This window comes from Polyangium fumosum (assembly GCF_005144585.1).
In the GTDB taxonomy this organism is placed as follows: Bacteria; Myxococcota_A; Polyangia; order Polyangiales; family Polyangiaceae; genus Polyangium; species Polyangium fumosum.
In genome coordinates this window covers 1-91,577 of sequence record NZ_SSMQ01000051.1, presented here as the reverse complement: position 1 = coordinate 91,577, position 91,577 = coordinate 1, and the positions used below count along the sequence as shown (strand labels likewise).

The window sequence follows — 91,577 nt, the reverse complement described above, 5'->3', positions numbered from 1 at the left end:
GCGCAGACGTCTGCGCGCGCTTGCTGTCGAAGCTCGATGCGCCCGGCGGCCGGACGAACGCGCGTGCGCGCGGCGCCTGCCACGGCAGCGGGCCGGCGTCCAGACGGGGGTGAGCGAGGTGATACGGATGATTGGGCTTTCCGATTGGATCGTAATGGGAGCTATTGCAGTTATTGCCGCTCGAGCGCGGGGTGTACGAGTCCTTCCAACCGCAAACAGGATCTTGATTGTTCGGCACCGGTGTCGTGGCGAGCCACACCGAATATTGCAGGCTCGTGACCTCGGTCGCGTCGATGCAATAAGGCCCCTCGGGCCTCTCGACGAGCACCATCGGCGTGTTGCCCACGGGGCACGTCGGCCCGCCCCCGCCCACGCCTCCCTGGCCGCCCGCGCCGCCCATTCCGCCGACGCCGCCCACCCCGCCCGTCCCGCCGATGCCGCCCGCCCCCGCGCTCCCACTGCTCGAACTCGCGCCGCCGCGCCGTCGCGCCCGCCGAAAGCCCGAGCGCCACGTCGCCGGGGAGGCGCGGGCGCTCGGGCTCGATGCATTCACGTCACTTGATGCAGTTCGACTTGTACACCGGGCCCCGGCCCGTGGCGAGGTTCACGGGGATGACGCCGATCGCCAGGGGAATCGCGCTCGAACAGGCCTCCGGGAACGGACCCATGTGAATGTCCTGCTCGGCGAGCAAGCCCGGCTCGACGACCTCCATCGAGTTCGTCGGCAAGCTGTTCTGCGCGGCCTCCTTCACATCCTTGATGCATTGCTCGACCGTGTCCACCATCTCGGGGAGCGTGTTCGCATCGCCGACCCCGCAGGCGGTGAAGACGCTCTCGACAATCGTCTGCCACCCCTCGCCGATGATGATGAAGATGTTGAAGTTCGGGTCCGAATTGAAGCCGTGACCGTGCACCCAGGTGTCGTATCCGACCTTCGAAAAACTCGTGCTCGAGCTCGCGTACATCATCTCGATGACCGGCCCCTCCGGGTTCGGCGGGAGGAGGTAATCGATCGCCTGGATGAGGATCAGGTTGTTCAGGCTCTTGTCGATGGCCTCGATGTATTTGCCGTACATCTTGTTGATGAGCTGCATTTGGAGCATGTTCTGGTTGAACATGCCGAGCGTGAGGCTCAAGAAGCCGAAATGGCTCGCGCCGCCGCCGGGCTTTTCGTCCACGCCCGGCGCCTTGGCCATGAAGACGGGCGCCGCCTCGGCCTTGACCATCGCGCTGACGAGCTGCCCCACGGACCGGCCCGCGGGCGCAACCTGATCCCGCACGAGCCCGGCAAACTTCGCGCGATTCGCGATCACGCCGTGCGCCGTGGGCTCGAGCGCGGCGAGCTTTTGCACAGCGGACGCGACGGCCGCGCTCTTCGCTTCGAGCAGCGCCTCGTCGCCGGCCTTCGGCGCATTCGGATCGATCGAGGCGATCGTGGTCCGGAGCGAGGCGAGCGCGGCTCCGAGGCCATCCAGGTCCGCCGCGAGGGCGTCGTCGTCCGCGCTTTTCGCGACGCCCACCGCCGTGAGCTCGGCGGTCGTGGGATAATCGCCGGGGATCTTGCGCAGGACGTCGGCGAGCTCGGTGTAATGGAGCGGGTCGAGGTCCACGAGGCTCGCGTCGAGGGCGAGGACCGCGTCCTTCAGCGCTTGATCGGAGCCGCCGTTCGCTGCGATCACGGCGTGCATCCCATTCTGCACGCCCGCGAGGCCCGCGCCCGCCTTCGCGAGCACAGGCGCGATGGCCTCGTTGAGCACGGAGACCTGCGTCTCGGCCGTGACGGTTTGTCCCTCGACCACGACCTCGCAGCCCACCGTGAAGATGCCCGCCTCGGCGAACGTGTACTTGCCCGCGCTCTCGACGACGCCCGCCTGCGGCGAGACGGTGACCGTCGAGCTGAACGCGCCGCCGTATGCCACTCCATCTTTTTGCACGCCGCAGCCGGCCGCGAGCGCGCCGCCATTGTCGGCCTCCAGCACGACGTGGCTCGACGGCATCACGATCGCCGCAAAGCCATTCATGCCGCCGCCGCCCGCGCCGCCCGCGCCGCCCATTCCTCCCGCGCCGCCCTCGCCACCCATCCCGCCGCCACCGCCGCCGCCCATCCCGCCGCCGCCGCCGCCCGCGCCGCCTTCCCCGCCCGCGCCCGCCTGGCCTCCGGATCCGCCGCTCGCGCCCGATCCGCCGGATCCTCCTTCGTCGCCTCCACAAGCCACGAGACCGGTCAGCGCCAGGAACGAGAATGCGGCGAGCTTCGGTCCCCACAAGCGATTCGATTTCATGCGAAGTCCTCCCGTGTGCGAAAAGGGAGCGCCGAGGCTATCACGGAATGCCCTCCCCTCGCGTCACCCAACATGGGACAGAGGTTCAGGGTTCGTGACGCAGGCCACCACGAAGACCTGAACAAAAAATCATCTCCACAAACTGTGCACACGTTCAGCACAGGGGGTAGGGTGCGATCATCATGATGACGCCCAAGGACATCGCGCCCTACATCCTCCGTGCCCTCGCCGAGGCCCAGACCGAGGGCCGCACCATGGACCTGGAGACGCTCTCGATCGCCATCAAGGTGCGCCGCGGCGACGTGCGCAAGACCGTCAGCGCGCTCCATCAGGAAGGGCTCGTGGACGCGCTGCGGCTGCGCCTCTCGCTGGCAGGGTTCGCGCTCGGATCGGCGCTGCTCACGCAGGAGCTGCCCCCGATCCGCCGGCCGAAGCAGGTCGCGCAGAAGGTGGCCGCGGCCTGAGCGCGCTCGCCCACGCTCCGCCGAAAATGCGGTAAGGAGGGGGCATGAACATGGTTTCCACGCGCGTGATCGCCGCGATCGCGCTCCTCGCAGGGCTCGGGCTCGGGTGCAGCAAAGGCTCGTCGGGGCCGGATCCGGCCGGATCGGCGGCGCCCACGGAGGCGAAGCCGAGCGCCAAGGGGATCGAGGCCGCCGGGAACGACGCCGCCGTGGTCGAGCTCGCGAAGAAGGCGCTCGGCTGCAAGTGGGGCACCTACGGGTTCGATTCGATGTGCCCCGAGATGAAGGCGCTCCTCGAGAGCGACCTCATCCGCGAGGGCAAGGCCGACGCGACGTTCGTGAGCTTCCTGGAGGACCCGAACGAGCAGGTGCGCTGGCTCGGCAGCCGCGCACTCTCGCAGCGCGGAAAGGCCTTCCGCAACGACAAGGCGCTCGCCGAGCGGATCCTCGTGGTGGCCGAGGGCGAGGCGAACAAGACCGTGGCGCAGGAGCTCGGCGGGGTCGTCGGCGGGATCAAGCACGCGGACACCGGGCTCGGCGAGCGGATCCAGGGGATGGCGAAAAACCACCCGGTGCAGCAGATGCGCACGAGCCTGCTCGCGCGGATGCTCTTCTCGAACGGCGAGACGCTCTACGACTTCGTGAAGGACATCGCGACAAACGACAAGGACGTGGTCGTGCGCAAGGCCGCGATGTCGGCCTTCTGGACGGGGACGCCGCCGACCCGCGCCGCCGAGTCGTGCAAGATGTGGCTCGGGTTCGTCGACGACGCGGCCGACGACGTGTCGGGCGAAGCGGCCTACCTCTGCTCGTTCTACCCGCAAGGCGGCGGGTGCAAGGCGGAGTGGGATCCGCTGCTCGACAAGATCGAGAAGCGCGCGAAGGAGGGGACGATCAAGTCGACGCAGATGGCGTCGGCGCTGTTTTACCTGCACCGGCAGCCGGGGGCGTCGGACGCGCAAAAGAAGCGGGCGCTCGCCGTGGCGCGCGCGATCCTCGAGACCCGCACGAACAGCGGAATGGCGCGCGGCAGGGCGCTCGAGCTCGTCGCGGAGAAAGATCCCGACGGGAAGAAGCTGCTCGTCGCGATGCAAGAGGATCCGGACGTGTTCGTGAAGCGGCGCGCGAAGGACCTCGCCGACAAGGCGGGCAAGTCGGCCGACGAGAAGGCCAAGGCGCCCGAGGCCGACAAGGCCAAGGCGCCCGCGGCCGACAAGGCCAAGACGGACGCGACGAAAAAACCCTGAATCAGCGGCCGGAGGGCGCGTTCGTCGCGGCGGCCCCGGGGGGCGGGGCGACGGGCGCCTGGGGCGTCTCGGCCTGGCTGCGCTGGAGCAAGAAGAGCACGCCGCCGATGAAGAGGCCCACGGCGAGCGCCGCCGCGCCGACGATCAGAATGGGGTTCGTCCTCGGCGGCGGCGGCGGCTCGGGCGCAGGCGCGGCGGCCTCCGGGGCCTGCGCGTAGACGAGCCGGATCCCCGACGACAGCATCTTCTTGCGCATCGGCGGCGGCGGCGGGAGCACCGAGGCCATGACGCCCGCGACCGCCTCGGCGAGATCCTCCATCGAGGAGAATCGCTCGTCCGGCGATTTCGAGAGCGCGCGGCGGACGATCGCGGCGAGCTCCTCCGGCGCGCCCTCCAGCGGGCGTGGTTCGTCGTTCAGCATCGACGTCACGAGCCCGAGGCCCCCGCCATCCGTGCGGAAGGGCAACCGACCCGCCATCAATTCGAACGCCATGACGCCCCACGAGAACTGATCGGCGCGCGCGTCGATTTCGTGGCCGAGGAGCTGCTCGGGGGCCATGTACGCGGGCGTGCCGACGATGCTCCCGTCGCCGGTGAGCCGCGACAGACGCGAGACGCCGCTGTCCTGCGTGTTCGTGAGGCCCCCGGGGAGCCGACGGGCGATGCCGAAATCGAGCACCTTGGCCACGCCGTCCTCGCGGACCATGACGTTCTCGGGCTTGACGTCGCGGTGCACGACGCCCTCGGCGTGCGCGGCGGCGAGCGCGAACGCGACCTGCAGGAGCAGCTCGATGCGCTCGCCTTGCGAGATGTCGCGACCGATCGACGAGCGCAGCGTCTTGCCCGCGACGAGCTCCATCGCGATGAACGGGACGCCCTCGTGCTCGCCGACGTCGTAGACGGCGACGATGTTCGGGTGCGTGAGCGCAGCGGCGGCGCGCGCCTCGCGCAGCATGCGCGCAACGTTGCGGTCCCAAGCTTCGGACTCCATCTCGGGATCCCGACGCAGCACCTTGAGCGCAATTTTGCGGCGGAGGCGCGTGTCCATGGCGCGGTACACCTCGCCGACGGCGCCTTCCCCGAGGCGCTCCTCGATGACATATCGGTCGAAGCTTTCGGCCGGGGACAGGGACATCAACCGGGGATGGTAGCGCGAAGGACCGCCGCGTGGGAGGCCCAACCGTGCGCCTCCGGTTCGTCCCTTTGTTTACTTGGGGATGGGCGCCGTCCCGACGGTCGTGCCGGGCTTGGCGATCCACTGCCAGTTGTCGATGAGGGTCGTCGTGTCGAGGCCACCGTCGCCCGAGTCGTAGACGGCGAACCGGAGGGTGATCTGATCGCCGGGCTTGACGGGGGCCTGCGTCTTCAGCCAGCCGGTCGAGGCGTGGTCCATTCCGTCGTCACCGTCAAAACCGAACCCGGTCCCGATGAGGTCGACGTTGCCGAGGCTGCACTGGAAGGTCTTGTCGCCCGCGAGGCAGGGGTTGGGCGGGTTTCCCGGACAACCGCAGACCTCGAGGAGCGAGTTGTTGACGCTGACGGGGTTGCCCAGGCTATCGAAGGAGACGTTGCCGTCGCTCTGCCCGGGCGGGATCGGCGTGAGCAGCGCGACGAAAAAATCGTTGAATTCGCTGCAGATGTAGTTCGGCCACTCGTAGGTGTAGAAGTTGAAGTCGAACGAGAATCCATAGGCGTTCGAGGGCACGCGGATCACGGCCTCGAGCCCGGCGACGTCGTGCGGCTCGCCCGTGCTCGTGTTGGGGCACGCGGGCGACTCCTTGGGGAAGCCCTGCGGGTGGTTGCCCATGTAGCCCTTGTGGAAGCCGCCGACCGATTGATAACTGGGATCCGTGGGCTGGCGGGCGGTGCCGCTGGAGAGCGCGAGAAAGCGTTGGCCCTTGCGCGTCGGGATGTTCGGGCCGAACCCGCTGAGCAGGCCGTGGCCGAGATGGAAGTTCACCTCGTCCCCGAGCGGGGGCGGCGAGCCGTCCGCCATGGTCCATTGCGCCGAGACCACCCCCCAATCGCCGAAGCCCTGGGAGACCTTGCAGAGATCGACGGCGCGGACGCCGTCGAGGGGATCCATGCTGTCGAGCGCGAGCGTGTCGTCGCAGAGGGAGACGACCACCTCGTCGATGGTGCCGTCGCAGTTCTCGTCGAACGCCTCCTTCCCGGGCTCGGTGGGCACCTCGACGGCGTTCGGGTTTCTGTGCTTGTCGCAATCGTTGCAATCGCCCTCGGCCTCGGTGAAGCCGTCGCCGTCGACGTCGTCCTCCGTGCCCTTGGGATCGCAGTTGATGATGCCGCCCTCGCCGCCCGCGCCGCCCTGGTTTCCGGCGTCGAACCCGAGATCGTCGCCGCCCATGCCCGTGCCACCCTGGCCCGCGCCGCCCTGGCCCGTGTTGCCGCCATCCCCGTCGAACCCCGTGCCGCCGCCGTTCGCCGCGCACGCGGCGGGCGCGAGGGGCGCGAGGAGCGCGACGGCGAGCGCCGCGAGGGCGACACGCCGAGGGGCCGTATCGAAGAGACGCATTCGTTCGCGCATGACGAGCTCCTAAGTCAAAAAGCTACACAAAACTTCTCGTTGAGGCCGCTATCCAGGCAGGTGTACCCCGGGCGGCACTGGGCGTCGGTCTGGCAGGTGCGCATGCAGGTGCCGGCGCCGCTCGGGAAGAAGAACCAGCTCGTGCAGATCGAGCCGGGCGCGCAATCGTCCATGAAGTGGCAGTACTCGGAGCAGTAGCCGCCGGGCGCTCCGAACCAGTCCTGGTGGAGGCAGATGGGATCGTTTTGCCCGGCGTAACACTCGTTCGATTTCGTGCAGGGCTGGCCGGCGGCCTTCGAGCCGGGCTTGCAGGCCGGCGTGGCCTGGCAGCTCGGGTCCTCGCAATCGCTGAGCTCGTTGTTGTCGTCGTCCTGGAAGTTCGTGCACGCGAGCTCGGGCCCCTGCCGGCAGACCTTCGTCGGGTATCCCTCGTCGACGCACGCATACCCGCTGCGGCAATCCGCGTCGGTCGTGCAGCCGTCGAGGCAGATGCCGTGCACGCTGCCGAAGCCGAGGTCGGCGCAATGGCCGTCGCCCGGGCAGTCCTGCGCGGCGAGATCACACCACTCGGTGCAATATCCATCGGGAAACCCGAGCCAGTCCTGGAGGCAGGCGGGATCCTTCGCGTTCGCCGCGCAATCGGAGGGGACGATGCAGGGCGTGCCGAGCAAACCGGCGCCCGGCTCGCATTCGAACGTCTCCTGGCACTGCGTGGTGTCGTCGCAATCGACGTAGCCGTCCTGATCGTCGTCCCAGAAATCCGAGCAGAAGAACTCGGGCGGAGGGATATCCACGTTGAGATCGAAGGAGCCAGGGCTGCCCGCGGTGCCGTCGACGACGACATAGAGCTTCTGGCCCTGGACGACCTCGAGCGTGACCTTGTCGGTCTTGCCGCCATCGGGGTTCGGGTCGTCGTTGCAAGCGAGCTCGCTCGCGGGATCGCTACAGGTGGTGCGGAGCGAGACGCTGAAATCAGCGTCCCAGCTATTCACCGTGGCCACGAACATGCCGCTCTGCGGGATCAGGACCTCGAAGATGACCTCGGGGCCGCTCGCGGTCGAGCACGAGGCGGCCTGGAGGTTCGGGCGGCCCGAGGAGTCGCCGTTGAACCAGCCGGGGACGGAGAGCGATTTGGGCGCGAAGCACGAGTCGAGGCACGCGGCGTCCATGAAACACGTGTCGTCGGCGCAATCGAGGAGGCCGTCCTGATCGTTGTCCTTGAAATCGTTGCAGGCCTCCTTGGGGACGCAGCCGCTCGCGACGATGCCGCAGAACGGGTTGCACAGGAGATCACCCGATCCGAGGCCGATGCTCGCGCACGTCTTGCCGGCGAAATCGGCGCCGTCGCATTGCTCGCCCGGATCGATCACGCCATTGCCGCAGTTCGGATTGCCGCCGGTGCCCGAGCTGCTCGAGCTGCTCGCGCCGCCCGCGCCGCCCGCCGAGACGCCGCCGCCCGCGCCGCCCATGGCGCCCGCGCCGCCGTCGCCGGTCACGCCGCCGGAGCCGCCGAAGCCGCCCGCCGAGACGCCGCCGGAGCCGCCGGAGCCGCTGCTCTCGCTGCCGCCCGAGCTCTCGTCGACCACGCCCATCGCGCAAGCCGACGCGTACACCACCGCCACGAGGGCGACCCCCAACCTGTGCCAGCGTCCACCCATCGTTTTCGCCTCGGCGTCGTCGCGTGTCGGAAAAGTAAGCAAGGGGCGCGGGGGCCGAGCGAACGATCCCAGCGCTGGTCGCCAGCATGACCATGGCGGGCCCCAGACGTCAACAGCCGGGATGTGCTCGTTCTCGCTCCCGATGGTGGACGCCAGGAACCGCACGGGCGGTTTGGCGAGGGCCGCGCAAGAATGGGACGGCGATGTCCGAGCCGAATCCCAAGCCGAACCTCCTCGCCCGCCTGCGCGGGAGCTTCGAGCATACGCCACGCACGCTCCTGCTCCTGTTCCGGTCGGCCAAGCTCGCGACGATCACGCTCTTCGCGCTCACCCTGGCTGCCGCGGTGCTCCCGCTCGGCGTGGCGTACGTGGGCAAGGCGATCGTGGACGCGGTGGCCGCGCATTCCCGCGAGGCGACGCTGCGCTGGGTGCTTGTGGAGCTCGCGCTCGTGGCGGCGCTCGCGCTCGTGCAGCGCGGAATGGGACTCCTGCGCTCGCTCATCGGGGCGCGGCTCGGGCTCGACATCAACGGGGAGATCCTCGAAAAGGCGCTCTCGCTGGAGCTCCGGCACTTCGAGGAGCCGTCCGTCTACGATCAGCTCACGCGCGCGCGGCGCGAGGCTTCGTCGAGGCCGCTCGCGATGGTGACCGAGACATTCGGGATCGTGCAGAGCCTGGTGACGCTCGCAGGATATGGAGCGCTGCTCTTCCGCTGGAGCGGGTTCGCGGTGCTCGCGCTCGCGCTCGCGTCGCTGCCCGGGGCGATCGCGGAGGTGAAGCTCGGCAACCTCGCGTTCCGGCTGCGCAACTGGCGCTCGCCCGAGGCGCGGAAGCTCAACTACCTGGAGTACGTCCTCGCGAACGACGCACACGCCAAGGAGGTAAAACTCTTCGGCATCGGCCCGCTCCTGCTCGATCGGTACCGCACGCTCGGGGAGAAGTTCTACCGCGAGGATCGGACGCTCGCGGTGCAACGCGCGAGCCTCGGCTGGGGCCTGTCCTTGCTCGGCACGGGCGCGTTTTACGCCTGCTACGCGTCGATGGCGCTCGGCGCGGCGAGCGGTGATCTCACGCTCGGCGACCTCGTGCTCTACGGCGTCTCGTTCCGCCAGGGCCAGCAGGCCTTCCAGTCGATCCTGTCGTCGCTCGGCGGCATGTACGAGCACAACCTGTACATGTCGAACCTGTTCTCGTACCTCGCGATCCCCACGAACGACGGGTCGAGCGCGCCGCAGCTCGCGCTCCCTTCAGAGGCAGGGCGCGAGCAGGGCATCCGCTTCGAGGGCGTGAGCTTCCGGTATCCGGGGCAGGAGAAGCTCGCGCTGTCGAAGCTCGATCTGTTCGTGCCGCGCGGGCAGAGCGTGGCGCTCGTGGGGCACAACGGCGCGGGCAAGACGACGCTGATCAAGCTGCTCACGCGGCTCTACACGCCCACGGAGGGGCGCATCCTGCTCGACGGGAAAGACCTCGTCGATTGGGATCTCGACGCGCTCCGGCGCCGCATCGGCGTCGTGTTCCAGGACTACAACCGCTATCAGCTCACGGCGCGGGAGAACGTCGGCTTCGGGAGCACGCCGCACATGGGCGACGCGGATCGGCTCTCGCGGGCGATCACGCGCGGCGGCGCCGAAGAGGTGCTCGCGACGTTGTCGGGTGGTCTCGATACGCAGCTCGGCCGGTGGTTCAAGGACGGGACGGAGCTCAGCGGCGGGCAATGGCAAAAGGTGGCGCTCGCGCGGGCGTTCATGCGGGAGGAGGCCGACGTGCTCGTGCTCGACGAGCCCACGGCCGCGCTCGACGCAGAGGCGGAGCACGCGGTCTTCGAGCGGTTCCGCAAGCTCGCCGAGGGCCGCACGACGTTCGTCGTGTCGCACCGGTTCCCGACGGTGCGCATGGCGGATCGGATCCTCGTGATCGACGGCGGCCGCGTGATCGAAGAAGGAACCCACGCCGAGCTCGTCGCGCAGGACGGACGGTACGCGCGGATGTTCACGCTGCAGGCCGAAGGGTACCGTTAGGGAACCTCGCCAAACCACGGCGCTCGCGCGACGAACCGGCTATCGCTGCCTGCGCGCGTTCGTTACGATGCGCGAGCACGAGGGGGGAGCGCGCGGAGCGCGTGCGAGGAGGTTTTCCCATGCGAGCGCGAAGGTGGCTGTGGTTGTGCGTGGTTTCGGCGGCGGCCCTCGGGGGCTGCGGCGATGAGAGCGGCGAGCTCGTGGACGGGCATTTCCTGCCGGAGGAGTGGGCCGAGATCGAAAAACTCTCGCCGCTCCCGCCGCTCGAGGCGGACACGACGAACGCGTTCGCCGACAACCCCAAGGCGGCCGAGCTCGGGCAGCGGCTCTTCTACGAGAAGGGGTACGCCGGGCCGATCAAGGTCGCGAACGATCTCGGGAACGTGGGCGAGACGGGCAAGGTCTCCTGCGAGAGCTGCCACATCAAGACGGACTGGTTCGTCGACACGCGTTCGAAGCCGGCGAACACGTCGATCGCGATCGACTGGTTCATCCGCAACGCGCCGACGCTGGTGAACGTCGCGACATACACGGACTGGTTCGGCTGGGTCGGCTACAACGACAACCTCTGGGGCAAGTGCCTCGTGCCCGCCGAGTTCGTCATGGGCACGGACCGCTCGGGCATCGTGCACTTCCTCTACCAGCAGGCGGACTACCGCGCGGCGTACAACGATCTCTTCGAGCCGGACCTCGACCCCGCGCTCGATCCGATGCACCCAGACGCCGCGCGTTTCCCGATGATCGCGTCGCCGACCGTCGCGCCCGACGTGTGGAAGGGCATGCCGGAGGAGGATCGCGCCGTGATCAACCGCGGCTACGCGAACTTCGGCAAGGCCCTCGCGGCCTACCTGCGGCTGCTCCAGAGCGGCAACGCGCCCTTCGATCGGTACGTGGCCGGCGACGTGTCGGCCATCAGCGAGAGCGCGAAGCGCGGGCTCGGGCTCTTCGTGGGGAAGGCGGCCTGCGTCGCATGCCACACGGGCCCGACGTTCAGCGACAACGACTTCCACGTGACGGGCGTGCCGCAGATCGGCGAGCACGTGCTGCCGCCGGACATGGGCGGTGATCCGGGGCGTTTCCAGGCGCTCGACGTCTACTTCGGCTGGGACTTCAGCACGAAGGGCATCTACAACGACGACCCGAGCATCGACCGCAGCAAGGGCGTGACGAAAGACGAGAAGCTCACCGGCGCGTTCCGCACGAAGGGCCTGCGCTCGGTCGCGAAGACGGGGCCCTTCATGCACACGGGGCACCTCGCGACGCTGCGCGAGGTGGTCGAGTTCTACAACGTGGGCGGCGCCGACAAGGACTTCGCCGGCACGAAGGATCCCCTGATGGTGCCGCTGAACCTGACGCCGCAGGAGATCGACGACATCGTCGCCTTCCTGGAGACGCTGACGGGAGATCCGATCCCCGAGGCGCTGCTCGTCGATACGTCGTTCGGTTCCAAGATGTAGCTTGAAGGCGCGGAGCCGGGGTTTCACCCCGGGCCCCGACCAGGGGTTGTCCACCCCTGGACCCGGACCAGCGCAAGCGCTGGACGCGGGGTCGATGAACTGCGCGATGCGCAGTTCATCGAACAGCCAGGTTCAAGACTGTCCACGACCCTGCCAACCAAGGCCGCAGCGCTGACGGCTCGACGGGCAACGCCCCGTCGCCAGCTCGACATGCACCTCCATGCTCTTGCCACCGGCCCGTTGGAAGAACTGCGCACCGCGCAGTTCTTCCACCCCCGGTCCAGGCCGTGCCTGGTTCGGGTCGAGGGGCGAACAGCCCCCGCGGGGTCCGGGGCAGCGCCCCGGCGCGACGCCCTGCGAGGAAACCTCAGCGCCCCTGAACGAGGAACGCCTTCGCCTCGGGATCCCCCGGGCGGTAACGGAGCCACGCGCGTGCGGCGGCGACGGCCGCCTCGGGCCTACCTGCGGCGCGCTCGGCGGCGGCGAGGGCTTTCCAGACGATCGGGTGCGGGAGCAGGCGCGCGGCCTCGTGGAGCGCGGCGGCGGCTTCGTGCGGACGGCCGGCTTCGAGGAGGAGGCGGCCTTCGAGGTGAAGGAGCCGGCCGCGATCGAACGGGAAGACCCGCGCGGCGCGCGTGTGGTGGAGCGCGGCGTGCGTGTCGCGTGAGGTCGTCGCCGCGCGGAGCGCCTCGCGGTGGTGGTGGGCCGAGAGAACCTGCGCGAAGGCCACGAGGGCCCAGGCGAGCGCGCACGCGAGGCCCGCGCGTGCGAGGGCGAAGGACGCGGATGCCGGGACGCGCGCACGGAGGGTGCACGCGAGCACGAGCAGCGCCGCGATCCAGGTCGCCGGCGAGGCCGAGAGGCCGGCGCCGAGCGCGAGCAGGGCGAAGGTGATCCACGCGGCGCGAAGCTCGGCGCGGGGCAAGGCGGGCGCGAGGCGGAGGCGCTTTCGCGCGAAGAGCAGCGCGAGCGCCGCGGGGAGAAGGCCAAAGGCGAGGACGAGCGCGGCGACGTCGTCGTGTGGGTGCTCCGGGAAGGTCCAGAACGGCGCGGCGTCGGGGTGCGCGGCGAGGTGCTCGGCTTGCCAGTCGAGGAAACGGGGGGCGATCGCGTCGGGGCCGACGCCGAGGAGCAAGGTCTTCCCCCACAGACCACGCGCGTGGACGACGAGCAGGTAGAGACGGCCCTCGAAGGCGCGGACGAACCCCTCCGAGGTGAACGCGAGCGGGACGAGCGCGAGGCCCGCGAGGGGCGCGGCGAGCGCGGCGCGTGGGACGAGGACGAGCACTTCGGCGGCGAGCGCGAGGACCGCGAGGTGCGAGCGGCAGAGGAGGATCGTTGTGGCCCCAAGGATCAGCGCGATCGCCCCTTCGATCCGGTCGGCGCGGCGCGTGGCGGCGGCGCGATCGGCGGCGCAGAGCGGGAGCACGAGCAACAGGAAGGCCGCGAGATGGTTCGGGTTGCCGAACGTGCCGACGAGCACCGGGTACGGCAGGCGGAACGCGCCGGTCTCGAACGGGACGAGGCCGATCACGCCCGCGAGGGCGAGGCCGCTCGCGGCGAGGACGGCGCGGCGCGCGAGGCGCAAGACGAAGGCCCGGTCCTCGGCGACGAGCTCTGCGAGCGCGGCGAACACGGCCGGGGCGGCCGCGACGGCGAGGATCTCCCAGGGCGCGGCAGGCCAAACGAGCCACGCGACGAGGCCGGCCGCGAGCGCAAGCGCCGCGACGAGCGAGGGCGCGCTCCACGCGCAGAGCGGGAGCGCGAGCGCGAGCACGAGCGTCTTCTGCGGGCGAAGGTCGACCGTGAACGGCGAGGTCGCGAGCGGCAGGAGGACGAGGAGGACGAACGCGGCCGCTCTTCGGGCGGCGGATCTTCTCAAGGAGCGTCGAACTGGCGCACGCCGACGAAGCTCGCGCCGCCGCGCTGGGAAAAGTACACGACGAACCTGCCGTCCGGGGACAAACAGGGCTGGATGGCGCCACGGTTCCCGGGCCAGGCGAGGTACCAGGGCGGCGTGGTGACGATGGCGTGGCGGGTCGCGGCGTCGACCACGAAGACCTGATCGTCGCGCTGCTCGACGCGTCGCTCGCCGACCTTGGAGGGGCACTGATCGGCGAGCTGCGCGGCCGGCGCTTGCCACGCGTCCTCGGGGCCGCTGATGCGCTTCGGCTTCGCGCTGCGCAGATCCCAGCTCATCCAGCCCTCGTATTCGGGGAAGCCCGAGAAGAAGATCACGCCGCCGTCCTTGCCGGCGCGCGTGTGGTAGGCGCCGTGCACGAGCGCCCGGCGCGCGCGTTTTCCCAGGTCGAGCAGGTAGATGCCCTGCCCCGCGTCGTCGCACTCGTAGGTCGAGCAGCCGAAGGCCATTCGATCGTCGCCGAGCCACACGGGGTGGTAGCCAGGGCCCTCGTGCACACGCGTGCGTTTGCCGGTCTCCACGTGCACGACGTCGATGCCGGCCTGGCCCGCCGCGGGCGCGCCGAGGTAGTTCACCTGGTTCGCGATGGCGAGGCGCACGCCGTCGGGCGCCCACGCGACGGTGGGCGTGTCGCCGAAGATGGCCCACTCGAGATCCCCGCGCGCGGAAGGCGCCGGCGCCGCGACTTCGACGGACGTCGTGGCCGCGGGCGGCGGGTCGACGACGACGAGCACGGAGCCGGGATCGGCGACCGTCGTGGGGCCGGTGGAGGACGGCGCGGCGCTGCAGGCGGCGGCGAGGAGAGGCGCGAGGAGCAGGGCGTGGCGCATCGGGGCCAGCTTGCGGGAAGCGCGCGCCGAGATCAATCGAAGCGGTCGATCCGCGGGCGGGGGATGCGGTGGCGATGGGGATGCGGCGGGGGCAAACGGACGGGCTGCATCCGCGATTCGGAGAGGAGCACGAGCGCGGGCCCTGCCTCGCCGGGGAGCCTGCTCGCCTCGGCGCGAACGACGTGCCCGCGCCCCCCGGCCGCGTAGCCGAGCACCGTGGCGTCGACGCCGTCCGCGCCGGGCTCGAGCTCCATGCGGAAAAACGTCTGCTCGTTGGCTTCGACGTGCTGGATGCGATCGAGCGGCGCATCGCCGAAGGTGCGCGCGGCCGCGACGGTGAGGGACTCGACGCGACAAACCACGTCGAAGCCCGCGCGCGCCCCCTCGAACGCCTTGCATGCGTGGCGGCCCTCGGCCTCCTCCGCGACGGCGGCGAGGAGCGTGGTCGGGCGGAGCGTGGCCGCGTCGAAGCGCCCGTCGTCGCGGAGGTCGACGAACGCCTCGCCGCGGATCGTCTCGAGCGTCTGGCGGTCGGTCGTCTCCCACGCGATGGGCTCCTTCGGGTCGACGGCGAGGGCCACCTCGTTCGAGCCGAGGACACGTTTGTCCCCCTGCACGAGCAGGACGACGTGGCGCGGATGCACCACGGTGAGGGTGATCTTCTGGCCCCCGCGTTTGCCGAGGATGGTGCGCATCTCTTCGGGCAACGCGGGGGGCTCGGGCGCGGAGGCGGCTCCGGAAGCGGAAGCGGAAGCGGAAGCGGAAGCGGAAGCGGAAGCGGAAGCGGAAGCGGAAGCGGCAGCGGGAGCGGCCTCGGACGCGGGTGCGACAGCGGCCTCGGGCACGGCGGCGGCCTCGGGCGCGTGCTTCGCGCAGCCGGACGCGAACAGGGACGCGGCGAGCAGGGGCAGGAGGTACGTCTTCACAGGGTCCTCAGGAAGGCGAGCAGGGCGGCGCGGTCTTCGGACGTGAGGTGGCTCGTCTGGCCCATGCGATCGAGGTTGTCGTCGAGCAGGGCTTCGAGCGTCGGGTAACGGCCGTCGTGGAAGTAAGGCGCGGAGCCTTCGAGCATGGCGAGCGGAGGCGTGCGGAACGCGGCGTGCGACTCGTCCTTCGCGCGCGAGCCGACGTCGTGCACCACGCGATCACTCGTCCCGTGATCGAGCCCATGGCAGCCGTTGCAGCCGAGTTGTTCCGACGTGTAGAGGTCCCGCCCGCGCGTGACGAGCGCCTCCGCGCCGGGATCCTTCACCTCGCGGCGCGGCACGAAGAGGCCCTCGCGGAGGTAGTTCGCGAGCGCGGCGAGGTCCTCCGCCGGCAAACCCGAGCCGCCGAGGCGCGTGAGCGTCTCGGCGATGTTGTCCTCGAGCTTCGCGTGCATGCCGTGCCAGCCGTAGGGGCCCCGCTCGACGCGGCCCGCGAGCGCCATGGTTTGTCGCGGGCCGTCCCCGAGCCGCCACACGAGGCCGTCCTCGCGCCCCTCGGGGTGGCAGCTCGCGCAGGCGCGGCCGTCGCGCGAGATGCGGCGGTCTCCCTCGGCGTGGAAGAGGCGCCGGCCGCGCGCGAGGTCCTCGCGGAGCGGATCCGCAGCGACGGGCAACGTGTCCACGGCGCCGGACGCGAGGCTCACGACGGAGAGGTCGTGCGAGCCCTGGTTCCAGACGACCGCGATGGCCGTGCGTGGATCGACGTCGACGCCGGAAGGGCCCTCGCCGACAGAGAAGGCGCGCCGCGGGGCGAGCGCCGGATCGAGCGAACGCGCATCGAGCTCGACGAGCTCGCCCGTGCCGTGCGAGACGACGAAGAGCGCGTCGCCGAGCACCGCCGCGGCGCGCGGCTGCCGCGCGGGAGAGCCTGCAGGCGCGACGGCGCTCCCCATGAAGGCATTCGCCGCGATGTTGACGAAGTTCTTCTGCGCGGCGACGTCGGTCACGCCGAGCGTGCGCTCACGCGCGACGTCGAGGACCGCGACGGTGGGGACCGAGGTGTCCTCCTCGATCGCGACGCCGCCATAACCGCCCGCGACGACACGGGTGGTGCTCTCGCCGTTCTGCACGACGAGGTGCGGGACGAAGAGGCGCGTGCCACTCTCATTCAGCACGGCCGCGTACGCGAGGGACGAGGTCGGGTGCAGGGTGTTCGCTCCGACCATCGCATCGACGCGGTTCCGGTAGCTGCCGCCGAGCGCGCGCACGGCGCGGACGACGGGCGCCTCGCCCGCCTCGCCGCCGTCGAGATCCACGACGGAGAGGGCGTCGCCCGCGGCATGCGTGACGAACGCGCGGCGGCCATCGGGCGTGACGGTGATGCCACGTGGCTCGCGCGGGAGGCGCAAGGAGAAGCGCTCTGCGAGGGACGCGCCGTCGAGCGCGGTGAGGGCGCGGCCATACGCGGAGGTGACGAGCAGCGCGCCGCGCGGGCCCCGGGCGAGGCCCCAGGGTTCGGCCGGGACGACCGCACGCGCGGCGACCGTGCCCTCGCCCGCCGCGTCGAGGTCGAGGACCTGGACCTCGTTGCAGCCGCGCAGGCTCACGGCGACACGATCCTCGGCGAGCACGAGGACCTCGGCGGGCGCGCAGCCGAGCGGGGTCGTGGCGACCGAGCCGCTCACGAGATCCACGCGGTGGAGCGCCTCGTTGTCGGCGTCGGCGACGTACGCGACGAGGGAGCCTCGATCGAGGGCGACGGCCGAGCTCCGCGCGGGCGCGGCGGCAGCGGCGGCGGGTGCGACGAGCAGGGCAGCGAAGAGGCCAAAGGCGGCCGAGGAGCGACGGGGCGGGCGCATGGGGTGGGCTCGTAGACGCACAAGCCCTCGGAAAGATCTCTGGCCCCGCAGCGCGCCGCCTTGACACGTCCGGGATGCGCGCCTCGAATGCGCCGGAACGGAGGAGCCGAGGGAGATGCTGGGCCAGGACGTCGAACCGCTGATGCAGTCCATCGAGGAGGCCGCGGCCGGCCTCCTGTTCCCGAGCGAGTCGGACTTCCCGATCGAGGCCTACCGCTTCGGCGCCGAGGAGCCGACGCCGAGCGTGGTGCTTCGCGCGCGCGGCCTGCCCCCGGACACGCCGGTCGAAGAGACGTCGCTCGCGTCGTTCTTCGAGGGCCTGGTCGAGGGCGACGACGACGGGTCCGGCCGCTTCCGCGCGCTCGTCGACCTGCTCCAGCGCGAGCTCGCAGAGCTGCGCGTCTACCGCGTGGGCAAGGTCGACATCGACGCCTTCGTCCTCGGCCGGCACCCGTCGGGCATGTGGCTCGGCGTCACGACGAAGCTCGTGGAGACCTAGTCCCAAGGGGGACGCCTCGCGTCCCCCTCTCGTCCGGGCAACGCCCGGACGATTCACCCCCCGAGGCGAGCTCGCTTTGCGATCTCGTAGAGCGCCGAAGGGTTCGGCGCTCTACTCCCCCTTCTTCGCCTCGATCTCCGCCTGGACGTCCTCATCCACAGCCGGGAGGAAGTCGTACCCGGTCCGCTTCTCGATCTCGTCCACGGTCGTCCGGTACTTCTCCCAGCCCTCGTCCTGGATGCCCTCCTTGTTCGGCATCAGGACCGCGATCACCCGCGTCGACTCCGTCACATCGGCAGGCCCCTCACGCGGCTCGAGCACGACGACGATCTTGAAGTACGTGTCGGGCACCACGACGCCCTTGCCGATCGTCTTCGAGGCCTTCTTCCCCCGCTTGAGCACGCCGCCCGCCATCACGAAGAGCTGCTTGCCCTGCTTCCTGCCGAGGTCCTCGCAGTGCTCCTCCAGCCGGAGCCAAGGCCCCGCGTTGAGGTCGTGGTACTGCGGCAGGATGTTCGTCATCAGGAAGGTGACCTTGTTGTCCTCGGGCGAACGGGTCCGCTCCTCCGAGCGCACCATGTGCCCCCGGTCGTACCCCGAGCCCGTGTAGTCGTCGTGCGTGACCCGGTAAAAGCCCGAAGGCAGCTCCGGATCCGTCATGAACTTCCCCTTGTGCCGCGGCGCATCCCCGAACCAGCCCGCGTTGATCTGCCAGCTCACCCAGTTCGAGACATTCTGGTCCGCGTTGTACGAGAGCGCGTACTGCGGCTTGCGCATCACGGAGTCGTCCGAAGAATCGTCGTCCGTCGGCACGCCGAGCGCGAGATGAACACTCGCATCCGCAGGCTTTCCCCCACCCCCACGCGCCGGGCTGCCCTTGGGCCCAGGCGCCGCCGACGGGCCCAGCGTCGCCGTCGGGCGCGGGCGGCTCGTGCCTTCCCCCGATCCCTGCGACGCAAAGTCGTCGAGCCAACGGTCCGCCTTGCACGCATGCAAGAGCGCCCCAAGCCCACCCAAGAGCGCCACGACGAACACGCCCAAGCTACCTGCCTTGCGCCGCTTTCTGGATGCAGTCCGGCTCACGTGATCGCGCCTCGTTTCGCTGGCAACGCTATACCATGCTCCCAGGGAGCGTCCCGACCGTCGAGCGAGGCGTCCACGCTCCAGCAGCGCCATGGGGGTAGCAGAGGTGCGACGGAGCGCGCTAAGGTCGCGCGTGGGCATGAATCGAGGGACGACGTCTTGAGGCGGATCCCCGGGTACGCCGTCGGCTCGTACTACAAGCTGGGTTCTCCCCTGGCCGGGCTGAACGCGAACCCGATGCGCGGGCTCGTCTACCTCGTGACGAACCAGCGCAAAGAGCCCATCCCAAGCTCCATCCAGCACCCCCTCCACCCAGGCCGAACCATGATGCGCCTGGAGACGCCCGCAAGCGCCTACGCCTACGTCGCCGACATCGTCGCCGTCCACGAGCGCGACGTACGCACAGCCCTCAGCATCACGAAGCCAAACATCGCCCTCGTGCCCATCCCCGCCGCCAACGTGGTGCGCGGCAACCGCACGACCGACCGATGGCCAAGCCGCGATCTCGCCCTCGAACTCGAACGTCTCGGCTTCGGCAAGGTACGTCCCTGCGTGGTGCACAAAGACGCCATGCGCCCGCGCTTCAGCTACGAAGAAGACCCCGCCCACGACCTCGCACAAAACCTCGTCACGATCGGCAAGCCCCTGCCCAACGAAGCCGTCGTCTACATCGACGACATCGTGACCTCGGGCGACCGCATCGCCGCCATCGATCAAGCCCTCGGTCAACCCCCCGCCGCCGGCATCGTGACCACCGCCGTCTCCGAAGAAAAGACACGCTACGACGCCTACAAGCTCCGCACCTTCGCCCTCGGCTACGACCCCGCAACGTCGCCGTGGAAGCTCATGATTCTCTAGTCGGAGCGTCGCGCCCCCCTTCCGGGGTTTCACCCCGGACCCCGACCAGGGGTTGTCCACCCCTGGACCCGGACCAGCGAGGCGCTGGACCCAGGGTCGATGAACTGCGCGATGCGCAGTTCATCGAACAGCCGGTGGCAAGACCGGCGACGACCCTGCCAGCCAACGCGGCAGCGCCGCAGGTTCAACCGGCAGCGTGCGCGTCGCCGGCTTGAAACCCACCTCCATGGTCTTGCCACCGGCCCGTTGGAAGAACTGCGCGGAGCGCAGTTCTTCCACCCTCGGTCCAGGCCGTGCCTGGTCCGGGTCGAGGGGCGGACAGCCCCCGCGGGGTCCGGGGCAGCGCCCCGGCGCTACGGCCTTTCCTGGCTCAGGGCAGGAACATCCGCAGCAGCTCGCAGATCTCTGGATCGAGCGTGCCGCGGTCGATGACGTTCTCCAGGGACTCTGCGTTTGCGAGCTCCTCGGCGTACTGACCGAGGAGGGGGAACCCTTGTGCCGCGAGGGGCGCGAGGAGTTCTTTTCGGGCGAGCACGCGCTCCATGAGCTCGATCTTGCTGCGCAGCACGCCGCCCCAGAGGTCGCGTGCGCGCGGGACGACGCCGAGACGGGTCGACTCGATGAACGTGAAAAAGCCTCGCTCGCTGCGGAACCACTCCTCGACGTGCTTCACGATGCGCGAGTCTTCGAGGAGCAGCGCTTCGCGCTGGGCGAGGATGGCTTCGCGGGAGGGATCGTCGTCCGCGAGCATGGCGAGGTGCGCCTCGATCGCGCCGAGCTCGCCTGGGATCTGCACGAGCCGCCGCCGCCAGATGGGCATCTTTTCCACGAGCACCGGCGCGCCTACGTGCGTCAGCCAGAGGTGTGGCGGCAGCACGCAGCCCATCACGTCGGCGAGCGTCAGCCTTCGCTCGAACTCGGTCACGGCTTGGATGCGTGGGCGGCCGGGCCGTACGAAGAAGGTCGTCGCGCGGATGCCGGCCATGCTCTCCAGCACCAGCGCGGTGGGCATGCCGAAGGCCAGGCCGATCGGGGCGGCGTACTTCTCTGCGGTGTCTTCGTGCGTGAGGGGCGCGGGGGCGCCGTCGGGGCGTGTGCGATCGGTCCCGCCGGAGTGACCGTAGTCGTGCCCGAGGGCTGCGAGCAGATCCCGCGCGAGCACCGATGCGGGGGTGCCGGCTTCGAGCATCCGGCCGAGCGCGTCGCGGAGCACGGCTGCGATCGCGTCGAGGTTCGGGTACACGCGCATGGGCGCTTCCTTCACCTCGTCGGGCAGCGGCGTGGCTTCGGGCCACTCGAGCAGGAGCAGACGCAGCAGCACCTCGTCGTTGTGCAGCGTCCGGTGGAAGGCGTTGTTGATCCGGAGCAGCCGCTCGACGCGGCAGGAGCGGGTCTCGAACACGCGGATCATGCGATCCATCGCGTCGAGGTCCATGGTGAAGCGCTGGGCGGCTTCGAGGTCGATGCCGTCTTCGAGGATGCGGCGGCGGAGCGCGGGCGAGTGGATGGGCCACGCGTTCGGGCTGATGCGCGTCTCGATGAAGGAGCGGAGTGTGGCCTCGTCGCGGCACGCGCTCGCGCTCAGGGCTTCACCACGGCCTCCGCTCATGGCCGAGCACTGTACCTGGATTTGCGCTCTGTGGGCGAATCCTCGGCGAAGGGCCAGGCACCGAATGCCTCACTCATCGATGGCGTCGCGGATGTTGGCCCCCATCAGCTTCGTGCCCGTCCGCGAAGCGCCGCTCAGTGTGCAACGACGGAGGTCCGCATCACGCAGATCGGCGCCGTCGAGCTTGGCCTTCGCGAGGTTCGATCCGGCGAGCAGCGCGGCGCGGAAATTCCCGTTCGTCAGGTCGGCGGAGGTGAAGTGCGAGCGCGAGAGATCGGCGCGGCCGGCGATCACGTTTTGTAGGTTCGCGCCTTCGAACCGGGCCTCGTGCATGCGGGCTTGGCGCAGGTCGGCGCCGTCGAGGATCGCGCCGTCGAGGTTGGCTCGGTCGGCCTGGACGCGGCCGAGGTTTGCGCCTTTGAGGTTCGCCCCCTGGAACTTGGCGCCTTCGCAGGTCGCGCGTGTCAGGACGGCGTTGTCGAGGCGGGCCGACGCGAACGAGGAGCCCGCGAGCGCGGCGTTTTCCCAGGTGGAGCCTTTGGCGTCGATCTCGTGGAAGTTCGTGTCGGTGAGGGCCACGCCTTCGGCGTGGGCTTGATCGAGGCGGGCGCCTTGGAAGCTCGCGCCTTTGCCGCGGGCGTCGACGAGCTTGACCTCGGGCAGGACGGCGCGTTCGAGGATGGCGGCTTCGAGCGAGGCGCCGGTGAAGTCGGCGCTGAGCGCGTCGAGGGCGCGGAAGCTCGCGCCGTCCCAGGTGCCGCGGGCGAAGACGGGGGCGCGGCCGCGGCAGCCGTCGAAGCTCGCGCCGCTGCCGCGGGCGGAGGCGAAGATGGCTTGCTCGATGGAGGCGCCGTCGAAGCGGGCTTTTTCGAGGTGGGCGCGGGAGAGGTCGGCGCCTTTGAGGTCGGCGCTGCGCAGGTCGGCGCCTTCGAGGTCGGCGTCGACGAGGCGGGTGCCGGAGAGGCGTGCGCCTTCGAGGTTTGCGCCGGAGAGCTTGGCGCCGCCGAGGTCGTGGCCGGAGAGGTTTGCGCCCTTGAGGTCGAGGTTCGAGAGGTCGGCGCCGGCGACGGAGAGGCCGTGGAGCGGGTTGCGCTCGCCGGCGCGGAGGCGCGCGAGCACGGTGGCGCGGATGCCGGTCTCCTCGGGGGCGGGGGCCGGCGTCGCAGGCGCGGCCGCGGGCGGCGAAGGCAAGGCCGCGGGCGGCAAAGGCAAGGCCGCGGGCGGCGAAGGCAAGGCCGCGGGCGGCGAAGGCAAGGCCGCGGGCGGCAAAGGCACGGCCGCGGGCGGCGAAGGCAAGGCCGCGGGCGGCAAAGGCAAGGCCGCGGGCGGCGAAGGCACGGCCGCGGGCGGCGAAGGCAAGGCCGCGGGCGGCAAAGGCACGGCCGCGGGCGGCGAAGGCACGGCCGCGGGCGGCAAAGGCACGGCCGCGGGCGGCAAAGGCACGGCCGCGGGCGGCAAAGGCACGGCCGCGGGCGGCAAAGGCACGGCCGCGGGCGGCAAAGGCACGGCCGCGGGCGGCGAAGGCATGCCTCCCGAAGGCGTCGGCACCCGCAACGGCGGTGCTTGCACCATCGGCGGGGGCCCCACGACGGTCGACGGCAGCGGCGGACGCACGCTCCCCGGCGCGCGATCCCCGGCTCCACCTTTCTCGAACGGCGTCGCCGCGCGCTTCGCTTCGAGCTCTGCCAGGTCGATCGCGCGTGTCGCGTGCTCGTCATCGTCCCGGCGGTACGGCCTCGGCGGCGGCGGGGGCGCCGACGGGATGCCCAGCGCGGCACGCGCCTGCGCGGCGGCGCTCGGCGGCGCGTTCATGAAGGGCATCGCCGGGCGCGACGGAGGATCGTCCAGCTCGACGGCGCGCGTGCGCATCAGCGGATCGTCGAAGGGCGTCGCCGGGCGCGACGGCGGATCGTCCAGATCGATGGCGCACGTGCGCATCAGCGGATCGTCGTCCTCCTCGACACGCGGGCGCGGCGGCAGCGGCGGCGTGTTCGGCGGGAGCACCGTCGGCGCGCCGGGGGGCCGCGGCTGGAACGGGAGCACCGCCCGCGAAGCCGATTTCTCGTCCCGAACCGGGAGCGTCGTGAAGATGTCCGCCGCCGGAGCCGGGGCCTGCGCAGCAGGCACGACCGGCGCGGGCGCACGCGCGCGCATCACCTCGGCCGCCTCGGGCCAGCGGATCGGGTTGCCCGGGAGCTCCACGTCCGCGAAGGCGCGGAGCTGGGGCACGGTCTCCAGCCGATCGAACGCGAAATTGCCCCGGAAGACGAGGGACGCGACGAGCCTGTCGGCGTCGATGACCAGGAGATCCGCGACGAGGTCGATCACGCGCCCCTGCCCCGGCCCGCCCGGGCCGACGAGGTACGTACACGCCTTGGCGCGGACCTGCGGCAGCCGCGACTGCACGCGCGGCAGGGTCGGGTGCATGCCGTCGAGGACGATCCACTCCTCGCCGCGGAGAAACTCGATCTGCTGGTCGGGCGGCGCCGGGTTGAACCAGCGGAAGTCGAAGCCGTCGGGGATCTCGGCGACGACGCCGTCGAGCCGCTTCCGGTCGACGTTCCCGAGCAAACGCCGACGATGCGGCCAGTAGCGCCCGTACGGGCCAAAGCCCGCGGCGCGCGTAGGGCCGCGGGGATCCACGAGGTTCGGCAGCGTGGGCGCGCTCGGCGGCACGCCGACGGGGTTGTCGTCGGTCAGGGCGGCGCGCTCGTAGAGGAGCGGCATGCGGTCGAAGGGACGAGGCGCCTGGGGCGCGTTCGCAGCGCGGTCGCCGAAGACGTGGATCGTCTTGTCGAGCAGGCCACGCTCCCGGAAGATCGCGAGGCGGGCGGAGAGCGCGGGGACGGGCCGGCCGCCGGGGGCGTAGGCGTGGCCGGAGAGGAGGACGCCGGCCGAAGGCAGGTACGGCGCGGTCTCGAGGGCCTCGACGACACTCGCCGCCGGGTTCTTGTCGCGGTTCTTCTCCTCGCGGATGAGGTCGAGGGCCGTCGTCGGCCACGCCGTGCGCTCGTGCGTGAGCGAGACCGTGAGCTTGAGGAAGATCGTGGCGCGCAGGACGCCGCCGCTGCGCCAGAGCGTCGAGCCACAAGCGACGGGCTTGAGGGCTGAAACCGGGATCGGGAAAGGTGACGTGGAGGGCACTACCCGCGTTCCTGGTGAAGCGCTTTACGCCGCGCGTAGGAAGGACGGTAGCCCCGGCGGGGAGGCCATGGCAAGCGGTTCCGCAGGGAGGGACCCCGCTCACTTCTCTTTCTTCTTCGCGTCCTTCTCGTCGAGCCGTCGATTCATGTAACCGCGGGATCAGCTCGATCGCCTCGACGTGGTCGGACCTTCGATCAGCACGGGGTGCAGGCGGCGCGCGGCGACCGCGGCGATGGCCGCGTGCATGTCCGCGACGCCGAATGGGCCGACGAGCGTCCCGCGACGAGCAGGACCGGGCGGCCCCGATCGACTTGCTCGGCGGTCGGCGGCCTGTGCTCTTCGGTGGTGGGTGGCAAACCGGGTCGGGTCATGGGTCGAATTCAGTCGAGATACACGAATACGTGGACGGGGGCGCTGTACCGGGGGCCGGCGCGGAGCAGCATCCCGCGACAGAGAATGGAGTTCTTGAGCCCCTCGCGATTGTCCGCGATTCGCACCTCGGGATAGAGGTCCCTTCTTCCCTCGACCACGCGGATGAAGATACGGCCGTACGCGAGGTCCATCGTGCTTGCGCGCAGGACGTTGACCTTGTCTCCGCCGTCGCGGACCATCTCCTTCATCGGGGAGCAAGCCCGATCCCCGGTCCTCTCGTTGCGCATGCACACGATGGCAGACGGGTTCGTTCCCGCGAGATCCCGTTTCCCCTCGGGCAACTCGGCGCCCGTCATGCGTAGGGTCCAGGTACGCTCGGGGAGGGCTTTGTCCTCGCAGCGCCCGGCATTGCATGTGCGCCCGGAGTTACACTTCCCGTCGTCCCCACAGCAAGGCAACCCCAGATCCACGGCGGGCTCGACGACGTTCGGGCCAACCGTCGCCGCGGCGGTGCTCTTTGCGGAGACGTCGATGGGAATCGCGGCCTGCGAATCGTCGGCGGGTTTCCCCTTCATGTACATCCCGAGCGCGAATGCACCCACGCAAGCGGCCACGACGAGCACGAGGAGGAGGGGCCTGGTCGTCCCCCCGGGGCGGGACGGGGCGGACGGCGGCGGAGGCGGCGGAAACTGCGGCACCGAAGGCGAGCGCTCGTATGGCATGGGCGCGGTCCGAGCCACCGGGGGAGGAACCGATGGCGGCGCATGCATCCCCTCGGTGAAGAACATGGGCGTTTGCGCCGAGGTGGGCGGGACATGCGCGGCCGTCGGCGCGCTGTGCGCTTGCGTGATCCCCGGAAGCGAAGCCGATCCGGTTCGCAGCATCTCGTGCAGCGCCCCGCCGTTCGGGGGGCGGCGGTGAGGATCGAGCGCGAGGCACGCGCGCAGGATCGGCACCCAGGGGCTCTCCGGCGCGGGCGGCGGCCATGGGAGGCGTTGCTCCCAGGCGGCTCGATAAGCATCGTAATAGGCTGGCTGGACCGCTTCTGCGGGCAACCCCGTGGGATGCGATCCGAACAGGAGCTCCCACCCGAGCACGCCGAAGGCGAACATGTCGCGGGCAAACCCCTCGCGATCCGGGGACCAGGGCCCAGGAGAGATGAGCTCGGGCGGGAGATACGGCGTCGTGCCGACGACGGCCCCGAACGTGGTGATCGGCGAGGGATTGCCTGCGGGCGCCGAGATCCCGAAGTCGACGAGCTTCACGCCGCCCGGCGTGAAAGGAGCCGACCAGAAGGCGTCCGTGACGAGGACATTGTCCGGCTTCAGATCCCGGTGGACGATGCCGAGCGCGTGCACGTGCGCGAGGACCGCGGCGAGCTGGTCGAGCACAGCGATCCGATACTCGGATCGCATGCGGGGATCCCGGGCCGCAGCGGCGAGGGATTGGCCCTGTATGAGATCAAAGACGAGCCCGATCAGGTCCTCGACCGAGTTTCGGAACAACTCCCGGCACGGCACGAGCCCCGGGTGCGTCACCCCCTGGAGCGCCTGCGCCTCGCGCCATGCGCGCTCCGCGGCCCCCTTCTCGAGCTCGCGGAGCGCGATCAGCTTGAGCGCGCGGGGAGCCCCCTCATCGAGGACGTCGGAGACCTCCCAGACGGATCCCTGCCCTCCCTTTCCGAGGCGTCGCTTCAGCTCGTAACGGTTGACGCGTGATCCAGGTTTGATCTCCACGACTGTGGTTCATACAACAGCACACGGTCGAACGGGAAGAAAGATGCGCGGGAGGCTGATCGCGATCGTGCCGCGAGGGGGACGAACCTGATCGCGGGCACGAGGTTCGGCCGGCGCACGATAGCAAAACGAAAGCTTTTCACGGGTTTGCCAAGGCCGCGGGGGGCGATGGAGCCGGGCACGGAGGGTGCAATCCGGGGTGCGCTCGTCGCGCTTGGACGCGACGAGCATCGGAGGAACCGTGAACGATCGATACCAATTGCAGGAGAAGCTCGGCGAGGGGAGCTTCGGGGCCGTCCACCGCGCTGTCGACAGGGACAGCAGGCGGGTCGTAGCCGTCAAGCTCCTCAAGGACCGCAGCCCCGAGGGGCGAGAGCGGTTCGCCCGCGAGGCGCTCGTGCTCTACGAGGCGTTCGACAATCCGTTCATCGTGGAGTTGCTCGATCACGATCTCGCGGCCCCTCAGCCGTACATCGTCCTCGAATACTGCGATCAGGGCCCCTTGGGGCGGCTGCTCGGGAAGCTGCACTGGCGTTCGACGGCCGTGATCCTGATGCAGGTGATCACGGGATTGCGCGCCATCCATGATCGGAACGGGTTTCATCGGGACATCAAGCCCGACAACCTGCTCGTGACGACCGTGGAATCCGGTACGTTCGTCGTGAAGATCGCCGACTTCGGGCTGGCGAGGATGCCCGGCGTCGGAACCATGATGACGCGGGGGCCCGGAGGAACGCCGGGGTACATCGCCCGCGAAATCCTCATGGGCGAGCCGTTCAGCGCGGCGGCGGACATTTATTCGCTGGGCGTCGTAGCCACCGAGCTGCTCACGGGCACACGCGACGCGTCGGCACTTCGCACGGCGGATGTTCCTCCTGCGTTGCGCGACCTCGTGCTCGCCATGCGGAGCGACACGCCCGAGAACCGTCCCGACGCACGCAAGATCGCAGCGGTGCTCCTGTCGTTGCTCGCTCCACCGTCGGGAAATAGGACCCCGCCAGGCCCCGCGGTACCCCCGGCGCCCCCGGCCCCCCCCAGCTCGGGTCCGTCGTCGCCGCTCGTGATCGGCGGGGCGCTCCTGACGGTCGCAGCACTTGTCGCGCTTGCCGCGCTCGCCGAGGGCCGTCCGGAGTGGGACGCGAGCGTGCGCAGGTACCGGGGAAAGGACGGGCAGTTCAAGAAGGGCTGAGTGGCGCGATCGCGATCACCGCCGCTGCCCCGGAGAGGTGATCGCGATCGGCGCGTGACACGCAGAAACGGCCGTAGAAGGCCGGAAATCGATGGGCACAGCGGATGCAGTGAACGATCGGCGCGCGCCGTGAAGGGCGCGTGCAACAAGCACGAAGGAGATATGACGATGGCGAAGAATCAGCCGAGCCCCAACGATCAGCGTTCGGACGTGAAGAACCCCAACAACCCTGCGTACGAAGACGACCGCCAAAACCGTATCGAGCAGGGGCACCCCAACGTGCCTCCGCCGCCGCAGGGACAGCCCGAGGCCCCCAAGCAGGAGCCCAAGAAGTAGCGGCTTCGCGCGGGGTGCCCTCTGTACGCGGGTACTCCGCGCCTCTTCAAGCAGGACGCTCGGGCGCTCACCCCTTCGAGCGCCCGAGCCGCCCCTTCTTCCGCGCGTCCCGCCGAAACTCGAGGCATTGCCACGATCCCGCCTGGAACTCGCGGCACGTGCTCGCGCGTTCCGCGTAAATCGAGCAGATGCTCCGGCCCTCGGGACGCGTGAAGTAGATGCAGGCGCCCTCGTGCGTCGTCGGGAAGGCCATCATGCCGAAATGGCCCTCGTCCACGCGCTCGGCAAGGTCCTGCCTGCCTGCTCGACGCCAGAGGACGAGGTCGTCCTCCGTCAGGGGGATGTTCCCCGGCCCTGCCTCGCAGCAGGCGCCGCAGCGCGTGCAATCGAGCGGCTCGCCCGTCTCGGGATCGACGGGCGCCTCCCGCTCGGTGGCGAGATCCGGATCGAGCGGGAGGTGCGTCTTTTCCATCAGGCCTTCAGGAAGGGGAGAATCTCGCTCATCACGCCGAGCTCGGCGTTCGTGTACTTGTTGTACCCGCCATACCAGCTCTCCGTCGAGAGCTGCACGAGCCCGTAGCCGCCGTACCCGTCCGACTCGTAGTCCGAGGGCGCGAGGCCCATCGACTGTAGCACGGTCCCGAGCCACTGGTTGTAGACGAGCCCGACGTGCGAGTCGACGAGGTTGTTCCCGTCCGCCTTGCTCGCCGGTTTTCCCAGGTTGCGATAATCGCAATACGTGCCCGTCGAGAAGAACCCGTCGGCGCTGCCCGCCGTGACCACGGCCATCTCGATGGGATCGTGCGTGACGCAGCCCGACTCCTGGGTCCATTGCACGAGGGAATGGTCCAGCACGGAGCCGCCGCTCGCGTCTTGCAATGCGTCCAGCTTGGAGACGAGGTCGAGGTAGACGTCCTCGAAGAAACGCCGGTGCCCCGCGAAGTTGAGCTCGTGCCTCTCGGCGCTCACGTTCGCCTGGTGCGCCACGTCCTGGTGCCAATCGCCGACGTAATTCGAGAAATGGTCGCCGATGTTCATCGTCACGACGCGGCAGGTGTCGCAGGCGAACGCGGCCACGATGACGTCGTTCATGAGCTGCCAGAACCGCTTCTGCGCCTCGGGATCGACCGAGAACGAGGAGCCCCACTCGTCGATCGACGAGCTCGAAGGCGTCTGGATGTCGCCGCACGACGCGCTCACGTTGAGCTTGCGATCGAGCTCGTTCACGCGATCCATGTGGTCGTCGAGCCGCTGCTTGTCTTTCGAGGAGAGGCGGCGGCTCCCGTCCCGCAGGCGCTTGTAATCCGCGAGCACGCGGTCGACGATCGGCGGGCGCGTCTCCGTCGGATCCTGCGGGGGCACGAAGATCTTGTTGAAGAGCGCGAGCGAGTCGTTCTCCGGCGCCACCGCCTGGATCGTGCCCGTCTGGTTGCCGGGGTTCGACCACCCGTGCGACATCCCGCCGCTGCCGATCACGACCGATCGCTCGCGGATCGAGCCGAGATCCGGGTAGAACTTGCTCGACCAGGCGAGGATCTGATCGAGGGTCTGCTTCTTCTTCTCCCAGATCGCCTGGCCGTCCGCGCCGTTGCCGTCATTGTCCGCGTAATTGCCGAGGTGGCCGCCGCGGTGGTGCGCCAGGTAAAACGTGACGTCGAGCCCGCGCAGCACGTTCATCTTTTGCACGAGCGCGCTCGTGAGCTTGCTCGAATCCCCCGCGAGGACCGGGGAGAGCGAGGCCAGCCCATTCGCGGCTTCGAGCGCGAGCGCGCCGCGCCGGACCTCGTGACCGGCATACATCATCGATTGCGTGAGCGTCGCGTCATTCGGGTACATCCGCGGCTGCCAGACGCCGCCGTGTTGCGTCGCGAGCGCGACGAAGCGCTTGGGTCCGCCGGCGGCGAACGCCTCGTCCTTGCCGAAGAGCGAGGGAAGGAACGGGATCGCCAGCGTGAACCCCGCCGCGCCTCGGAGCCACATGCGTCGGTTGAGCTTCTTTACCATGTCCATCTCCAGTTTCCGGGCCGTGTTCACGCACCATCAATCCACGAACGAGCGCATGCGGAACGCCTTGCTCCGCGCGATGGATCGGAGGACGTCCGCCATGGGCTTGCCCTCGTCGAGGGCGAGCTTGACGTCTTCGAGCGCGCAGGCGTCGCGATCGAGGTCCTCCACCCGGCCAAAGGTGAACCGGAAGTATTGCCTGGCGAAACATGCATACGGCTTGGGGCTCGCGGCGATGAGGCTCGTCAGGTCCGCCGCGTTTTTCGCGACCCGCTCGTCGCCGCTCTCCACGCGCGGCACGACCTCCGTGTCCACGCTGGCCGTCCCCACGACGTCGCCCGTCGCCGGATCGAAGAGCGGCTGCTCGGTGCGGACGCGGCCGAGGGAGTCGAAATTCTCCGTGGCGAAGCCGAGCGGGTTGATGACGACCTTGTGGCAACCTGCGCACGCGCCTTGCCCCGTCAGCTCCTCGACGACCTGCCGCGTGGACAGGCTCTCGCTGAGCTGCGGCGGATTCGCGGCGGCGTTCGGCGGCGGCGGCGGGATGTCGTCGCAGAGCAGCGCCTTGCGGAGGAACACGCCCTTCATGATGGGGCGTGTATTCGCCGAGCCTGTCGAAAGGAACGCCGCGCGGGTCAAGAGCCCGACGCGCTCCGGCTCGGTGAATGTCGGCGGCTCGCCGCTCCCCGACCAGACCGGCACGTGATACAGGCTCGCGAGGTCCTCGGTCCGGGCGAACGATTTGCGGCTCGTGAGCAAATCGCGGAACGTGCCCGGCTCCTCGAACGTGTAATAAAGCGCCGCGTCCGTCACCTCGGCGAGCATGTGCTCGCGCAGATCGGGCCCCGGGGTATAGCCAGCGGTGAATGCGTCGAAGAGCGGCGTGCCCACGCGGGCGTCGAGCTCTTCCAGCGTGGTGTTGTCGAGCCATTGCCCGAAGAGCTCGCCCATGGCCACGTGCGTGCGCGGGTCGTTGAAAATGCGCTCGACCTCGGCCTCGTAGCCGGCCTCGGTGAGCAGCGCGCCGCTCCGCGCCGACGCGAAAAGGGCCTCGTCGGGCAGCGTCTGCCAGAAATGGTAGGAGAGCCGCGCGGCGACCTCGTACGCGTCGAGCGGCGCCGTGGAATCACTCCCGTCCTGTCCGTGCTCGACGAAATACATCAGGTGCGGCGCATTCAGGAGGAGCGCGACGACGTCGGCGTAGTCGGCTGCCTCGAAGGGAGCCGCGCCGGCCGGGCCTCGATAAAAGGCCACGTCCTCGTCCGTCACGGGCCTGCGCAGGGCGCGCTCGCCGAGGCGGCGGATCATGTCGTCGAGGCAGGCGTCGTCGTTCGCCGCGTCGGCGTCCGTCGCGCAGGCGCCCGCGAGCTCCGCGAGCCGCGCGGGCGAGGCCGTGAGCGCCTTGCCGATCTCGCCGCCCACGCGATACGCGCCGTCCACGTGCTGCTGCTGGAGCGCCTGATCGAGGCGCGTGAAGCCCGCGTAATGCTTATCCGGGCCGACACGCCGATCGTCCGGGAGCTGCGCGAACAGCGGATCGGCCGCGCCGAGGATCTCCGCGGCCGCAGAGGGCGCCGCGAAGCGCACCAGATCCGACACCGTATTGCGGTATTGCAGGTGGCTCAGCCGGCGCAGCGGCAGCGCCTCCGGCACCGCCTCCGTGTCGCACACGAACGATGTGGGCGTCGAGCCCCCCTCCCCGTCCAGAGGCTCACCAATGAGCCCCGTGCAGGCACCCGTGAGGGCGCCGAGTCCCAAAAGCCATGGCCAGCGTCTTCGCATCATCGAAAAGGACCTCCTGGCAAGAGCGTTCACGAGGCTTTCCCCCGTGAACGAGGGCCCCAACGTATCCGCATCGGCAGGCGCGCGCCAGCGCGTCGAACGGCCGAGACCCGCGCCGCATCGCGCAAAGATGGCATTGTATCCCGCCCCTGGATCCAGGGCTCCGCGTCAAGGCACGTCGCGAGACAGGCCCCTTGACGCGCCGCCGTCGCGCGGATCTCCTTTGCCGCGGAGGATTCTCGGCATGCTCGATTCGGCGGCGTTCGTAGGCAAATATGGGAAGGCGGCGCTCGCTGCGGCGGCGCTCGTGCTCGTCGCTTGTGGGGGCGAGACCGCGGGAGGCTCGGGCGAGGGCGGCAGCGCGGGCCCGGGCGGCGCGGGAGGACAGGGCGGCGGCGGACCGGGCGGCGGCGGGCAGGGAGGACAAGGCGGCGGCATCGTCGACCCGGATCTCGTGCCCATCTTCGTCGCGCAGGGCATGGTCGGCCGGACGGTCGTCTCTTGCGACGACGGAATGACCTGGGTCGGCAACCGCTCCGACGACGACACGTATCCTTGCTTCTCCAGCATCGAATTCGATTGTGATCACCGCCCCGGCGCGGGCCGCGGCATCACCTACGGCAATGGCTTCTTCGTCGCGACGTTCGGCTGGGGCGAGCCCGGCTCGATCCGCCGCAGCAAAAACGGCGTCGACTGGGAGACCGTGCTCGAAGGCAAGACGTTCGCGGGGATCGTGTACGGGAGCGACGTCTTCCTCGCCGGGGAGCGCCCGCCGCAGGTCGCGGACGCGTTCGGCGGGGCGTGGGCCCCGGGCGGCGACGTGGATTCCGAGGTGTGGAACGTGCGCCGGACCGGCTTCGCGCCGCACGACGGAGGACGCTTCCTGCTCGCGTTCAACAGCGGCAATGGCAACGACATCAACGTGAGCAAGGACAAGGGCGCGACCTGGACGCGACCGACCACGCTCCCGGCCGCATGCGCGGGCGACATTCAATGGGCCGGCGGCTTCGCGTACGGCAACGGCACGATCGTCGCCCTCGGCGGCACGGGCGTCGCCTGCCGTTCCCTCGACGGCGGCGACACGTGGACCGCGTCGGACATCGGCGGCGAGGTCGACGCGCGCCTGCTCTGGACCGGCGACACCTTCGTCACGTGGGGCCGGGACGCGGACTACGTCTCGCAGCGGTACACGAGCCCGGACGGCGCCACGTGGACGAAGACGCCGATCCAGGTGCGCAAGAAGAACGCGGACGGCACCACGCAGACGAGCCCCGGGCCCCTCGTCGGTGCCGTGACCCGCAGCGACGGGGGCACGTACGTCGCCGTCAATGGCAACTGGGGGCAATGGTACGACCAGCAGCGGTTTTTCCGAAGCACGGACGGCGTGACCTGGGACGAGCTGCCGGCGGGCGCGTTCCCCGGCAGCCACCCGATCCAGTTCATCACCCACGGCCTCGGCGAACGCAGCGCCGTCTGTCCCTGATGTCCTACCGGGTGTGAAATTCCAGGCGCGCGACATCTGCTCAATTCGAGCAACACGCGCCCCGATTGCTCCCCTCCCCTCGGTTTTCCCCGCCTGAAACGCGCCGCTCGCGCGCTGGCACGCCGGTTGCCAATACGAAGCCGCACAGAACAACCCCCCGTCCTCGGGAGGAGAATCTCATGCGTGCTCCTTCGATCCTCGGCATCCTGTCCTCCATGGCGTTCCTGTCGGCGTGTGGCGCCGATACTACACTGGGCGAGACGCCCGATCCCGGGCCGACCTGCGCGGCGATCCTCGAAACCGAGGGCACGCTGGGCGGCGCCTCGGCGGCAGAGGCCTATTGCACGGGCGGCATGGCGCGGATGCAATCGGGCGACGCGTGGCGCATTTCGGCCGAATACCAGGTGACGGACGACCCCGCGGACGGCACGCTCAGCGCGCGATTCTGGGGCACGGGCAACGTCGAGGAGGATCAGGCCGTGACGCCGGTCGTGGGGATCGTGGAGGTCTCGTCCCCCGACGCGCCGCGCGAGATCCTGTGCGTCGGGAAAACCAGCTCGGTGACGCGTGGATCCACGCCGGACAAGGATTCCTTCACGTTGCCCTCGCTCACGCGGCTCGGCGCCTGCCCGGGCGGCGAGGCCACGACGGACATGGTCACGGCCTTCGTCACGGGTGACCTGATGACGGGGCTCACGACGGAGGTCGGAGGGACGCTCGACGGCGTTGCGCTCGGCGGCGCGGACGGCCTCACGTGCTCGGGTCGCGCGTGCGAGGTCACGTTCGAGGTCGCGGGGAAGCGGGGCCTGCTCGAGCTGAAGCTGCATGCCCCCATCGGGGAAGGCGCGTTCGAGACCATGATCGACGAGGCGTATCTCGCGTATCCGTTCGACGAGGCGCGCGTCGCGTTTTTCTGCGGCGGGCCAGCGTCGGTCGTGCGAGGCAGGATCGAGGACACGCGAATCGACATCGAATTCACGCTCGCGGTGCCCTCGGCGCTCGGGAGCTGCCCGGGAGCGCCGTTCGAGGGCACGCTCTCCGCGCGCGGCGTCGCGCCCTGAAAAGTCCCCGCGCGCAGGCCGCCGCAGGCGGGATTACCCGCTGGTGCCGGTCCGCTTGACGTGGTGAATGCCGAGCAGCTTGTTCCAGAGCTCGTAATCGACCTCCTTCTTCATCACGTACCAGTGCACGTCGTCGGCGAACATGCCCGCGCGGCCGAGGATCTCGCCGCGCTCGCGGTGCCGGATATCCATGTACGTCGCATTTTCGAAGAGCGGGGCGCCCGGCGGCAGCACGCGGAGATCACGCAGCTCGTCCGCGGTCAGGTCGGGCAGGGCCTCGTGGGCCTCCTTGATGTCGTAGGCGCTGTGTCCCTCCTCCTTCTCCGGGTGCGACGCGTCCTTTCCGATGTTTTGCCCGGCGAGCGCGGTCGGGTTGAGGTCGTGGAGGTATTCCTCGGGATGCTTGTCCGGCGTCGTGGCCTGGGGTGCTTTCGGATGCTTCACGTCGTCCTCCTCCGCGCGTTCCTCTCGCGGCAAAAGCGGACGTGGTACCGAGGCTTTCCCGATACAAGCGGCGCCGCGTGGCTCGGCTCGACCGCCGCGACCCGTCAATCCAGGCGAACGTGGAACGGCCGCAGGACGTCGCAGACCCTTCCGTGATACTTGATCAGGCCGGCGTCGAACGTCACGAGCGCCGCGCTCCGCTGGAACGCGACCCACAGGTACACGAGATCCGTCGCATTCGTGAACGGCGCGTGATTCCGCGCGTGACGCGCGAGGCGCTCGAAGAGCACGTCGATCTCCTCGACGCTCGTGATCGGCACGAGCTCGACGGCGAGCGCGGCGAGGAGCTCGGCCATGCCCGGCCACGCGGAAGGGACGCCGAAACGCCCGAGCTTTTGCGCGACGGCGCGCACCTCGAACCAGAGCTCCGGGGGCGCGAAGACCTCGGCCCGGCCGGCCGCGTGGGCGGCGCGCAGGCGATCGAGGAAATCGACCGCGTCCGCATGGCCGGGATCGGCTTCTTTCATCGCGGCGACGAGCACCGAGCTATCGAGGACCAGGCGGACGTTCACGCGGACGCGCGCGACGCTAGCACCGCCGCGGCCGGCCCGTCGAGCCGCAGCTCGCCCGCGGCGAGACCCTCCCGCACGGCCTCACCCCCGGCGCCGCCGAAGCGGCTCTCTTCGGTCGCGAGAACGAGCTCATGGGACAAACCCTTCGGGAGCTTCTCCCGCAGCCTCCCGCGCAAGTTCACGTGGACCGAGACCTCCTTCCCGCCGCCCCGCCGCACGAGCACGAGCGCGTCCTCGCCTACGGCGCGGGCCTCGAACGTGCCACGCTCCCGCGCGCGCAGGGCCGGGTGTGTTGCGCGCAAGTGCAAGAGTTCGCGGTAGAGCTCACGCACGCCGGCGTGGGCGGGAGCGTCGCGCTCCTCGTACGAGAGCTTCGAGGCGAGGAACGTCGACGTCGCCTGGGGATCGGGAATCTCGGCGCCCTGGAACGACGCAAAGGCGGAGAACTCCTTCCGCCGCCCTTCCGTCACGAGGCGGCCGAGCTCCGCGTGGTGATCCGTGAAGTATTGAAACCGCGTCTTTGCATTCCACTCCTGCCCCATGAAGAGCAGCGGCACGTACGGCGAGAGCAAAAGCAGCGCGCTCATCGCCCGGAAGGCCGCGGGGCTCACCCGCTCGCCCAGGCGGTCGCCGAACGCGCGGTTGCCGATCTGGTCGTGATTCTGGATGCAATGGACGAGCTGCGTCGGCGCGATCGATCGCGGATTCGTCCCCCGGGGTTTGCCCGTCCGCGGCGACGTTTGTCCGCTGTAGAACCAGCCCTCGTTCAGGGTCCGGGCGATGTCTGCGGCGCTCCCCGAAACATCTTGAAAATAGCCGTCCTTGTCACCGGCGAACGCGCGGCGCATCTGGTGGTGGAAATCGTCGGCCCATACGGCGTCGAGCCCGAGCCCTCCTTCGTTCACGGGCCGGACGAGGCGCTCTTCGTTTCGCTCGTCCTCGGCGATCACCACGATCCGTTTTCCCCCGCCCGCGCGGCGGGCACGCTCGGCGATCTCGCGAAGGATGTGCGGGTCGCTGTCGTCGCGGATCTCGTGGGTCGCGTCGAGCCGGAGCCCGTCGGCGTGATAGTCGCGGATCCACATCTCGGCGCTGCGCGCGAGAAGCTCGCGGACGGGCCGCGCATCCTCGCCGTCGACATTGAGCCCTTCGCCCCACGGCGTCTCGTGCCGATCCGTGAAATAACGCCGCGTGTAGGCGCGGAGGTAATTGCCGTCGGGCCCGAGGTGGTTGTACACGGCGTCGATGAGCACGGCGAGCCCGTGCGCGTGCGCCGCGTCGACGAGGCGCATGAGCCCGAGTGGCCCGCCGTAGGAGACCTGCGGCGCGTAAAGACATACCCCGTCGTAGCCCCAGTTCCAGCGCCCCGGGAAGCTCGCGAGGGGCATCAGCTCGAGGGCCGTGATCCCGAGGGCACGCAGCTCGGCGAGGTGCGGGATCAGCGCCTCGAACGTGCCCTCGGCCGTCGCCGTGCCCACGTGGATCTCCTGAAGCACGAGGTCCTCGGGGCGCACCCCGCCAAACCCTTGATCCGTCCACGAGAACGAGAAACGCCTGGCCTCCGACGGCCCGTGCACCCCGAATGGCTGCGAGCGCGAAGACGGGTCGGGAAATGGCCCGGCGCCACCCACGCCGAATTTGTAGAGCACGGACGCCTCGGCCCCGGAGGCGCCGCCGACACGCGCCCGGAAACACCCGCCTGGCTCGGCCTCCATGGGGACGCGCACCCGCTCGGTCACGGCGTCCGCGTCGTACAGGACGAGCTCGGCGTGATCATGATCGGGCGCCCAGATGCGAAAGACGACGTCGTTCCCCTCGAACGACGCGCCGAGCGGAGGGATGTTCGTCGGGTTCTTCATGCGAGCCCCTCGCCGTCCGGCGCCTGCCGCGCGAGCAGCGCCACCGGAAAGCCGCCGAGCACGCGCGAGAGGGGCAACCCGAGCCCGGCGTCCGCGGGCGTCGCTTCCATCGTCTCAGCGGTGAACAGGTTTTCGTACACGTATTTCGTGGTCCCGCCGGCGGGAGGATCAATGCAGAGCGTGGTGTCACCCCATACGGCGCCGATCGGCGGCTCGCTCCGCCCATTCGAGAGCCGCGCGGTGAGGCGCGGCGTCACGACGAGGATCTCCTGGTCCCGGGTCCGCCGCGCGAACGCCACCACGTGGTCCTTGAGGGGCCCCGAGACCCCGAGCGGCACGTAAGCGCCCTCCGGACCGAAGAGCGCCCGCGCCGTTCGCCGTGCTTCGAGGGCGACCCGCGTGACGTAGAGCTTGATGCGGCCGTCGCTCGCATGCGCGACGAGCGCCCGCGCGAGCGCCGCCCTGGATTCGGGCGCGCGCCGCTGCGCCTCGATGTCCACGAGGATCTGCCGGCGAACCCCGAAATCGACGGGCCTTCGGTTGTCCGGGTCGACCAGGCTGAAATCCCAGAGCTCATTGCCTTGATAAATGTCCGGCACGCCGGGCGACGTGAGCTTGAGGAGGAGCTGCGCGAGCGAGCCCCACATGCCGTGGAAGGCCACGGTGCGCGCGAGCGGGAGCAGCGCGTCGCGGAACGCGCGCGTCTCGGGCCCGTCCGAGAGCGTCTTGCGGACGAAATGCTCGACGGCCGCGTCGTACGTGGGATCCGCGTTGATCCACGAGGTATTGACCTTCGCCTCCTTCGTGGCCTTGCGCATGTAGTCGACGAGCCGCTCGACGTACACGGGCGAGGCCGATTCGGCGCCGAACGGCCACGTCCCGAGCAAGGTCTGGTAATACAGGTACTCTTCATTGCGATCGGGCGCGAAGATCCCTTCGAGCTCCTCGCGGAACGGCGCGGTCGCCTCGGCCAGGCGATACAAGGTGCCCGCCCAGTCCGAGGGCAGCTCGGAGAGCACGTGGATCCGGGCGCGGACGTCCTCGCTCCGCTTCGTGTCGTGTGTCGTGGTGGTGAGCATCGACGAAGGCCAGAGCCGCTTTCGGGCCTCGTTCCCGCGGTGCAGCTCGTCCACGCCGATCCCGAACCGCTCCGGCTCACCGCCGACCTCGTTGAGCGAGACGAGGCGGTTGTACACGTAAAACGCCGTGTCCTCCAATCCCTTCGCGGTCACGGGGCCCGTGAGCTGCTGGAAGCGCATCACGAAATCACGGCGGCTCGCGAGCTCCTGCTCGGCGAGGTGTGGCGGGCGTTCGAGGAGGAGGATCCCGCCGAGGAACGTGTACACCGAGGCGTCCGTCGTGGGATTGCGCCGGCGCGCCGCCCGCAAGGCCGCGCGAATGGCCGCGGCGTCGCGCGGCGCCACGCTCGTCGTGCCCTCGTGGAGGTAGGTCCGGTACACCGGGAAACACGCGATGACCTCGCGCAGCGCGTCCGTGAGCGTGCCGAGCGTGAAATCGCGGGTATGCCGATCCCGCTCGGAGATGCGGTTCAGCGCGCTCGCGAGGACGTTGAGCTCGCTCGCGAGCGAGCTCTCCAGGATGACCTTCTTCTTCTGGTAGGCGAGCGTCCCGAAATCGAGGTGGAGCCCCGTGAACCCCTCGTAAATGGACGTGATCGTCCGCTCGGCGCTCCGATCCACGAAGAGCGCGGAGGCGAGCGCGGTAAAATCGTAGCCGCTCGTCCCCTGGACCGCCCAATCGCGCGGCAGCTCCTCGCTGCGCGAGAGGATCTTCTCCACGGCGATGTAAAGGGGCCGCGGCGGATCCTCCGGGCGTTTTTCGGCGTCGCGATCGAAGCGGCTCAGGAGGAGCGATTGCAACGCCGCCGCCGCGCCCTTGCCGTCCTCGGCCCCGGCGAGCTCGCGCCGGATGCGGTGAAGAAAAAACGTGCGCTGGAGCCGACAGAAATACGTGGAGGGCGCCCATAGGCCGTCCGGGTGATCGATCCGGAGGCCCGTGACCTTTCCTTCGTCCATGAGCTGGAACAGGAGCCGGTGCGCCTCCTCGAAGACCACGGGGTTTTCCATGCGGATCGCCCCGAGATCGTTGATGTCGAAGAAACGCCGGTAGTTGATCTCCTCCGCGGCCACGCGCCAGTAGCTCAGCCGGTAGGCCTGGTTTTCGAGGAGCGCGTCGAGCGCGTCGAAGCTCCGCGGATCACCCTTTTGCCCGTTCATCACGCGGATCCGCTCCTCGATGGCCCGCGCGACCGCGGGCGACTCGGCGACGACGGCCGCGAGCCGCCGCTTGAGGATCTCCTTTTCGCGCCGGCGCTCGATCACCTTCGATCGATGCGTCTCGCCCTGCGGCGGCAGGTGCCCGAGGCCCGTGAGGATGCTCATGAGCTCGAGCACCGCATCATCCTCCTCGCCGAGCGCGTGCGCGAGCGACGGCACGATCGGCTCCAGGATGAGCGGGAACGTCCGCGGAGAGAGCGGCAGCGGATTGCCATAACAACGCACGAAAAACGCGCCGTGCTCGAACGAGAGCTGGAGATCGCCGTTCTCCAGCACCTTGCCGTAATGCTCGCCGAGCACCGGCAGGAGCACCCGCCGCTCGAGCTCGCTCTTCAGCGGGTTCCAGTCGATGTCGAAAAACGGCGCGTAGAGCGAGCTCGGCCCATTTTCGAGCACGTCCATCCACCAGGCGTTCTCCGCCGTGTGGACCCCCATGTGGTTCGGCACGAAATCGAGGAGCAGCCCCATGCCGCGGGCCACGAGCCGCGCATGAAGCGCGTCGAAATCGGCGCTGGTGCCGATCTCGGGATTCAGGCTGTTGTGATCGACGAGGTCGTAGCCGTGCATGCTGCCCGGCCGCGCCTTGAAGAAGGGTGATGCATAGAGATCCGTCACCCCGAGCAGGTCGAGGTACTCCACGATGGCCGCGGCGTCCTGGAACGTGAACGCGTGGTTCAACTGGACACGATAGGTCGCCCCGGGCACGCGCGCGCCCACGAGGATCGTCTCGTAAAGCCCCTCGGCCGGGTCCGCTCCGGCGGCCTTCGGGCCCGGTGCGGGTGCCTTGTCGGTCGCATCCATCTGCATCATGGGTCATCCCTCAGATCACGCTCTTCGCGCCGGGCTCTTGCTTGCGGCAAAGGCGGAGCACCGCCATCGAGCGCGACTCGAGGGCGTATGGCTCCCCCGCCCCGGTCGGCAGGCCAATCTCGGGCGCCGCCGCGGTGCGGGTATCGATGACGACCTCCCAGCGCTCGCCCCACTCGATGGCCGGGAGGACGAAGGGCATGGGCTCGTGGTGCGCATTGCAGAGGACGAGCAGCGTGTCCCCCACGATGGGCTCGCCGTGCACGTCGGTCGAGGGAATGGCGTCGCCGTTGAGGAACATCTGGAGGGCCCGCCCGTGCGGGTTTTGCCAGTCCTCGGCGCACATCTCCCGGCCGTCCGGTCGGAACCAGACGATGTCTTTCATCTCGCTGCCGCGAACGTAGCCGCCCGAGAAAAACTTCTTTCGGTGCAGCACGGGCTGCTCGTGCCGGAACGCCGAGAGGCGCCGGACGAACTCCAGCATCGATCGCTGCCGGGCCGAGATCTCCCAGTCGTGCCAGGACATCTCGTTGTCCTGGCAATAGGCATTGTTGTTCCCGCGCTGGGTCCGGGCGAGCTCGTCGCCGCCGCAGATCATCGGCACGCCCTGCGAGATCATCAGGGTCGTGAAGAAATTCCGCATCTGCCGATCACGCAAGGCCACGAGGGCCGGGTCATCACTCTCGCCTTCGACGCCGTGGTTCCAGCTCTCGTTGTTGTCCGCGCCGTCGCGGTTCTCCTCGCCGTTCGCCTCGTTGTGCTTGTGGTCGTACGTGACGAGGTCGCGCAGCGTGAATCCGTCGTGGGCCGTGACGAAATTGATGCTCGCGGTGGGCCGCCGCCCGCCACCCTCGTACAGATCACTCGACCCGGTGAGCCGATACCCGAGCTCGGCCGTGACCGCGGCGTCGCCCTTCCAGTAGCGGCGCACGGCGTCGCGATACCGACCATTCCACTCGGTCCACAAGACCGGAAAATTGCCCACCTGATACCCGCCCTCGCCGACGTCCCAGGGCTCGGCGATGAGCTTGACCCGCGAGAGGATTGGATCCTGGTGGATGATGTCGAAAAACGCGCTCAGCCGGTCGACGTCGTGGAGCTCGCGCGCAAGCGTGGAGGCGAGATCGAAGCGGAAGCCGTCGACGTGCATCTCCGTCACCCAGTACCGCAAGCTGTCCATGACGAGCTTGAGCGTCTGCGGGTGCCGCATGTTGAGCGAGTTCCCCGTGCCCGTATAATCCATGTAATACCGCGGGTCCCCGGGGACGAGGCGATAATACGTGGGGTTGTCGATGCCCTCGTAGCAGAGCATCGGCCCGAGGTGGTTGCCCTCGGCGGTGTGGTTGTAGACGACGTCGAGGATGACCTCGATCCCGGCCGCGTGGAGCGTCTTCACCATCCGCTTGAACTCGGCGACCTGCTCGCCCCTCCGGCCCATCGAGGCATACCGGCCCGCCGGCGCGAAATACGAGAGCGTATTGTACCCCCAGTAGTTCCGGTGCCCCCGGTGGACGAGCATCTGATCGTCGACCATCTCGTGCACGGGGAGAAGCTCGACGGCGGTGACGCCGAGCTTCTTCAGGTAGGTGATCACCGGCTCGGAGGCGAGCGCCGCGTACGTGCCCCGGAGCGAATCCGGGATGTCGGGGTGCCGCACCGTAAAACCCTTGACGTGGAGCTCGTAGATCACCGTGTCGCGCCAGGGCGTCCGCGGGTGTTTGTCGTTCTCCCAGTCGAAGACGTTGTCGACGACGACGGCCTTCGGCGCGCCCCACGCATTGTCCTCCTCGCACATGGCGAGATCCTCGTCGGGGTGGCCGAGCTTGTAGGGGAACATCGGCGCCCGCCAGTCGACCTCATTGGCGACGGCCTGAGCATACGGATCGCACAAGAGCTTGTGCGGATTGAACCGGAAGCCCCGCGTCGGGTCGTACGGGCCATGGACGCGATATCCATACAGTTGTCCCGGGCGCAGCGCCGGGACATAACCGTGGAAGACGTGCGCGGTCCGCTCCGAAAGGACGATCCTGTCCCGCTCGGACCGGTCGTCGGGCCTCTCGAAGAGGCAAAGCTCGACCCGCTCGGCGTTCTCCGAGAAGACGGCGAAGTTGACGCCGAATCCGTCGTAGAAGGATCCCAAGGGGTACTCGCGACCGGGCCAGAAGCGTGCGGGCATGGAGTCCTGTCCATAGCATCCACGCTGGAATACGGTATCCCGAGCGCCTTCGGGGAATTCCTTCATCCTCGTCCGGGTGAGCCCGCACGAGCGATTGGTTTGGCAAGCCCAGCCCGGCTCGCCTCACGGCTCGACGAAGGACGATGTGTCACGCATCTTATCGTCCCAAAGGGGATGCATGCGCCGTGCGATGGAGGCGCCGCCAGCACGCTGTGGAGATCCTATCGGGAGACCGGCTGCCTGCCGCCGAGGCGAAGGACGAGATGGCCCGGCGGCGCCATTTCGCGGGGATGGCCGTGGTGCGTCCGCTCGTCCTCGGGGTGCTCATGGTCGGCCTCTTCCTTCTGGATATCACGACACCCCTGGGATTCATGTTTCCCTACGGATACGTCGTGCCCGTCTCCCTCGCCGTGTGGCTCCCCCGTCGCGGCGCGACGCTCGTCGTCGTCGGGGGATGCACAATCCTCACGACGCTCGGCTTCTTTCTCACCACGGGGACGCCCGTCGTTCCGCCGTGGGTCGATGCCACGGGCCGCGTGGCCAGCGTGGTGGTCCTCTGGGTCACGACGGCGTTCGGCGTGCAATGGCGGCGCGCGGCCGAGCGGCTTCGCAAGGTCGCAGAGCAGAGCGCGCAGGAGGTCGCCGAACGGAGGCGCATGCAGGAGGCCCTGGAGGCCCAAAACACGCACCTCGGCCTGCTCGCCAAGGCCGCCGGGCGCCTCGTCCTCAGCGACGAGCCCGGGGAGCTGCTCGGGCCGATGTTCGCCGAGCTCGGCGCCGGGCTCGGCGTGGAGCTTTATTTCAATTACATGAAGGGGCCCACGCCGAAGACGCTCGAACTCGAATCGAGCGGGGGGCTCACGGACGAGCAGCGCAAGCGATACCATGTGCTCCATTTCGGCGAGCTCCTCTGCGGCGCGGTGGCCGAGACGGGCAAGCCCCTCATCCTCGAAGACCTCCAGCATTCCACGTTCCACGGATCCGACCCGCTCAAGGCGGTCGGCGCGCAGGTCTACGCAGGGTATCCGCTCATCGCCCACGGCCGCGTGCTCGGCACGCTGGCCTTCGCGACGAGCCGGCGCCCCCGGTACTCGGACGACGAGCTCCGGCTCATGCAGACGCTCAGCGATCAGGTGGCCGCCGTCATCGATCGCGGCGAGCTGCTCCACAGGCTCAAGGAGAGCGAGCGAGCCGCGCAGCGCCACCTCGCCGAGCTCCAGAGCGTGTACAAGACCTCGCCCGCGGGCCTCTGTGTCCTCGACACCGAGCTCCGGTACGTGAACATCAACGAGACGCTGGCCCGCTACAATGGCGCCTCCGTCGCCGCCCACATCGGCCGCACGCTCGGGGAGGTCGTGCCTGGCTTGCCGGAGTCCATCGAGCCCTTGCTCCGTCGCGTCTTCGAGACCGGCGAGAGCTCGATGGACCACGAGTATCGAATGGAGACCCCCGCGCAGCCTGGGGTCCTGCGGGATTGGATTTCGAGCTACGTGCCGATCAAGGACCCGGCGGGCCTGGTGCAGGCCGTCAACGTCATGGTGCAAGAGGTCACCCGGCTGAAGCAAACCGAGCGCGCGCTGCGCGAGGCGGGGCTCGCGCTCGAGGAGGCCGATCGCCGCAAAGACGAGTTTCTGGCCATGCTCGGGCACGAGCTCCGAAATCCCCTGGCCCCCATTCGTACGGCCGTGAAGGTCCTCGACATGCAGGCCGGCCGTTCGCCGGAGGCGCGCCAGACGCTCGCCATGATCGAGCGGCAGGTCGCGCACATGGCCCGGATGATCGACGATCTCCTCGACGTCTCGCGCATCACCCGCGGCAAGATGGAGCTGCGCCAAGAGCCTTGTGACGTCGTGCAGATCGTCCGCGACGTCGTCCACGATTACGCGTCCATCGTGTCGGGCAATGGCCTCGCGCTCTCGCTCTCCGTGCCGGAGGAGCCCCGCTGGGTGGAGGGAGATCCCACCCGGCTCTCGCAGGTCGTCGGCAATCTGCTGCACAACGCGGTCAAATTCACGGACGCGGGCGGGCGGATCGAGGTGCGGGTGGACGAGGACCCACCGACGAACCTGGTCAGCATCACGGTCAGCGATACCGGGATCGGAATGGATGCGGCCATGCTCGGGCGGCTCTTCGAGACCTTCAGCCAGGCGGATCGGAGCCTCGATCGATCGCGCGGCGGGCTCGGGCTCGGGCTCGCCGTGGTCAAGGGGCTCGTCGAATTGCACGGCGGAGACGTCGAGGCCGAGAGCGCGGGGCCGGGGAAAGGCTCGACGCTCCGCGTGCGGCTCCCGCTCTCGGCGGAGGCCGCGCTCGCAGCCCCGGCGCCCTCAGCCCCGGCGCCCCGACAAACCGAGGGCCCTTTGCGGATCCTCGTCATCGAAGACAACCACGACACCGCCGACATCCTGCAGAACCTGCTCGTGCTCCTCGGCTATCGCGCCGAGGTGGCGTACACGGGCCCCGAGGGAATCGAGGTGGCAAAGCGGCTGCGCCCCGACGTGGTGCTCTGTGATCTCGGCCTGCCGGACATGGATGGGTTCGCGGTGGCCCGCGCGCTCCGGGCGCTCCCGGCGACGGCGGGCAGCTACCTCATCGCGCAGACCGGATACGGCGGCGCGGAGGATCGCCGCCGCACGCTCGCCGCAGGATTCGATGCCCACATGACGAAGCCGATGGATCCCGCGGAGCTCGAACGTGTCCTTTCCTCCGTTGCGGACATGCGCCGCGAACGCCCGCGGGCCGTCGCGCGGAGGCCCGTGCGTCGTTCGGCCTGAGCGCGAAAGGGAAGGCGGATTGCGAATCACGCTTGACAAACGCAGCCTGTTCGCATTCCGTCCCGCCATGGTTCGTCGGCTCGCGGCAGCGATGACATGGACGCTCTGCTTTTCGCCGGCCCTCGCCTGGGCGGCCGGCAGTGAGCTCGCCGAGCTCGCGGAGCGCACGAAGCCCTCGGTCGTCCTTCTCACGGTGGAGGACGCGACGGGCCACACGGTCGGGACGGGGACGGGCTTTTTCGTTTCGTCGGACGGGCGGATCGTCACGAACCACCACGTCGTGGACGGCGCCGCGAAGGTGACGGCGGCGCTCGCCGACGGCTCGAAGCTCGACGTCCTCGGGCGCCTCGGCGACGACGAGGCGCGGGACATCGCCATTCTGAAAGCGGATGGGGCGGGGCTGCCGGCGCTCACGCTCGGCGATTCGAGCGGCATTGCGACGGGCGACGAGGTCGTGGTCATCGGCAGCCCGCTGGGGCTCTCGGGCACGCTGACGGTGGGGATCGTCTCCGCGAAACGCGAGCGCGGCGTGGGCAAGGAAATCGATCGCGCCTCGGAGCTCGAATCGTGGGGCATCCAGATCACGGCCGCGATTTCCCCGGGATCGAGCGGATCCCCCATCATGACGAGGCGCGGCGAGGTCGTCGCCGTCGCGGTGGGCACGTTGAATCGAGCCCAGAGCTTGAACTTCGGCATCCCGATCGAGGTGGTGAAGGGAATGCTCGAAAAGCTCGGCCCCGCGGCGCCGGTGCTCCCCTTCGAGAGCAATCCGGAGCAGGACGTGCTCCGCAATCTGTTGATATCGGCCGCCGTGATCGGGGGGATCGTCGTCGTGGTCGCCGTGTGGAGCTTCGTGAGCACGCGCGGCTCACGTCCCAAGGCGCGCCGGGGGAATTAGCCCCGGACGAATCTCGATCAAAACGGGAGCCCGCTCGGCTTTTCCGTGTTGTTGCTCACCGCCAGTGGTAACATCGCGCGCCGGGGGGGTCATGAAAGCCGGAGACTGCATCGGGGGTGACTATCGCCTCGTCCGTCCACTCGGCGAGGGGGCGATGGGGTCGGTGTGGGAGGCGCAAAGCGAACGCACCGCGCGTCGCGTCGCCATCAAGTTGATTCTGCGGCCGAGCGCGGACCTCCGCCTTCGCCTCAGCCGCGAGGCGCGTGCATTCAAGAGTTTGTCCCACCCGAATATCGTCGACGTCTACGACGCTGGTGAGACGTCCGCGGGGGATCCTTTTCTCGTCATGCAGCTCCTCTCGGGAGAGACGCTCGCCGATCTCCTGGAGCGCGAGCGCAGGCTGCCATCCAAGCAGGCCGCGCGGATCGGCCGGGACGTCGCGCTCGCCCTCGCGGCGGCGCACGGGGCCCGCATCATTCACCGCGATCTGAAGCCGGAGAACGTGTTTCTCCACCGGGAATCGAGCGCCGACGGCTTCGTCGTGAAGGTCCTCGATTTCGGCGTGGCCAAGCAGCTCGATACGAAGGACTGCGTCCGCACCGTCACGGGCGTCATGGTCGGCACGCCGGGGTACATGAGCCCCGAGCAGGTGTTATGCGTCGAGGATCTCGATTTCCGCACGGATGTGTGGTCGCTGGGCGTCGTCCTGTACGAAATGCTCACCGGCGTGCGGCCCTTCAAGGGCAATGTGGACGTCCTCTTTCAGCAAATCCTGACGGCCGAGATTCCGCCGGTCGCGAGCCGCGTCCGTCACGTCGATCCACGGCTCGCGGCTCTCGTCGACCGATGCTTGCAGCGTGAAAGGGCCAAACGTCTCCAGTCCGCGCAAGAAGCCGCGGCCCTGCTCGAGTCCATGGCAGGCGCGCGCGAGAGCCTTTCCTTCGTGGATCCGGCGCTCGAGCTGCCCATTCCGTCGACGCTCCCGCGACCCGACGTCCTGCCGGAGACGCAGAAGTTCACGCTTGCGATCGACGGGACGACGCCCGAGGAGGCCGAGGCGCCGACGCAGCTCGGGGAAGTCGCCCTGAATGGCACGGTCATCCTTCCCCCCGGGACGAATCCAACGACCGACGGGGACGAGCTGCGCCCCGCGGGGTTCGATGGACCGCGGGCGCCGTGGCGCAATGCGTCCTTGAGCGCCATTCTCACCGCGACGACGCAGGTCTCCCCGACCACCGGGAACGGCACCACGCCGAGCACCGTGATGACGGTCGGAGCCATCACCATGACGGCCGGGACCGAGCCGGCGGATGGTGCATCGCTGAAACAGCGGCGAAAGCGGCAGGTGATGCGCCGGGGCGCGCTCTTGTTCCTGCTCGTCGCGGCGCCGTTCTTGATTTTCATGGTGGCGTCGCGGGCGACCTCGAAAAAGCCCGCGGACACGGCCGCGCCGAAGGAGACGATCGCGCTCCCCTCGCCTCCGCCCGCGCCGGACGATCGGGCGCACATGGCGCCTGCGCCCGTGTCGTTGCCGGAAGCCGAGCCCGCGCCGTCGTCGTCGGCGGACGCAGGGCCCGCGCCACAAGTCGAGAGCACGGACAAACGGAGCGCATTGCCCGTCCGCGGGGGCAAACCGCCGGCCGATCCCCCGGCGCCGCGCGCACCGGCGACGACAAAGGCGAAATCACCCGCCCCGAGCACGAAGGCGCCTGCGGGCCCGAAGGCGTGCCCTCGGTTCTTCCCGAATTGCAAGCGCTGAGCGGGCGAGTTTTCCGCAGAAGCGCTCGATTCATTGGCAATTCGTGTTATCCTGCCGCATGGGTGGGAGCATCAAAAGGACCCAACGAGCGGTGTATTTCTTGCCGCTCGTCCTGGGGCTCGCCGTGCAGAGCGCCGCGCGGCCCGCCGCTGCGGCCGATCCTGCGGAGCCGCCGGAGGTGTCGTCCTCGCCCGCCGACGTGGCCCGCGCGCATTACGTGCGCGGCAAAGACGCGGCGAAGGCGAAGCAATGGCAGGCCGCCCTCGACGAACTGCAGGCCGCGTGGCGGATCATGCAGCACTTCCAGATCGCGGGCACGCTCGGGTGGGTCGAGCTCGAGCTCGGCCACCACCGCGACGCGGCAACGCACCTCTCGTATTTTCTGCGGCACGCCGAGGACGTGGCGGCGGACGAGATGAAGGCCACGTCCACCATGCTGTCCGAGGCGCGCGCCAAGGTCACGGAGCTGTCCGTGCAGTCGAACGTGGCGGGCGTCCATTTGATCGTGGACGGCGAAGACATGCCGTGGCCCGAGGCGAACGCCGGCGTCTTCGTCGAGCCGGGGAGGCGGACGATCGAGGCGCGGCTCGGCGAGCGTTCGTCGGGCCCGGTCGTGATCCACGCCAAGCCCGGCGCGTCGCAGCTCTTGCGGCTGGATCTGCCGAAGGGCGAGGCGCCGCGCGCGGGGGGGCTCGCGCCAACGGAGGACGAGGCAGGTATGGACGCGCCGCCGGGCGTCCCGGGATCGATGCGCAAGCCGCTGCTCGTCGCGGGCAGCGTGACCGCGGGGATCGGAATCGTGGGGGGAATCGTGTTCACGGCCCTCTCGCAGGCGCGCGGCCGCGAGGCGGCGGCGAAGGCGGAGCCCCTCGCCGGCGCGAAGGACGATTACTGCACGTCAAACCCCGGCGCGGGCCCGTGCCCCGATCTCATTCGCCTGAAAGCCGCGCAAAACCAGCTCGGCGAGGCCGCGCTCTGGAGCTTCGTCGGGGGAGGCGTGATCGCGGTCGGGACGCTCGTGTACGGCCTTTCGGGGCCGAAACGCGAAACGACGGGCTCGGTGTACGCGCTCCCCGCGGTGTCCTCGCAGGGGGGCTCGCTCGTGGTCCTGGGAACTTTTTGAGGAAAAACGATGATGCGTGGTGTGAATGGGGGAGGTTCGCGGCCCATGCGCCGTCCTGGCGCGAGCTCCGCGCTGGCGCTGCTCGCCTGCGCCGCGGGCGCCGTCGCGTTCGGGGGCTGCGGGCTCGACGTGTTCGCCGATTGCAGCGTGACGAAGACGTGCGCCGGGGAGGCGAGCTCGCAGGCGGGATGTCCCCTCGGCGAGGATCCGAGCCGGCCTTCGCCGTGCGGGCTCTATGTGGCAACCTCGGGCGACGACGACCATCCGGGGACGGCCGAGCGCCCGCTGCGGACGCTGCGCGCGGCCGTCGAGAAGGCGCAGACGCAGGGCGCGAGGCCCATTTACGCGTGCGCCGAGGCGTTCATCGAGCCGCTCGTGCTCCGCGGCGGAGAGGTGCTCCACGGCGGATACAATTGCACCGGCGGCTCGCCGTGGACCACACAAGCCGGCGTGACGACGCTGTCCGCGAGCGCGGAGGAGGTGCCCTTGCGGGTCGGCGCGGAGGGGCCGACGGTCGTGACGAATTTCAAGGTCGTCGCCGCGGACGCCGTTTCGAGTGGAGGCTCCTCCATCGCGGTCGTCGCGGACCGGGCCGATTTGAAGCTCGTCCGTTGCCATCTGGAGGCCGGCCTCGGCGCGGACGGGGTTGCCCCGCCGAGCGAAGCGGCCGGCGCGACCGGCGGCGTCCCCGGGAAAATGGGGTTTGCCGCATGCACCTATTCCACGGTGCAAGAAGTCTCCTCGGTGTGCGGCGCCGTCGAATCGACGGGGGGATCGGGAGGATTCGGCACATCGCCTTGGGGAAAGGCCGGCCGCAATAGCTCGTTCGGCAAGGACGTGAGCGGCGGGCAGGGCGGCGAGCCCGAAGAATTCACGCTGACCGAATGCACGCCGGGCGGGCCCGGCGTGAACGGGAGCATGGGCGTGCACGGCGCAAACGGCCTGGAAATGGGGGCGCTCTCGGCGAATGGATACGTAGGGGCGCCGGGGACGATCGGCGGCGAAGGCGGCGTGGGATTGGCCGGCGGCGGCGGCGGCGCCTCTTTGGGCGGGTCGGGCGCGAACAAATGCCCGACGGGGAGCGCGACGCTCCACGGGGCCGGCGGCGGAAGCGGCGGCACGGGCGGCTGCGGCGGCAAAGGCGGCGCGGGCGGGGGCGCGGGCGGCGGGAGCTTTGGCCTGATGAGCCTCGACGCGCGGCTCTCCTTCGAGGCCGTCACGATCGTCACGGCGAGCGGCGGCAAGGGCGGGAGCGGGGCCGCGGGCCAGGCGGGCGGCAAAGGCGGCGCGGGAGGAATCGGCGGCACGCCGCCCCTGATCTCCCCTTTGAAGCCCGGATGCGGCGGTGGGAGCGGCGGCAAGGGCGGCGACGGCGGGCACGGCGGCGGCGGGCGGGGTGGGCATTCGATCGGCATTGCCTACGTGGGGAATGCACCGCCGGCCACGGGCGTCTCGTTCGAGCTCGGGCTCGAGGGTCCCGGCGGCACGGGCGGCGATCCCCAGGATCCGGCGCCCGCGGGCGTCCGCGCAAGCACGCAAGCCTTCGACTGATTCGCTGAAAACGACGTCGCCGCGCTCCTCCGGGGCGCGGCGACGTTCCCTGCCAAACGCGGACGTTCAGAACCTCGGCGGGCCCCCGACGACCGGCGGCGGCTTGCGGGGCGCCTTCGGCGACCGCGCTTTCGCTTGCTTGTTCGACGAGGCGCTCTCCTGCTCGGCGAGGCCCGCGCCGGCCTTGTGCTGCGGGTTCGGCGCCGCGGAAGACGGGCTCGCCAAGGGCGTCTCCGCGGGCCGCGCGGCGCCGAGCGGCGCGACCTCCGCGCCGGGCGTGAGGAGCGGCGCCGGCGATTCTGCCACGGATTCGGCGTCCGGATTCGTCCCGCGCAGGAGAACCAGGCCAAAGCAGCCCATGGCCACGACCGCGCCGAGCCCGGCCCAGGGCCATCGTTTGGCCACGGGCAATGGCATTTCGGCACAGGGAGCGGCCTCGTCCGCCGGCGCGGGCCCCTCCGCGCACAGGGCCTCCGCGGGTCCACGATATTGATCTCGCCAGCCACGCCCGCGCTCGGGTTCGTCGTCCCCACGTACGGGCGTCGCGCCGAACAGCTCCCGCGCGAGCTCGTCCTCGTCGAGCGGCACGCGTTCGAGCGGGAGCACCGGCGTCCCCGAAGGCTGCGGGCCGACCTCGCTCGCAGGCAAAAATCGGATCGTGACGCCGTTCGGCAGGTCGGACTCGCGCCCGTTCGAAAGGGCCGTCCATTTGATGTTCGATCGATAGAGGACAGCCGCGATCCGCGCCGCGCACCCTGCGATCTGCTCGAAGGGGGCCTCGTCGTCGTGCACGATCACGATACGCCCCGGCAGCTTGACCTCTTCGGCCACCGCCCAGCGGAGCGAGCGTGTCCCCGGGCCCGCGGCCGGCAGCCCCTCGAAGCTCGCTTGGTAGGCTTGCAAGAGCGGCAGCGCCGCGGCCGGATCCTCGCCGCGGCGGGCATACGTGTGATACCAGCCGCTGCCCTCGGCCGTCACCGCCGTACGTTCGAAGAGCCGCGCCCGGAATTCGAGCGCGGCGCGCTGCACGAACGCCGCGTCGAGATCCCGCTCGATGGCCACGATGGCGTGCGAAAACGGCGGGTCTTGCCGGCCCGCGTGGTCGCGGGCGCCGCGGATGCGCAGCCCGAAGATGAGCGCCACGCCGCCGCGCCCCGGCTCGTGCTGGGTATCGTCGCGGGAGAGGTTCCCGATGGCGAACGCGCAATCACTCGTCGTCCGCGGCTCGATGTACTTGAGCAGCCGCGAAAGGTGGCCGAAATGCTGCCGGGACAAGGGCCCCTGCGGCACCTCGGGGTGATGGATGAAATCGATCTGGTGCCCTGGGACGTTCCCGTGCAGGAAATGGTACCATGCCACGTCGGGAGGCGCCTTGTACGTCGGCGCCACGTAGCTTCCCCTTCGGTCGCCGCCGCGCGCGCTCATTCAGTTCACCCGCGAAAGTTTGGGAGGTTCGGACGACGCGCTCACCGCGGGCAGCGGGATCGTCTTCTCCGACGTCGCCGCCTTCGGCGCCTCCGAGAAGTCCTTCACCATGCGCTGCAAGAGCTGCGAATCGTACGCGTGTTTCGGGAGGATACGCTCCACGAAATGCGAGAACAGAAGGTGGGTCGAGTGCCCGAAGTTCGCGGAGCCGACGAAGACACGGATGTCGAGCTGCATCGAGTATTTCATCAGGTTCTCGATGAGCGGGGCATAAAGCTTCTTCGCTTGCTCCTCCACTTCGAGCGGCGTGCCCGAGAGCAGGTCACTCTTGTTGATGAAGAGCACGACCGTCTTGCACGACGCCACGGTCTTCGGGCCGAAGAAGTACTTGAGCGCCTGCGACTGGAACTCCTGGAGCTGCTCCTGGATGCGCCCGGGCTCGACCTTTTTTGCGTCCTTGCCGCCGAGATCGACCACGATGAGCAGGCCGTGAATCTCGTCCCCGATGAGCTCCTGCTGCGCGTCGACGATGTGCTCGCCGCCCCAATCGCCGACCTCGAAGACGTGCTCGATGACCACGTCCTTCTGGGACACGTGGCTCACCGTCCGCTCGTACCGATCGATCTTGGTGCCCGCGAGGACGCCGAGGTCGATGAGCGGGTTCGCCCATTTGAGCGTGAGCGAGGTCTTTCCCGTGGCCTTGACGCCGAGGGTGAGGATCTTGTACGTCTTGCGCGTGATCTTGGGCCGCTTTTCGAGCTCGGCCCGGAGCCAGAGGATCTCCTGCTCCTGGTGGTCGAGCCAGCCGACCTTTTTCTTGTCTTCTTCCACGGCGACGTGGAGCTTCGCCCCGAGCGCCCTGTTTTCATGTTCCAGGACCTCGGCGCGCTTGCGAGCGTCGATTTCGGCTTGTGTCGTCCGCCGATGTCGCGACGCCATGAGGACGAGCCCGGCCAGGGCGAATGCGAGCAAGATGCACGAGGCGATGAGCATCGACATGAAAGTCCCCCGGAATGGCCCCCATCGTCGAGGACGGGACGGCCCGCGCGTCACGCAAGGCCGTCCGGCTCGTCCGTCGGCGAGCCCCAGTGTAGCCCACAATTGAATCACGGAACACAGGGTTTCGGCGGTTGTCGGGAGTCCGTTGCGCTCGAAATGCGCTCTTCGTCGTGCACGTTCTCCGGCTGAAGCGACGAGAGGGTTGCCTTCTCGCCCGTCGTGTGGCAGGGTCGCGCCGTGGCATTCCTTCGGCTGCGCTGAGCTCGGCATCCTCGTCTCCTTGTATCCCCGGCATGGCTGGGTCGATGCAGCGAGCGCGTGGGTGCTTGTCCGTGCCCGCTTCCCTCGGGGAAGACGGGGCGCGGTGGCTCACGCCGGCAGCCTGGCAGCCCACGGTGAATGCTCTCTCTCGAGCTGCCGGTCGTGAGACGACGCGTTGCGCGTCTTCCCCTTCCGTATGCGCCTTCGGGCGCGCGAAGAGGAGTTTTTCATGACTGAAGGTAACAATCTCTCGTCCGCGGCATCTTCGTCCTTCGAGCCACTCGATTCTGCCCCCGCGCTCCTCGCGGCCGCGCGCCGCGCGGGGCTCCGGGTCACGACCGAAATGGCCGATTTCGATCGAAGTGGCCTCGATTTCCTCGTGGTGCACGCCCACGACGAGGAAGGCGTGCCGTGGGTCGTGCGGACGCCGCGGCGCTTGTCCGTGGCCTCCGCCGCGCGCGTCGAAGCGCGGGTGCTCGACCTCGTGCGCGCGCACCTGCCCGTCGCCGTGCCGCATTGGCGCGTGTTCACCGATCAGGTGATCGCCTACCCGCGCCTCGGCGGCGTCCCGGCCGTCACCGTGGATCCCGCGGCCGGCGTCGTCTGGAATCGTATCGATCCACAAGCCCCCGCGGCCGTGTTCATCACGTCGTTCGCCGAGGCCCTCGCGGCCCTCCAGAAGGTGGACGCCCGTGCGATCGAAGCGGCAGGTGTTCCCACGAAATCGATCGACGAGGCCCGCGCCGAGCTCGCCCGTGCCATGGACGATACACGCGCCGTGCTCGCGCCGCCCGAGGGGGTCTGGGCGCGCTGGCAACGCTGGCTCGCGAACGACGCGATCTGGCCGCGCCACCGCGCCCTGGTGCACGGCGATCTCCACCCGGGCCACCTGCTGCTCGACGAGGAGGGTCGGTTGACGGGGATCCTCGACTGGACCGAGGCCCACCTCGGGGATCCGTCGATCGATTTCGCGCTCTTCGTCGGCACGTTCGGCAAGGCCGCGCTCGAATCGTGTATCGAGCGGTTCGAGGCGGCCGGAGGCACGACGTGGAGTGGACTCGCCGCGCACGCCGCCGAGCGCTGGGCCGCGTTCCCCGCGCTCGGCGCGAAGTGGGGGCTCACGACGGGAAATGAAAGCGTGATCGAGTTCTCCCGGACGATGCTCGCGACGATCGCCCAAGAGAGCGGGTAACCTCAGGAACCCTGCAATCGCCAGGGCGGAAAACGTCGCGCCTCCCCGGCCCGATAGAGACATACACGGTTGCCCGCCGGATCCGTGAGGTACGCCTCGCGCCAGAGCCAGCGCTGGTCCGTGGGAAGCACGTCGAAGGTGAGACCCGCCTTCGATAGGCGCTCGACCGTCGCGTCGAGATCGTCCTCCTCGAAATAAACGACCACGCCGTCCTTTCCGGGCGGCGTGTTCTGGAGGTGCAATGAGAACGTGGCCGGTTCGCCGCCGGCCGCGTCGGGGCATTCGAAGCGCGCGTAGTGGTCGGCGCGGACGATCAGCCGCAAGCCGAGCGCCTGGTAGAAGGCAATCGAGGCGGCGATGTCCGTGGCCGGCACGGTGACCTGGTTCATTCGCATGAACCAAGTGTATGGCGGCCGGCGCCGCGGTGTCACCCAAGATCCCGGTTGCACAACCTCCTGGCGCCGGTCGAGGACCTCCTGGAGGAGGTCGAGGGACCTCCTGGCAGAGGTCGACGATCTCCTGGCAGAGGTCGACGATCTCCTGGCAGAGGTCGAGTGACCTCCTGGCGCTCGTCGAGTGCTCTCCTCGAGCTGGTCGAGGACCTCCTGGCGCTCGTCGAGGACCTTTTGGCGGAGGTCGAGTGACCTCCTGGCAGAGGTCGAGGACCTCCTCGACCAGCGCAAGGACCTCCTCGACCAGCGCAAGGACCTCCTAGCGCTCGTCGACGACCTCCTGGCGCTCGTCGACGACCTCCTGGCGCTCGTCGACGCGCTCTGCCCCGAGGTCCTTTCTACGGAACGTTCCGGGCACGCCGCCCCGCGAGGGCCACGGCGGGCGCGGGCGCGGGCACGGGCGCAGGCGCGGGATCGGCGCGCACCATCTTCGCGAAGTGCGCGTCGAGCCAGCGCTCGGCTTCTGCGAGATCGGGGGTGCTGCGGAACGACTCGGCGCGCTTGAGCACGTCGATGAGCAACGTCTCCTCGTGGACGGGGTAGGCCAGCGACAGCGCTCCATCCGCGAGGTGCGTCTCCCAGCGGCCGCGCACCGCGGCCCAGAACGGGGCGGTCTCCTTCCAGTAGCGCTGCGCGGCGCTCAGCGGATCGGCGATGCGGGTGTATTCGTTGAAGCCGAACTCCCGAACGAGCGGCCGCTCGGCGCCGTCGCGGCGGATGACCTTGGTGTTGTCCTGCTCGTGGGTCCAGCCGAGCGGCGTGATGGTGTGCCGGTTCTCGGCGATGATGACGTCGTAGTCCTTGCGCGAGGAGTACTCGCGGCGCGGGAGCGGGCGCAGCGTCGTCTCCGAGGTCCACGTCGACGAGCTCTTCTGGTGCACCCAGGCGCCGCTGCCGGCGTAACGGGGCGCATCGTTGACTTCGTAGACGAGCTGGGTCCACGTGCCCGCGCGTTCCTGCTCGCTCCGCGTGCGCCGGTCGAACTGCTGCGCGCCGAGGAACCGGAAATGCTCGGGCGCCTCGTAGACCCACACCTGGCGCCAGTGCTTGACCACCATGCCCGCGGGGAGCACCAGCAGGTGCTGGAGCTCGATGCGCCGCGGCTCGTCGCTCACCACCACCACCGCCTCCGTGCCGGTCACGTCCTTCACGGGGCGCGGGAGGTAGCCCGGTTCGAGGAGCGTCGTCTCGTCGAAGTGGAACGACACGCGGTAGTTGCCGGCCATCGCGAGGATCGCGCGGCGGTCACAGTCGAAGGCAGCGACGCCCGGCCCACACCAGGCCTCGGTGCGGGGGACGCCCTGGGCGAGCCGGTCGCCCCGCGAGCCTGCATGTCCACATCCCACGAGCATCGTCGTCGCCAGAGACAGAGCCAGAGCCACAGTGCGCATACGGAGGCTCGTAGGTTTCGTTGCGAATGAAAGTCAATATCAAAAGGAGGGCGCGGCAAAAAAACGAACGCTCGCTCACGTCGCGAACGAAAGGCGCGCGACCGCGGCGTGCAGAAGGAGGTGGCCCGCGCCGACCCGCGCGGGGAGCGTGCGTCAGCTCAGCGGCTCGTGATGATCGTGCGCGACCACGCCGCGCTTCCAGTGCCCCGAGGCGTGGATCCGTGCGCGCGCGAAGCCTCGTTCGCGCAGGAGCACGCGCATCACCGCAGAGGTTTCGGAGGCCTCCCCCGCGAGCCAGGCGAATCCCTCGCCCGGATCACGAAGCTCGGCCGCGCGCACGATGTCCCCGAGCCGCTGGGCCACGTCCCGCGCTCCGCCCCCCTCTGCGCGGTGCACCCAGCGGGTCTCCACGCCCGGCCGGGCGAGCTCGGGCCACGCGGCCTGGTCGTTCGTGTCCTCCACCAGCGCGACCACGAAGTTGTGCACGGTCGCCGGCGTCTCCTCCAGGCGACGTGCCATCTCCGGCAGCGCCGTCTCGTCGCCCACGAAGAGCTGCCACGCCGGTTGCAGCCGGAGCAGGCGCGAGCCACGTGGCCCGGCGAGGCCCAGCACGTCGCCCGGCGTCGCGCGCGCCGCCCAGGAGGAGGCGACGCCATGCGCGTGCAACAAGAAGTCGACGTCGATGGTGTCCACGTGCCGCGCCCGGATGGTGTAGTCGCGCGCGATCGGACGCGCGCCCGGCGGCGGCCGAATTTCGCCGCGCTCGTCGACGATGGGCAGCGCAGGCTCGGACTGTCCCTCGGCGGGGAACAAGAGTTTTACGTGATCCTCCGGTGCCAGGGAGACGAAGCCCTCGAGCTCGGGACCGCCGAGCGTGATGCGACGCATCCGCGGCGAGAGCTCGCGGACGTGGGCGACGACCAAACGGCGAACCTTCAGCGGATGACGAACGATCTCGAAGGGCGAGTCTTCACGGTTCATGGAGGACACTCCTGCGGAGACGAAGGTGGGCGGCCTTCGTGGATCAGGCAAGCGAGATACGTCCCCCCTGGCATCGACGGCCCACGGTAGGTGTCGGTCCGCACCGACACGAAGGGCAGCGCGGACCTGCCGATCGCCCCCTCGGGAAAGCATCGTTCGCGCGAGGGGCTTCCGCGGTCAGGAGGGGGAAAGCGGCAGGGGGTGCGGTGCAGCTCTCGATACCAGGCGAATCCGCCCGAGCGATTCGAACACAGACAGATTCCGGCCGCGGCGCGTGTATCGTTCGCGCATGGCTGCCCCTCCCGAAGCGCGCGCCGATGGCTCCCTCTCGGCCGATCTGCGCGCGCTCGTCGCCTCTCCGCGCGAGCTGTGGACCGTGTACGCGATGAAGCTCCTCGAGTCCGTCGCGTATTTCGCCATTTGGTCGCTCCTCGTGATTTTCTTGTCGGATGACCACGGCTTCTCCGATACCGCCGCCGGCTCGGTCGCGGGCACCTGGCTCACGGTCATCAGCCTCGTCATGTTCTTCGCGGGCTTCATCGCCGATGGCCTCGGGATCCGGCGGGCGCTCGTGATCGCGGCGCTCTCCACCGCCGTCGGCCGGGGCATGCTCGCGTTCGCCGGCGACAAGATGACCATTTATGCGTCGCTCGCCGCGTCGGTCTGGGGCATTGCGTGCATGAAGCCCACGATGAACGCGGCCGTGCGCAGCTACACGACCCCGGCGACGGTCTCGTTCGCGTTCTCGTTTTATTATGTGCTCATGAACATCGGCTCCCTCGCACAAGGGCCGCTCATCACCGAGTTCCGCAAATGGTTCAAGGGCGGCGCGACGATCGCCGGGGTCACGTTCTCGTCGAGCCAGATGGTCTTCCTCGTCGGGTTCGTCGTCTCCTGCGTCAACGTCGTCCTCGCGCTCTCGATGCGCGAGGCGAAGCCGACCGCGTCCTTGGACAAGCCCACGAAAAACCCGCTCATGATCGCGCGCGAGGTGCTGCGCGAGCCGTCCTTCTGGATCTTCCTGGGGTTCATCGCGCTGCTCACGTTCGTCCGCCTCGTCCTCCAGCACGCGCATTTGACCTGGCCGAAGTACACGCTCCGCGAGTTCGGGCAGGATTTCCCGTTCGCGTATTACTGGTCGATCAACCCCGCCATGATCATCGTCCTGACGCCGGTGGCGACGGCGCTCACGCGCAGGTACCCGCCCTACCCCGTGATCACGATCGGCGCGACGATCACCGCGTTCTCCGTGCTCGCGATGGCCGTCTCGACGACCGTGGCCGCGAGCGTGGTGTTCATCGTCCTGCTCTCGATCGGCGAGGCGCTCTGGTCGCCGCGGCTCTATGAATACACGGCGACGATCGCCCCGCCCGGGCGCGAGTCGAGCTACATGGGGCTCTCGGAGATTCCCCTGTTCCTCGCCAAACCTTTCGTGGGCTTCCTCAGCGGCTACCTGCTCAGCGTGTATTGCCCACAGACCGGCCCGCGGGACTCGCAGCCGATGTGGCTCGTGATCGGGCTCATGACGATCGCGGCGCCGGTCTGCATGCTCGTCTTCCGCCGGAACATCGAGCGCCGCGCGCCCGCGGAGGCCACGCCAAAACCCGAAGCCGCCTGAGCCAAGGCGCGCTCAGGGACCCTTGCCCCCGGCGCGCGGCGCCATCATCGCGCTCCGCACGCCGGCGCGCGGGGCATCCGCGGCGAGCGTCATCTCCCGCCCGGCCCCCTTCACGCCGAGCGCCGCGAGGATCTCGGCCGTCTCGGGAAAATCCGCTCGATCGATGTACCGCTCGAAGAGCGGCCCCATGACGGCTTGCCCCGTCTTTTGATCGACGAACGCGGCGAACTGCTCGGCAGACCACGCCTCCTCGGATCGGGCGCAACAGCGCGCGAGCTCGCGCAGGGGGCCATCGAGGCCGCCTTCGACGCCCCGCTTCCGGAGCTCGACGTCCGCGAGGAGCGAAAGGGCCGCGCCAGCCCAATACACGCGCTGGTAGGCGTGTGTCTCGTGCATGTCGATGCTCTCCTGCCGCAACGTACGCCCTGTCCCGCGGCGGCTCCCCCGCCGAAAGCCGTCCTGCAAATCGTCCCAGGCGCCCTGTTCCTTCGTCATCCCCGCCCGCGCCATCAGGATGTACGTGTAATACGTCGCGAGCCCCTCCGACAGCCAGACGTCCTTCGACTGGAACCGCGGCGCCGACAGATGGAAAAGCTCGTGCACGGCCGTCCACTCCGCGTCGAGCGCCTCGGGCGTGATGGACGATCCCACCAGGATCATCACCGTCGGTCCGCCGCCACGCAGCGCCATGCCGAATCCGACGTCCGATCCCGACTGCGGGATGAGCAGCGCCATCACGCGCGGAACGGGAAACCCGTCGTGGAGGTGGGTCAGCGCGGACGCGCTCCTCTGCATCCATTGCGTGACGAGCGGCGCCCGCGCGCCGAACCCGCCGCCGAGCGAGACGAGATCGAGCTCGGCCCCGCCCACGCGCACCGTCTCCCGTTCGAGTTTTCCAAAGGCACCCGCGCCACGCATCGTGAATGCGGTCTCCGGCACACGATACCCTCGTGGATCCCCGGGCCAGGGGACGGCGGCGTGAACGCCTGGCGGGAGCGTGAAGCTCGCCGTCAAGCGCGTCCCGGGGGGCCTGGGCTCGGGCGCGAGCAACCAGACGTCGGGCGCCGCGAGCACGTGGGCATCCCCGTGCGTGATCCAGAAACCCTCCCCCGGCGGCCCCAGGTCCACGTCGTACCCGATGCAAGCGCCGTCCGCCATCGATGCAATGGGCACGGCGTCTTCCTCGAATTCGAGCGGCACGTCGCCCGTGGCCTGCACGAGGCGCGGCCGGCGCACGCGATCGAGGAGCTCGGGCGTCGTCATGCGCAGGTGGGTGAACCGCAGATCCCGGGGACACACCGTGGCCGAAAGCGTGCGCAGCTCGGGATCGACCCCAAAGGAGTAATGCACCGCCGGGGTATCCCCCGTCGCGCCGCTCGCCGGCGTCGTGGGCGCGCCTCCGCACCCGCTGAGGAGGAACAGGCCCAGACAAACGGACCGCCGGACGAACAGGCCTTCCCGTCGCGCCATGATCCATGTCTACACCCTTCGTGTTTGGTTTCAAGGGGCCCCGCCGGGCCGCGGGGGAGCTGTCACGGGCGCACGACGGACGGCTGTAATGGGCGGCGCCCTCCTGCGTCGGCAGGGTCGTACCCCTGCACCACGTGAAGGAGCTTGGTCATGCATGCAAAGCGTATCTACGAGGCGCTGGCCGCCCTCGGGGCGGGCGCCCTGCTCGCCGGTTGCACCACGTCCCCGGCGCCGACGGACGGCCCGGACGTGAAACCGGTGGCCGAGGCCCCCGCCGCAATGCCTCCGCCGGCCCACGACATGCCCGCAGCCGCGACACCTGCATCCACCCCCCCCGCGCCCCCGAGCGCAACGCTCCCCCCTTCCGCGGCTCCAGCGAAGGCCGCGGCAACCCCCGCCGCAGCGCCACGCGCGACGACGGCGCCTCCCGCCGAAACGCAGGCCGCCGCGCCTCCCGCCCCGTCGCCCGTGACCACGACCCCGGTCGAACCTGCTGAAAAGCCCACGCCGGCCCCCGCGACGACCCCGACGGCCGCGCGAAACCACGGCGCGCAGATGAGCTGCGGGGAAGGTTCTTGCGGGTGAAGCACGAAGCGCCGGAGCTCGCGGGGAGGGCCGAGAGCCCCGGCGCGCTCGCCCGCGCATCAGGCCGCGCGGGGGCGCGACGAATAACCCGCGTCCCGCAGCGCGTCGATGAGCGCGGTCGTCGGCGCGCTCGACGGGTCGTGCGTCACGAGGACGGTGCCCTCGCGGAGCTTCACGTCCACCTTCTCGACGCCCTGGATCCCGCGCAGCGCGCTGTCGATGTGGCGAATGCAGGAGGGGCAGCTCATCCCCTCGACGTGGAGCAACGTTTCCTTCATGGCGTCTTTCCTTCTTCCGGGAGCGGCCCGTTCGCCGCCCACACCCCGAAGACGCAGCCGCCTGCCTTTCATTTCACCCCCTCCGCCGGTGTAATGCGCCAGGCCGGAGCGCGTCTGCGCCGGTCGACAGCGAGGTTTCATGTCGACCGCATCCGCCCCCGCCTTCCTCCCCGAACCTTCCGCCGCCGCGGCCCGCCGTATCGACCTGCCCGTCGAAGGCATGACCTGCGCCGCCTGCGTGCGGCGCATCGAGCGCGCCTTGCTCGCGACCGAAGGCGTCCACGAGGCCAAGGTCAACCTCGTCACGCGCACGGCCACGATCACGTACGATCCCGCGGCCTCCGACCCCAACGCGCTCGTCACCGCCATCGAGCGCGCGGGCTACACCGTCCCGCAACCCGCGGCCGCGCCGGCCACCTCCGCCGCCGCGCCGATCGAACGAACCCACGCCGCCGACGCGAGCCTCGACCACGAGCGCCGCGGGCTCCGGCGCGACTTCGCCCTTGCGCTTGGGCTCTCCGTCCCGCTGCTCGTCCTCGGCATGTCACACGGCCGTTTCCCCGGCGCGGACGGGCCCCTCGGGCGCTTCGTGCAGCTCGCCCTCGCGACCGCCGTGATCCTCGGCCCCGGCCGCCGCTTCTTCCGCCTCGCCTGGGCCGCGCACCGGCATCACGCCGCCGACATGAACACGCTCGTGGGCCTCGGGACCGGCGCCGCGTGGGTCTACTCCGCGATCGCCGTCCTCGCGCCCGGCCTCTTCCCGCACGCCGCGCACGGCCAGCGCCCGCACGTCTATTTCGAGGCCGTCGGCGCCATCGTGAGCTTCGTCCTTCTCGGCAAGCTCCTCGAAACCCGCGCGAAAAAACGCCTCACCGACGCCGTACGCGGGCTCGTCGCGCTCCAGCCGAACACCACGCGGCGCCTGCGCGGCGACGTCGAGGAGGAGATCCCGCTTTCCCAGCTCGCGCCGGGCGATCTCGTGCGGGTTCGTCCCGGCGAACGCCTGCCGAGCGACGGCGACGTGGTCTCCGGCGCGTCGGCCGTCGACGAATCGATGCTCACCGGCGAGAGCCTGCCCGTCGACAAAACCGCAGGATCCGCTGTGTTCGGCGGCACGCTGAACCAGAGCGGACAGCTCACGGTGCGCATCACGAAGACCGGCGCGGAGACCACGCTCGCGCAGATCGCCGTGGCCGTCGAAGAAGCCCAGGGCTCGAAAGCGCCCATTGCGCGCCTCGCGGACACGGTCAGCGGGGTCTTCGTCCCGGTGGTGCTCGGCATCGCGACCGTCGCGTTTGCCGCGTGGCTCTTCGTCGACCCTTCCGCGACGGGCCTCGCCGCTGCGGTCGAGCGGTTCGTCGCGGTGCTCGTCATTGCTTGCCCCTGCGCGCTCGGCCTCGCCACGCCTGCGGCCGTCGCCGTGGGCACGGGCCGCGGCGCCGAGCTCGGCGTGCTCGTGAAGGGCGGCACCGCGCTCGAAGCGGCGAGCCGCGTGGACACGGTGATCCTCGACAAAACGGGCACGGTCACGGCCGGACGGCCCACGCTCTCGGCCGTGCAGCCCCTGCCGAGCTTCAACGACATCGAGCTGCTGCACCTCGTGGGATCCGCCGAGCTCGGGAGTGAGCATCCGGTCGCAAAAGCCCTCGTCGACGGGGCGCGCGCGCGAGGCCTCGCCCTCGTGGCCCCCGAGGAGTTCCGCGCGGACGCGGGGCGCGGCGTGATCGCGCGTGTCGCGGGGCGCGAGGTTCGTATCGGCACCACGCGTTACCTCGCGGAGCACGGCATCGATGCCTCCCCCCTCGAAGAAGCTGCGGACGCGCTCGCGCAGGGCGGGAACACGCCTTCCTTCGTCGCCATCGAGGGCAAGCTCGCCGGCCTCGTCGCGGTCGCGGATCTGCCGACGGCGGAGGCGAAAGAAGCCGTCGCCGGCCTGCACGCGCTCGGCGTGCATATCGCCATGGCGACGGGCGATCGCGAGGCCACCGCGCGCGCCGTGGCGCGATCGCTCGGGATCGACGAGCTGCACGCGGACGTGCGGCCCGAGGACAAAGCACGAATCGTGTCCGAAGCGCGCGCAAACGGGCGCGTCGTCGCGATGGTCGGCGACGGCATCAATGACGCTCCGGCGCTCGCCGGCGCCCACGTCGGCATCGCGGTCGCGAGCGGCACCGACATCGCGGTCGCCACGGCCGACATCGCCCTGCTCCGCGGCGGAATCGCCTCTCTCCCCACCGCGCTCGGCCTCGCGCGCGCCACGTTGCACACCATCCGCCGAAACCTCTTCTGGGCCTTCGCCTACAACGTGCTCGGCATTCCCATCGCCGCGGGCGCGCTCTATCCGCTGACTGGCTGGCTCCTCTCGCCGGTGCTGGCGAGCGCGGCCATGAGCCTGTCGAGCGTGTCCGTCCTCCTCAGCTCCTTGCGGCTGCGCGCGTACGGCGCGAACAAATGAGCAAACGCGCCGTGTTGACAGAAGCCCCCACCGAGGGGACAAACGAGCCCATGGCCGATCCTCGCCCGACCGCCGAGACGACCGCCGCCTTGCCCGTGGAGGGCGACGTCGCGCGTGTCCTCGTCGACAACCACCGGGCGTTTCTGGCGTTCCTCGAACGCCGCCTCGGGGACCGCGCCCTCGCCGAGGACATCCTGCAAGAGGCGTTCACGCGTGGGCTCCAGCGCCTCGACACGCTCCAGAAGGACGAATCCGCGATCGCCTGGTTCTACCGCCTCCTGCGCAACGCCGTCGTCGATCACCGCCGCCGCCAGGGCTCCGCGCGCCGCGCGCTCGACGCCTTCGCCTCCGAGGTCGAGGATCACGCCGAGCCGAACCAGGAGGTCCGCGGCGCGATCTGCCAATGCGTCACGCGCCTCGCGAAGACGCTCAAACCCGAATACCGCGCCGCGCTCGAGCGCATCGAGGTGGAGGGCGTCGCGGTGAAGGACTTCGCCGACGAGCAGGGCATCACGCCCTCGAACGCGGCCGTGCGCGTCTTCCGCGCGCGCGAGGCGTTACGGAAGCAGGTCGCCATCTCCTGCGGGACCTGCGCCGAGCACGGCTGCGTCGATTGCACGTGCGATCCCGAGGCGCACGCGCACGGCGGCTGCGCCCCGAAGGCCTGACGCTTTGCGGATCACGACCTCGACGGCCGCGCCCGCGCGACCGACACGATCACGACGCCCGCGATCACGATGATCGCCGCGAGCCACGTCGTCGCCGAGGCCGCCTCGCCGCCGAGCCAGATCCCGAGCGCGATGGCGACGAGCGGATTCACGTACGCATAACTCGTCGCAATGGCCGGCCGCGTGTTCCGGATGAGGTAGCCGTACGCGGAGAACCCCACGATCGAGCCGAACACCGTCAGATACGCGAGCGCCGCGAGCGAGCGTGCCGAGGGCGCGACCGGAAACGACTCACCGAGGAGCGGCGCGAGGGAGAGCATGATCACGCCGCCCGCGATCATCTGCGCGGCCGAGGCCATGAGGCCCTTCGGCAGGTCCATCGATCGGCTGAAGAGCGAGCCGAGCGCCCAGGCGAACGGCGACAGCATCATCAACAAGAGCCCGCCCGTCGAGCCGCCCATCGCGCCGCCGAGGTGCAAAAGCGCGGCGCCCGTGAAGCCGACCAGGAGGCCCGTCCATTCTCCGGCCGAAGGCGCGGCGGACGAGCCTTCGCGGCCCCTCCGGCGCTGCACGAACGCCGCGGCGCTGCCGAGCACGGCGACCCAGAGCGGCATCGTCGTCACGACGACCGCGGCCACGCCCGAGCTCACCCACCCCCGCTGCTGCCCGATCGCGAGAAACCCATTGCCACACGCGAGCAAGAGCGCGCCCACGAGCGCGGCCCCGGCCCATTGCCTCCGCGTCGGCGCGGCCTCGCCGCGCAGCCGCAGCGCACCGTACAGAATGCCGCCCGCCAGCACGAACCGCGTGCCGCCCATGTAAAACGGCGGCAACGTCTCCAGCGCGATGTGCATCCCGAGGTACGTCGAGCCCCAGATGACGTAGAGGGAAAAGAGCGAGACCAAGACGAGCCATTGCTGCCGCACGGCCGCGAGGACCCGCCGAAGCTTCCCGGAGACACCTTCTCTCGACACCGTGATGTGCGCCCGCGAAAGGGCCTCGACCACCACGAGCCCTTGATCGGCGCCACGGTAGCAGCCGCCCGCCGAGAGCACCACGTCGTCCGGATCACCCTCGCGCGTGAGCCAGACCGACCCGCTCGTACACGCGAGGGCGAACGGCCCCCGGAGCTTCTGCGCCCACAACGCACCTTTGGCGAGATCGAGCTCGACAGGGTGCGGCGTCAAGGGAGCCACGCCCGCGCGAAACCTTGGCACGGTCATCATACCCCAAGCTTGACCCCGGACCGGCAGCCGGCACAGATGCAGTTGCTCGGCATGTGCGACCGGTACAGTCGAACGAAACCCGTGCTGTGCTGGTCGACACCCGCGGCAACTGTACCGGTGCGCGGGAGGCCCACGCGCGGTATCCTCGGCCTTCGTGCAGGAAGAAACCGTCACCGCCGGGCAGGGGCTTCTTTACGAGCGCGTCGCCGCGCACATCGAGGAGCTGATCGAGCGGGGCACGCTCCGCCCCGGCGATCGGATCCCCTCGGTGCGGCGGCTCGCGCGCCAGCAGGGCGTCAGCATCGCGACGGTCCTGCAGGCCTACCTCGAGCTCGAGAATCGTGGGGTCATCGAGGCGCGGCCCCAGTCGGGACATTACGTGCGGGCGCGCCGCGCGCCGCTCCCGCCCGAGCCCCGCGCGGCGCGCGCGTGCACGACCACGAGCCGCCCGAGCATCGGAACCCTCGTCGCGAGGCTCTATGGCGCCGGCCGAGATCCGAGCATCGTGCCGCTCGGCGCGGGGTTCCTCGATCCCGAGCTCTTGCCGACCGAGCGGCTGAACCGCTCCTTGAGCCTCATCGCCCGGAGCGCGGGCGGCGCGGGCGTGGGCTACGACCTGCCGCCCGGCCTCGTCGCGCTGCGCCGGCAAATCGCGCGTCGGTCCATCGAATGGGGCTGCGCGCTCTCGACGGACGACATCGTCACCACCGTCGGCGCGGCCGAGGCGCTCCACCTCTGCCTGCGCGCCGCCACGCGGCCGGGCGACACGGTGGCCGTCGAATCGCCCGCGTATTACGGCCTCTTGCGCCTCCTCGCCAGCCTCCACATGCGGGTCATCGAGATCCCCTCGCACCCGCGCACGGGCCTCGATCTCTCCGCGCTCGCGGAGGCGATGGGGCGCCACCGCATTCGCGCCGTGATGGCGATCCCGAACTTCAACAACCCGCTCGGCTCCTTGATGCCGGACGAGGCGAAGGAGGAGCTCGTGGAGATGCTCGGACGGCGGGAAATCCCGCTCATCGAGGACGACATCTACGGCGACCTCCATTTCGGCGACGAGCGCCCGCGGCCGGCCAAGGCCTTCGACAAACGTGGCCTCGTGATGCTCTGCTCCTCGTTCTCGAAGACGGTGGCGCCTGGCTATCGTGTCGGCTGGGCCGCGCCGGGCATCTTCCGCGAGGAGGTCGAGCACCTCAAGTTCGCGCAGAGCGTGGCCACCGCGACCTTGCCGCAAATGGCCGTCGCGGATTTCCTCGACAATGGCGGCTACGACCATCACCTGCGCGCGCTGCGGCGCAAGCTCGCGGCGCAGGTCGAGCGGGTGAGCGAGGCCGTGGCCGAGCATTTCCCGCCCGGAACGCGCATTTCGCGGCCTGCGGGAGGGTTTCTTTTGTGGGTGGAGCTGCCGCCGGGCACGAGCGCGCTCCTGCTCTTCGAGCGCGCGCTCGCGCGTGGCATTGCCATTGCGCCGGGGCCGCTCTTCTCGGCGAAGCAGCGCTTCACGGGGTACATCCGCTTGTCGTGCGGGCACCCGTGGTCGGAGCTCTTCGATCACGCGATTCGTACGCTCGGGAAGCTCTGCGCGGAGTGCGCGGGGTAGAGACGCCCGCGCATCCGTCGACGGGCACCGGATTGAAGTTCGTGGGCCCACGGAGCTTCCATGCGCGCGCCGGGCCCTCCTGGGGGACTTGAGCCCCAGGGATGGATCTTGACGGATCCACCCTCGCCCCGGGATCCCCATTTGCACCCGATGTCCTTTCGCGTAGTTGTCGAGGGCGCGCCGTTGGCAACGACCTTGCTTGCCCCGGATCCCTCATGTCGAACGACGACACGCCTTTCGACCTCGGGCCGCCGCCTCCCATCTTCCTCCCGCCGCCCGGGCCCGTCGCCGGCGCGCCTCCGCCCGCGCCCGTGGCGTTCGCCGCGCGTGCGATTGTGCCGGAAGCTCCAGCGCCCGCGCAGCCGCAGAGGATCATGGCGCTGTCGGCGAAGGCCCCGGGCTCGTACACCGTGAAGTCGGGCGATACGCTCGGCGCGATCGCGGAGAAATACGACACCACCGTCGGCGCGATCCTCAAGGCAAACCCGCAGATCTCGAACCCGAATCAGATCTCCGTCGGGCAGCAGATCAAGCTCCCCGGCGCGTCCGGCGGCACCGGCGGCGCCTCGCCGCAGCCGAGCCAGCCCAAACCGCCGCCGAAGAAACCCCCGCCGAAGAAGCCGGCGCCCGCCAAAGACAAGGACGACGACAAGGATTCGAAGGCCGCGCGCAAGCTCGTCTTCCCGCTCTGGAAAAAACCCACGGCGAGCTGGAAAGACGGTCCGCGGTACTTCGGCTGCCCACGCTCGGGAGGTCGCAAGCACGGCGGCGTGGATCTGTATGCCCCGTTTGGCTCGAAGATCCGCGCGATCGCCGACGGCGTCATCATCCGCCCCCCCTATTTCTTCTATGACGGGACGAACGCGCTCGAGGTCTTCCACCCGGGCGTCGGCGTCGTCCGGTATGGCGAGATCTCGAGCAGCAAGCGGGTCAACGTCCGGGCCGGGCAAAAGGTAAAATGCGGCGAGCACATCGCGTACGTCGGCCTGCTCGACTCGCTCGGCATGTCGATGATCCATTTCGAGCTCTTCGGCGAGCGGGCGCGCGGACAGGCGCTGACGCAGATGAGCGGCCCCTATCGAAGGCACCCCGCGCTGAAGAACCCCACGCCGCTCATCGACAAACTCCATCGATTGACGTTCAAGTGAGCGCTCCTCGGGAAGACCCTTGCAGAGAACGATGAAGCCATGAGCAACGTTAAAATCTCACTGGAGTCCGGGGAACAGCTCGACGTCCGCAGCTTCGCGGTGCACGAGGCGTTGAGCGCGTCGTTCCAGATCGACGTCATCGCGGTCGGCGACGACGACGTCGATCTGAAAAAGATCAGCGGCCGCCCTGCGTCGTTTGGCCTCGTGGGCCCCAGCGGCCGGCGCATCTGGACGGGCGTGTGCGCGCGGATCGCGCAGACGGAGGTCGAGTCCGACGGGCTCTCGACCTACGCGCTCCGGATCGTCCCCGCATTTTGGCTCTTGAGCCATCGCCGCAACCACCGCGTCTACAAACACGCGTCCGTGCCGCAGATCGTGAAGAAGGTCCTCGACGAGTGGCGTTTGCCCTTCGAGCTTCGGCTCGACGAGGACGACTACACGAAACGCGAGTTCAAGGTGCAATACGGCGAGACCGACCACGATTTCGTGCGGCGCCTCCTCGTCGACGCGGGCATCTCGTTTTTCTTCACCACCCCCGCGGGCGAGAAGGAGACGAAGATGATCCTCACCGACGCGCCGACCACCGCGGAGCCCCGCGAGAAGGCGCTGCCGTTCGTGCGTTCGGCGAGCCTGGCGGAGAAGGCGGAGCACATCACGGACGTGAGCCTCGCCCACGACGTGCGCCCGGGGCGCGCGGTCGTGCGTGATTTCGATTTCCGCCGCCCGACGTTCCCGCTCGCCGGCGTGCACAGCGCGGACGACGACGGGCCCGACAGCCTGCTCGAGGAGTATTTTTTCCTCCCCGGATCGAGCCACGCCGCGGGCGACGGCGACGGCAGCACGCCCGTCGGCGACGCGGAGGGCAACTACCGGCACAACGAGAAAGAAGCCAAGCGCAAGGCGCAGCGGCACGTCGAGGCCATGCGCGGCGCGGCCTCGCGCATCAGCTTCAATACATCGGCGACCGACGTCGCGCCCGGCACCGTCTTTTCGATGAAAGGACATCCGCACCGGGATCTCGGAAATCAGGAAAAGCTCCTCGTCCTCTCCTCATTCCTCTCGGGCGAGGTCGATGACGATTGGCACGCGGGCGGTGAGGCCGTCTCGGCGGACAAGCCTTTCCGCCCCCTGCTCACCACGATGAGCCCTGGAGACGCGCACCGGAGCGGCGAAGACGGCGCGTTCAAGCCGCTTTCGAAGACGAGCAAACCGCGCATCCACGGCGTCCAGAGCGCGGTCGTCGTCGGGCCGCCCGGCGAGGACATCCATTGCGACGAACATGGCCGCGTGCGCGTGCAGTTCCCGTGGGATCGCGAGGCGAAGGGCGACGAGAAGGGCTCGTGCTGGGTGCGCGTCTCCCAGGCCTGGGCGGGACCCGGGTTTGGCATGGTCACGCTGCCGCGCGTCGGGCAGGAGGTGCTCGTCGCGTTCCTCGAAGGGGATCCGGACCTCCCGGTCGTCGTCGGCCGCCTGTTCGGCACGATCTCCCCGGTGCCTTATTCGATCCCGGAGAACAAGACCCGCACCACGCTCAAATCGAGCTCGAAGAACGGCGGCAACGAGATCACGTTCGACGACAAGGCGGACGGCGAGCTTTTTTACCTCGAAGCCACGAAGGACCTGCACAAGGTCGTCCAGGAAGACGAGCTCGAAGAGACGAAGGGCAACCGGCACGTCACGGTCGAGGGGGATCTCATCCTCTCGGCGAAGGGCAACGTCATCATCCAGGCCGGCAAAGAGCTCGTCGTCAAGGGCGGCCCGAAGATCCAGCTCAACCCACCCGTCGAGGTGCCCGCGGCGCGCAAACCGAAGAAGCTCGGCGGACACGGCTCCAAAAAACACGCGAAGCACGAGCCGAGCGAGGCGAAACACGAGCCCGCGAAGCACGAGCCCGCGAAGCACGAGAAGGAAAAAGAGCCGCCCAAGCACGACCACGCCAAGGAGCCTCACGGCAAATCGAAGGCCGCGAGGCAGAACGAGCTGCTCGGCAAGATGAACCCCGGCCCCGCGGGCAAATACCACCAGATCGCCGCGGCCCGCAAAGCGAAGGCGGAGCATTACAAAGAACTCGCGAAAAAGATCGGCGAGCGGTACGACATCCCGCCGGCCCTCGCGCTCGCCTGGATGAACCGCGAGTCGGCGTTCGGCGAGTTCCTCGACGCGAACGGCTACAGCAAATTCGACGGGATGGGCTTCGGGTTGTTCCAGGTCGACAAACGGTACCACACGCCGAAGGGCGGCCCTTCCGACTGGCACCACATCGATCAGGCCATGGACATCTACAAGGGGTACATGCGCCAGGTCAAGGACAAGCACCCCGGCTGGAGCGAGGAGGAGTACCTCGCCGCGGGCCTCGTCGCGTACAACGCGGGCCCGAGCAACGCGCAGACGCGGCCCTCGTCCACGGCGGCGTGGGCGCAGCTCGACAATGGCACGGCGCACGACGATTACTCGCGCGACGTATGGGCCGAGGCGCAGTGGTATTCGAAAAACCTGAAGTGGTGACGGGGAGGGGTCGATGGCACAGGTAGCTCGCAAGGGCATCGACGAATGCAGCGGCCACGACGGGTGCCTGCCGCGCAAGGCCATCGAGGGCAGCCCGGACGTCTTCCTCGACGGACACGCCGTCGTGCGGGTCGGCGACCTCTGGGAGCCCCACGACGGCCCCGACCACCCGCACCACGACAGCGTGGCCGAAGAGGGATCCGACGAGATTTACGTCAACGGCAAGGCCGTCGTCCGCGTCGGGGATTGCCTCGATTGCGGCAGCGTCGTGAAGACCGGCAGCATGGCGCTGTTTGCCGGCGGGAAAAAGACGCCGAAAAAGGCGCCGGAGGAGGCCGAGGATCGCCCGAACCGGGCCGAGCGGCAGAACAAGGTCTTGCTCAAGATGAAGCCCGGCAAGATGCCCCGAGCGAGCGTGGAGGCGCCGATGGACCGGGCGCGGGCGCAGAAGCTCGTTCCGCTCGCGAAGAAGCTCGGCGCGAAATACGGCATTCCCCCGGCGCTCCTGCTCGGGCTCGCGAGCCGCGAATCCGGCTTCGGCAGGCACCTCCGCGCGGACGGGTACGGCAAGTACGATCCCGACGGGTATGGCATGTTCCAGGTCGACAAGGAGTTCCACAAGCCGAAGGGCGGTCCTTTCAGCCTGGATCACGCCGAGCAGGCCATGCGAATCTGGAGCGACACGTACAAATCCGTGAAAGCCGCGCACCCGAGCTGGACCCGGGAGCAGCTCCTCGCGGGCTCCATCGCCGGCTACAATTTCGGGTCGGGCAACGTCCGGACCCAGCCGAGGGATTCGGCGAGCTGGGCCAAGCTCGACGACGGCTCGGCAGGGGATGATTATTCACGCGACGTGTGGGCGCGGGCGCGGTATTTCTCGAAGCGCCTCAAGTGGGACTGATCGGCGGTAGGAATCGTTATTCATGGAGATCATCACCCTCCCGCCCGTCCTCACGGGCTCCGTCACGTGGCAGGAGCAGCCGGGGCAATGGTCGCTCACGGTCGTCTGCAAGTTGACGTACGCGCTCAAGCCCGGCACGTCGATCGTCGCGACCGAGCCCGAGGGCATCAACGAGCGTGACAACCACTGGGACGACGACCCGGGCAAATGCGTCTATGCCCCGAGCGACCTCGCGCCCTCCAAACCCCGGCCGGAGGTCGTGCTCGTCGGCAGCGCGTTCGCGCCGCGGCGGGAGCCCGTGCGTTCGCTCTTCGCGCGGCTCGTCGTCGCGGACGTCGACAAATCGATCGAGGTCCTCGGCGCGCGCACGATCACGAGGGACGGCGCCGTCTCGGAGGGGCAAAAATGGACGCAGATGCCCCTCCGCTACGAGCGCGCCGCCGGCGGCGAGGATTCATGGAACCCCGTCGGGATCGACCCGTCCATCGTCGACGCGTACGGGCGGCGTACCTTGCCAAACCTGAGGCCCCCGGGGCTCACGGATGCGGACGTATCTCGCCCCATCCCCACGGTCGGGTTCGGCCCCATTGCCTCCCGGTGGCTCGTCCGCAGCGCCAAGCTCGGCGCGCTCGTGGGGGCATTCGCGAACAACACGTGGACCGAGACGCCGCTCGGGATGGAGTTCGACGGCTCGTATTTCCAGAGCGCGCCGCCGGATCAGCTCGTCTCCGAGCTGCGTCCGGACGAGCCCCTTGTGCTCGAAAACATGCACCCGGACATCGAACGATTCTCCACGCGCCTGCCGGGGGTCAAGCCGCGCATGCGCGTGGAAATCGAGGGCCTGCCGCCCTGGGAGCCGGATCTCGTCCCCGACACTTTGTGGATCGACACGAACCGCGCCATCGCGAGCCTCACGTTCCGCGCGCAAATCCCCCTCGACGGCCGTGATCAGCCGGGCCGCATCTTCATCGGCGTCGAGTACCCGGGCGAACCCGCGCGTTTCCCCGAATCGCCGCGCGCCGCGCCCGAGCCTTCTTTGGAAGACGACGACGACCTCGACCTCACGCAAACGACGGCCGACAGCCTCCAGGGCCTCGGCATGAGTCCCCTGCCCTTCAAGGCCTCGCCGGCATTGCCCTTCGCCGCCCCGGGCCCGGCCGCGCCGCAGCCGCCCCCCAAAGCGCCGCCCCCCCAAGCGCCGCCCGAGGATCAGCAGGACACCGCGGTATTCGTCGAGACCATCCCACGTCATGCGATACCGACGTGGCTCGCCGGGGCGAAGACGCCCGCGCCCGTGCCCGCATCTGCGCCCGCGCCGCCCAGGGCCGCGCCTCCGCCAGGAATGCCCGTCGCGCCGCCGCCGGGAATGGCCCCACCGCCGCCCATGGCAGCGCCGCCGCCTCCCCTGGCGACGCCGCCGCAGACGCACCTCGCGCCCGCACCTTTGCGCCCGCAGGCCCCATCGCTCCCGGGCATCGTCGTCCCGCATTCGGCGCCGCCCGCGCCCGCCCTCCCCATGCAGCCGCCGCCCGTCGCGCGTCCTGCCGGCACCACGGTGGGGCAAGCGGCGGTGCTCGCCGCGCAAAAGGCGCGCCCCGCGCCCGAGGCCCCGCCCCCCGCCCCGCCGCCGGCGCCGCTCGAAAAGGATCGCCCTCGCCCCGCCAAGGCCGATCCGCGTGTCCTCGCCACAGCCGCGTTCCTCGGCGCGGCCGAGGCCTCCCACGCCGCCGCCGCCACGACGCCGGCGGAGGACGATCGCGAAAAGGAGCGGCGCGACAAACTTATTGCCGCGGCCCCTACGACCGCCGGTTTTCTCGTGGACCTCCTGTGGTTCGCCCCCGAGCTTCCCCCACGGCTCCCCGAAAACGAAGCCTGGAAACCCCTCTTCGAGCCGGCAGCGCCCCCTGCTCCCGAAGAGCCCGCCGACGAAGCCTCCGAGGATCCTTGGAACGACGAAGATCCGGAAGCTCCGCCCAAGCCTCGCAAGAAGCCCGAGCGCAAGAAAGAAAAGACCCTGGAGGAAAAAGCGAAGGACGACAAATCTCGCGTCTCCAGGGTCCTCACGCGGGCCACGCCCACGCTCGACGTGGAGCATGCGCTCTTCTCGGCGGTCAACGACGACGGCGTGCTCGAACCCCCGCTGCTCGTCGTCGCGGGGGATCTCGAATTCCCCTTCGACGAAATCGAGGTCCTCAAGGTCCTGTCGAGCGCCGCCGCGCCGCTCGCGGTGGGCGACAAGAAGCTCAAGGAGACGCTCGATCTCGCGAACGAGGCGCTCGGCACGCCCCTCGGCAGCTCCGCCGAGGTCGCGGCGAGCTTCTCGCTCCGCGTGCGCGAGGCGTGGGCGAAGGCAAACCGCATGCTCCCGCCCGATTACCTCGACGTGCATACACGTCGGGTGCTGCTCGATCAACGCAAGTACCAGAGACGCGAGCTCTCCGGCGCCGAATGGATCCGCGCGTTGCTCCACGGCCCGATGGCGGACAAGGGCCTCCCCACGTACCTGCCCATCGACCTCGCGAAAAAGCTGCCGCTCTTTTCGAGGTTCTCGGCCCGCCTCCTCGCCTTGGCCTTGCCGCAGCAGGATCAGAGTGAATCGCAAGTCGTCGCGCTCCGCGTGCTCGCGCTCGCGCGCACCATAGCGGGACGCCCGAAACGATGAAGGCTCGCCCGCTCACGGGCGCACGCGCACCCCTTGCCCCGTCGCAACGCCCATGAGCACCGCTGCATGCGTATCGGAGATCCCGAGCAGCGAAAGGATCTCCAGCGCCCCTGTCCAGGCCGGGGCGCCGGGCGCGTCCACGGCGAGCCCTCCTTGCGCGCCCACGAAAAACGTCGTGGTGAACGGCACCGGCTCCCTGTGGCTCGTCGTATGCATATCGGGCCCGAGCCCGAGCGAGATTTTTTGGTCCATGATGTTTTCGCCCTGCCGCAGAGGGACCGACAGCGCCACGACGGGCCCGCCGTACGGGCTCACGAGCCAGGGCGCGCTCCCCGCTTCCCCGCCGACCTCGAACGAATGGCCGAAGAGCGGGGCGCCGTCGAGCGTGAGCGCGACCGTCCCCTTGTTCGTGCCCGCGATCCCCGCGCCTGCCTTCAGCGCGAACCAATCGAGCTCCCCCGGATTGAAGCGGCCCCACGCCCGCGCCGCATAAAGAAAGCGCGGATGACCGTACCGGGGGATGATGCCCGACGCGGGATCGTCGTTGTCGTACTCCAGATTGAGCGCGCCCGAGAGCCCGCCGCCCACGGTCGCCCACGGGTTGACTTGGGATTCGACCCGCAGCTCGGCCCCGACCCCGCCATCGAGCCAGATCCCCCCGCCGAGCCCCACGACGAGCATGACCCGCATGTCGCCCGGCTCGTTCGGCGCGATCCTCGCGAGGTTCGGCATGAGCGGCGGAGGGGAGATGACGTTGCAGCTCAAAGAAAACGCGGAGAGCGCGGCGCCAAGAAGGAGGCGAGGGTTCCGGGACATCGCCCACCCTTCTATCATGACGGGCTCACCTCTTGTGGAAATCGAGCCGCCGCGGGGGACGGCAGAAGGCCCCGGTCTGGGCCCCCGGGCCCTCGGGGGGATCGTCGGTGAAGGCCGAAGCTTCGAGCGGGCGCACGGTGCGCCCGGCGCGATCGACGATCTCGTAATATTCCGTGGGGCCGGGACTACGCCACCCCTCGGCGTACAAGTGACCGCGATGAGGCCCGGTGCGAATGGCGACGACGCAATCGGTCCCTCCCGCGATGGCCTTCACCACGGGCGTTTTTTCCCGCAGGTCGACGCCGCAGACGCTCGTGTGGGTATAGCGGGGGATCTCGTAGCCCCGCGCGTCGATCAACACCAGATCGTCGAACGCGAAGACCGGGGACCACAAGCTCAAGCACGTGCCGTTTTTCGCGATCTCACGGGTTTGCCCGGTCGCGAGGTCGTGGAGCAGAATGCGATTGTCGGTGAGCTGCATACCTTCCTCGTCGACCGGCGCAATCCCCTCGGCCCGCACGAAGACGACCCACTTGCCATCCGGAGAGAGCGCGGGCGATTTGTCTTTCCCGGAGTCGGTCAGCTTGCGCGCCGATCCATCCTGCGCGCACAAATAGATATGGCCCTCGTGGGCCTCCACGCCGGGGCGCGCCTCGGCCCCCACGCACGGCGGCGCGGCCGCGGCGGCGACGGAAGCGCTCGGCGCGGCCGCGGCGGAAGCTTCGGGGGGCGACGCGGACGCAGCCGGGGTCGCCTCCAACTTCGCGGAAGGCGCGGGATCCTTGCTCTCCCCGCGTGAACAGCCAGACGCGACCAAAGCCGCGGCTATCATGAGCGCGGCCTGGGGTTTGCCTTTCTGCCGGGTCGCGGGAGGGAGCACGGGCATGGCGGCGAAAACGCGCCGGAGCGCGTCGACCTTCCCCCTTGGAGTTCCTTCATGACCTCTCGATACAACGTGCTCTCGCCGGAGTTCAGAACCAACCCCTACCCGATTTATGCGGACATGCGCCGCGACGCGCCCGTGTGCCAGGTGGACCCGGGTGGCATGTGGGCCGTCACGCGGCACGACGACGTCCTCTTCGTCCTCAAGCATCCCGAGCTCTTTTCCTCGCGCGGCTTTGGCCTGGCGGTGAACCCGCCGTGGCTCGGCGGCAATCCGTTCGCCGATTCGATGATCACCCTGGATCCGCCCCAGCACGGGCGGCTCCGCGCGCTCGTCTCGAAGGCCTTCGGCACCTTCGCCATGGCGCGGGTGGAGCCACGCGTGCGGGCCTTTGCCGAACAAGCCGTCGCCGAGCTGCCGCGCGAACAACCCGTCGACATCATGCCGCCTTATGCCCTGCGAATCCCGGCCTTCGTCATCGGCGACCTGATGGGGCTCTCCCCCTCGCTGCACGCGCGCCTCAAGCGATGGGCGGACCTCATCACCGGCGGCGTCACCACCGTGCGTCCGGACGAACACGATCGGAAGCAGCTCGCCCGCGACGCCGTGGCGGACCTGCGGCGTTATTTCGGTGAGCTTTTGCAAGAACGCCGGCGCGCGCCCGCCGAGGATCTCGTGAGTGACCTGCTCACGGCCAAGGTCGACGGCGAGGCGCTGACCGAGGACGAGCTGATTGCCTTCATGACCCTGCTCCTCGTGGGCGGCATCGAGACCGCGGTGAACATGCTCGGCACCTCGCTCGTCGTCCTCCTCGAACGGCCGGAGTTATGGGAAAAACTCCGCGCGGATCGATCGCTCCTCCCTGCCTTCATCGACGAGGTGCTGCGCTACGAGCCGCCGCTCCACGCGGTGCCCCGCACGACGACCGCGGAGGTCGAGCTCGGCGGCGTGAAACTACCCAAAGGCGCGCCGCTGCTCGTGATGGTCGGCTCGGCCAACCACGACGAATCCCAATTCCCCGACGCGGGCCAGTTCCACCTGGAGCGGCCCGGCCCGAAGAACCTGCCCTTCGGCCACGGCGTGCACTTCTGCCTCGGCGCGCAGCTCGCGCGCCTGGAGGGACGCCTCGCGCTGGAGGCGCTCTTCGATCACGCGCGCCGCATCTCACCCGGGCCCGAGCCGATGGCCTGGCACCGCACGCTTCTGGTGCGTGGCCCGAGCTCGCTCCCGATCGTCTTGCATTCCTCCTGATCAGGGCTCTTCGCCTTCGGATTCGGCGCCTGCGTCCGTATTCGCCTCTTCGCTCTTGGCCCCGTCGGGCTTTCGGAAGAAGGACTCGACCCACGACTTGGGGAACTTCTTCTTGGTCGCGATCTTGAGCAGCTCCGCGTAGGTCGTCGTCCGCAGGGCGTTGATGCCTTCTTTCCATTCGTCGGTCTCGTTCGTGACGAGCTGCCGCTTTCCTTTGGCCTTGACGCGGACGTCGAGCGCATCGAGCGCGGCTTCGCTGCCTGTGCCGAGGGGGGCCGCGAAGGGGATGAGCTCGTGGTGGGGGTTGAGCTTCTTAACCTCGACGAGGAGCACGTCGCGCGTCTTCTCGCATTGCGAGCGCAGCCCCTTTCGCACGAATTGCCCCGGCGCCGCGCCGCCGAAGAACTTCCCGAGCAGCTCCGGCGCGAATGCGCGCACGGCGGCCCCGAAGCGCTTCGTGGACGAATCGAGCCGCTCGTCGCGGACCGCGACCACCGCCTCGGCCCGGGTCACGCCCCGGCGCGCCGCGCGCTCCTGCGCGAAGAGGCCCTCCCACTCCCCGATGGCCTCCGTGAACGGCGGCGCGAGCAAGGCGGCGTCCTCGTCGGCGCTGAGCGCAGCCTCGGTGAACTCGAGCTCGTCGAGGAAATAAAGCAGGCCATAGGAGAGCGGAATCTGGCGCATGCGAGGTGTGCTACCGGACTGCCCGTTGCCACGTCAAGCGAAAGGGAACGGCGGGCCTCTCCTACCCCCGCGCGTCGTGTCGAGGGGGTACGATCACGGCTCGCCTGCCCCCGCGCGCGTCGTGACCACGGGAGGGACGGGGCGTCCTACCGGGGAACATGGCGTGACCACCGGAGGATCACGGCTCGACTTGGTGCGCGCGGCGGCGGCGCGGGGGAGGATCGGGGCGTCCCTTCTGTGGGGTGGACGCGGAGCGGGCGAGAGACGGGGTCACCTGGCCGCGTTCGGTCGCGGAGCGGAGGTGGATCACGGCCGAGGCGAGGATGCTCGCCCTTGGAATGGGCAACGTCAGGCTGCTTTCGCTACCAGGGGAGCCAGGACGTGCAACACGATGTCGGCGCTGAAGTGGGCGAGGATCGCCATCTCCAGCCCGCGCTTCCAGTACAGCCAGCCAAACGCCAGTCCGGCGATGGAGTTGAGCAGCACGGTGCGTACGACGACCACCGCATCGAGCCCCCAGACATGGTGCGCGGCAGGCAGGTGGCCTACGCCGAACAGCAGCGCGGCCATGGCGATCGCGATCCCGTAGACGCGCGGCGATGGCCTGGCCTTGCGCAGCACCGCGACCAGCCACACCATCAGCGTCATCAGGAACAGGCGCAGTTGCAGCTCCTCGGCGATGCCGCCGTAAAACGAAGCGAGGAAACCGTTCAGCGCCGATTCTCCGGCACCGGATTTCGCCGGCGGGTGCAGCATCGGCGGCAGGAACGGATCGATCCCCGCGGACAGGGCGACGACCCCAAGCGCGGCGGCGACGCCGAGCAGGATCGCCTGCAGCGGCCGCGGCGCGAGGACCAGCGGCTCGTGGTTGATCCAGCGTTGCAGCAGCGGCGCGCCGAGGCCGACGCGACGGCCCATGCGCAGGCCGGCCAGCGACGTCAGGCCCATCAGGACGAGCGCCTGCAGCGACTGCGCGACGACCAACACCGGGAGCGGCACCGGCAGCTTCGCGAACTTGTCCGGCATGAGCTGCACCAGGTACGGGATCAGCGCGGCCACGGCCAGCGCCGACACCACGCCGAGCAGCACGGCGATCTTCAGGTCGGGCTTCCACGGGGCGGTGGAAACGGGCAGAGGGGTCGTGGCGGTCATCCTTGCGCCTTCTTGAACACCCGCATCGCCTGCGCTCTCGGCGCGGGGCCTCCTCGACGCGTAGCATGCTCCCCGTGCGGCGGCCAACCGGGCGGGCCTCCGTGCAGCTTGCGGCTGGCTGGGGAGTATCCTCGGAAACGTCAGAGCCCGGTCACCGCGATTTGCTGAACGACGGAGACAGGGCTCCCGCTCTGCGTCGTCGCCGTCCCCGAAAGCCATACGCTGCGCGCGTTGGCCACGGAAAACCCGGTCTGCGGCGTGATCGTGATCCGCAGGGCATCATTGCGCGGAGCCGTGGCCGCCACGCGCGCCGAGCGAACGATACCCTGGCGATCGACGATCACGAGCGTGAGGTCGGTCATCGTGACGCCGGGCCTCGCATAAAGGATCACGTTGTTCGGGCCATCGACGGCCAGCACGCAGGCCGGGCACGCAGGCCAGTTCGGCTGCGGGAACGTCCACGGCGAGGCGGCGACCGTCGGGTGGCCGGCGCTCGGAAGGGGCAAGGTGTCCGGGAACGACGCCTGCGAGACGATCGCCGCATTGAACTCGCCCGCGAGCGTGGCCAAGAGCGTGGACGAAAGGGCCGGATTGGGCAACGGATCGTTCTGCGCTCCCACGGGCGCGGCATCGTCGCAAGGCACGCCAAGCGCGCGACATAAGGAGAGGCGGTGCACGGCGCACGCGCTCGTCCCGATGCACGTATCCGGATCCGCGCGGATGTTCGAGCCATTCTGCTGGAGCACCACGCCCGATTGATAGATCGCGTCGAGGATCTCGGGCGCGGTGGCCGCGGGGTTGTACGCCCACCTGCCCGCGGCGATCGCGCTGGCGACCGCCGTCGCGACGGACGTGCCCGTCAAGAGCGGCGGCGCCGTGGGGGGTTGCCCGTTCGTATTGGGCGTGACCGCGGCGTTCGACGACATATCCCAGCCGGCCGCGAGCAGGCCGAGGGCCGCGAGGCGCGGGCGCGCGAGCGGGCGCGACGGGACGAGGGGGGCGTCGTTGTAATCGACGCCGCCGACGGCATACACGACGCGATCGTAGGCCTGCGCGGACGCGGGCCTGCGCGGGAAGCTCGGCCATCGCTCGGCCCACGCCGTGATGAACTTGGCGCCGACGAGCGCGTCGCACGTCGCGGCGTCGGGCGTCGAGATCACCTCCCAGCGCGCGGGACACACGAGGCCACTCGGCGGCTTGGGTCCGCCGGTGTCGTTGCCGGCGGCCGCGAGGAGGAGCGCGCCGTGGCACGCGGCATACCGCATCGCATCGAGCACGGCGCGCGCGGGCGGCGCGAGCGAATCAGGGTTCTGGGCGAGCTGAGCGGGCGCGCAATTGTTCCGCTCCGGATCGTCCTCCCATCCCACGCTCAAATTGAGGACGAGCCGCGGATCCCCCTGCCCTGCGGCGACCTCGGTCCGAAAGGAGAGCACGCTCCGCTCGATGGCCTGCGCGAGATCTCCCTCCGTGCCGAAAAACCCGCCCTGCGCCGGCGAGGTGACCAGGGGATTCGCGAGGTCCTCGCGGGGCAAACCGAGCGCCGTCGTGACGTGGGCCGCGCAAGGGGCCGCCTCGGTGTTTGGACACGCGAGATCCCGGGCGACGTGCGCCACGGTATCGCCGTGCCGGCTCTGGCCGACGGCAATACCGCCGGAGAGCGCGTCGGGCGACGTGTCGACGGCGACGACCCGCACGGGGCGCGGGAGCGTCGGATCCATGGCCGACGGCGCAAGCGAATCGACGCCGCCGGCCCGTCGGGTGAGCGATTTGCGCGCCCAGCCCGCGGCGTCCTCCTCGAAGCCGAGCGGCGCCGTGTCGATGCAGTCCTCGCCGAGTTCCGCGCCCGCCGTGACGACCGTCTGGAGGTGATTGATCTCGTCATCCCCCGGTCCATTCGCGCCGTACGGCAAGCATTGCGTCGCGCCGGGGTTCACGCGCGCGCCGGTCCACTCGTAGACGCAATAACGCGCGAGCGCGGGCGGAGGGCCGCCCACGGGCCCCTTGAAGAGCTTCTCCTCCGCCCAGATGCCGAGGGAATCGGCGGGGCAAGGGGCGCTGGGGTTGCCGATGGAGATCCAGCGCTGGCCGGTGCAGCCGGCGTCATCCTCCGCGGGAGGACACGGCGCGGGCGCGGGACCGCAGGCGAATCCGGGGGCGAGCACGGCGCCGAGGACGACCAGAGAAAGCCCGAAGCGGGACGACAGGAAGCGGGACACGAGACCTCCACGGTGAGCGATCGTGAGACTTTACGCCGCTCACCGTGGAGATTGGACAGAGAATCCGCGTGGCCTCACGGGCGGCGGCGTCGCGCGAGCCCACCGAGGGCCGCGAGGCCGAGAAGGAGGCCCACGACGGAGCCTCGCTCACCGCCCGCCGCGCTGACGGAGCAGCTCTCGGCGGCGGCGAGGTTTTTCGTCGGCGAGAGGATGTCGCCGGGGAGCTCCTTTTTGCAAGGCTGGGGCACCTGGAAGCAAACCTCGTCCGCGCAGCACTCGTTCATCTCTTCGTCGTGAATCCCCACGGTGAGGCAAAGCTCCTCGCCGGGCGTCGCGCCCGTGAACGAGAGCCCACCCACGTGCGCGAGGCCCCCCGGGGGCGTGGCCGGGACGTCCACGTATTGCGGCGAGACGGTCACGCCGCTCGGCGGGAACAGGAAGACGTGCTCGATCGTGTCGAGCGTGCGGTTCTCGAAGTTGAACGAGGCCTCGAACGTCCCGCCCGGCGCGCCCTGGATACAAGAGGTCTTTTGCCCCTCGACGGAGAAGCAGCACGCCGGCACCTCGAAGCAGACCTCCTTCGAGCAGCATTCATTTTGCGAGGGGTTCGACATCCCCAGGTTGAGGCAAACCCCGGCGCCGGGATTGACGCCGGAGACCGTCACCGTGACCTTCGTCGACGCCCCGGGCTGGAGCGGATCGGCCAGCGTGACGACGTTCGGGGACACGTGCGGATCGGGCAGGAGCACGTAGGTGATGGGCTCGTCGAGCTCGTTCTTGATCTCGAGCGTCAGCGAATATCCACCCCCGCCGCCCTCGCAGGCGAGCGGCTTCACGTCCACCGTGGCGCACGTCTCACCGGAGGACGGCGGCGGCTCGCAGGAGCCCTCGCAATCGACGCCGTCGTTCGGATCCTCCCACGTCGTCTGCGTCGTGACCGAGGTGGTTTGTCCGCCCGCGCTCGCGAAGACCTGGATCGTGTTGCCGCAGGCCGCGAGGCTCACGGGCGCGCTGAATTGCGGATCGGCGCCGCAGTTCGAGGTGCAAATGTCGACGGCGGGGCCGCCGTTGATCGTGTACCAGATGTGATCGACGGGGACGCCGCTGCTCGCCACGGCGCCGACGATGTCGGGCGTCGCCGACGTCGCGCAGAGCGGGAGCTCGGCCGAGACGCTGAGGCCCGGCGAGACCGTCACGCGCTGCCCGCAGCCGAGCGTGAGCGTGGTCTTGGCGAACGTCGCGTTGCTGACCGCGCCGGAGACCGATTCTACGCTCGATCCAGGCTGGATGGTATACGACCCCTGGGGGAGCGCGAGGCGAACCATGCCGTTCGTGGCGGCGTTCGCCTGGGTCTGCGGCCATCCCTGGAACGTGCCCTGGGCCGTGTACGACGTCGCGTTCCCCATCCAGTCCGTCCCCGTGAACGAGCCGGTCACCTGGGCGTAGGGATCAAAGAGCAGCCCGCTCGCGATGGAATAGGGCAGCTCGACCTCGTTGAAGCAATAGATGTGGTCGATGGGCACGACGTCGCCCGGGCCGACGAGGTGGCTCGTGCCGTCGCGCCGCATCGTGAGGAAGCCCTGGCGCTGGGCGGCCGGGGCGTCGAAATCGAGCATCAGACCCGTCTGTGTCCACTGCGTCGGGATGTCGTACGGATTGACGACGAGCTGCTCGTACACGGACGAAAGCGCGCCGATCGCCGGGTCGAAGGTGCCCTCGAACGAGGTGATGCTCTGGCCGCCGTAGGTGTCGGTGTCCAGCGCCCGCAGGGTGGTGCCCCAGGGATACTGGCTCGACCAGGGGGGATCGGCCGAAAACCGCAGGGCCGAGAGCGAGCTGTACGCGCCGCTGTTCGCCGCCACGTAGGGGTCGGCGAGGTGGATTTTCCCAGCGAACCGGGCGGGCGTCATGACGAACGGATAGCGGAGCTGCCCGCCGATGTTTTGCTGCAAATCGGAGCTCACGCCGGACTGGACGGTCATCGGGCCGGCGGGAAAACCGGGTCCCATGCGCGGCGTGACGAGCTGCGTGGCGAGGCGGCCCGTGCGGACGAGCGTCTGACCATACCCGCGGTAATCACCGGGGATCATGTTGGGCAGGGTCCACCAGTCGGCGGGGGATGCGACGGGCATCTCGGGGGGCGAGAAATACCCGTAACGGCTGTTGCCGGAGGGCCCGTCCTGCGCGCGAATGTACGTCTGGCCCAGCTCGACCTCCCCGAGCACGTCGAACGGGCCCGTCAGCGAGCCGAGCGCGCCGCCGCCGTCGATGTACTGGGACATGTCGATGCAGATGTCCTGGATCTCGTCACACGCCGGATGCAAATCCAGCGGGATCTGGAACGTGATGGTGTTCAGCGTCGGGTCGTTCCCCGTCGTGATCGAGAGGAGCCTGGTCTCGCTCGTGCCGCCGAGCTGCAGGATGTAATGCTCGGCGGTGTTCTGGAAGTTGCTCGTGCTGTAGCTCGTCTGGATCGAGCCCGAGCCGATGGTGAAGGGCGTATTGCACTGCGGATCGAGCCCCCAGCGGACGCGCACGAGGCCAATGCAGTCCGCGATGTCCGCGGTCGTCCCGCCGGGCTGCTGCGCGAGGGGCTTCAGCACGACGCCCGTCGTGGGCTGGAACCAGTACTGCCCCGACGCGGTGTACCCGGCCGCCGCATACAGGAAGCCGGTCGCGCCCAGGCTGTACGTGACGCCGCCCGGCCCCCCGGCGCCCGACTCGGCGGAGAGCTCGAAGCTGCGCGAGAGCGGCGTGCCGACGAGCGCGTTCGTGTTGCTGGTGTACCCGGAGGGCGACGAGCTCGAGGCGTTCACCTGGGCCGACGTCATCCCGAGCTGCTGGAGCAGCGCGACGACACTGGGGTTCGTATTGGAGAACCGCGCCTGTCCTTTGATGACGTTGGGCTCCAGCACGACGTCCGCGAAGGCCGTCGTGCAAGGCAATACGATGGATACACCGATGAGCGTGGACAGAACCGTCCTCTTCGACATGCGAGCCATGTCCCACCTCTCGAAAAAAAGCCCGAGCGCGCCCCGAGGGCGCGCCACGGCCATGCGGCGCGCACGCGGGACCTACCTCGCGGCGTGTTCGGCGGGGCTTACGCCTTCGGATCCGGAGATTGGACAGAGGTGGAGAAAAAAATCTCGCGGGCGCCTTGGCTCACTCCCCGAGCAGGCGCAGGGCGGTCCCGTCGGCCTCGGGCGACGCCTTCCGGAGGGCGAGGGTCACAGCGCGCAGGGCGTGGGCCGGGTCGCGCTCGATAGGCTCTGCATAAAGGAGGCGCGTCGCTTGCTCGGCGAGCGCGTCGCCCATCGGGCGGGGCGTCGCGACGGCCGCGCGGGCGCCCTTCAAGAGGAAGGCCTGCGCGAGGCCAAGCCCCCCGGCGCCCGCGTCGACCTCCGCGGCGCGCGCGGTGTCGCACCCCGCGAGCACCACGACCGCGGGGACACGGGCCAAGGCCATCACGTCGGCCACCGAAAAACGACCCCGGCGGGCGAGGCGGAGCGAGGCTTCGAGCCCGTCCGGCCCCTCGAACGTGGCATGCCCCGCATAATGCAAGAGCCGCACGGAGGGCAGCTCCAGCGCGTCCCGCACGGCCTCGTGCGTCGCGGCCTCGCCGAGGAGCGAGACGACACGCAAGCCCCGGGCTTCGAGCGCCGCGACGACCGCCCCCGCGCTCCCGCGCGCGCCGGGCAGATCCTCGGTCGGATCGGCGATCACCACGGCCGTCGTGCCTTCGGGCGCCCCGGGCCGCGGCGCGAGGTCCATCGAATACACGACCTCCGCGCGCTCGATCAGCGGCGCTCCATCGAGCGGGAGCGCGTGCCAATCCGTGGACAGAAGCTCCCCCGGTACCACCAGACGCACGCGACGCACGTTCGCGAGGGCGCCTCGAAAAGGCGCGAGCCACGCCTCGGCGCGCGCGGCCGGCGCGCTCGAAGGCTCCAGCGCTCCGAGCCGCCGGGCCTCGACCTTCCGCCCGCCCTCCGTCACGACGAACCCCGCGAGGCCCTCGTGCGCCGGGTGCACCACGAAAAGCGCCTCCTCCGCGGCCGGAACGGACAAGGGCGGCGCCGCCTCTCGCGCCTCGCCCGCGCCGAGCGCCGCGAGCGCCCGATCGAGCGCGCCCCGCAACGCCGCCCGCTCCGGTTCGAGCCCTCCCGCGCCCGGACCACGCGCCGCGGCCTTCTCCTCCAGCACCGCGCGCTCGTGCCGGTACGCCGCCACCGCCTCGTCCCAGCGCCTTCGCGCCTCCGCGGGGAGCGCGCCCACGCGGTTCACCCAATGAAATGCCTGGACGAATCCCGCGAGCGACCGCCGCGCCGCCTCCATCGCCTCCCGCGCGGCCCGCGCATCGCCCCGCTCCGCCTCGCGCAACAAGAACTCCACCCAGAGCCGCGCGCCGCGCTGCCGCGCCGAGAGAAACGACCCCCGCCCCTCGCCGAGCGGCACGCCCCGCCCCCACGCCACGAGCGCCGCCTCGGCCTCCCCGAACGCCGCGCGCGCCTCCCCGCGTTTTCCGAGCGCCGCGAGCGCCTCCGCCCGGCCGAGCGCGCCCTCGAAGACGAGCTCGGGCAAGAGCAGCCGCTCCCCCTCGGCCCGCAGCGCCTCGTGCGCCGCGAGCGCGTCGTTGGGGTTTCCCTCGGACAGGAGCAGCCGCGCCTCGATCATCCGTTGCCACCCGCCGAGCTCGGCCCAGCCGCCCGCGCGCTTCGCTTCCTCCAAACGCGCCCGCGCCTCCTTGCCGCGCCCCCTCTCATGCTCGACGAGCGCGAGATTCACGAGGACGTTCCCGAGCCCCGCCGGACAGCCCTCGCGCGTGATCACGAGCGCCTCGTCGAGCTCCCGTTTGGCTTCGTCGAGCCCGCGCCCCGAGCGCGCGGAGGCCCGGAGCGCGATCCACCCGGCATTGCTCGCGAGCTGCGCGCGCCGGCACGCGTCCGCCGAAGGCCCCGCGAGCGCCCGCGCCTGCCCGAGCCGCGCCGCCGCCTCCTCGTGCCGCCCGAGCACCGCCAGCACCTCGGCCTCCTGCTCCAGCACCGCGCTTCGATACACGTCGAGCCCGAGCCGCTCCGCGCCCGCCGCCGCGGCCGAAAACGAGGCCAGCGCCGCGCGCAGATCCCCCGTCTCGATCCCGAGCAGGCCCTTGTAATACGCCGCCTTGGGCTCGCCCTCGGGGCACGCCAAAAGGAGCGGCCCGAGCCCATCGAGCAAGGCCCGCGCCTCGCCGAACGCGCGCTTGTCCAGCAGGAGCCCGTACGAAAGCGCGAACGTATCGTCGAGCTCGTCCGCGAGCCGCCCCGCCGCGTGATCCTGCGTGATGGCCTCGCGAAACAGCGCGGCCGCTTCGTCGAACCGCCCGCGCGTGGCCATGAGGATCCGGGCTTTTTGCCGGATCGCGGCCCGCCTCGTGTCCGGCGCCCCCTGCGCGAGCACGCCCTCCACGAGCGACGAGGCCCGATCGAGCTCGCCGCGCTTCCGCGCCGCCTCCGCCTGCACCAGGGCGTCCGGGAGAACCTCCGCCGGGGCGGAGGCGCACTGGGAAACGCGATTCTTCGGCGCGCCCTCGTTCTCCCCGCCCCCGCCGAGCGCCCCGCGCGGCCGCGAGAGCGTGATCCGCAGCCGATGCGTCGACAACGCGGCGAGGTTGTCTCCGGATGCCGCCGCCTTCGCGAGCGTCGCTTCGTCCGGGAGTGCCTCGGGCCGGCCCACGAGCAAAACGACGTCCCACGCGCCTTCGGGCACGTCCCCGAAGAGCGCCGCCGCGGTCCCCTCGATCCGCACGACGCCGCCCGCCCCGACGACCATGGGCGGCTCCCACGCCCTCGCGGCGCCCTCCCGCACGAGAAACCCACGCACCGCGATCGCCCCCGCCACGGGTGATCCGGGCCGGAGCGCGAGCGAGAGCCGCGAAGCCGGATCCAGCCGGATCACCACGTCTTCCGGCGGCCTGTCCCCCCGCTCGGCCTGGTTGCCGCCCTCGACGGAGAGCGTGTACGCCGCGATCGGGGCCGGCGCGTCCCGGCGCAGGAGGACGAAGAGCGCGAGCGCCCCGAGCGCCGCGGCGACGAGCGCCCCGACGAGCCCGAACCTCCGGCGCGCGCCGAGTTTCTTGGGCCTCTCGATCGGGACGACCGGCGCCGGGCGGGCTTCTTCCGGCGCGCCCTTCGCGTCGAGCGTGGCGAACACGGCGTCGGCGAGCGCGCTTCGTTCGGCCTTGTCGAGCGGACGCAAAAGCTCGGCGAGCTCTTTCTCTTCGCGCTCGCGCGCGCGCCGGGCGAGGTCCTCGATCCGCGGATCCTGCTCTTCGCTCACAGCCCCTCCTCCCGGGTCCTCGGCGCCCCGCGCACGGGCGGACGCGAGCTTTCGGCCTCGTCGTCGAGGATCCGCCGCACGCGCTCCCGGAGCCGCTGGCGCTGCTTGTAGACCGCCTCCCGGCTCTTGCCCGTGACCACGCACATCTCCTCGATGGAACGCTCGTCCACGAAGAACGCGAAAAACCCCTCCCGCTCCTCGTCGTCGAGCTCGGCTTCGAGCCTCCGCAGCGCCTCGCGCGAGACGATCGTCGTCTCGTGGCTCTGCTCGCCGCGGGGCAGCGCGAGCTCCAAGGCCTCCTGCTCGGTCGCGATTTCGGTGAAGGGGCTCCGCACGCGGCTGCGCAGGATCGAGCGGACGTGGTTCTCCGCGATGGTCCCGACGAACGCGCCGAGCGGGCCCGCGGCCGGATCCCAGCGCGCGAGCAGGTGATGGCCGAAGACGTGCACGAAGACCTGCTGGCAGAGATCCATCATCTCGGTGCGCAGATCCCCCTTCGAGTTCAGGCGCCGGACGAGGACACGGGCGACGCGGGCCTGGACGACCGGCGCGAGCACGTCCTCGATGAGCGCGCGTTGGGCCGCACGATTGCCGCCGAGCGCGCCTCGTACGAGCGCCTCGATCTCCGACGAACCGTGCGCTCCGCTGCTCTCCGACACGAAACTTCCTGGTGCTTCCCGGTCTGCCGCTCATACCACCCGGTCCGCCCGGGGAGCAAGCGCGGGCGTAGAGCCGCTTCCCGCGCCCGCCTGCTCCGTGGTAATCGATGTGGGATGATGCCCAAGAATTTCCCACGCCTCCGTTTTCTCGCCGATCGCGTGAGCCTGCTCCTCTCGGCGGCCCTGCTCGCCGCGTGCGCGCGCGGCGAGAGCCCGGCGCCGGCCGAGGGCCACGCGCTCGGGGACGCGGCGTCCGGGGCGAAGGTGTCACCCGCGTTTGATCTCGACGCGAGCGTCCGCGCGTCCCGCGCGAGGTTCCGGGCGGAGAACGGCAGGTTCGTCGGCGCGGGGTCCGCACACCAGATCGCGGCGACGGCAGAAGGGTTCGAGATCGTGCCGATCGCGCCGGCCGCGTCGCCGCGCACGTCGCCGCGGGCCGGCGCGCCGCTGCGCGTGAAGACGGCGCGGGTCACGCGGGGCGGGACCGAGCTTGGGCGCGGGGCGGGCGCGGGGCGCGTCGAGGCGGATGGGCACCTCGTCGTTTCGCGCGGGGACGTCGACGAGCACCTCGAAAATCGGGACGGCGGCGTCGAGCTCTCGTATTCGTTCGCGCGCGCGCCCGAAGGCGCGGGGGATCTCGTGGTCACGCTCGACGTCGGGGGCGAGGCGTTCATCGGCGAGACCCACGACGGTCACCATTTCATCGACGCGGCCACGGGGATCGGCGTGCGGTTCGGCCGGGCGACGTGGATTGACGCGACGGGGAAAAAGACACGCGTGGACGTGCGCGGCGAGCAGGGGCGCATCGTGATGCGCGTGCCGGCGCGCGTGCTCGCGGCGTCGGCGTATCCGGCGGTGCTGGATCCGCTCCTCACGCCGGAGTTCGGGATCGATGCGCCGATCGCGGGCCTGCCGGCGGGGCGGCGTCGGTTCCGGCCGGCAGTCGCGTCGAACGGAAGCCATTACCTCGTCGCCTGGGAGGAGGATCGTTATCTCGACCCGATCCAGGACAAGCGTATCTATGCGGCGCGTATCGCCGCCGACGGCACCGTGCTCGACACGACCGGGTTTCCCGTCGTCGAAGGCTCGAACCCGATCAAGCCCGCGCTCGCGAGCGACGGGAACGGCTTTTTCTTGACGTACCAGACGGGCAGCCCGTTCACGATCTCGAGCACGGGCGTCTACGGCCAGCGCCTCGACGCGAACGGCAAACCCGTGGGCGCGCCGGTCACGCTCTCGACGTCGACGACGATCCAGCAGAAGACGCGGGTCGCTTATGACGGCGTGAATTACCTCGTCGCGTGGATCGACAATTCCACGGGCCTGTACGGGCGCGTCTCGCCGGCCGGGCAGGCCCTCGATCCGGGCGGGATCGTGGTGGGGCCGGGCTACCGGCTCGACGTCGCGTCGAACGGCGCGGGGGCGCTCCTCCTGCGCGAGACGGGCGGGTCCGGGTATGCACACCGCGTCGACGCCCAGGGCGCGCTCGTGGATGCGGCGGGCATCGAAATCATGACGCCTTCGCCGATCCTCGACACGTGGGATCCGGTGCCGGTGTGGACGGGGCAGAATTACTTCATCGCGTACGGCCAATACGACGACGACACGTACGAGACGACGATCAAGGGGACGCGCTTCGACGCGCAGCAGGGCGAGGTGCTGGATCCCGATGGCATCGCCATCGGCGATCCGGTCTACGACTTGACGGAGATCGACGTGACGACGGACGGCACGAACGCCGTCGTGACATGGTGCAATTACTGGACGGATTTCGTCGCCTACCCGCTGCGCCGCGCGCGTGTGTCCCCCGAGGGCGTGGTGCTCGATCCGGGCGGCGTGACGTACACGGACCTGGGCGCGAAGGGGCAAGGTGCCTCGAATGGGTCGCAGGCGCTCGTCGTGTGGCAAAACGCGTATTTCGATGGCTTCTTCCCCGGCGGGTATTCGATCCAGGCGCGGCGCTTCGACCCGACCGGCGCGGCGCTCGACGCGGCGCCGATCCTGGTCTCGGGGGGCGCGAACGACCAGCGGTCGCCATCGGCGGCCTTCGACGGGCAAAACTTCGTCGTCGCGTGGTCCGACGCGCGTGACTTCCTGCTGGAGCAGGGCACGAACCTGTATGCCGCGCGTATCACCCCGGCGGGCGTCTCCCTCGATCCGAACGGGATCTTCGTGGAGGACGGGGGGGGCGACGTGGCGCACACGAGCGTCGCGTTCGACGGGACGCGCACGATCCTCGGCTTCTCGAATTGCATCAATGGTTATGACTCTTCCACCTGCGCGAGCTTCGTGAACCGGATGGATACGCAGGGCGTCGTGATCGATCCGCCGTCGATCGAGCTGCCGAATTTCTCCGACCTGAGCGCGCGTGTGGCGCTCTCCGTCGGCGCGGGCCGGACGCTCGCCGTGGGCTCCGCATACGACACGGACCTCGGGGACGACGTGCTCGCCTCGTTGACGATGGACGCGGGGGGACAGGTCTCCCTCGGCGGTGTCGTCTCGCTGGAGGCGACGTCCTCGGCCCTGAGCGCGTCGTTCGACGGGACGAACCACCTCGTCGCGTGGGAGCCGTCGAACGGCTCGGCAGTGCGCGTGGCGCGCGTCGATGGGATGGGGGCGCCCTTGGATCCGTCGCCGCTCACGCTCGCGGGCCCGGGCAGCTTCGGGGGTGTCTCGACGGTGTTCGACGGGACGAATCATGTGGTGTTCTGGATCGACAAGGCGGCGCAGAAGCTCGTCGGGACGCGGGTGAGCCCGGCGGGCGCGCTCGTGGACGCGGCGCCGATCGAGCTCGCGAGCCACGCCGGCTGCGCCTACCTCGCGCTGGAGGAGCGCGGCGTGGTGAGGGATGGCGGCCGGTTCATCGTCGCCTACCGGGCTTGTGGCCCCACGATGACCGACGAGGCGGCCCTCGTGCTGGACGGCCATCTCGCGGTCGTCACGAGCTTGCCGATCACGGCGGACGACAAGCCGAAGGGCCCGCCGTCACTCGCGTCGACGAACGACGGCAAGGTGCTGGTCACGTATTCGACGTTTTTCGTGGAGGCCCCGTTCGGCACGGCGCGGGTTCAGGCGCGGGTGATCGATTTCACGGAGAACACGGGCAGCGGCGGCGCGGGCGGGGCCGGGGGAATGGGTGGGGCGGGAGGCAGCGGCGG

At 69.7% G+C, this 91,577-nt stretch carries 63 protein-coding genes and 1 pseudogene; 27 read left to right on the top strand and 37 right to left on the bottom strand.

The window, feature by feature from the left end:
• Positions 1 to 553, bottom strand: a pseudogene (locus tag E8A74_RS54230) (hypothetical protein); the annotation flags it as partial.
• A gap of 1 nt (position 554) precedes the next feature.
• On the bottom strand, positions 555 to 2,282 hold the full coding sequence (locus E8A74_RS54225) for a hypothetical protein (RefSeq protein WP_211365524.1): 1,728 nt from the start codon (positions 2,280 to 2,282) through the stop codon (positions 555 to 557).
• A gap of 182 nt (positions 2,283 to 2,464) precedes the next feature.
• Between E8A74_RS54225 and E8A74_RS36155 the strand changes: the two genes are divergently transcribed.
• The gene (locus E8A74_RS36155) at positions 2,465 to 2,746 is read left to right on the top strand and encodes a hypothetical protein (RefSeq protein WP_232379906.1); all 282 of its coding nucleotides are present in this window, start codon (positions 2,465 to 2,467) and stop codon (positions 2,744 to 2,746) included.
• A gap of 44 nt (positions 2,747 to 2,790) precedes the next feature.
• On the top strand, positions 2,791 to 3,993 hold the full coding sequence (locus E8A74_RS53135) for a hypothetical protein (RefSeq protein WP_170229632.1): 1,203 nt from the start codon (positions 2,791 to 2,793) through the stop codon (positions 3,991 to 3,993).
• A 1-nt stretch (position 3,994) separates the two neighbouring features.
• Here E8A74_RS53135 and E8A74_RS36145 read toward each other — a convergent pair whose 3' ends face one another.
• The 3 genes from E8A74_RS36145 to E8A74_RS36135 form a co-directional block, all read right to left on the bottom strand.
• A complete protein-coding gene (locus tag E8A74_RS36145; RefSeq protein ID WP_136933642.1) occupies positions 3,995 to 5,128 on the bottom strand; it encodes a serine/threonine-protein kinase in 1,134 nt (377 codons plus the stop codon).
• A 72-nt stretch (positions 5,129 to 5,200) separates the two neighbouring features.
• The gene (locus tag E8A74_RS36140; RefSeq protein ID WP_136933641.1) at positions 5,201 to 6,538 is read right to left on the bottom strand and encodes a choice-of-anchor L domain-containing protein; all 1,338 of its coding nucleotides are present in this window, start codon (positions 6,536 to 6,538) and stop codon (positions 5,201 to 5,203) included.
• A 14-nt stretch (positions 6,539 to 6,552) separates the two neighbouring features.
• Positions 6,553 to 8,196 carry a hypothetical protein gene (locus E8A74_RS36135; RefSeq protein WP_136933640.1) on the bottom strand — a complete coding sequence of 548 codons (1,644 nt, stop codon included), beginning with the start codon at positions 8,194 to 8,196 and terminating at the stop codon, positions 6,553 to 6,555.
• Positions 8,197 to 8,399: 203 nt separating this feature from the next.
• Here E8A74_RS36135 and E8A74_RS36130 point away from each other — a divergent pair, with 203 nt between their 5' ends.
• Both E8A74_RS36130 and E8A74_RS36125 read left to right on the top strand, forming a co-directional pair.
• Positions 8,400 to 10,214 (top strand): ABC transporter ATP-binding protein, encoded by a 1,815-nt coding sequence (locus tag E8A74_RS36130; protein ID WP_136933639.1) that lies wholly within the window; start codon positions 8,400 to 8,402, stop codon positions 10,212 to 10,214.
• Between the two features lie 119 nt (positions 10,215 to 10,333).
• A complete protein-coding gene (locus tag E8A74_RS36125; RefSeq protein WP_136933638.1) occupies positions 10,334 to 11,671 on the top strand; it encodes a cytochrome-c peroxidase in 1,338 nt (445 codons plus the stop codon).
• Positions 11,672 to 12,038: 367 nt separating this feature from the next.
• On the opposite strand, the gene E8A74_RS36120 is transcribed toward E8A74_RS36125, so the two are convergent.
• The 4 genes from E8A74_RS36120 to E8A74_RS36100 are packed head-to-tail and all read right to left on the bottom strand — an operon-like array spanning position 12,039 to position 17,207.
• A complete protein-coding gene (locus E8A74_RS36120; RefSeq protein WP_136933637.1) occupies positions 12,039 to 13,553 on the bottom strand; it encodes a hypothetical protein in 1,515 nt (504 codons plus the stop codon).
• Positions 13,550 to 14,422, bottom strand: a complete 873-nt coding sequence (locus tag E8A74_RS36115; protein ID WP_136933636.1) for a TolB-like translocation protein — start codon at positions 14,420 to 14,422, stop codon at positions 13,550 to 13,552. The genes E8A74_RS36120 and E8A74_RS36115 overlap by 4 nt, the downstream gene beginning before the upstream one ends.
• A gap of 32 nt (positions 14,423 to 14,454) precedes the next feature.
• Positions 14,455 to 15,348 carry a hypothetical protein gene (locus E8A74_RS36110; RefSeq protein WP_170229631.1) on the bottom strand — a complete coding sequence of 298 codons (894 nt, stop codon included), beginning with the start codon at positions 15,346 to 15,348 and terminating at the stop codon, positions 14,455 to 14,457.
• Entirely contained in the window at positions 15,345 to 17,207 is a 1,863-nt protein-coding gene (locus tag E8A74_RS36100; RefSeq protein WP_136933634.1) for a hypothetical protein, read from the bottom strand. The genes E8A74_RS36110 and E8A74_RS36100 overlap by 4 nt, the downstream gene beginning before the upstream one ends.
• A gap of 115 nt (positions 17,208 to 17,322) precedes the next feature.
• Here E8A74_RS36100 and E8A74_RS36095 point away from each other — a divergent pair, with 115 nt between their 5' ends.
• Positions 17,323 to 17,706 carry a nuclease A inhibitor family protein gene (locus E8A74_RS36095; protein WP_136933633.1) on the top strand — a complete coding sequence of 128 codons (384 nt, stop codon included), beginning with the start codon at positions 17,323 to 17,325 and terminating at the stop codon, positions 17,704 to 17,706.
• A 111-nt stretch (positions 17,707 to 17,817) separates the two neighbouring features.
• Here the strand turns inward: E8A74_RS36095 and E8A74_RS36090 are convergent, their stop codons facing one another.
• Positions 17,818 to 18,741, bottom strand: a complete 924-nt coding sequence (locus tag E8A74_RS36090; protein ID WP_232379907.1) for a DNA/RNA non-specific endonuclease — start codon at positions 18,739 to 18,741, stop codon at positions 17,818 to 17,820.
• Positions 18,742 to 18,948: 207 nt separating this feature from the next.
• Here E8A74_RS36090 and E8A74_RS36085 point away from each other — a divergent pair, with 207 nt between their 5' ends.
• Positions 18,949 to 19,647, top strand: a complete 699-nt coding sequence (locus tag E8A74_RS36085) for a hypothetical protein (RefSeq protein ID WP_136933631.1) — start codon at positions 18,949 to 18,951, stop codon at positions 19,645 to 19,647.
• Between the two features lie 370 nt (positions 19,648 to 20,017).
• Here the strand turns inward: E8A74_RS36085 and E8A74_RS36080 are convergent, their stop codons facing one another.
• The 3 genes from E8A74_RS36080 to E8A74_RS36070 all read right to left on the bottom strand — a co-directional run bounded on the left by E8A74_RS36080 (position 20,018) and on the right by E8A74_RS36070 (position 26,508).
• On the bottom strand, positions 20,018 to 21,256 hold the full coding sequence (locus E8A74_RS36080) for a hypothetical protein (RefSeq protein WP_136933630.1): 1,239 nt from the start codon (positions 21,254 to 21,256) through the stop codon (positions 20,018 to 20,020).
• Positions 21,257 to 21,325: 69 nt separating this feature from the next.
• Complete coding sequence (locus tag E8A74_RS36075; protein WP_136933629.1) at positions 21,326 to 24,400, bottom strand: DUF2169 family type VI secretion system accessory protein; 3,075 nt, start codon at positions 24,398 to 24,400, stop codon at positions 21,326 to 21,328.
• Between the two features lie 380 nt (positions 24,401 to 24,780).
• The gene (locus E8A74_RS36070) at positions 24,781 to 26,508 is read right to left on the bottom strand and encodes a serine/threonine-protein kinase (protein ID WP_136933628.1); all 1,728 of its coding nucleotides are present in this window, start codon (positions 26,506 to 26,508) and stop codon (positions 24,781 to 24,783) included.
• Between the two features lie 241 nt (positions 26,509 to 26,749).
• Between E8A74_RS36070 and E8A74_RS36065 the strand changes: the two genes are divergently transcribed.
• Both E8A74_RS36065 and E8A74_RS53130 read left to right on the top strand, forming a co-directional pair.
• Complete coding sequence (locus E8A74_RS36065) at positions 26,750 to 27,697, top strand: serine/threonine-protein kinase (RefSeq protein ID WP_170229630.1); 948 nt, start codon at positions 26,750 to 26,752, stop codon at positions 27,695 to 27,697.
• A 168-nt stretch (positions 27,698 to 27,865) separates the two neighbouring features.
• The gene (locus tag E8A74_RS53130; protein WP_170229618.1) at positions 27,866 to 28,033 is read left to right on the top strand and encodes a hypothetical protein; all 168 of its coding nucleotides are present in this window, start codon (positions 27,866 to 27,868) and stop codon (positions 28,031 to 28,033) included.
• Between the two features lie 67 nt (positions 28,034 to 28,100).
• Here the strand turns inward: E8A74_RS53130 and E8A74_RS53125 are convergent, their stop codons facing one another.
• Genes E8A74_RS53125 through E8A74_RS36050 form a run of 3 tightly spaced genes read right to left on the bottom strand, consistent with a single transcriptional unit; the run spans position 28,101 to position 31,822 of the window.
• Positions 28,101 to 28,505: a YkgJ family cysteine cluster protein gene (locus E8A74_RS53125; protein ID WP_170229629.1), complete on the bottom strand. Its 405-nt coding sequence runs from the start codon at positions 28,503 to 28,505 to the stop codon at positions 28,101 to 28,103.
• A complete protein-coding gene (locus tag E8A74_RS36055; RefSeq protein ID WP_170229628.1) occupies positions 28,505 to 30,037 on the bottom strand; it encodes a DUF1552 domain-containing protein in 1,533 nt (510 codons plus the stop codon). The genes E8A74_RS53125 and E8A74_RS36055 overlap by 1 nt, the downstream gene beginning before the upstream one ends.
• Before the next feature lie 36 nt (positions 30,038 to 30,073).
• A complete protein-coding gene (locus E8A74_RS36050; RefSeq protein ID WP_136933625.1) occupies positions 30,074 to 31,822 on the bottom strand; it encodes a DUF1588 domain-containing protein in 1,749 nt (582 codons plus the stop codon).
• 241 nt (positions 31,823 to 32,063) lie between these two features.
• Here E8A74_RS36050 and E8A74_RS36040 point away from each other — a divergent pair, with 241 nt between their 5' ends.
• On the top strand, positions 32,064 to 33,302 hold the full coding sequence (locus E8A74_RS36040; protein WP_211365523.1) for a beta propeller repeat protein: 1,239 nt from the start codon (positions 32,064 to 32,066) through the stop codon (positions 33,300 to 33,302).
• A gap of 179 nt (positions 33,303 to 33,481) precedes the next feature.
• Positions 33,482 to 34,363 carry a hypothetical protein gene (locus tag E8A74_RS36035; RefSeq protein ID WP_136933623.1) on the top strand — a complete coding sequence of 294 codons (882 nt, stop codon included), beginning with the start codon at positions 33,482 to 33,484 and terminating at the stop codon, positions 34,361 to 34,363.
• Between the two features lie 33 nt (positions 34,364 to 34,396).
• Here E8A74_RS36035 and E8A74_RS36030 read toward each other — a convergent pair whose 3' ends face one another.
• From E8A74_RS36030 to glgX, 5 genes are all read right to left on the bottom strand, one after another.
• Entirely contained in the window at positions 34,397 to 34,807 is a 411-nt protein-coding gene (locus E8A74_RS36030; RefSeq protein ID WP_136933622.1) for a hypothetical protein, read from the bottom strand.
• Positions 34,808 to 34,911: 104 nt separating this feature from the next.
• Positions 34,912 to 35,379 (bottom strand): type II toxin-antitoxin system VapC family toxin, encoded by a 468-nt coding sequence (locus tag E8A74_RS36025; protein ID WP_232379905.1) that lies wholly within the window; start codon positions 35,377 to 35,379, stop codon positions 34,912 to 34,914.
• Positions 35,376 to 37,238 carry a malto-oligosyltrehalose trehalohydrolase gene (treZ, locus tag E8A74_RS36020; protein WP_136933621.1) on the bottom strand — a complete coding sequence of 621 codons (1,863 nt, stop codon included), beginning with the start codon at positions 37,236 to 37,238 and terminating at the stop codon, positions 35,376 to 35,378. Before treZ ends, E8A74_RS36025 begins: the two co-directional genes overlap by 4 nt.
• Positions 37,235 to 40,345, bottom strand: coding sequence for a malto-oligosyltrehalose synthase (treY, locus tag E8A74_RS36015; RefSeq protein WP_211365522.1), 3,111 nt, complete (start codon positions 40,343 to 40,345; stop codon positions 37,235 to 37,237). Before treY ends, treZ begins: the two co-directional genes overlap by 4 nt.
• Positions 40,346 to 40,355: 10 nt before the next feature.
• A complete protein-coding gene (glgX, locus tag E8A74_RS36010; protein WP_136933620.1) occupies positions 40,356 to 42,518 on the bottom strand; it encodes a glycogen debranching protein GlgX in 2,163 nt (720 codons plus the stop codon).
• A gap of 185 nt (positions 42,519 to 42,703) precedes the next feature.
• Between glgX and E8A74_RS36005 the strand changes: the two genes are divergently transcribed.
• From E8A74_RS36005 to E8A74_RS53120, 5 genes are all read left to right on the top strand, one after another.
• Positions 42,704 to 45,292, top strand: a complete 2,589-nt coding sequence (locus E8A74_RS36005) for an ATP-binding protein (protein WP_170229627.1) — start codon at positions 42,704 to 42,706, stop codon at positions 45,290 to 45,292.
• 19 nt (positions 45,293 to 45,311) lie between these two features.
• Positions 45,312 to 46,190 (top strand): S1C family serine protease, encoded by an 879-nt coding sequence (locus tag E8A74_RS36000; RefSeq protein WP_170229626.1) that lies wholly within the window; start codon positions 45,312 to 45,314, stop codon positions 46,188 to 46,190.
• Between the two features lie 91 nt (positions 46,191 to 46,281).
• A complete protein-coding gene (locus tag E8A74_RS35995; protein ID WP_136933617.1) occupies positions 46,282 to 47,949 on the top strand; it encodes a serine/threonine-protein kinase in 1,668 nt (555 codons plus the stop codon).
• A 58-nt stretch (positions 47,950 to 48,007) separates the two neighbouring features.
• On the top strand, positions 48,008 to 49,072 hold the full coding sequence (locus E8A74_RS35990) for a hypothetical protein (RefSeq protein WP_136933616.1): 1,065 nt from the start codon (positions 48,008 to 48,010) through the stop codon (positions 49,070 to 49,072).
• Between the two features lie 45 nt (positions 49,073 to 49,117).
• Positions 49,118 to 50,623 carry a PGRS family protein gene (locus E8A74_RS53120; protein WP_170229625.1) on the top strand — a complete coding sequence of 502 codons (1,506 nt, stop codon included), beginning with the start codon at positions 49,118 to 49,120 and terminating at the stop codon, positions 50,621 to 50,623.
• A 66-nt stretch (positions 50,624 to 50,689) separates the two neighbouring features.
• On the opposite strand, the gene E8A74_RS35980 is transcribed toward E8A74_RS53120, so the two are convergent.
• A complete protein-coding gene (locus E8A74_RS35980; protein ID WP_170229624.1) occupies positions 50,690 to 52,048 on the bottom strand; it encodes a hypothetical protein in 1,359 nt (452 codons plus the stop codon).
• The gene (locus E8A74_RS35975; RefSeq protein ID WP_232379904.1) at positions 52,049 to 53,047 is read right to left on the bottom strand and encodes a Rab family GTPase; all 999 of its coding nucleotides are present in this window, start codon (positions 53,045 to 53,047) and stop codon (positions 52,049 to 52,051) included.
• A gap of 490 nt (positions 53,048 to 53,537) precedes the next feature.
• Here E8A74_RS35975 and E8A74_RS35970 point away from each other — a divergent pair, with 490 nt between their 5' ends.
• Complete coding sequence (locus tag E8A74_RS35970; RefSeq protein WP_136933614.1) at positions 53,538 to 54,500, top strand: macrolide 2'-phosphotransferase; 963 nt, start codon at positions 53,538 to 53,540, stop codon at positions 54,498 to 54,500.
• Positions 54,501 to 54,502: 2 nt separating this feature from the next.
• On the opposite strand, the gene E8A74_RS35965 is transcribed toward E8A74_RS35970, so the two are convergent.
• The 3 genes from E8A74_RS35965 to E8A74_RS35950 all read right to left on the bottom strand — a co-directional run bounded on the left by E8A74_RS35965 (position 54,503) and on the right by E8A74_RS35950 (position 57,324).
• Entirely contained in the window at positions 54,503 to 54,895 is a 393-nt protein-coding gene (locus E8A74_RS35965) for a VOC family protein (protein WP_136933613.1), read from the bottom strand.
• 395 nt (positions 54,896 to 55,290) lie between these two features.
• Positions 55,291 to 56,343 (bottom strand): DUF6607 family protein, encoded by a 1,053-nt coding sequence (locus E8A74_RS35955; protein WP_136933612.1) that lies wholly within the window; start codon positions 56,341 to 56,343, stop codon positions 55,291 to 55,293.
• Positions 56,344 to 56,496: 153 nt separating this feature from the next.
• A complete protein-coding gene (locus E8A74_RS35950; RefSeq protein WP_170229623.1) occupies positions 56,497 to 57,324 on the bottom strand; it encodes a siderophore-interacting protein in 828 nt (275 codons plus the stop codon).
• Positions 57,325 to 57,613: 289 nt separating this feature from the next.
• Here E8A74_RS35950 and E8A74_RS35945 point away from each other — a divergent pair, with 289 nt between their 5' ends.
• Positions 57,614 to 58,942, top strand: coding sequence for an MFS transporter (locus E8A74_RS35945; RefSeq protein WP_170229622.1), 1,329 nt, complete (start codon positions 57,614 to 57,616; stop codon positions 58,940 to 58,942).
• 12 nt (positions 58,943 to 58,954) lie between these two features.
• On the opposite strand, the gene E8A74_RS35940 is transcribed toward E8A74_RS35945, so the two are convergent.
• Positions 58,955 to 60,412, bottom strand: coding sequence for a M61 family metallopeptidase (locus E8A74_RS35940; RefSeq protein WP_136933609.1), 1,458 nt, complete (start codon positions 60,410 to 60,412; stop codon positions 58,955 to 58,957).
• Between the two features lie 150 nt (positions 60,413 to 60,562).
• On the opposite strand from E8A74_RS35940, the gene E8A74_RS53115 reads away from it, so the two are divergent.
• Positions 60,563 to 60,997: a hypothetical protein gene (locus E8A74_RS53115; protein ID WP_170229621.1), complete on the top strand. Its 435-nt coding sequence runs from the start codon at positions 60,563 to 60,565 to the stop codon at positions 60,995 to 60,997.
• A gap of 59 nt (positions 60,998 to 61,056) precedes the next feature.
• Here the strand turns inward: E8A74_RS53115 and E8A74_RS35930 are convergent, their stop codons facing one another.
• Positions 61,057 to 61,275 (bottom strand): heavy-metal-associated domain-containing protein, encoded by a 219-nt coding sequence (locus E8A74_RS35930; RefSeq protein WP_136933607.1) that lies wholly within the window; start codon positions 61,273 to 61,275, stop codon positions 61,057 to 61,059.
• A 139-nt stretch (positions 61,276 to 61,414) separates the two neighbouring features.
• On the opposite strand from E8A74_RS35930, the gene E8A74_RS35925 reads away from it, so the two are divergent.
• On the top strand, positions 61,415 to 63,730 hold the full coding sequence (locus E8A74_RS35925; protein WP_136933606.1) for a heavy metal translocating P-type ATPase: 2,316 nt from the start codon (positions 61,415 to 61,417) through the stop codon (positions 63,728 to 63,730).
• A gap of 50 nt (positions 63,731 to 63,780) precedes the next feature.
• The gene (locus E8A74_RS35920; RefSeq protein ID WP_136933605.1) at positions 63,781 to 64,398 is read left to right on the top strand and encodes an RNA polymerase sigma factor; all 618 of its coding nucleotides are present in this window, start codon (positions 63,781 to 63,783) and stop codon (positions 64,396 to 64,398) included.
• An 11-nt stretch (positions 64,399 to 64,409) separates the two neighbouring features.
• On the opposite strand, the gene yedA is transcribed toward E8A74_RS35920, so the two are convergent.
• Positions 64,410 to 65,594: a drug/metabolite exporter YedA gene (gene yedA, locus E8A74_RS35915; RefSeq protein WP_232379903.1), complete on the bottom strand. Its 1,185-nt coding sequence runs from the start codon at positions 65,592 to 65,594 to the stop codon at positions 64,410 to 64,412.
• 184 nt (positions 65,595 to 65,778) lie between these two features.
• On the opposite strand from yedA, the gene E8A74_RS35910 reads away from it, so the two are divergent.
• The 5 genes from E8A74_RS35910 (at position 65,779) to E8A74_RS35885 (ending at position 74,440) form a co-directional block, all read left to right on the top strand.
• Positions 65,779 to 67,224 carry an aminotransferase-like domain-containing protein gene (locus E8A74_RS35910; RefSeq protein ID WP_136933604.1) on the top strand — a complete coding sequence of 482 codons (1,446 nt, stop codon included), beginning with the start codon at positions 65,779 to 65,781 and terminating at the stop codon, positions 67,222 to 67,224.
• Positions 67,225 to 67,439: 215 nt separating this feature from the next.
• A complete protein-coding gene (locus E8A74_RS35900) occupies positions 67,440 to 68,372 on the top strand; it encodes a LysM peptidoglycan-binding domain-containing protein (RefSeq protein ID WP_170229620.1) in 933 nt (310 codons plus the stop codon).
• Between the two features lie 39 nt (positions 68,373 to 68,411).
• Positions 68,412 to 70,877: a type VI secretion system tip protein TssI/VgrG gene (tssI, locus tag E8A74_RS35895; RefSeq protein WP_136933601.1), complete on the top strand. Its 2,466-nt coding sequence runs from the start codon at positions 68,412 to 68,414 to the stop codon at positions 70,875 to 70,877.
• 13 nt (positions 70,878 to 70,890) lie between these two features.
• Positions 70,891 to 71,778, top strand: a complete 888-nt coding sequence (locus tag E8A74_RS35890) for a PAAR domain-containing protein (RefSeq protein ID WP_136933600.1) — start codon at positions 70,891 to 70,893, stop codon at positions 71,776 to 71,778.
• Positions 71,779 to 71,800: 22 nt separating this feature from the next.
• Positions 71,801 to 74,440: a DUF2169 family type VI secretion system accessory protein gene (locus E8A74_RS35885; RefSeq protein WP_136933599.1), complete on the top strand. Its 2,640-nt coding sequence runs from the start codon at positions 71,801 to 71,803 to the stop codon at positions 74,438 to 74,440.
• A 12-nt stretch (positions 74,441 to 74,452) separates the two neighbouring features.
• Here the strand turns inward: E8A74_RS35885 and E8A74_RS35880 are convergent, their stop codons facing one another.
• The gene (locus E8A74_RS35880; RefSeq protein WP_136933598.1) at positions 74,453 to 75,256 is read right to left on the bottom strand and encodes a hypothetical protein; all 804 of its coding nucleotides are present in this window, start codon (positions 75,254 to 75,256) and stop codon (positions 74,453 to 74,455) included.
• A 25-nt stretch (positions 75,257 to 75,281) separates the two neighbouring features.
• Positions 75,282 to 76,142 carry a PD40 domain-containing protein gene (locus E8A74_RS35875; protein WP_136933597.1) on the bottom strand — a complete coding sequence of 287 codons (861 nt, stop codon included), beginning with the start codon at positions 76,140 to 76,142 and terminating at the stop codon, positions 75,282 to 75,284.
• A 51-nt stretch (positions 76,143 to 76,193) separates the two neighbouring features.
• On the opposite strand from E8A74_RS35875, the gene E8A74_RS35870 reads away from it, so the two are divergent.
• Entirely contained in the window at positions 76,194 to 77,390 is a 1,197-nt protein-coding gene (locus E8A74_RS35870; RefSeq protein ID WP_136933596.1) for a cytochrome P450, read from the top strand.
• On the opposite strand, the gene E8A74_RS35865 is transcribed toward E8A74_RS35870, so the two are convergent.
• From E8A74_RS35865 to E8A74_RS35840, 6 genes are all read right to left on the bottom strand, one after another.
• Complete coding sequence (locus tag E8A74_RS35865) at positions 77,391 to 78,074, bottom strand: hypothetical protein (RefSeq protein WP_136933595.1); 684 nt, start codon at positions 78,072 to 78,074, stop codon at positions 77,391 to 77,393.
• A 348-nt stretch (positions 78,075 to 78,422) separates the two neighbouring features.
• A complete protein-coding gene (locus E8A74_RS35860; protein WP_170229619.1) occupies positions 78,423 to 79,226 on the bottom strand; it encodes a CPBP family intramembrane glutamic endopeptidase in 804 nt (267 codons plus the stop codon).
• A gap of 140 nt (positions 79,227 to 79,366) precedes the next feature.
• Positions 79,367 to 81,442 (bottom strand): S8 family serine peptidase, encoded by a 2,076-nt coding sequence (locus tag E8A74_RS35855; RefSeq protein ID WP_136933593.1) that lies wholly within the window; start codon positions 81,440 to 81,442, stop codon positions 79,367 to 79,369.
• Between the two features lie 74 nt (positions 81,443 to 81,516).
• On the bottom strand, positions 81,517 to 84,435 hold the full coding sequence (locus E8A74_RS35850) for a hypothetical protein (RefSeq protein WP_136933592.1): 2,919 nt from the start codon (positions 84,433 to 84,435) through the stop codon (positions 81,517 to 81,519).
• Positions 84,436 to 84,604: 169 nt separating this feature from the next.
• Positions 84,605 to 87,760, bottom strand: a complete 3,156-nt coding sequence (locus E8A74_RS35845; RefSeq protein WP_136933591.1) for a CHAT domain-containing protein — start codon at positions 87,758 to 87,760, stop codon at positions 84,605 to 84,607.
• Positions 87,757 to 88,419 carry an RNA polymerase sigma factor gene (locus E8A74_RS35840; RefSeq protein WP_136933590.1) on the bottom strand — a complete coding sequence of 221 codons (663 nt, stop codon included), beginning with the start codon at positions 88,417 to 88,419 and terminating at the stop codon, positions 87,757 to 87,759. The genes E8A74_RS35845 and E8A74_RS35840 overlap by 4 nt, the downstream gene beginning before the upstream one ends.
• 114 nt (positions 88,420 to 88,533) lie before the next feature.
• Here E8A74_RS35840 and E8A74_RS35835 point away from each other — a divergent pair.
• The coding region (locus E8A74_RS35835) for a hypothetical protein (RefSeq protein WP_136933589.1) at positions 88,534 to 91,577 on the top strand (3,044 nt) is incomplete at its 3' end.

What these genes read in the sequence shown, in the direction of transcription:
- E8A74_RS35885 (WP_136933599.1), top strand. Translation starts at nt 71,801, where the DNA reads ATGGAGATCATCACCCTCCCGCCCGTCCTCACGGGCTCCGTCACGTGG.
- E8A74_RS35870 (WP_136933596.1), top strand. Translation starts at nt 76,194, where the DNA reads ATGACCTCTCGATACAACGTGCTCTCGCCGGAGTTCAGAACCAACCCC.
- E8A74_RS36095 (WP_136933633.1), top strand. Translation starts at nt 17,323, where the DNA reads ATGCTGGGCCAGGACGTCGAACCGCTGATGCAGTCCATCGAGGAGGCC.
- E8A74_RS36040 (WP_211365523.1), top strand. Translation starts at nt 32,064, where the DNA reads ATGCTCGATTCGGCGGCGTTCGTAGGCAAATATGGGAAGGCGGCGCTC.
- E8A74_RS53135 (WP_170229632.1), top strand. Translation starts at nt 2,791, where the DNA reads ATGAACATGGTTTCCACGCGCGTGATCGCCGCGATCGCGCTCCTCGCA.
- E8A74_RS35940 (WP_136933609.1), bottom strand. Translation starts at nt 60,412, where the DNA reads ATGGCGCGACGGGAAGGCCTGTTCGTCCGGCGGTCCGTTTGTCTGGGC.
- tssI (WP_136933601.1), top strand. Translation starts at nt 68,412, where the DNA reads ATGAGCAACGTTAAAATCTCACTGGAGTCCGGGGAACAGCTCGACGTC.
- E8A74_RS35925 (WP_136933606.1), top strand. Translation starts at nt 61,415, where the DNA reads ATGTCGACCGCATCCGCCCCCGCCTTCCTCCCCGAACCTTCCGCCGCC.
- E8A74_RS53125 (WP_170229629.1), bottom strand. Translation starts at nt 28,505, where the DNA reads ATGGAAAAGACGCACCTCCCGCTCGATCCGGATCTCGCCACCGAGCGG.
- treZ (WP_136933621.1), bottom strand. Translation starts at nt 37,238, where the DNA reads ATGAAGAACCCGACGAACATCCCTCCGCTCGGCGCGTCGTTCGAGGGG.
- E8A74_RS36080 (WP_136933630.1), bottom strand. Translation starts at nt 21,256, where the DNA reads ATGAGCGGAGGCCGTGGTGAAGCCCTGAGCGCGAGCGCGTGCCGCGAC.
- E8A74_RS36125 (WP_136933638.1), top strand. Translation starts at nt 10,334, where the DNA reads ATGCGAGCGCGAAGGTGGCTGTGGTTGTGCGTGGTTTCGGCGGCGGCC.
- E8A74_RS36135 (WP_136933640.1), bottom strand. Translation starts at nt 8,196, where the DNA reads ATGGGTGGACGCTGGCACAGGTTGGGGGTCGCCCTCGTGGCGGTGGTG.
- E8A74_RS35865 (WP_136933595.1), bottom strand. Translation starts at nt 78,074, where the DNA reads ATGCGCCAGATTCCGCTCTCCTATGGCCTGCTTTATTTCCTCGACGAG.
- E8A74_RS36145 (WP_136933642.1), bottom strand. Translation starts at nt 5,128, where the DNA reads ATGTCCCTGTCCCCGGCCGAAAGCTTCGACCGATATGTCATCGAGGAG.
- E8A74_RS35995 (WP_136933617.1), top strand. Translation starts at nt 46,282, where the DNA reads ATGAAAGCCGGAGACTGCATCGGGGGTGACTATCGCCTCGTCCGTCCA.
- glgX (WP_136933620.1), bottom strand. Translation starts at nt 42,518, where the DNA reads ATGCCCGCACGCTTCTGGCCCGGTCGCGAGTACCCCTTGGGATCCTTC.
- E8A74_RS53120 (WP_170229625.1), top strand. Translation starts at nt 49,118, where the DNA reads ATGCGCCGTCCTGGCGCGAGCTCCGCGCTGGCGCTGCTCGCCTGCGCC.
- E8A74_RS36115 (WP_136933636.1), bottom strand. Translation starts at nt 14,422, where the DNA reads ATGCGCCACGCCCTGCTCCTCGCGCCTCTCCTCGCCGCCGCCTGCAGC.
- E8A74_RS35890 (WP_136933600.1), top strand. Translation starts at nt 70,891, where the DNA reads ATGGCACAGGTAGCTCGCAAGGGCATCGACGAATGCAGCGGCCACGAC.
- E8A74_RS36130 (WP_136933639.1), top strand. Translation starts at nt 8,400, where the DNA reads ATGTCCGAGCCGAATCCCAAGCCGAACCTCCTCGCCCGCCTGCGCGGG.
- E8A74_RS54225 (WP_211365524.1), bottom strand. Translation starts at nt 2,282, where the DNA reads ATGAAATCGAATCGCTTGTGGGGACCGAAGCTCGCCGCATTCTCGTTC.
- E8A74_RS35850 (WP_136933592.1), bottom strand. Translation starts at nt 84,435, where the DNA reads ATGTCGAAGAGGACGGTTCTGTCCACGCTCATCGGTGTATCCATCGTA.
- E8A74_RS35980 (WP_170229624.1), bottom strand. Translation starts at nt 52,048, where the DNA reads ATGAGCGCGCGCGGCGGCGACCGAAGGGGAAGCTACGTGGCGCCGACG.
- E8A74_RS35955 (WP_136933612.1), bottom strand. Translation starts at nt 56,343, where the DNA reads ATGCGCACTGTGGCTCTGGCTCTGTCTCTGGCGACGACGATGCTCGTG.
- E8A74_RS35860 (WP_170229619.1), bottom strand. Translation starts at nt 79,226, where the DNA reads ATGACCGCCACGACCCCTCTGCCCGTTTCCACCGCCCCGTGGAAGCCC.
- E8A74_RS35990 (WP_136933616.1), top strand. Translation starts at nt 48,008, where the DNA reads ATGGGTGGGAGCATCAAAAGGACCCAACGAGCGGTGTATTTCTTGCCG.
- E8A74_RS36050 (WP_136933625.1), bottom strand. Translation starts at nt 31,822, where the DNA reads ATGATGCGAAGACGCTGGCCATGGCTTTTGGGACTCGGCGCCCTCACG.
- E8A74_RS35875 (WP_136933597.1), bottom strand. Translation starts at nt 76,142, where the DNA reads ATGCCCGTGCTCCCTCCCGCGACCCGGCAGAAAGGCAAACCCCAGGCC.
- E8A74_RS36155 (WP_232379906.1), top strand. Translation starts at nt 2,465, where the DNA reads ATGATGACGCCCAAGGACATCGCGCCCTACATCCTCCGTGCCCTCGCC.
- E8A74_RS35970 (WP_136933614.1), top strand. Translation starts at nt 53,538, where the DNA reads ATGACTGAAGGTAACAATCTCTCGTCCGCGGCATCTTCGTCCTTCGAG.
- E8A74_RS35950 (WP_170229623.1), bottom strand. Translation starts at nt 57,324, where the DNA reads ATGAACCGTGAAGACTCGCCCTTCGAGATCGTTCGTCATCCGCTGAAG.
- E8A74_RS36035 (WP_136933623.1), top strand. Translation starts at nt 33,482, where the DNA reads ATGCGTGCTCCTTCGATCCTCGGCATCCTGTCCTCCATGGCGTTCCTG.
- E8A74_RS35945 (WP_170229622.1), top strand. Translation starts at nt 57,614, where the DNA reads ATGGCTGCCCCTCCCGAAGCGCGCGCCGATGGCTCCCTCTCGGCCGAT.
- treY (WP_211365522.1), bottom strand. Translation starts at nt 40,345, where the DNA reads ATGATGCAGATGGATGCGACCGACAAGGCACCCGCACCGGGCCCGAAG.
- E8A74_RS35975 (WP_232379904.1), bottom strand. Translation starts at nt 53,047, where the DNA reads ATGTCGATGCTCATCGCCTCGTGCATCTTGCTCGCATTCGCCCTGGCC.
- E8A74_RS53115 (WP_170229621.1), top strand. Translation starts at nt 60,563, where the DNA reads ATGCATGCAAAGCGTATCTACGAGGCGCTGGCCGCCCTCGGGGCGGGC.
- E8A74_RS36055 (WP_170229628.1), bottom strand. Translation starts at nt 30,037, where the DNA reads ATGGTAAAGAAGCTCAACCGACGCATGTGGCTCCGAGGCGCGGCGGGG.
- E8A74_RS35900 (WP_170229620.1), top strand. Translation starts at nt 67,440, where the DNA reads ATGTCGAACGACGACACGCCTTTCGACCTCGGGCCGCCGCCTCCCATC.
- E8A74_RS35930 (WP_136933607.1), bottom strand. Translation starts at nt 61,275, where the DNA reads ATGAAGGAAACGTTGCTCCACGTCGAGGGGATGAGCTGCCCCTCCTGC.
- E8A74_RS53130 (WP_170229618.1), top strand. Translation starts at nt 27,866, where the DNA reads ATGGCGAAGAATCAGCCGAGCCCCAACGATCAGCGTTCGGACGTGAAG.
- E8A74_RS36100 (WP_136933634.1), bottom strand. Translation starts at nt 17,207, where the DNA reads ATGCGCCCGCCCCGTCGCTCCTCGGCCGCCTTTGGCCTCTTCGCTGCC.
- E8A74_RS35965 (WP_136933613.1), bottom strand. Translation starts at nt 54,895, where the DNA reads ATGCGAATGAACCAGGTCACCGTGCCGGCCACGGACATCGCCGCCTCG.
- E8A74_RS36140 (WP_136933641.1), bottom strand. Translation starts at nt 6,538, where the DNA reads ATGCGCGAACGAATGCGTCTCTTCGATACGGCCCCTCGGCGTGTCGCC.
- E8A74_RS35880 (WP_136933598.1), bottom strand. Translation starts at nt 75,256, where the DNA reads ATGTCCCGGAACCCTCGCCTCCTTCTTGGCGCCGCGCTCTCCGCGTTT.
- E8A74_RS35920 (WP_136933605.1), top strand. Translation starts at nt 63,781, where the DNA reads ATGGCCGATCCTCGCCCGACCGCCGAGACGACCGCCGCCTTGCCCGTG.